Source organism: Hydrogenophaga sp., assembly GCF_050250835.1.
Lineage (GTDB): Bacteria > Pseudomonadota > Gammaproteobacteria > Burkholderiales > Burkholderiaceae_C > Hydrogenophaga.
This window is the reverse complement of sequence record NZ_JBFWNX010000011.1, coordinates 55,912-138,403: the sequence shown is the minus strand read 5'-3', so window position 1 is coordinate 138,403 and position 82,492 is coordinate 55,912. Positions and strand designations below refer to the sequence as shown.

The following is an 82,492-nucleotide window of genomic DNA, read 5'->3' as shown; positions in this document are numbered from 1 at the left end:
CGCCACTCCTCGGCAGATGGCCCCCACCGTTCGGACTGAGCCTGTCGAAGTCCCACACAGCCACGCGTCAACGTTTCGACAAGCTCAACGCGAACGAGGAACCTGGCCTCGCCTCAGGCCTCGTTCGACTCCCCCAACCACCACGCCTCGGCAGATGGCCCCCCACCGTTCGGACTGAGCCTGTCGAAGTCCCACACAGCCACGCGTCAACGTTTCGACAAGCTCAACGCGTACGGGGAATCTGGCCTCGCCTCAGGCCACTTTCGACGCCCTCTATCGCCACGCCTCGGCAGGTTGCCCCCACCGTTCGGACTGAGCCTGTCGAAGTCCCACACAGCCACGCGTCAACGTTTCGACAAGCTCAACGCGAACGGGAAATCTGGCCTCGCGTCAGGCCTCGTCCGACGCCCTCAACCGCCACGGCTCGGTAGATGGCCCCCACCGTTCGGACTGAGCCTGTCGAAGTCCCACACAGCCACGCGTCAACGTTTCGACAAGCTCAACGCGAACGGGGAATCTGGCCTCGCCTCAGGCCACTTTCGACACCCCCAACCACCACGCCTCGGCAGATGGCCCCCACCGTTCGGACTGAGCCTGTCGAAGTCCCACGCAGCCACGCGTCAACGTTTCGACAAGCTCAACGCGAACGGGGAATCTGGTCTCGCCCCAGGCCTATTTTGGTACCCCTAACCGTCACGCCTCGGCAGATGGCCCCCCACCGTTCGGACTGAGCCTGTCGAAGTCCCAGACAGCCACGCGCCAACGTTTCGACAAGCTCAACGCGAACGGGGAATCTGGCCTCGCCTCAGGCCGCTCCCGACGCAATCTGGCGTAACGCCTGGGCGAACACCGCCGCGGGCTGGCCGCCCGAAATCAGGTGGCGGTCGTTGATGATGACCGCAGGCACCGAGTGAATCCCCTGGCTGGTGTAGAACGCCTCGCGCTCGCGCACGGCCTGTGCAAATTCGTCGCTGGCCAGGATGGCCCTGGCGCGCGCTTCGTCCAGGCCGACCTCGCGCACGCTGCCCAGCAGCACATCGTGGTGGCCCATGGCTTCGGAGCGCGTATGGCAGGCCGCCAGCAGGGCCTTCTTCAGCGCTCGCTGCTGGCCCGGCGAGCCCTCTTCACCGGCCCAGTGCAACAAGCGATGGGCGTCGAAGGTGTTCCAGATGCGCCCCCTGCCAGCCGGGTTGAAGGCGAAGCCCACTTCGGCACCGCGCGCTCGGATGGTGTTGCGGATTTGCGCCTGCTGCTCGGCCGTGGAGCCGTATTTTTCCGCCAGATGTTCGCCAATGTCCTGGCCCTCGGGGGCCATGCGGGGGTTGAGCTCAAAGGGCTGGAAATGCAGCTCGGCCGAAACCTCGCCCTGAAGGCCTTGCAGCGCCTCTTCCAGCGCGCCCAGGCCCACAGCGCACCAGGGGCAGGAAACGTCGGACACGAAGTCGATTTTCAAAGGGGTGGGGGTCTTGTTCATGGGCGCCATGGTAGGCCCGAGGCGAAGTCCGCGATCGGGTCAGGGCCTTGCGCGACAATGGCACTCCATGACCGACCGCTACGCTCTCATTGGCCACCCTGTAGGCCACAGCAAATCACCCCTGATCCACGGGCTTTTCGCCCAAGCCACCGGGCAGGACCTGACCTACACCGCCATCGAAGCGCCGCTGGACGGCTTTGCCGACACCCTGGCGGACTTTCGCGCCCACGGAGGGCTGGGCACCAACGTCACCGTGCCCTTCAAGCTGCAGGCCTTCGAGCTGGCCACCGACCCGAGCGAGACCGCGCGCCTGGCCGGCGCAGCCAACACGCTGAAGTTCGAGGGCGACCGCATCCGCGCCGACAACACCGACGGCGTGGGCCTGGTCAACGACCTGCAGCGAAACCTGGGCCACCAGCTGGCTGGCAAGCGCGTGCTCCTGCTGGGAGCAGGTGGCGCCACACGCGGCGCCATTCTGCCGATTGCCGCGCAGCGCCCGGCTGTGCTCGCCGTGGCCAACCGCACGCCCGCCAAAGCGCACGCCCTGCGCAGCGCATTTGCAGACCACACCCCGCTGCAGACCGGGGGGCTGGATGAGCTGCACGGCGAAACTTTCGACGTGATCATCAACGCCACCTCCACCGGACTCACGCAAACCGCCCTGCCCTTGCCTGACAGCATCTTCGCCCCTGGCGCGCTGGCCTATGACATGGTCTACGGTAAAGGGCTCACACCCTTTCTTCGGCAAGCGCGCACTGCGGGCGTCAACACCGTGGCCGACGGCGTGGGCATGCTGGTCGAACAGGCCGCCGAATCCTTCAACTGGTGGCGGGGTGTGCGACCTGACACCCGCCCACTTATCGAACGGCTCACCGTGCCACTGATCTGATTGCCCCTGGAGAGACGCCTATGCCCACCATCCTTCTGCTCAACGGCCCCAACCTCAATCTGCTGGGCACCCGCGAGCCTGCCACCTACGGATTCACCACGCTGGCCGACGTGGAAAACGAGTGCCGTGCCCATGCACTGAAGCTCGGCTTCGAGCTCGAGGCCTTCCAGAGCAACCACGAAGGCGCGCTGATCGACAAGATCCACGAAGCCGGCCGGCGCTACAAAGCTGGTGAATTCACGGGTGTGCTGTTCAACGCAGGGGCCTACACGCACACCTCCGTCGCACTGCACGACGCCATCGCCGGGGTGAAGCCTCTGCCCGTGATCGAGGTGCACATCTCCAACGTACACGCACGCGAGGCGTTCCGCCACCACTCCTACATCTCGCCCGTGGCCGCCGGCATCGTGGTGGGTTTCGGCACCGACGGCTACCTGCTGGGCATCGAGGGCCTGGCGCGCAAGGCTCGCGCTAGCGCGGCTGCAACGCCCAAACCCTGAACGCACACAGCCCCGCCGCCAGCGCACAAGCCCCAGCGAGCCAGAACACGCTGGCCAGGCCCAGCGCGGAGCTGACCACCCCACCCAGCAAGCCGCCCACCACGCCCGGCAGGCCGTAGCCGAGCACGGTGTAAAGCGCCTGCCCGCGCCCTCGAAGGCGGCCGGGGAAATGGCGCGAGATCATGGCGATACAGGCGGTGTGGTGAGCGGCGAAGGTGATGGCGTGCAGCGCCTGCGCCAGCAGCAACAGGGGCCATACCAGCGGCAGGCCGGCCGTGAGCCCCATGCGGATGGCCATGACCGCAGCGGCGAGCACCAGCCAGCCCGGCAGCGACAGCCAGGGCAGCCAGCGGCCCTGCGTGAAGAACCAGCCGATCTCGATCACCACCGACACTGCCCACAGCAACCCGATGGTGCGCTTGCTGTAGCCCAGCGAATCCAGGTAGAGCGAGAAGAAGATGTAAATGGCAATGTGCGCGAGAACATGGAAGAACACCGAGGCGAAGAACCAGCGCACAGCAGGCTCCCGCAGCACGGGCCACACGGCGGGTTGACGCTCGTGTTCAGCGTGAGGCGGCTCGCGGAAATCGGGCAGCAGCCAGGCACTCAGCGCCACGGCCGCGAGCGTGCCCACCGTCCAGGCAGGAAAATCCCGCAAGCCGAAGCGTTCGAACCAGAAGCCGGCGGCCACCACGGTGACGAGAAAACCCAGCGAACCCCAAAGTCGCACCCGGCCGTAGCGTTTCGCATCGAACGTGCCGCCCTGGCTGACGAGGTGCGCCAGGGCGGCCTCGCTCATGGGCATCATGCCGCTGGTGTGGCTGAACATGAGCAGCAGCACCGCAAAGATCACCACGCCACCGCCGTCGAACCACAGGCCGAACGAGAGCAGCAGCGCGGCCGTGGCGCCGAAGCGCAGCAGGCGCACGCGCTCGCCGGTGCGGTCGCTCAGCGAACCCCAGAGGTAGGGCGCAAACAGCCGCGTGGCCGACTGAACGGATGTGAGCACCGCGATGGCAATCAGGCTGAACCCCAGCTCCTTGAGCCACAGCGGCAGGTAGGGGTTGAAAAAACCGATGTGGGCGAAGTAGCTCGCGCTGAGCCAGGAGAACGCGAACAGTTTTTTCCTTTGGCTCACAGGTCTCTCCGTTCGCCCTGAGCCTGGACGGTCCTGAGCTTGTCGATGGATCGAAGGGCTTGCAAGGGCTTGGAGAAGCTCAGCCCGAACGGGTTAGGGATCAGCCGCGTGCCCTGGCCGCAATGTCGAGCGTGGGCAGTTGCACGTCGCCGCACTGCGCGCGGTGGTGCAGCGCGTGGTCCATCACCACCAGGGCCAGCAAGGCCTCGGCGATCGGCGTGGCACGAATGCCCACGCAGGGGTCGTGGCGGCCTTTGGTGATGATTTCTGTGGACTGGCCAGCCGTGTCGATGGTTTCGCGTGGAATCAGGATCGAGCTGGTGGGCTTGATCGCGATGGACACTTCCAGGTCTTGCCCGGTGCTGATGCCGCCGAGCACGCCACCGGCGTTGTTGCCCTTGAACCCTTCGGGCGAGAGGCTGTCGCCGTGTGTGCTGCCGCGCTGCGCGACGCTGGCGAAACCGGCGCCGATCTCCACGCCCTTGACGGCATTGAGACCGAGCATGGCGTAGGCGATGTCAGCGTCCAGCCGGTCGTACAGCGGCTGCCCCAGGCCCACAGGCATGCCCTGCGCAGTGACGCGGATGCGCGCGCCACAGGAGTCGCCGCTCTTGCGCAGATCGCTCATGTAGGTCTCGATGGCAGAGACATCGGCCACGGGCGCGAAGAAGGGGTTGTGGGGCACGTGGTCCCAGTGCTCGAAGGGAATGGCGATCTCACCGATCTGGGCCATGCACCCACGGAAGGTGGTTCCATAGCGCTCCTTGAGCCATTTTTTCGCCACGGCGCCGGCGGCCACGGTGGGCGCCGTGAGGCGTGCGGAACTGCGCCCACCACCCCGCGGATCGCGAATGCCGTATTTCTGCCAGTAGGTGTAGTCGGCGTGACCGGGGCGGAAGCTCTGCAGGATCTGCCCGTAGTCCTTGCTGCGCTGGTCGGTGTTGCGGATCAGCAGGGCGATGGGGGTACCGGTGGTCTTGCCTTCGTACACGCCGCTGAGAATTTCCACCGCGTCGGGTTCGTTGCGCTGGGTGACGAATTTGCTGGTGCCGGGGCGGCGGCGGTCGAGGTCGGCCTGGATGTCGGCCTCGCTCAGTGCCATGCCGGGCGGGCAGCCGTCGATGACGCAGCCGATGGCCGGGCCGTGGGATTCACCGAAGTTGGTGACACAAAACAGGGTGCCGAAAGTGTTGCCGCTCATGCGGCCCGATTATCCCCGAGGCAGCCTGGTGCGCCGATGAGCCAGTCTGGTGCGCTCGTGCGCGCTTTCAGGCCTCCGCCAGGCAAGGGCGTCACGGGAACATTTCGTGCTTTGTGTTGCAGCGCAGCAGTTTGGTTGCTGCGAAGCCCCAGAAAGGAGCGTCTCCATGCTCGATCGAACCTCCACCCTGTTCTCGCACGTCAAAGGAAGCGACGGCGAATACGTGAGCGGTGGCCTGCGCGATTTCTTCCTGTACCGCGACCTCGGCATCGCCTCGGCCACCCACGGCAAGGTGATTGCCCACCTGGTCAAGGCCAATCTGCCGCCCGAGGAGGGCACGGGCTGGCACCGCCATGAAGCGGATTTCCAGATCGTGATCATGCTCAAGGGATGGGCGAGGTTCATGTACGAGGACCAGGTGACGCTCGTGGAAGCGGGCGACTGTGTGCACCAGCGCCCGGGCATCCGCCACTTCCTGTTCGACTACTCACCCGACATGGAGTACCTGGAGATCGTTTCTCCCGCGGACTTCAAGACGGTGGACGTGGAACCGGTTTGCGAAATTCCCAAGCCAACGCCCTGGGTCTAGGAGTCTGCGCGGCAGAACGCCGGCGGCGGCGCTAGAACTCGGCGTCCAACTCGTCGATGTCGTCGGGCTCCAGCTCGGCAGCCGCCACCCACTCCTTCATCGCCGGCAGGGCCATGATGGTGTCGCAATACGCCACACAGGCCTCGGCGATCTCCACCTCGTAGGTGATGAAACGGGTCACCACCGGCGCGAACATGGCGTCGGCGATGCAGGGCTTTTCACCGAAGAGGTACGGCCCACCATAGGTGTCCAGGCATTCGGTCCAGATCGCCTCGATGCGGTCAATGTCTGTCCGAGCGCGAGACCACAGCTTGAAGCCCGGAAACGACGCCTTGATGTTCATTGGCAGCGACGAGCGCATCGCCGAGAAGCCCGAGTGCATTTCGCCGCAGATCGCACGGCAATGGGCACGAGCGGCACGGTCGGCCGGCAGCAGCCCCGCCTTGGGCTTGATTTCATTGAGGTATTCGCCAATCGCCAGCGTGTCCCACACATGGATGCCGTCGTGTTCCAGCGCGGGCACGCGCATGGACGCCGAGAGCAGCAGCATCTCCGCCTTCATCGCCGGATCGTCCGGCGAAATCACCTTCTCGGTGAAATCCAGCTTGGCCAGGCGCGCCATCAGCCAGCCTCGCAAGGCCCAGGCACCGTAGTTCTTGCTGCTGATCGTGAGTACCGCTTTGGCCATGGAACGCTCCTCTTGGGCACCAGGAAGAGCAAGGGCTGTGCCACCTCGGTGCCTCTCACATGCACCGCCTCGGTGCGGCGCAGGGGTGGCCCGCAACTTGCCTGCAACACGGTACGTTCCCCCAGGAAAGCACCATGATGTATCAGGCCTACCAGCTCCAGTCCGACCTGATCTCCCCACTGCGCCTCACGGCCCAGCACCTGAGCGCCTCCCTCTGGCTCAAGGAAACCGAAGGCTCCCTGTTGCGCAAGGTGGCAGCGGCCTGCGACGTCATATCCCGAATGCGCCTCACGCACTCGCGCCCGCCCTACAAGATCGACCAGATTTCGGCCGGCGAGCGTGCATACGCCGTGACCGAAGAAACCGTGCTCACCCTGCCCTTCGGCACCCTGCTGCGATTTCGGAAGGAGGGCGCCGAGCCACAGCCCAAGGTGCTGCTGGTGGCGCCGCTCTCGGGCCACTTCGCCACCCTGCTGCGCGAAACCGCGCGCACCCTGCTGCAGGACCACGACGTCTACATCACCGACTGGCACAACGCGCGCGACGTGTCGCTGCGCCACGGCGGCTTCTCGCTGGACGACTACATCACCTACATGATCCGCTTCACCGAGGCTGTGGGTCCCGGCAGCCATATGGTGGCGGTGTGTCAGCCTTGTGTGGCCGCGCTGGCCGCCACGGCGATCATGGCCGAAGACGACAACCCGGCGCAGCCGCGCAGCCTCACCCTCATGGCCGGCCCGGTGGATTGCCGCGTCAACCCCACCGAAGTGAATCGCCTTGCCACCAGCAAACCCATTGAATGGTTCGAGAAGAACCTCATCAGCCACGTGCCGTTTCCGCATGCCGGTGTCATGCGCCGCGTGTACCCCGGTTTTGTGCAGCTCACCGCCTTCATGAGCATGAACCCGGACCGCCACAAGCAATCGTTTCGCAACATCTACGACCACCTGCTGGCCGGCCGCACCGAAGAAGCCGGCGTGATCCAGGAGTTCTACGAGGAATATCTCGCGGTCAACGACCTGCCGGCAGAGTTCTACCTGGAAACCGTGGCGAAGGTGTTCCAGACCTACGACCTGCCGCGCGGCGTGCTCACCTGGAATGGCCGCACCGTGAATCCGGCTGCCATTCGGCGCACCGCCCTCATGACGGTGGAAGGCGAGCGCGACGACATCTGCTCCATTGGCCAGACCGTGGCTGCGCAGGACCTTTGCAGCAACGTGCGCCCCTACATGAAGACCCACCACGTCCAGACCGGCGTGGGCCACTACGGCGTGTTCAGCGGCCGGCGCTGGAACCAGCAGATCTATCCGCGTGTGCGGGAAATGATCTACGCCAGTTCGGAGTAACCCACCGCGGCGCTTCTCGCCATCCCCCTTTCAAAGGGGGGCATCACCAGCGGCCAGCCATGAGCTTGTCGAAGGGCGGTTCCGCGGTGTTTGCGGAAGGTCATGCGTTGGCGTTCACAGTCCCGGGGTCGAGGGCTGGGCGTCGTTCTCGGCTGGCCAGTCGCGGATGTAGGCCTTGAGCATCTGGTTCTCGAAGTTCTGGCTGTCCACAACCGCCTTGGCCACGTCGTAGAAGCTGATCACGCCCATCAGCATCTTGGCGTCCATCACGGGCATGTAGCGCGTGTGCCGCTCCAGCATCATCGGCCGCACCTGGTCGAGCTCGGTTTCTGGCGTGCAGCTCATCGGGTGGTCGTCCATCACCGTGCGCACGGTCTTGCCGCCCAGTGTGCCGCCGTTCTTTGCCAGCGTGTGGATCACTTCGCGGAAGGTCAGCATGCCTACCAGGTCACCGTGGTCCATCACGGCCAACGAACCGATGTCGAACTGCGACATGGTCTCGATCGCACGCTCCAGGGATTCTTCGGGCTGGATGGTGTAGAGCGTTCCGCCCTTGACGCGCAGGATATCGCTGACTTTCATGGCTGTTCTCCTCGGCTGATCTTCAACTGGACGTGTCTCCAGCAAGGCTGGCGTTCGTGCAATATAGCCCACAATCCACGAATTCCCCACGCCCACGAGGGGGCCAACCCGCCTTGGGGCGGCCCGGCGGCGGGCGGTACTCGCATCCATCGCACAGGAGACATTTCCCATGCCCGGTTATTCAGATCCCGGCTTCGACACCCTCGCGCTGCACGCCGGCGCCGCCCCCGATCCCGCCACTGGCGCACGGGCGGTGCCGATCCACCTCACCACCTCGTTCGTCTTCGAGTCCAGCGACCACGCCGCTGCCCTCTTCAACCTGGAACGCGCAGGCCACGTCTACAGCCGCATCAGCAACCCGACCAACGCGGTCTTCGAGCAGCGCATGGCAGCGCTCGAAGGCGGCATTGGAGCGATCGCCACCGCCAGCGGACAGGCTGCGCTGCACCTGGCCGTGGCCACGCTCATGGGTGCGGGGTCGCACATGGTGGCCAGCACCGCGCTCTACGGCGGCAGCCAGAACCTGCTGCACTACACCCTGCGCCGCTTCGGCATCGAGACCACCTTCGTCAAGCCCGGGGATATCGACGGCTGGCGGGCCGCCGTGCGGCCGAACACCAGGCTCTTTTTCGGCGAAACCGTGGGCAACCCGGGCCTGGACGTGCTCGACATCCCCACCGTCTCGCAAATCGCCCACGAGGCCGGCGTGCCCCTGCTGGTGGACTCGACCCTGACCACGCCCTACCTCATCCAGCCGTTCACTTTGGGCGCCGACATCGTCTACCACTCGGCCACCAAGTTCCTGAGCGGCCACGGCACCGTGATCGGTGGCGTGGTGGTCGACGCAGGCAGCTTCGACTGGGAAAAATCCGGCCGCTTCCCCGAACTCACTGAAGCCTACGAAGGCTTCCACAACATGGTGTTCACCGAGGAAAGCACGGTGGGCGCATTCCTTCTGCGTGCGCGCCGCGAAGGCCTGCGCGATTTCGGCGCCTGCATGAGCCCGCACAGCGCCTGGCTGATCCTGCAGGGCATCGAGACACTTTCACTGCGCATGGACCGCCACATGTCCAACACCGAGAAGGTGGTGCAATTCCTCGCCAGCCACCCGCTGGTGGGCCGTGTGGGCCATCCGCTGCTGGAGACCCACCCGAGCCATGCGTTGGCCGGCAAGTTGCTGCGTTTCGGCGCCAAGGGCGCGGGCTCGGTGTTCAGCTTCGACATCCAGGGTTCGCGCGAGCAAGGCAAGGCCTTCATCGAGGCGCTCAAACTCTTCAGTCACCTGGCCAACGTGGGCGACTGCCGCTCACTGGTGATCCACCCCGCCAGCACCACGCACTTTCGCATGAGCGACGAGGCGCTGGCCGCCGGTGGCATTGGCCCGGGCACGATCCGCCTGTCGATCGGCCTGGAAGACCCGGACGACCTGATCGACGACCTCAAGCGCGCGCTGAAGGCTGCAGAAAAAGCCAACTGAAAATTTCTCCGTTCGGGCTGAGCCTGTCGAAGCCCTCGCCCACACCTCGGCGAATCCTTCGACAAGCTCAGGGCGAACGCAGATGCATGGAGAAAAAAATGGAAATCCTCGTCAACGGCGCCAAAACCTATTGCTACACAGGCGGCAAACCCTTCGATGCAGCCAAGCCCACCGTGGTGTTCATCCACGGCGTGGTGTACGACCACAGCGTGTGGACCCTGCAAAGCCGCTACCTGGCCCACCACGGCTGGAACGTGCTTGCTGTGGACCTGCCCGGTCATTGCAGGAGCGAAGGCGAAGCCCCGGCCACCGTCGAAGCGGGCGCCGATTTCATCGTCGCACTGCTTGACGCCGTCAAGGTGCAGAAAGCAGCGCTGGTGGGCCATAGCTGGGGTTCGCTCATTGCACTGGAGGCCGCAGCGCGGCTGCGCGAGCGCGTGAGCCACCTGGCTCTGGTGGGCACGGCATTTCCCATGAAGGTCTCGCCTGCGCTGATCGACGCCGCGCTCAACGACACCGAGAAAGGCTTGAAGCTGATCAACGTGTTTTCGCGCAGCACGCTGGCTGCGCCGCCCTCCGCACACGGTCCTGGCACCTGGGTGTACGGCTCCAGCCTGGCGCTGAACCGCCGAGTGATCCGAAGCAATGCGAAGGTGAACGTTTTCCACCGCGGTTTCGTGGCCTGCGACAGCTACGCGGGCGGCGACGCAGCCATCCGCGCCATCACCTGTCCGGTGTTGTTCCTGCTGGGGGCGCAAGATCAGATGACGCAACCCAAGGCCGCGCAGGCCCTGGTGCTGGCCGCACGCGACGCGGGCAAGACGGTGAGCACCGCGAGCCTGCCGGTCGGGCACCACCAGATGACGGAAACCCCTGAAGCCACGCTGCAGGCGATTCGCGATTTCCTGCGCCGCTGAGGACGCGCAGCCCGCCTACTTTCTGCACTGAAGCTGCTGCGCGTCCTGGTTGGTGCCCACGGGCACGACGATGACGCAAGAGAGGGCTCCGCATACGCAATGCACCAGGCGGGAGCCCCCGCTGCCCAGAACCGACGTGGGTGCCGAACACTGGCAGGCCGGCACGGCCATGACGTTCTGCGCCTGCGCGGGTGAAGGCCGGAGCAGCAAGCCACCGGTGAGCAACATCAACAAAAGCAATGCGCTCGCCGCAGAGAGCAAGATGGTGCTGGAAAGACGATGAACCATGATGAGAACCCCCTTTGAAGCGTTGGACCGATGCCCGCAACATGCTACGCCGGCGCCTGACACAATGCCAGCACCATGATCGAGTCCATCACCCCGGCCATGAGCCGCGAGCGCGCGGTGGAGATCGCGCGGAATTTCGACCTGCGCGCCCTGACGCCGGACTTCCTCGCCAACCCCTACCCGGTCTACGCCGAGCTGCGGGAAAGCGAGCCCGTGCGCCGAATGCCCGACGGCTCGGTGTTCCTGACACGCTGCGCCGACCTCATGACGGTCTACCGTGATGCGCAGAACTTCAGCTCGGACAAGCACGTCGAATTCGCGCCCAAGTACGGCGCGGACTCGCCGCTGTTCGAGCACCACACCACCAGCCTCGTGTTCAACGACCCACCCCTGCACACACGGGTGCGCCGACTCATCATGGGAGCACTCACGCGGCGCGCCATCGCGGGTATGGAGCCAGGGCTCATCTCGCTGGTCGACGGCCTGCTCGACGAGCTGCAGGCCCGGGGTGGCGGCGACCTGATCGAAGACTTCGCCTCGGCGATACCCGTGGAGATCATCGGCAACCTGCTGGACATTCCCCACGCCGACCGGGGACCTTTGCGCGCCTGGTCGCTCGCCATCCTGGGGGCGCTCGAGCCCACGCTGACCCCCGCGCAGCAGGCTCTGGGCAACCAGAGTGTCACCGACATGCTGGCCTACCTGCGAACCCTGGTGGCCGCACGTCGCCGGCAACCGGGGGACCCCGAGCGCGACGTGCTCACGCGCCTGATCCAGGGTGAGTCTGACGGTGAGCAGTTGAGCGAAGTGGAACTGCTGCAGAACTGCATCTTCCTGCTCAATGCCGGACACGAGACCACCACCAACCTGATCGGCAACGGCCTCATCGCGTTGCAGGAACACCCGCAAGCCCAGGCCTGGCTGCTGCAGGCGCTGGCGCAGGCGCACGGTGACGAAGCGGCGCAGGAGACAGTGCTCAGCCGTGCGGTGGATGAATTCCTGCGCTTCGAGTCGTCCAACCAGCTCGGCAACCGCCGCGCGCTGCGCGACACACAGGTGGGCGGCGTGGCATTGCCCGCCGGCACGCTGGTGACGCTGTGCATCGGCGCGGCCAACCGCGATCCCGCGCAGTTCGAGCACCCGGAGGTGCTGGACCTCGCACGCGAGGGCAACAAGCACCTGGCATTCGGTTTCGGCATCCACCAGTGTGCCGGCCTGAGCCTGGCCCGGCTGGAAGGCCGCATCGCCATCGGACGCTTTTTGCAGCGCTTTCCGGGCTACCGCCTGACCCAGCCACCGGTGCGCGGCGGACGCGCCCGCTTTCGGGGCTTCCTGCACGCACCCTTCAGCGTCGGTTCAACGCTTTCCTAAGGCCTGATGCAGCGTCATGCGCGCCCAGTGGCTTTCGAACCAGAATTGCTCGGTGTGCGGCTGCAGGACCAGCAACAGGCGCTCGACCAGAGGCGCCATGGGCGTGACCGTCGGATCGACCAGCAGCACGTAGCGCTCGGCGTCCTCGTCGAGCCGGCCCAGCCAGTCCAGCGCCACCAGCACGGCAACCGGCTCCTCCAGTTGCAGCGAGTCCACCCGCAGCAACTGGGCCAGTGACTGCAGGCTGAGGCCCTTGGGATCGCCATCTCGCGCCGCGTGCAACTGGTAGAGCAGCTCCAGCGCCAGCTGGAAACTCCAGCCTGGCGTATCCCCGCGCCGCGCGATCCCCGAGAGCAGGCTGGGCAGGTAGGCCGCCACCACGGCACCCAGCAGCACAATGACCCAGGCCACGTAGAACCACACCAGCAGGATCGGCACGGTGGCAAAAGTGCCGTAGACCACCGAATAGGTGGGTACCTGGGCGAGGTACCAGGCCAGCAGCTTCTTGGCCACTTCGAGTCCCGCAGCGACAAACAGGGCGCCGACCAAGGCATGGCTCCAACGCACCCGGGTGTTGGGCACGTAACGGTACAGCGCTGCAATGCCAAAGGTGACGATCGCCAACTGCACGGATTCGAGCAGCAGGCGCACCCCACCCGGCATGGAGGAGACCACCCCGCGTGAAGCGCCCACCACATAGGAGGTGACGGTCAGGCTGCCGGCCAGCAACAGCGGCCCCAATGTGAGCACCGCCCAATACACCAGGATGCGCTGGGTCAGCGGGCGTGATTGCCGCACGCGCCAGATGTCATTGAGCTTGCGGTCGATGGTGAGGATCAGCGCCAGCGCCGTCACCAGCAGCACCAGTGCGCCGGCCCAGCCCATCTGCCCGGCCTTGCTGGCGAACTGGTTGAGGTAGCTCAGCACCTGCTTGGCGATGTCGGGCGGCACCAGGCTCTGCACCAGCCAGCGCTGCAGCGTGACCTGCAGCCGCTCGAACATCGGAAAAGCGCTGAAGATCGCCAGCGCCACGGTGAACAGCGGCACCAGCGAGATGGTGGTGGTGAAAGTGAGGCTGCTGGCGGTGATGCCCAGCCGGTCTTCGCGGAAGCGCTCGCGCAGCGTGATGGCCGTGTTCGCCCACGGGAAATTGAGTGCGTCGCGCCACAGTGCGCGCACCAGGGTCTCAATGGAGCGAAGGCGCTCGGTCAGGGTCATCCCGGTATCATGCCACCTGCCTTTAGCCTGCCCTGTCCTGCCATGCCCCCGCTCAACGCTCCCCCCACCCCTTCGCCCTCTCCCGTACCGCCGGTGGCAGCTGCGGCGGTGCGCTTCACGCGCTGGCTGGCTGTGGGCAGTCTGCTCGGCCTGATCGTGCTGGGCCTGGCCTGGGAACTCTGGCTGGCGCCGCTGCGCGATGGCGGTTCGTGGTGGGCGTTGAAGGTGCTGCCGCTCGCGGTGCCGCTTGCCGGCCTGCTCAAGAACCGCATGTACACCTACCGCTGGGTGAGCCTGCTGGTGTGGCTGTATTTCACCGAAGGCGCGGTGCGTGCCACCAGCGAATCCGGGCTTTCGGCACTGCTGGCGCTGCTGCAGGTGTTGCTGTGCGTTTCGCTGTTCATCGCCTGCGCGCTGCACGTGCGCATGCGCCTGCGTGCGGCCGGCAAGGAAGCCGTGGCGGCCGACGTGGCCAGCGCCACCGCAGCCGCACAGGCGTCGCCTTCCTCCACCGCGCCATGAACGAACGCCTGTCGTCGCTGCTGACCGCGCTGCGCCAGGCGGTGGGAGTGGCGCAGGTGCTCACCCACGAAGACCCCGACACCGATCTGAGCGCCTGGGAACAAGACTGGCGCCGCCGCGCCCGGGGCCGGGCACTGGCGGTGGTGCGCCCCGGCAGCACGGCCGAGGTGGCCGAGGTGGTGCGGGCGTGCGCGGCCGCCGGTACCTCGATCGTGCCGCAGGGCGGCAACACGGGCCTCGTGGTGGGTTCCGTGCCCGACGACAGCGGCACGCAGGTGGTGCTCAGTCTCACGCGCCTGAACGCCGTGCGCAGCCTGGACGCAGACAACCTCACCCTGACGGTGGAAGCCGGCTGCGTGTTGCAGAACTTGCAGGAGCATGCGCGCGAGGCCGGCTTCCTGCTGCCGCTGAGCCTGGCGGCAGAAGGCAGTTGCACCATCGGTGGCAACCTCGCCACCAACGCCGGCGGAACCCAGGTGCTTCGCTATGGCAATGCGCGCGACCTCTGCCTGGGGCTGGAAGTGGTCACCGCGCAGGGCGAGGTCTGGCAAGGTCTGAGCGGCCTGCGCAAAGACAACACCGGCTACGACCTGCGCGATCTGTTCATCGGCAGCGAGGGCACGCTGGGCGTGATCACCGCTGCCACGCTCAAGCTCTACCCGCTGCCCGCCGCACAACTCACGGCCTGGGCTGCCGTGCCCAGCCTGGACGCAGCGGTTGCGCTGCTCGGCCTGGCTCACAAGCAACTGGGCGCAGGGCTCACCGGATTCGAGGTGATGAGCCAGTTCGCGCTGAGCCTGGTGGACAAGCACTTCCCCGACCTGCGCACACCACTCTGGCGGGACAGTCCCTACTGTGTTCTGCTGGAAAACAGCGACAGCGAATCGGAAATGCACGCGCGCGAGCAATTCGAGCGGCTGCTGGAAACGGCTCTCAATCAAGGCACTTTGAGCGACGCGGTGGTGGCCGAAAACCTCTCCCAGGCCCAAGGCCTCTGGCACATCCGGGAAAGCATCCCGATGGCTCAGGCCGAAGAGGGCCTGAACATCAAGCACGACATCAGCATCCCGGTCTCGGCCATTCCCGCTTTCTGCGCCGAAACCGAGGCGCTGCTGCAGCGCCAGGTCCCCGGTGTGCGGCTGGTGAATTTTGGCCACCTGGGCGACGGCAATCTGCATTTCAACGTGCAGGCCCCCGAGGGCCAAGATGCCAAAAAATTCCTGGCCGAGCAGGAAACGCGTGTGAACACGCTGGTGTTCGATGCGGTGGCGCGCTACGATGGATCAATCAGCGCCGAGCACGGTGTGGGCAGCCTCAAGGCGGGGCACCTGCCGCATTACAAGGACCCGGTCGCTCTGGGGCTCATGCGGGCCATCAAGCAGGCGCTGGATCCGCACCAACGCATGAACCCCGGCCGTATTCTCACGCCATGACATCCAGGCCCCTGCTCCTCTTTCTGCTGGTGCTCTTGCTGAGTGCCACTGGCCTCGCGCACGCAGCCGATGCGGTGCAACGCCAGGCCTGGCGCGAGCAGGCACAGGCGCTGGAGCATGGCGAAGGCGTCAAGCGAGACATCGAAGCTGCGATTCGCCTGTATTGCCAGGCGGCGCTGGCCGGCGATGCCATCTCGGCCCACAACCTGGGCTGGCTCTATGCCAATGGCCGTGGCACGCCGCGCAACGACGGCTACGCCTCGCACTGGTTTGCCCGCGCCGCCCTGCTCGGCGACACCCATGCAGAAGCGCTGTTCAAGCGGTTGAACGCACCGGCCGACACACCCGAATGCGTACAGCAAGCCGAGCGCGCTGAGCAGTTGAAGGTGGAGCAGGCCCAGCGCGAGGCGCGGCAAGCCGCCGAGATGGCGGCCATCACCACGCGTTACCGCGAACTGGTGAACACCCCCGAGAAGCAGCGCATCATGAAGATCGTGTACAAGCTTGCGCCGCAATTCGGCATCCAGCCGGGCCTGGCTTTCGCGGTGATCCGCGCCGAGTCCAACTTTGATGTCAACGCGCTGTCCGACAAGAACGCCCAGGGCCTGATGCAGCTCATCCCCGAAACCGCCGCCCGCTTTCGCGTGCGCAAACCTTTCGACGCCGAGCAGAACATACGCGGTGGCCTGTCGTACCTGCAATGGTTGCTGGCCTACTTCCAGGGCAATGTGCCGCTCGTGCTGGCGGCCTACAACGCGGGCGAAGGCGCCGTGGAGCGCTTTCGCGGCGTGCCGCCCTATCCGGAAACCCAGGGCTACATCCGCCGCATCCAGGAAGTGTTCGCGCTGCAGCATCATCCCTTTGACGAGCGCGTGACCGCGCCTTCGCCCGTCCTGCCGGGCATCCAGACCAGCCTACGACCATGAGCCAGCGACCCATCCGTTCCCAATACGAAGACTTCATGCGCCACGTGTTCACGCACGGCGTGGAGAAGACCGATCGCACCGGTACCGGCACCACCAGCGTGTTCGGCCACCAGATGCGATTCGACCTGAATGAAGGCTTCCCGCTCGTGACCACCAAGAAAGTGTTCACCAAGGCCATCATCGTGGAACTGCTGTGGTTCCTGCGCGGCGACTCCAACGTGAAATGGCTGCAGGAACGCGGCTGCACCATCTGGGACGAATGGGCTCGAGCCGACGGCGACCTGGGCCCGGTGTACGGCGTGCAATGGCGCAGCTGGCCCACACCCGATGGCGGCCACATCGACCAGATCGCCGAGGTGGTCAAGCAACTCAAGACCAACCCGGATTCACGCCGCATCATCGTGAGCGCCTGGAACGTGGCCGACCTGAACAAGATGGCGCTCATGCCCTGTCATGCGTTCTTCCAGTTCTACGTGGCCGACGGCAAGCTCAGTTGCCAGCTCTATCAGCGCAGCGCCGACATCTTTCTCGGCGTGCCCTTCAACATTGCCAGCTACGCGCTGCTCACCCACATGCTGGCGCAGCAATGCGACCTGGAGGTGGGCGAGTTCATCTGGACGGGCGGCGACTGCCACATCTACAGCAACCACCAGGAGCAGGTGGCTCTGCAGCTCTCGCGCACCCCCCATTCCTACCCCACGCTGCGCATCAAGCGCCGCCCGCCGTCGATCTTCGACTACGAGGTCGACGATTTCGAGATCCTGGACTACCAGCATCACCCGGTGATCAAGGCGCCGGTGGCGGTTTGATCGCCGCCCCGGCCCGACCCATGCCAGCTCCCGCCGGAAGCGACGCCGAGGGCATTCCCATGAAACAACCGCGCCTGCACCTCATCTTCGCCCGCGCGTCCAACGGCGTGATCGGCCGCGACAACCAGTTGCCCTGGCACCTTCCAGAAGACCTGGCGCACTTCAAACGGACCACGCTGGGCCGCCCCGTGATCATGGGGCGCAAGACCTGGGACTCACTCCCCGCCCGCTTCCGTCCCCTGCCCGGTCGGCTCAACATCGTTGTCACGCGCGATGGCCGCTGGCAGGTCGATGGCGCTGCGCGAGCCGGCTCCTTGCAGGAAGCGCTGGCGCTCTGTCCGACCGACGCCACAGACGCATGGGTGATTGGTGGCGCACAGATCTACGCCGCTGCGTTGCCGCTGGCGCAAAGCGCCGTGGTCACCGAGATCGCACAGGACTTCGAAGGCGATGCACACGCACCGGTCTTTGGCCCCGAATGGCGCGAAATCGCGCGTGAGCACCACACCTCGACCACCGGCCTGCCTTTCGCCTTTGTGACCTACCACCGTTCTACATGAGCCCTGCACCCGGCCGTTCCGTTCATGCGCAGTCGGCCACCGAACGAATCTATGTGGACGAAACGGCCTCGACCGCCATAGCGCACGAACTCGAGACCACCGGCAGGCAACGGGCCTTCATCATCGCGAGCCGCACACTCGCGACCACCACGCCAGTTGTCACTGCACTGCAGACGGCGCTGGGCGATCGTCATGTGGGCACCTTCTGCGAAGTGCCCGCTCATGGCTCTCGCGCCGCCGTCCTGGCGGCCACCTCGGCAGCGCGTGCGGCGAGCGCCGACGTTCTGGTGGCCATCGGAGGCGGCTCCATCATCGACACCGCCAAGGTGGTGGCCCTGTGCCTGCGGCACGACTTGCAGGCGCACGACGACCTGGAACCCTACCGCGTGATGGTGGATGCGCAGGGGCGGCGCCTGCCACCCACTTTCGATGGACCCGACGTGCCCGTGATCGCCGTACCCACCACCCTTTCTGGCGCAGAGTTCTACGAGACCGGTGGCATCACCAATGAACGCGAAGGACGCAAGCAGAGCTTTGGCCATCGTCGCATGGTGCCGCGTGCCGTCGTGCTGGATCCCGCCATCACGCTGCACACTCCTCATTGGCTCTGGATCTCGACAGGCGTGCGTGCCATCGACCATGCTGTCGAAACGCTGGGTTCGCTGCATTCCAACGCGTACACCGACGCGCTCGCCGAGAGCGCTTTGCGTACCCTCGGCGAGGCGCTGCGGCAAACCTTCCGCGATCCGGGCGACACGGCCGCACGTGGGCGTTGCCTGACCGCTACCTGGCAATCCATGACGCCGCTGGCCGCAGGCGTTCCCATGGGCATCAGCCATGCGACGGGCCACGTGCTGGGCGGCAGCTTCGGCGTGTCGCACGGCCACACCTCCTGCGTCGTCGCACCGTCCGCGCTGGCCTTCAACGTTCCGTTCAACGGCGAGCGACAACTACGCATCAGCGCTGCGCTGGGGGACGCCCATGCACCCGCCAGTGCCTTGCTCGATCACTTGATCCGCGAACTGGGCATGCCTCGCTCACTGGCCGAGGTACGCTTCGACCGCCGCGACCTTCCACGTCTGGCCGAAGGCGTGATGCTCGACCGGTGGACTGCGACGAATCCACGGCCGATTCAAAATGCCGGGCAAATGATCGCCTTCCTCGAAACCCTGCCCTGAGTCCAACATGCAACTCGCCACCTGGAACATCAATTCACTCACCATCCGCCTGCCCCAGGTGCTGGACTGGCTGGCCGCTCATCCCGTCGACGCGCTGGGTCTGCAGGAACTCAAGCTGGTGGACGAAAAGTTCCCGTACGACGCGCTGAAGGAAGCGGGCTATGAAGCCGCCGTCTTTGGCCAGAAGACCTACAACGGCGTGGCGATCCTGAGCAGAACGCCTCTGAGCGACGTGGTGCGAAACATTCCGGGCCACGCCGATCCGCAATCGCGCGTGATCGCCGCGACGCTGAACACGCCCGAAGGTCCGCTGCGGCTGGTGAACTGCTACTTTGTCAATGGCCAGGCCCCGGGCACTGAGAAGTTCGCCTACAAGATGCTCTGGCTCGAAGCGCTGCACCGATGGCTGGGCGAAGAACTGAACACCCATCCACGCCTGGTGCTGCTGGGCGACTTCAACGTGGCGCCGGAGGACCGGGACTCCTACGACCCAGTGGGCCTCAAGGACACCATTCATCACACAGTGGAGGAACGCGCCCATTTCCAGGCCTTGCTCAGGCTGGGCCTGACCGACGCCTACCGTATGTTCGAGCAAGCCGAGAAGAGCTTTTCGTGGTGGGACTACCGCATGCTCGGCTTCCAGAAGAACCGCGGCCTTCGCATCGACCACATTCTCGTGAGCCATGCCCTGCGCGAGCGCGTGACGGCGTGCACCATCGACCGTGCGCCGCGCAAGAACCCGCAACCGAGCGACCACGCTCCGGTGGTGCTCACTCTAGGTTGAGCTCCTGAATCTTGCGGGTGATGGTGTTGCGGCCTATGCCCAGCTTGTGCGCCGCCTCGATGCGGCGTCCTCGCGTGTTGGCCAGAGCAGTCTGGATCAGGCGGGTCTCGAAGCGTCGAGTGAGCACATCCCACACATCGGTGCGTCCTTCTTCCAGCAAGGACAGCGCCTCGGCCTGAAGGCCACTTTCCCAGGTCAGGACCGCAGTCGCAGCCTCCGACGAAGGCACCGCAGCTTCTCCCTGCGACGACAGGGCATCGCCAGACAGCACACGTTCGGCCGCCGGCGGTGCGATGGCCTGAGCCGGCGTTGATGGTGCCAACGCCACGGATGCCATGGCCGCCTGCGCAGTGGCGCCAGCCATGGAGAGCACTTCGGGCGGAAGGTCCTTGACCTCAATCATCTGGGCCGGTGCCATCACCGTGAGCCAGTGGCACACGTTTTCAAGCTGGCGCACATTCCCGGGGAAATCGAAGGTTCCGAGCAGCCGCAGCGCCGCCTCCGAGATGCGCTTGGGCTCCACGCCGAGCTGGCGGGCGCTTTGCTGCAAGAAGAAGCGCGTGAGCATGGGCACGTCTTCGCGACGCTCGCGCAGCGCGGGCAGGCGAAGGCGGATCACATTGAGGCGGTGAAAAAGGTCCTCGCGGAACACGCCTTCCTTGACACGCTGCTCCAGGTTCTGGTGGGTGGCGGCGATCACACGCACGTTGGCTCGCACCGCGCTGTGGCCCCCCACACGGTAGAAATGGCCATCAGACAGCACGCGCAACAGCCGTGTCTGCAGATCGAAGGGCATGTCGCCGATCTCATCAAGGAACAGCGTGCCGCCATCGGCCTGCTCGAAACGGCCGCGTCGCATGGTCTGCGCGCCGGTGAAGGCGCCCCGCTCGTGACCGAACAGCTCGGACTCCAGCAAATCTTTCGGGATGGCTGCGGTGTTGATGGCAACAAAAGGGCCGCCCGAGCGAGGTGAATGCTTGTGCAGCGCACGCGCCACCAGTTCCTTGCCCGAGCCCGACTCACCGGTGATGAGCACCGTGACCTGACTCTGGCTCAGACGGCCGATGGCGCGGAACACATCCTGCATCGCCGGCGCCTGGCCCAACATTTCGGGCGCGGCGGTCATGCGCTCCTCCGCCACTTCCTCGCGCTGGCTCTCTTCCACGGCACGGTGGATCAACTCCACCGCCTTGGGCAGGTCAAAGGGCTTGGGCAGGTATTCGAAAGCGCCGCCCTGAAAAGCCGATACCGCACTGTCCAGGTCGGAGAACGCGGTCATGATGATCACCGGCAGACCAGGCAATTTTTCCTTCACGCGTTCCAGCAACTCCAGTCCCGATCCGCCGGGCATGCGGATGTCGCTCACCAGAATTTGCGGACCCTCGCTTTCGGGCGTGTCCATCAGGGCTTTGAGCACGTCCTGAGGGTTGGTGAAGCTGCGGGTGGGCAGGTTCTCGCGCAACAGCGCCTTCTCGAGCACGAAGCGGATCGATTGATCGTCGTCCACTATCCAGATCGGCTTCATGTAGATGTCTTCCCTTTCTTGTGGCGCGGCGCTCGGCTGTCGTGATTCGGTGATCGGTCTAGGGCAACGGGATCAGAAGTTTGAAATCGGTCTCCCCTGGCACGCTCTCGCACTCGATCAGGCCATGGTGCTGCTGCACAAACGTCTGTGCCAGCGTAAGCCCCAGGCCAGAACCGCCATCGCGCCCCGACACCAGCGGGTAGAAGATGCGGTCCTTGATCGAGTCTGGAACTCCAGGCCCGTTGTCGATCACATGCAATTCCAGTGCCAGCCGGTAGCGCTGCTTACCAAAGGTCACCTGACGCCCCACGCGCGTGCGGAACACGATGCGCGCGTCACCCGCCGCCATGCGATCCCCCAGAGCCTGGGCGGCGTTGTGGGCAATGTTGAGCACTGCCTGAATGAGTTGCTCGCGATCACCCCGGAATTCGGGAATCGAAGTGTCGTAGTCGCGAACAACGCGCAGGCCTTTCGGGAATTCGGCCAGGATGAGCGAGCGCACACGCTCGCACACCTCGTGGATGTTCACGTCGCCCACCACGTGCGGCCTGCGGTGCGGGGCCAGCAGGCGATCCACCAGGGACTGCAAGCGGTCAGCCTCGTGAATGATGACTTGGGTGTACTCGATGAGCTCGCGCGAATCCAGTTCCATCTGCAGCAACTGGGCTGCGCCGCGAATGCCACCGAGCGGGTTCTTGATCTCGTGCGCCAGGTTGCGGATGAGCTCCTTGTTGGCCTGCGCCTGGTCGATCAGGCGCTCCTCGCGCTCCTGACGGGCCTGCTGCTCCAGTGGCAACAGCTCGACCACCACCTCACCCGGGTTGTCGGTCTGCGCGACCACCACATGCACGGGCAATGCGTCGTGGTTCGTACGCTTGAGCCAGGCGTCGTAGCGCAGCGCAGCGAAATGGTTGCCGCTGGCGCCATGCAGCGCACTCTCCAGCAACGCGGGCTCGGTGAAGCAGTCCTGCAGCCGGGTGCCCGCAATGCTGCGCCGAGACATGCCCAGCGCGTCTTCCAGCGCCGCGTTGGCAAACTGCACCGCACCGTGCTGGTCGACCACAGCCACCAGCGTGGCCAGCAGGTCAAGAGACTGAAACCGGGATGGCGCCGTGAGCGGCTTTCGCGGGCTGACAGCGCTGGAACTGGGGCGGAGCGGCTCCGCAGAGAAGCGGGGGAGTGGCGTGGTCTTTTTCAAGCCGCCTATTTTGCGGCAGAACCTGATGCGTTGGGCGAAACGCCGACACGGCCCAGCTCGCGCTGGATGCTGGCCACATCGCTCTCGGCGCGGGCCACGGCAGCCTTGAGTTCAGCGACGCGATCCAGGTAGCGCTGGTAGTTGCGCGATTCGATGCCCTGCTTCTCCGGCTCGCCGTTGGCGTATTCCTTGCGCGCCTGCGCCAGACGTTCCTCGGCCTTGCGAAGCTCGGCTTGCAGAATGGCCCGCGCATCGCTGTCGCGGGCGCGCTGAGCGGCGGAATCCACGCGTTCACCACCGTTGCGGCTGGCTGCGGCGGGCGCGCTGCGCGCCGTGGGCGCGACCTTGGTGCCTTCGACGATGGTGATGTTGCCCCCCTGCATCAGAGTGCAGCCCTTGGACTTGGCCACCTGAGCATCGTTGGTGTACTCGTTGCCACATCGGTAGATGCTGCCTTGCGCCAGCACCTGCGCACCAGCCGGGACCAGCGCAGCAGCCAAGGCCAGCAGGCGAACGGATTGAAAAGACGAAAACTTCGGAAACACGGCAACTCCAACGGGACGGTGGGGGCTGAGACGCACGAGCAACATGCGCAAATCAGTATGACCGAAAAAGTCAAAAAAAAGTGCCCCTGCGACCGAACGGTGGCTATGAACCGCCAGGACCACGAAAAAGGGACCGCAACTGCGGTCCCTCGTCGGATCTTCTGAAGAGCCCGGTCAAGCCGGGCACCCTCATCAGAGGCTGTAGTACATGTCGAACTCGACCGGGTGAGGCGCCATGCGGAAACGCGTGACCTCACCCATCTTGAGTTCGATGTAGGCATCGAGCATGGAGTCGGTGAAAACGCCGCCCTTGGTCAGGAAGCTGCGGTCCTTGTCCAGGTACTCCAGCGCCTGGTCAAGGCTGTGGCACACGGTGGGCACCAGCTTGTCTTCTTCCGGCGGCAGGTGGTAGAGGTCTTTGGTGGCGGCTTCGCCCGGGTGGATCTTGTTTTCCACGCCGTCCAGGCCTGCCATCATCAGGGCCGAGAAAGCCAGGTAGGGGTTGGCCGAAGGATCGGGGAAGCGCGCCTCGATACGGCGGCCCTTGGGGTTGGCCACGTACGGGATGCGGATGGATGCCGAGCGGTTGCGGGCCGAATAGGCCAGCTTCACCGGAGCCTCGAAGCCGGGGACCAGGCGCTTGTAGGAGTTGGTGCCCGGGTTGGTGATGGCGTTGAGGGCGCGCGCGTGCTTGATGATGCCGCCGATGTAGTACAGGGCGAAATCGCTCAGGCCGGCGTAGCCGTCGCCAGCGAACAGGTTCTTGCCGTCCTTCCAGATCGACTGGTGAACGTGCATGCCGCTGCCGTTGTCGCCGGCGTAGGGCTTGGGCATGAAGGTCGCGGTCTTGCCGTAGGCATTGGCCACGTTCCACACGACGTACTTGAGCACCTGCGTCCAGTCAGCGCGCTCAACCAGCGTGCTGAACTTGGTGCCGATCTCGTTCTGGCCTGCACCCGCCACTTCGTGGTGGAACACTTCAACCGGGATCCCCAGCGATTCCAGAATCAGGGACATCTCGGCACGCATGTCCTGCGTGCTGTCGACCGGAGGCACGGGGAAGTAGCCGCCCTTGACGGTGGGACGGTGGCCGCGGTTGCCACCTTCGAGCTTGGCGCCACTGTTCCATGGCGCTTCGTATTCCTCGATCTCGCTCATCACGCGGCCGGGCTCGTTGCTCCAGCGCACGCCGTCAAAAATGAAGAATTCGGGCTCCGGTCCGAAGAAGGCGGTGTCGCCCAAGCCGGAGGCCTTGAGATACGCTTCGGCGCGCTTGGCGATGGAACGCGGATCGCGGTCGTAGGCCTTGCCGTCGCCCGGTTCGATCACATCGCATTGCAGAAACAGCGTGGTTTCTTCGAAGAAGGGGTCGATATTGGCGGTGTTGGGGTCGGGCATGAGCTGCATGTCCGAGGCTTCAATGCCTTTCCAGCCAGCCACCGAGGAGCCGTCGAACGCGTGGCCCGAGGTGAACTTGTCTTCATCGAAGTGGGACACGGGCACGGTCACGTGCTGCTCCTTGCCTCGGGTGTCGGTGAAGCGGAAGTCGACAAACTTGACTTCGTTGTCCTTCACGATCTGCATCACGTCTGCGACGGTCTTGGCCATCAAATACTCCTGTAGCTGGGTGAGTTGGAAATTGAAAACGACGCTGCATTCAAGCAGTATTTGTGCCACCAGCGGGCACCTTGCAGGCGCTGCATCGACTGGCGCCCCGAATTATGGCGCAGGCCATGCGCCACAAAGGGTCACCGGACAGGCAAACCGGTGAGATCCCGGCCTCCGTATGCACCAAGCCCTGACCGTCCCGAGACGAATGCCCTTGGACGGTGCACTCCACAGGGACGCCCCAGAATGGTGCAATTTACTTTCGCACCATTTCAGGGCCCGTGTTGGCGCCGTGTGCCCGCAGGCCGGCGAGCAGGTCTTGATATGCGGCCGTGACCGCCGCGGCAGCCCCTTTCACGCCCAGTTCAATGTGCCGACCGAACTCGGGATGGTCCACGCTGGGCAAGCTGAACACCTTTACGGGATGAGCCGCCTCGATCTGCTCCATGAGCGGTGTGAGTGCAGCTTCCATGGCACCAAAAACAATCACCGAGTGCTCCAGCCAGACCCCCTGGCGCTGGAGATGCAGGTGGTGGTGGTCCAGCACCCACTCGATCATGGGCCAAGCCATCACCGGGAACCCGGGCAGGAAATGCACCGTGGCGCCGCCCGCCCCATCGCAACTGAAGCCGGGGATCTTGTTGTAAGGGTTGTGGATGATGCGCGCGCCCACCGGAAACACACCCATGTTGTAGCGGTGTACGTTGTCGGCGCGGGTCGGATCGAACACTTCACCCCGCTCTGCGGCCATGTCACGCATGCGCGCCTCGATCAGGTCGCGCGCCTGCGGGTGCAGGGCCAGTTCCACGCCGAGAGCGGCGGCAGCGCACTGCCGCGTGTGATCGTCGGGCGTGGCGCCGATGCCTCCGCAACAGAACACCACGTCGCTGCCGGCGAATGCCTCGCGCAATGTGTCGGTGATGCGGTCGCGTTCGTCGCCGACCAGTCGTGCCCAGGACAACGACAGTCCTCGCTGCGAGAGCAACTCGATGACCTTGGGCAAATGCTTGTCGCTGCGTTTGCCGGAGAGGATTTCGTCGCCGACGATGATCAGGCCAAATGCGGACGTCATGGATCGGTGGTGAGCGGGTTGGGTGGCGTCCCGGTGGGTCCGGGCAGGGGCATCAGGGGCGCATGGGGCTCAGGGCTCACCATCTCCACCGGCACTTTCGCCCGCAGCCGCTGCAGCGCCGCCAGCGAGTAGTGCGCGAACCACAGCGAGGCAAAGGCGAACACCAGTGTGTAGATCCAGATCGCCACGGGCACGAGCACGGGCGCCATCGCGATGAACATCGCACCCGAAGCCCACAGCAGGCTCGGCGCCGCGCCCAGGTAGCCACTGAGCACGCCCATGAGCAAGAGGGAGCCCCGGTGTTCGCGCATGATCATCTTTCGCTCATCGCTGCTGGCATGTGTGGCCAAGGCATCGAAGGCAAACACGCGGTAGGTGAGCCAGCCCCAGATCAGTGGCGGCAGGATCAACACCAGCGGCGGCACCAGCCACAGCGGCATGGAGAGCACCAGCACCACCACGGCAAGCAGCGTGGACCCGAGAGACCACAGCACACTGACCACCAGCGATCCCCCGTGCTTGCGCTCCAGCCCGGCAAAGCGGCGCTGACCAACCATATCGACCATGGCCGGCGTCATGAACATGGCCACCAGCAGCAAGCACAGCAGCACGATCAGCGGCGTGGCCAGCACCAGCACCAGCAGTGGCGCGAACACCATGCGCAAGGACCCGGCCCCCACCTGCTCAAGCCAGGAGAGGAAAGTCTGCACCATGCCGAAGGCTTCGAGCCAGGCAGCCACTGAGGCCACGGCTCCTTCCCAGAAAAAGTAGCCCAGGCCGAACGACAGCGCCACCATCAGGATGAGCGGCAGAAACGACAACGCGATCACTCGAGGGTGAACGCAATACACCACGGCGCGCCAGAAGGAATCGAAGAGCTGTGACATGACGGCAAGAATACATCCAATCGCACATCGCTCCAGTGACCGGGATGGGTACGATCTGCGCATGAACCGCATCGAAATCGAAGGTGTCGGCCTGGAGCTCGCTTACATCCATGGCCCTGTCAACCGGCCGCCACTGGTCTTCCTGCACGAGGGCCTGGGCAGCGTGGCGATGTGGCGCCAGCGAGGACGCAACTGGCCCGACGAACTTTGCGCTGCGAGTGGACGAGCCGGCTGGGTGTACTCGCGGCGTGGCTACGGGCGATCAGACCCCGTTCCCGACGTGCGAGGCGCAACCGTTCAGGACGGCTTCTGGACCCGGGGCAGGCACGGTCCCGACTACATGCACCGCGAGGCCTGGCACGTATTGCCCGCGCTGCTGGAGCGCCTGGGTCTTTCACAGCCGCCAGTGCTGATCGGCCATTCCGACGGCGCCACCATCGCCTTGCTGTATGCCAGCCGTCACCCGGTGGCGGCCTGCGTGGCCATGGCGCCGCATGTCGTGGTGGAAGAAATGGCCCTGCGGGCCATTGCAGAGGCCCGGCGCCTGTATGAAAGCGATCCTGAGAACCAGGGCGGGCTGCGGCAGCGTCTGGCGCGCTACCACACCGATGTGGACAACGCGTTCTGGCAGTGGAACGACGTCTGGCTCAGCCCGGGTTTCTCCGGCTTCGACATTCGACCGGAATGCCAAAAGATCCAGGCCCCCCTTCTGCTGATTCAGGGCATCGGCGACGAATACGGCACGCTGGAGCAATTGCGTGCGATCGAAGCCGCCGCACCGCAGGCGCGCCGTGTCGTGCTCGACAACTGCGGACACAGCCCGCATCGCGATCAACCCGAGGCGCTGACGGCCGCCGTGCGCTCGTTCCTGGACACCGTGCCTTGAGAACTTGTAACCGTGCTGCGGGCGCCCCAAACGCGCCGGCCACGATCAAAACCGTGCAAAGGAGGCTCAAACACCAAGGAATTCACGCCAATCTCGTGCGGGCAAGCGACAGAACGCGCCGTTTTGCCGGACAACCCCTACACTTTGATACAAATTGATCGACCTGACCTCACCACCATGAACAACTGGACCAATCCATGGCTGCTCGCCGTGCTCGCGCCCGCTCTGCTGGCCCTGGGTGCGTTGCTGCACCGCTGGTGGACGGACCGGCAGGCTCGTGAGCGCAGGCGAATCCCCAAGCATTGGCCCCTGAGCACACGCGCCCTGGCCAACAGCGAAGAAGCCCGGGTCTGGCACTGGCTGGCCCGCGCCTTCTACGACCACCACGTCATGATCAAGCTGCCAGTCACGCGGTTCACGCTGCCGCGCGACAAGGAACAGGGCATGGAATGGTACAAGCTGCTCGGTGGCGTGTATTGCACCTTCACTGTTTGCCGTTCCGACGGCCGCGTATTGGGCTGTCTGGACGTGCCGGGCAGCGCCGGCCTGCCACGCAGCACGCGCACCCTCAAACACTCTCTGCTCACCCAGTGCGGCCTGCCCTACTGGGTGGTTCGATCCAATAGCCTGCCTACGGTCGCCGAAATTCGCGCCGAATTCCTGGGCGAATCGACCTTGAGCCAGACGATGCGCGAACGCGAAATGGAAGAGCGCGCCATCATCGCAGCGCAAGCCAACCTGCGCACCGTCCTCACCCGCCAACGCAGCAACCGCAACAGCGACTTCGGCCCGTTGTCCAATTGGCCCAACAGCACGACTGGCGAGCCGCGCAGCGATTTTCCGCGCAGCGACTTCAACTCGCAGTGGCAGGAAAACTCTTTCCTCATGCCCCTGGACAGCCGCAAGGGCGATCTGCTCTAAGGTTTCACCGCCTTCTGAGTCAGCGCCAGCACCTCGTCGCTGGTCAGCCAGCGCCAACGCCCCTCTGACAGCTCCGGGCCCAACACCAGATTCCCGATCTCGGAACGGTGCAAGGACTCCACCCGGTTGCCCACTGCCGCCACCATGCGCTTGACCTGGTGGTATTTGCCTTCGGTCAGGGTCAAGCGCAAGTGATGTTCGTTCATCGCTGAACAAGCCTGCGCGCGCACCGGCCTGGGATCGTCATCCAGCACCACGCCATCGAGCAATCTCTTCAACTGCCGTTCGTCCAGAGGGTGCTTCACCTGCGCCTCGTAGACTTTGGGCACATGGTGGCGCGGCGAGGTCATGCGGTGGATGAACTTGCCATCGTCCGAAAGCAGCAGCAGCCCGGTGGTGTCCTGATCGAGCCGACCGACCGCCTGAACACCTGCGGCTGCACCGCCACCCCGCATGCGCAAGGGTCCGGGCAGGAGGGTGTAGACACTGGGATAGGTGCTGGGTTTTTGAGAACACTCGAAACCTGCGGGCTTGTTCAGCATCAAATACGCCATGGCGTGGTAGTGCCACAACTCACCCTGCACGCGAAACACGAGACCTTCTTCGGCAAAGGCCGCTGCGGGATCGGTGCATGGCGCGGCATCCTCGCCCACCAGAACCAGGCCTTGCTGAATCAGGCCACTGCAGATCCGGCGTGTGCCAAAACCTTGAGAAAAAAGAATGTCCTGCAACTGCATCATGATCGGGGGATTGTCGCCGCTCGAAACACGATCCACCGGGCCACACGGATGAGAGAACGATTCAGGAAATGGCTCCCCACACCGGAGACACTGCACAAGAGCCGCTGGCTGCGATGGATGGGGCCCGTGATACAGCACCCCAGTCTCTGGCACTTCAGCCGCAAAGGCATTGCGCTCGGTGTGGCGCTGGGCATTTTCTTTGGCCTGCTGATTCCCGTCGCGCAGATTCCTGTCTCCGCCGCCCTGGCAGTCATCCTGCGGGCAAACCTGCCCATGGCAGTGGCCAGCACCATGGTGACCAACCCGGTGACGTTCGGTCCGGTGTACTACGGCGCCTACCGCCTGGGCAACTTGGTGCTCGGCAAAAGAGCGGTCTCGGAAAGCGAGGCCCAGCAGCTGCTGGCGGGCGCGCACGATGAGCCGCAGGAGGTTCAACGCAAAGGTTGGCGTGGCCGCTTGGCGTACTGGCTCGAACACTTGCGCAGGGTGGGCAAGCCCCTGGCTGTGGGACTCGCCATCATCGCCAGCGTGAGTGGCCTGACGGTGTACTTTCTGATCAGCGGGATCTGGACTCTGAACACCCGCTGGACCCGTCGAAAGCGCTTGCGCGCGCGGTCAGGTCGATCCAACGCGGAACAGGAGCCGTAACCCTTGACCCTGCGGGCCGCCAAGACCATGCGGCGGCTGAATGAATGGTGGAGCTGGGGGGATTTGAACCCCCGTCCGCAAGCCTTCTTCGAGCAGTTCTACATGTGTAGCCGTCTGTTTTGAGTCTCGCCGCCCGAGTCGCGCAGTGGCACGCTAAACGGGAAGCCAGCATCCTTGAGTCTCACTCTGCGTCAAGGTGCCCGACGCAAAGCCAGCCGATGTAAATATCCTCGCAGCCGGGAGGTCTTGCGACCCCCTTGCCCAGCCCATCGGCCTGCTGTTGCGAGGCTCACCGGTATTTAAGCGGCGAGTGCGAAACGTTCGTCGTTTGCAGTTGGTTTTTTTCTGCGGATTTACGAGGTGACAGAACCTCGACATGCCCTGCTGCGCGTCCGAACCCACGTCGAAACCGGTGCAGCCCCAAGCAGGCAAGTTTAAGGCACTTCCAGCAAATTCAAGAGCTCCAGCGGCGAAGATACTTCGGCACTGGCTCCCCAGGCCGCCACATTCGCCCCTGCGCCCAGGTAGCCGTACCGCGCCGCCACGGTTCGCATGCCGGCCGCTTGCCCGGCCCGTATGTCGCGCTCGTCGTCTCCGACGTAAATACACTCGATCGGCGACACAGACATCCGCCTCGCGGCTTCCAGCAGAGGTGCCGGATGCGGCTTGGAATGGGGAGTCGTGTCGCCGCTGATGATGACCGATGCCGCTGCGAACAGGGGCATCGCCTTGGTGATCGGCCCTGTGAAGCGCTCCGACTTGTTGGTGACCACGCCCCACGGCATGCCTCGGGCCTGAAGCAAACCCAGCATCTCATGTACTTGGTCAAAGGGCCTGGTGCGCTCCAGCAGGCACTGCGAATAGGCAATGAAAAACTCGTCCTTCAATGCAGCATAGTCGGCGTGTTCCGGCGTCATGCCGAATGCGGCGTACAGCATGCCTCGGGCGCCCGAACCCGCCAGAGGCCGGTAGCGATCCAGCGGCAACGAGGACATGCCACGAGTCAATCGCATGCCATCAGCCGCTGCGCCAAGATCCGGAGCGCTGTCGATCAGGGTGCCGTCGAGATCAAACAGCACCGCGCGAACACCTCGGAAAAAATGCTCCGTCATTGACGGCGCGTGGCCAACAGGTAGTTCACGCTGGTGTCACCACTCAGCCAGTAGCGCCGCGTCAGTGGGTTGTATTCCATGCCTCGGGTCTGCAATAGCTCCAGGCCGGCAGCGCGGCAATGTCCCGCCATTTCGCTGGGACGAATGAACTTGGCGAACTCATGTGTGCCTTTGGGCAACAGCTGCAGGACGTATTCCGCGCCAAGAATCGCAAACAGAAAGGACTTGGGATTGCGGTTGATCGTGGAGAAGAAGACCCAGCCGCCCGGTTTGACGAGCGCTGAGCAAGCTTTGACCACCGAAGACGGATCGGGCACGTGCTCCAGCATCTCCATGCAGGTGACTACATCGAATTCCCCAGGGCGCTCCAAGGCCAATGCTTCGGCACTGATCTCCTCATAGCGCACGTTGGCGGTCGCTGCCTCCAGGGCATGCAACTGCGCCACCCGCAGAGCCTTCGAGGAAAGGTCTATGCCCAGCACGCTGGCCCCCTTGCGAGCCATCGAATCCGACAGAATGCCACCGCCACAACCGATGTCCACCACCGTCTTGCCGGCCAACGGCACCAGTCCTTCGATCCAGCCCAGCCGCAATGGGTTGATCTGATGCAGCGGTCGGAACTCGCTTTCAGGATCCCACCAGCGATGGGCAAGGTCCGAGAACTTGGCCAGTTCGGCGGGATCTGCATTGATGTTTGGATTCATGAACGGATTATCGTCAGCAATCGGCATAGGGGGCCTCCATCCCAGGAGGCGCCCCTGCCACACCACCCGGCATGCGAGTCCGCACCGGGCGGTTCGAGAGTTTGAGGTCAGGAGAGTCGGGGTACGCCCAATCGGTCGAAGTGCGCAATGGTCAGCACGCTGTTGAGCAGCTTCGCACTGTTGCGCCACCAGCGCCGGCCATTGACCGCCACATGCTTGGCGACGTCGTGCGTGGCCCCCAACGCCTTGAGCTCGCGGTAGATGGTGCTCCCCGCTTCCAGTGCTTGAGCTGGATGGCGCGCAGTCGGTGGCCAACTCGTTTGCAGCAAGGCGGCCGTCTGCTCGATGTCGAGCCCGTCCACCCCCGCTGCACGCTTGTTGGCCCTCGCGCGCTTCCACGCCGCTTGCAGATTCTCTCTTGTCAGCGCCGCCTCCAGCAGGGTGCCAGCCCCCGCCTTCGACCTTGCCGACCCTGTGCCCTGGTGTTCACGCGGCGGGCCGCAGGCTTCGTCGCTGGCAGGATCGCGCACGGCTTCACCGTGCGCTGCGCTTGCCCGCCCGGATCGCTCCGGCATCTGACGCATGGCCTTTGACATCCGCGTGTCCTCGGTCACTCGCTCTCGTTCGGTCCTTCGCGCTTTCGCTCTTGCCTCATCAGCTTGCAGCTTCGCTCCACGCTTCCTCCCCACACTCGGTCACCCTCATGGAGTTGCGCTTCGCTTCGTTCATCGTGACCAACTTACGGCGGGACTTGCACCCGCAAGAGTGCGCCCGTGCCGGGCGCACCAAGAAAAAACCGCGCCTAAGCGCGGTTTTCAGGGTCGAAGCTGAACAGGATCAGTTCTTGCGGGTACCGACCACTTCCACTTCCACGCGGCGGTTCTTGGCGCGGCCTTCGCGGGTGGCGTTGTCGGCCACCGGCTGGGTCAGGCCCTTGCCTTCGGTGTAGATGCGGTTGCTTTCAATGCCCTTGCTCACCAGATAGGCCTTGACGGCTTCGGCACGGCGGTTGGACAGAGCCTGGTTATAACCAGCGGCACCGGTGGAGTCGGTGTGACCCACGGCGATCACCACTTCCAGGGCGATGCCGGAGACCTTGCCAGCCAGATCGTCCAGCTTGGCCTTGCCTTCGGGCTTGAGCACGGCCTTGTCAAAATCGAAGAATGCGTCGGCAGCGTAGGTCACCTTGGAGGCAACAGGCGCCGGTGCGGGTGCGGGAGCCGGTGCAGGAGCAGGCGCAGCGGCAGGTGCGGGCGCCGGTGCGGCGGCAGGTGCCGGGGCCGGTGCAGCCATGGGAACGATCGCGCCGTCGCAGCCCTTGGCGGCGGTGGCAGGCGTCCAGCTGGCATCGCGCCAGCAAAGTTCATTGGTACCGTTTTTCCAGACCAGCTCGCTGGTGCCGTTGCGCCAGTTGTCGATGGTTTGAGCGCCGGCGGCGGTTGCCATGGCGGCGGTTGCAAACAGCATTGCCACTTTGTTGAGTTTTTTCATGGTTTTCCTCTATATAAGCCGCAGACAGACTGCGTAACAAGAACGACGCTTGTAGTGACCACCACTAAAAACGCTGGAATTTATTGTGCCACAAGCGCCGATACCCCAACCGGGACGCCCACTGCGGCTCTGTAGGACGAACTCCCCTGTTGCATCATCCGTTGTCGTGACACAACAAAATGTCAGGCCAGGCCAGTGCACACGCGCACCTTAAAATCATGAGTTGCCTTTCGGCCCACTCCCGCACTCAAGCCACCGCAAATGACCCAGTTCGCCAAAGAGACCCTGCCCATCAGTCTTGAAGAGGAGATGCGGCGCAGCTACCTCGACTATGCGATGAGTGTGATTGTGGGTCGGGCTTTGCCCGACGCTCGCGACGGCCTCAAGCCGGTACATCGTCGCGTGCTGTATGCAATGCACGAGCTCAACAACGACTGGAACCGGCCGTACAAGAAGTCGGCCCGTATCGTGGGCGATGTCATCGGTAAATACCACCCGCATGGCGACAGCGCGGTGTACGACACCATCGTGCGCATGGCACAGGATTTTTCTCTGCGCCACATGCTGGTGGACGGGCAAGGCAATTTCGGTTCGGTCGACGGTGACAACGCTGCCGCGATGCGCTACACCGAAATCCGTCTGTCGAAAATTTCGCACGAGATGCTGGCCGACATCGACAAGGAAACCGTCAATTTCGGTCCCAACTACGACGGCTCGGAGAAAGAGCCGCTCGTGCTGCCATCGCGCCTGCCGAACCTGCTGGTGAACGGGTCTGCCGGCATTGCAGTGGGCATGGCCACCAACATCCCGCCGCACAACCTCAACGAGGTGGTCGATGCCTGCCTGCACCTTCTGAAAAGCCCACAGGCGTCCATCGACGAGCTGATGGAGATCATTCCGGCACCCGACTTTCCCACGGCGGGCATCATCTACGGCATCAACGGCGTGAAGGACGGGTATCGCACCGGACGGGGCCGCGTCGTCATGCGGGCCAAATGCCATTTCGAAGACATTGATCGTGGTCAGCGCCAGGCCATCATCGTCGACGAACTCCCCTACCAGGTGAACAAAAAGACGCTGCAGGAGCGCATCGCCGAACTGGTTCACGAGAAGAAGATCGAGGGCATTAGCCACATACAGGATGAGTCCGACAAGTCGGGCATGCGCCTGGTGATCGAGCTCAAGCGCGGTGAAGTGCCTGAAGTGGTGCTCAACAACCTGTACAAGCAGACGCAGTTGCAGGACACCTTCGGCATCAACATGGTGGCGCTGGTCGACGGTCAGCCCAGGCTGTGCAACCTGAAGGACCTGATCCAGGTTTTCCTCGAGCACCGCCGTGAAGTGGTCACGCGCCGCACGGTGTTCAACCTGCGCAAGGCGCGCGAGCGCGGTCACGTACTGGAGGGCCTGGCCGTGGCCCTGGCCAACATCGACGAATTCATCCGCATCATCCGCGAATCGCCAACCCCACCGGTGGCCAAGGCCGAGCTGATGGCGCGCCCCTGGGACAGCCAGCTGGTGCGCGAAATGCTGACTCGAACGCGCTCCGACGGCGGCGTGATCAACGCCGATGACTACCGTCCTGAAGGCCTGGAGCGGGAATTCGGCATGGGGGGCGACGGTCTGTACCGGCTCTCCGAAACCCAGGCGCAGGAAATCCTGCAGATGCGCTTGCAGCGCCTGACCGGTCTGGAGCAGGACAAGATCGTCGCGGAGTACAAGGAAGTCATGGGTGAGATCGACGACCTGCTCGACATCCTGTCCAAGCCCGAGCGAGTGTCCACCATCATTGGTGACGAACTCACCGTGGTGAAGCAAGAGTTCGGGCAGACCAAGCTGGGCGCGCGCCGCAGCGAGATCGAGCACAACGCGCAAGACCTGGCCACCGAAGATCTCATCACTCCCACCGACATGGTGGTCACGCTCAGCCACAGTGGCTACATCAAGAGCCAGCCGCTCTCGGAGTACCGCGCCCAGAAACGCGGTGGGCGCGGCAAACAGGCCACGGCCACCAAGGAAGATGACTGGATCGACCAGCTCTTCATTGCCAACACGCACGACTACATCCTGTGCTTCTCCAACCGCGGCCGCCTGTATTGGCTCAAGGTGTGGGAGGTGCCCGCAGGTTCGCGCGGTTCGCGCGGCCGTCCCATCGTCAACATGTTCCCTCTGCAGGAGGGCGAGAAGATCAACGTGGTGTTGCCGCTCACGGGCGAGATGCGCAGCTTCCCCTCGGACCGATATGTGTTCATGGCGACCTCGATGGGCACCGTCAAGAAGACCGCGCTGGACGAGTTCAGCAACCCGCGCAAGGCCGGCATCATTGCCGTGGACCTCGACGAGGGCGATTTTCTGATCGGCGCGGCGCTCACGGACGGGCAGCACGACGTGATGCTGTTCAGCGATGGCGGAAAGGCGGTTCGTTTCGACGAGAACGACGTACGCCCCATGGGTCGCAACGCACGTGGCGTTCGCGGCATGCTGATAGAGGACACACAGAGCGTGATCGCCATGCTGGTGGCCGAGGACGAGCAGCAGAGCGTGCTCACCGCCACCGTCAACGGCTTCGGCAAGCGCACGCCCATCACCGAGTACACCCGTCACGGCCGGGGCACCAAGGGCATGATTGCGATTCAGCAAAGCGAGCGCAACGGCAAGGTGGTGGCCGCCACCCTTGTCCATGCCGACGACGAGATCATGCTGATCACCGACAAAGGTGTGCTGGTGCGCACGCGCGTCTCCGAGATCCGCGAGATGGGCAGGGCCACGCAGGGCGTGACGCTGATTGCGCTGGACGAGGGCTCGGAGCTCTCGGGCCTGCAGCGCATCGTGGAGAACGACGCCAACGTGCCGGATGCAGGGGAAGCCGGCGAGCTCGAAGAGCCGGGCAGCGAGCCGTGACACCTCGGCCCTACAACTTTTCCGCCGGGCCGGCGGCCATGCCAGCCGAAGTGCTGCAACAAGCCGCCAGCGAAATGCTCGACTGGCAAGGTTGCGGCATGAGCGTCATGGAGATGAGTCACCGAGGACAAGAGTTCGGCAGAATTCTCGAAGCCGCGGAAGCCGATCTGCGGGAGCTGCTGGCGGTACCAGCAAACTTTCGCATCCTGTTCATGCAGGGTGGCGGACTGGCCGAGAACGCTATCGTGCCCATGAATCTCTCGCGCGGCCAGGCGGTGGACTTCGTGGTCACCGGCAGTTGGAGCCAGAAGTCCCTTAAGGAAGCCCGCCGGTACGCGCAGACGCAAGTGGCGGCCAGCAACGAAGCCGATGGTCACACCCGCCTGCCCGCTCCTGCCACCTGGCGGCTCAACGCAGGGGCGAGCTACGTTCACCTTTGCACCAACGAGACCATCAACGGTATCGAGGTGCACGACCTGCCCGATCTGAAGGCGCTCGGCTCCAACGCCCCGCTGGTGATCGACTTTTCGTCGCACGTGGCTTCGCGCCCTGTGGACTGGTCACGCGTGGGTCTGGCGTTTGGCGGTGCTCAGAAGAACCTTGGGCCGGCAGGCCTCACGCTGGTCGTGGTGCGTGAAGACTTGCTGGGCCATGCGCTGCCCATCTGTCCAAGCGCCTTCGACTACAAGACGGTGGCCGACAACCGCTCGATGTACAACACGCCGCCGACGTATGCGATCTACATGGCTGGCCTCACTTTCCAGTGGCTCAAGCAACAGACCGAAGGGGATCGCATCGGTGTGGCGGCGATGGAGGCGCGCAATGTGGCGAAGGCTGCACTGCTCTATGACTACATCGACGGCTCGCAGTTCTACGAAAACAAAGTCGCGCGCGACTGCCGCTCGCGCATGAACGTACCTTTCTTCCTGCGCGACGAGTCGCGCAACGAAGCATTTCTCTCTGGCGCCAAGGCCGCTGGACTCCTGCAGCTCAAGGGTCATAAGTCGGTGGGTGGCATGCGCGCCAGCCTCTACAACGCCATGCCACTGGAAGGTGTCCAGGCGCTGGTAGGCTACATGCGACAGTTCGAAAAAACACAGGCCTGACCACGATGACCCAGCCCACCCAGTCCGATGCCCTGGCCGGCCTGCGCGTGCAGATCGACGCGCTGGACCAGCAACTGCTTTCCTTGCTGAATCAGCGCGCGCACGTGGCAGAGCAGGTCGGCGAGATCAAGCGCCAGGAAGGTTCGCCGTTCTTTCGTCCCGACCGAGTGGCCCAGGTCATCGAGAAGATCCAGGGTGCCAATCAGGGGCCGCTGCTCAATCAGCACGTGGCCTCCATCTGGCGCGAGATCATGTCGGCGTGCCTGGCGCTGGAAGCACCGCAACGCGTGGCCGTGCTCGGTCCGCAGGGCACTTTCTGCGAACAGGCGGCTATTGAATTCTTTGGCAGCGCGGCCAACCTGATCTACTGCGCCAACTTTGACGAGGTCTTCCACGCCACCGCCGCGGGCACGGCCCAGTTTGGCGTGGTGGGCATGGAAAATTCCACCGAAGGCGTGGTTGCCCGCTCACTGGACCTGTTCCTGCGCTCGCCGGTGCATGTGGTCGGCGAGGTCAGCCTGCTGATCCGCCACAACCTGCTGCGCCAAATCAATGAGCTCGACGGCATCGAGGTGGTGATGGCGCATCCCCAGGCACTCGCGCAGTGCCAGAACTGGCTCTCGCAGCACCTGCCCAACGCAGAGCGACGCGCCGTTTCCAGCAACGCCGAGGGCGCTCGGCTCGCGGCCACCAACCCGGCCTGGGCCGGCCTGGCCAGCGAGCGAGCGGCCGCCCAGTTCGGCCTGCACATCGTTGCGCATGCCATACAGGACGAAGCCTACAACCGCACCCGCTTCGCGGTGATCAGCCTGCCCCAGACGCTGGCCATGCCACCGGCCTCGGGCCGCGATTGCACCAGCCTGGTGGTCTCTGTGCCCAACCGGCCTGGCGCGGTGCACGACCTGCTCGTGCCGCTGAAGAACAATGGCGTGTCCATGACGCGCTTCGAATCGCGCCCGGCCAAGTCCGGGCAGTGGGAGTACTACTTCTACATCGACATCGCCGGCCACCCGTCGCAACCGCACGTCGCTGCCGCTCTACAAGAGCTACAGGGGCTGTGTGCTTTCTACAAGGTGCTGGGCGCGTACCCGGTGACGGAATGACCCCCACGCTTGTCACTTCGTGTACCGCGCTGCCCCCCGAGGGGGCTCTCGTGCCTTGGGGCGGCCCTGCGGCACTCATGACCCCCACGCTCGTCACTTCGTGTACCGCGCTGCCCCCCGAGGGGGCTCTCGTGCCTTGGGGCGGCCCTGCGGCACTCATGAACCCCACGCTCGTCACTTCGTGTACCGCGCTGCCCTCCGAGGGGGCTCTCGTGCCTTGGGGCGGCCCTGCGGCACTCATGACCCCCACGCTCGTCACTTCGTGTACTGCGCTGCCCCCCGAGGGGGCTCTCGTGCCTTGGGGCGGCCCTGCGGCACTCATGACCCCCACGCTCGTCACTTCGTGTACTGCGCTGCCCCCCGAGGGGGCTCTCGTGCCTTGGGGCGGCCCTGCGGCACTCATGCTGGAAGCTTATGTTTGAACAATTGGGATTGATCGGCTGCGGCATGATGGGTGGCTCCTTCGCGCTGGCCCTCAAGCGCGCCGGGCTCGTGAAGCGTGTGGTGGGCTACAGCAAGTCTCCATCCACCACCGAGCGAGCGCGCCAGCTCGGCGTGATCGACGTCGAGGCACCTTCCGCCCTGCTTGCGGTATCGGGTGCCGATCTGGTGCTGCTGGCGGTCCCGGTGGCCGCCACGGAAGCCACCTTCAAGGCCATTCGCCACCTGGTGCGTGGCGACGTGCTGATCATGGATGTGGGCTCCACCAAACGCGAAGTGATCGACGCCGCACGCCGTGTGTTGCGCGACCAGGTCGGCGTATTCGTGCCGGCACACCCGATCGCGGGCAAGGAGGTGGCCGGTGTGGAACACGCTGACGCCGACCTGTATCACGGCCGCCAGGTGATTCTCACGCCGATCGAGCGCACCCTGCCCAGGCAGCTGGAGAAAGCCCAACAGCTCTGGACCGCCATGGGTTGCCAGGTCAAGCAGATGACGCCCGAAGCGCATGACGCGGCATACGCCGCCGTGAGCCACCTGCCGCACCTGGTGGCCTTTGCGCTCATGAACGCCATACAGGGCCAGGCGTCAGGCCAGGACTTCCTCACGCTGGCTGGCCCCGGCTTCCGCGATTTCACACGCATCGCTGCCAGTGAGCCTGCCGTGTGGCGCGACATCCTCATGTCCAACCGCGAAGAGCTGCTGGCGCAGTCGCGGCATTTCCAGCGTGCCCTGCATGCGCTGGAAACCGCCATCAACGCCGACAACCCCGACGCCCTCGAAGCCCTGATCGAGCAGGCCAGCAGCGCCCGCGCGCGCTGGCGCATGACCGCCATCAAGCCCCGAAGCTGAGCGTCGCCTTTGGCGCCGGCCGCATTTCCTCGCGCATGTACTCCATCGCTCATCTCGACATTCCGCCGCTGCGCAGCGCGGGCGGGCGCGTGCGCTTGCCGGGCTCCAAAAGCATTTCAAACCGCGTGCTGCTGCTGGCTGCATTGAGCACGGGCCACACCGACGTGCTGGACCTGCTCGACTCGGACGACACCCGAGTGATGCTCAAGGCCCTGGCCCAGCTGGGCTGCCGAATGGAGTCCTCCCCTGGCGGGGCGCTCCGCGTTCATGGGCTCGGTGGGCATCTTCCCGTGCGCGAGGCCAGCCTGTTCCTGGGCAACGCTGGCACGGCGATGCGACCGCTGACGGCCTCGCTCGCACTGCTGGCCGCGCGCCATGGCGGCACTTTCGATCTCAGCGGCATCGCCCGCATGCACGAGCGTCCCATCGGCGACCTGGTCGACGCGCTGCGCCAGCTGGGCTGCCCGGTGCAATGCCTGGCCCAGGAGGGCTACCCGCCCTTGCGGCTTGGCGACGGGAAAGCGCATGCCCTGGCGCTGGACCAGGCCATCCGCGTGCGCGGTGATGTGTCCAGCCAGTTCCTCACCGCGCTGCTGCTCGCCCTGCCGCTGGTGGCGCAGGAGGCGAACGTGGTCATCGAAGTGGTGGGCGAACTCATTTCGCGCCCCTACATCGAGATCACGCTGAACCTGCTGGAACGCTTCGGCGTGAACGTACAACGCGATGGCTGGCAGCGCTTCACCATTCCTGCCGGCAGCCGCTATCAATCACCGGGGCAGATCGCCGTGGAAGGCGATGCTTCCTCGGCCAGCTACTTCATTGCCCTGGGCGCGATTGCGCCGGCCACTCCAGGTACCGACGGCATCACCATCGAAGGCGTGGGCCTGTCTTCCATCCAGGGCGACATCCGATTCGTGGAGGCCGCACGGCAGATGGGCGCCGATGTCTCGGGCGAAGCCAACCGGCTGCACATCCGGCGTGGCGCCTGGCCACTCAAGGCCATCGACCTGGACTGCAACCACATCCCCGACGCGGCCATGACGCTGGCCGTGATGGCGCTGTATGCCGAGGGCACGACCACGCTGCGCAACATTGCCAGCTGGCGCGTGAAGGAGACCGATCGCATCGCCGCCATGGCCAACGAGTGCCGCAAGCTCGGTGCCTCGGTGGAGGAAGGCGCGGACTTCATCCGGATCACCCCGCCGGCCGGCCCCACCCACTGGCGCACGCAAGCCATCCACACCTACGACGACCACCGGGTGGCCATGTGCTTCTCGCTGGCCACTTTCAACCCCGCCGGTCTGCCCATCCGCATCGAAGACCCCAAGTGCGTGGGCAAGACCTTTCCCGACTACTTCGAGACCCTGTTCGAGGTCAGCCAGGCAGAAACACGGCACATCCCGGTGATCTGCGTGGATGGGCCCACCGCCTCAGGCAAGGGCACGCTGTCGGCCGAAGTCGCAGATCGCCTGGGATACCACTTGCTGGACTCTGGCGTGCTGTATCGCCTGGTGGGCCTGGCGGCCGCCAAGGCCGGCCTGTCCACCGCCGATGACGCCCTCAAGGACGCGAACCTGGCGCGGCGCCTGGGCGAACTGGCCGCAGGCTTGAATGTGCGTTTCGAGAGCCAGCGCACCTTGCTGGACGGACAGGACGTGACCGACGCCGTGCGCTCAGAAGCCGCGGGCATGGCCGCTTCGCGCGTTTCCGCTGTTCAAGCCGTGCGCGACGCTCTGCTGGGCTTGCAGCACGGCTTTCGGCGCCTGCCCGGGCTGGTGGCCGACGGGCGCGACATGGGCACGGTGATCTTTCCCGACGCGCCGCTGAAGGTGTTTCTCACCGCTTCGGCCGAGCAGCGTGCCGAGCGACGCCATAAGCAGTTGATTTCAAAGGGAATTGCTGCTAACATCCACGGTCTTTTGGCGGACCTGAAGGCGCGCGATCAGCGGGATTCTTCCCGACTGCACGCACCCTTGAAGCCCGCCGAAGACGCCTTGCAACTGGACAATTCCGGGCTGGACATCGAGGAATCGGTGCAGCAGGTCTTGAGTTGGTGGCAGGGCAGGACGGTGTTCTCAGGAAACTGAGCGCACCTGATCGTTGGCCAGTTTCTTGGCAGATGGCCCAAATGGCACCGCCGGGTTTTCCCAGCCCGCATGCCAGATGGTTCTTTCACTCAACCCCGCGGCGTTTCACGCCGCAATGTCAACGCCGCCCATCCGTCGCATCCGTTCCAGCCGCACCCCTGTGGTTGTTGCACCGACGCTGAGTGGTCATAGGAAATTCAATGTCTGAATCTTTTGCCGCCCTGTTCGAAGAGTCCCTGAAACGCGCCGAGATGCGCTCGGGCGAAGTCATCACCGCTGAAGTGGTTCGCATCGAGCACAGCCACGTGGTGGTCAACGCCGGCCTGAAGTCGGAGGCCTATGTGCCGCTCGCCGAATTCAAGAACGACCAGGGTGAACTCGAAGTGCAGGTGGGCGACTTCGTGGCGGTTGCCATCGACTCCGTGGAAAACGGCTTCGGCGACACGCTGCTCTCGCGCGACAAGGCCAAGCGCCTCGCCTCCTGGATGTCCCTGGAGAAAGCCCTCGAGTCTGGCGAATTCGTCACCGGCACCACCTCCAGCAAGGTCAAGGGCGGCCTCAAGGTCATGGTCAACGGCATCAGCGCCTTCCTGCCGGGCTCGCTGGTCGACAGCCGCCCCACCAAGGACCTCACGCCCTACGAAAACAAGACCCTGGAATTCAAGGTCATCAAGCTCGACCGCAAGCGCAACAACGTGGTGCTGAGCCGCCGCGCCGTGGTGGAAGCCTCCATGGGCGAAGAGCGCGCCAAGCTGATGGACACCCTGAAGGAAGGCGCCATCGTGCACGGCGTGGTCAAGAACATCACCGAATACGGTGCGTTCGTGGACCTCGGCGGCATCGACGGCCTGCTGCACATCACCGACATGGCATGGCGCCGCGTGCGCCACCCGAGCGAAGTGGTCACGGCCGGTCAGGAAATCACTGCCAAGATCCTCAAGTTCGACACCGAGAAGCACCGCGTCTCGCTGGGCCTCAAGCAGATGGGCGACGACCCCTGGATGGGCGTTTCGCGCCGCTACCCGCAAGGCACCCGCATGTTCGGCAAGATCACCAACATCGCCGACTACGGCGCATTCGTGGAACTCGAGCCTGGCATCGAAGGCCTGGTGCACGTCTCTGAAATGGACTGGACCAACAAGAACGTGGCGCCCTCCAAGCTGGTGTCGCTGGGCGACGAAGTCGAAGTCATGGTGCTCGACATCGACGAAGACAAGCGCCGCATCTCGCTGGGCATGAAGCAGTGCCGCGCCAACCCATGGCACGAGTTTGCAGAGGCCACCAAGCGTGGTGACCGCGTCAAGGGTCCGATCAAGTCGATCACCGACTTTGGCGTGTTCGTGGGTCTGGCCGCCGGCATCGACGGTCTGGTGCACCTGTCCGACCTGTCCTGGAACGAAACCGGCGAAGCCGCCGTTCGCAACTACAAGAAAGGCCAGGAAGTCGAAGCGATCGTGCTGGCCATCGACGTGGAGCGCGAGCGCATTTCCCTGGGCATCAAGCAACTCGACGGCGACCCGTTCACCACCTTTGTGTCGGTGAATGACAAGGGCTCCATCGTGACCGGCAAGGTCAAGACCGTCGATGCCAAGGGCGCCGAAATCGACCTGGGTGAAGAGGTTCTGGGTTACCTGCGCGCCAGCGAAATCAGCCGCGACCGCGTGGAAGACGCTCGCAACGTGCTGAAGGAAGGCGACGAAGTCACTGCCGTGGTGGTGAACATCGACCGCAAGACCCGCAACATCCAGTTGTCGATCAAGGCCAAGGACGCTGCCGACCAGCAGGAAGCCATGGCCAGCCTGAGCCAGCAATCCTCGCGCGAGAACGCTGGCACCACCAGCCTGGGCGCCCTGCTGCGCGCCAAGCTGGACAACAACGGCTGATCTGATCGGTCTCGATGGGACGCCTGGCGACAGGCGTCGAGCGGATCCCTCCGCTTGACGCCTGCTCGCCAGGTGCCCGAGGCCCACACGCTGAACCTCTGACATGACCCGCTCCGACCTCGTTGAAGCCCTTGCCAGCCGCTTCGGCCAACTGACGCACCGCGACGCCGAGTTCGCCGTCAAGGCCATCCTGGACGCCATGGGCGATGCCCTGGTCAAAGGACACCGGATCGAGATCCGGGGTTTTGGCAGCTTCTCGGTCAATCGCCGCTCTCCCCGCATCGGGCGCAACCCGCGCTCGGGCGAAAGCGTGATGATTCCAGAGAAGCGCGTGCCTCATTTCAAACCGGGCAAAGCCTTGCGCGAACAAGTGGATGCCAAGACGGCCGAGATCCTCGGGCGCAAACCCGCCCAACCCGAGTGATGCGAACGGTCGAACAGACGACCTGATCGCTACAATCGCCCCACCACAAAGGGGACGATTTGAAATACCTGATGTGGCTGCTCAACGCAGCCATTTTTTTTGTGCTGTTCGCCTTCGCCCTGAACAACCAGGAGAGCGTGACGCTGCACCTGTTCTTCGGCGCCAGCTGGCAGGCTCCTCTGGTGCTGGTGATTCTGGTCGCTCTGGTGGCCGGGGTTTTCCTGGGCGTGGCGGTGATGCTGCCGCTGTGGCTGCGCGCCAAGAAGGCCCGACGCCAGGCCGCGACCAACTCCGTGTTGGCCAGTACGGCTTTTGACGCCGACTCCACCCTGCTTCCCGACCCGAACGACCGCCGGCATGGACTTTGATTTCACGTGGCTGCTCTGGGGCCTTCCACTGGCTTTTGCCATGGGCTGGGCCGCGTCCCGACTGGACCTGCGCCAATGGCGCATGGAAAGCCGTCAGGCCCCCAAGGCTTACTTTCGCGGTCTGAACCACCTGCTCAACGAGCAGCAGGATCAGGCGATCGACGCCTTCATCGAGGCGGTGCAAGGCGACCCCGACACCGCCGAGCTGCACTTTGCGTTGGGCAACCTGTTTCGCCGACGTGGCGACTACGACCGCGCGGTACGGGTACACGAGCACCTGCTCTCGCGCGCCGACCTCAGCCGCAAGGATCGAGACCGCGCGCAACACGCGCTGGCGCTGGACTTCCTCAAGGCCGGCCTGCTCGATCGCGCAGAAGCCTCGCTGCACAAGCTGGAGGGTTCGACCTTTGAAGGCGAAGCACTGCTGGCGCTGCTGGGCATCTACGAACGGTCACGCGACTGGCCGCGCGCCAAGGAGATCGCGCAAAAGCTCGAGGATGCCGAGCAAGGCAGCTTCTCTGGCCGGTTGGCGCACTACCTGTGCGAAGAGGCCGAACTGGCCCAGCGAGGCGGCGATCAGGGCAAGGCCATCGGCCTGCTGGAGGAAGCGGTGCAGCGAGCACCCCAGCTCGCGCGCGGCTGGATGGCACTCTCTGCCCAGAAGGCCATCGCAGGCGACGCGCAAGGCGCCTTCGAGGCCCTGCGAAAGTTGCATCAGCATGCTCCACAAGGCATGCCGCTGGCCGCCGGCGCCCTGGCCGAACTCGCCCGACAGACCGGGCGACAGGCCGAAGCGGTCGGGCTCTTGCAGCAGGCCCAGGCGCGCGCACCTTCGATCGACCTCACCGAGGCCCTGGCCAGCCTGAGCGAAGGGCCCACCGAGGTGCGCGCGCATTTCCTGGAACACCTGGAGCGCGAGCCCTCGCTGGTCATCACGGCGCAATGGCTGGCAGGCGAAACGCTCTCTGATGCCAAAGCCCAGGAACGTGTGAAGCTCTCGCTGGAACAGGCCAGCGCTCCCCTGCGCCGCTACCGCTGCGCCGCCTGCGGTTTCGAAGCCCGCCAGCACTTCTGGCAATGCCCGGGCTGCCAGGCCTGGGACAGCTACCCGGCCCGCCGGGTGGAAGAACTCTGACGCCCCCGCGCCGCGACCGGGGGCAACACCTGCGGCCTGGCGGAGCCAGTTTCGCGGCGCTCTGGCAAAGGCGCTTCGCTTGCTACGCTTTTCCGTAGCCCCCGCCACCGGGCGTGTGGATTTCAAAGATGTCGCCTGGCTTCATGTCGGCCTGTCCGATGTGGGCCAGTTCCTCGACAGCGCCGCTGGTTCGCACCACGCGGTTGATGCCGACCTGACCGGCCTCGCCACCGGCCATGCCGAATGCGCCATGCAGGCGGCCGTTGGACAGGATGCTGGCGGTCATGTTTTCGAGAAATCGAACGCGGCGAACGCCGCCATCGCCACCATGCCACCGGCCCGCTCCGCCGGAGCCGTGCCGGATCTCGTAGCTTTCCAGGCGCACCGGGAAACGAAACTCCAGCACCTCGGGGTCGGTCAGGCGCGAATTGGTCATGTGGGTCTGCACCACGCTCGTGCCGTCGAATCCCTCCCCCGCACCGCTGCCCCCTGAAATCGTCTCGTAGTACTGGTGGGCGGCATTGCCGAAGGTGAAGTTGTTCATGGTGCACTGGCTCGCGGCCATCACACCGAGCGCGCCATACAGCGCATTGGTGATGCAACTGGAGGTCTCGACGTTGCCAGCCACCACCGAGGCCGGTGGGTTCGGATTGAGCATGGAGCCTGGCGGAATGATGACCTTGAGCGGCTTGAGGCAACCTGCGTTGAGCGGAATGTCGTCATTGACCAGCGTGCGGAACACGTAGAGCACCGCGGCCATGCACACCGCCGTGGGCGCATTGAAGTTGTTGAGCTGCTGGGCCGAGGTGCCGGTGAAGTCGATCTCGGCGCTGCGCTGCGCGGTGTCCACACGCACCGCCACCTGGATCTGCGCGCCGTTGTCCAGCGGCAATGTGTACCGGCCGTCCTTCAGATGCGTGATGACGCGACGCACGGATTCCTCGGCGTTGTCCTGCACGTGGCGCATGTAGGCCTGCACCACGTCCAGCCCGAACTGCTCGACCATCTTGCGAAGTTCCTGCACGCCCTTCTCGTTCGCGGCAATCTGAGCCTTGAGATCAGCCATGTTCTGCTGGGGATTCCGCGAAGGGTACTCACCACTCTGCAGCAGCGCCACCATCTCGTTCTCGCGCAGCACGCCACGATCGACCAGCTTCACGTTGTTGATCTGCACGCCCTCTTCCTCGATGCGCGTGGAGAACGGCGGCATGGAGCCCGGCGTGGCGCCGCCGATGTCGGCATGGTGGCCCCGGCTGCCGACGTAGAACAACGGCTTGTCCTGCCCGGCCGAACCGAGGTAGACCGGCGTGATCACCGTCACGTCTGGCAGGTGCGTGCCGCCGTGGTATGGGTCATTGAGCACGTACACGTCGCCGGGCTGCATGCGCCCGGCGTTCTCGCGGATCACGGTCTTGATGCTCTCGCCCATGGAGCCCAGGTGAACTGGCATGTGCGGCGCATTGGCAATCAGGTTGCCTTCGGCATCGAACAGCGCACAGGAGAAATCGAGCCGCTCTTTGATGTTGACCGAGTAAGCGGTGTTCTGCAGTTGCAGGCCCATCTGCTCGGCGATGTTCATGAACAGGTTGTTGAACACCTCCAGCAAAACGGGGTCCACGGTGGTGCCTACCGCGTAGGCGGTGTTGCGCGGGATGCGCCGGTCGAGCACCAGGTGATCGAGCGCGGTAAGCACCGCTTCCCAGCCTGGCTCCACCACCGTGGTGGCGTTCTTCTCGGCAATGATGGCCGGGCCGGGAATCATGTCGCCGGGCCGCAAGTCTTCGCGCACCACCAGCGCGGCGTCGAACCACTGGCCACCCGAATACATGCGCACCGTCTCGCGCCTGGGCACGTCGCGGGGCTCGTGGGTCTCGTGGCGCGGCTCGTGTGGTGCATCGCCCGCCACCACCGCCTCCACCGACACGGCCTCCACCACGAGCCGCTTGCCTTGCATGAGGAACGCAAAGCGCTGGCGATAGGCCGCCTCGAAGCCCGTCTGGATCGTCGCGAGATCACCGAAGGGCACGACCAGCGCCGAGTCGCTGCCCTCGTAGCGCACATGCACACGGTGGTGCACCGTGACCGCGCCGGCATTGACCTGTTGTCGCTCCAGTTCGCCCTGGGCCGTGTTTGCCAGCGATTGCAGCGCGTCCGAGATCGGTCGCAACGAGGCGGCCGCCAGCGGCAACTCCACCGCCTGCTCACGAATCACGTTCTGATCGGCCAGGCCCATGCCATAGGCGCTGAGCACGCCGGCCAATGGGTGCACCAGCACACGCGTCATGCCCAGCGCATCCGCCACCAGGCAAGCATGCTGACCGCCTGCGCCGCCAAAGCACTGCAAGGTGTAGCGCGTCACGTCGTAACCCCGTGCCACCGAAATTTTCTTGATCGCATTGGCCATTTGCTGAACCGCGATGTTGATGAAGCCTTCGGCCACTTCCTCGGGCTGGCGACCGGTCCTCCGCGCCAGTTCACCAAACTTCATCTGCACCGCTTCCAGACTGAGCGACTCGTTGGCCTGAGGACCAAACACCTTGGGGAAATGGCGCGGCTGGATCTTGCCGGTCATCACGTTCGCATCGGTCACGGCCAACGGGCCTCCACGCCGGTAGCTGGCGGGCCCGGGGTTGGCGCCCGCACTTTCGGGACCTACGCGAAAGCGCGCGCCGTCGAACGAAAGAATGGAGCCCCCACCGGCGGCCACGGTGTGGATACTCATCATGGGGGCGCGCATTCGAACACCCGCCACCTGTGTCTCGAACTCGCGCTCGAACTCGCCCGCGTAGTGCGACACGTCGGTGGACGTGCCGCCCATGTCGAAGCCAATCACCTTGACCGCACCGCCTCTGGCGGCCGGACCGTCGGCAAACGCCAGTTGCGCCGTGCGCGCCATGCCGACAATGCCACCGGCCGGGCCGGAAAGAATCGCGTCCTTGCCCTGAAAGGCGTGCGCATCGGTCAGGCCGCCGGAGGATTGCATGAAGAACAGCTTGACGCCCGGCATCTCACCGGCCACCTGTTCCACGTAGCGGCGCAGGATGGGCGAAAGGTAAGCATCGACCACCGTGGTGTCGCCCCGGCTGACGAACTTCATCATGGGGCTGGTTTCATGCGACGTGCTCACCTGCGTAAAACCTGCCTCGCGCGCGATGCGGGCTGCGGCAGCCTCGTGCGCGGTGAAACGGTAACCATGCATGAAGACGATGGCCACACTGCGCAGGCCGCGTGCGTGCGCCGCCTGAAGATCGGCCTGCAATGCGGATTCGTCCAGCGGCAGCAGCAGGTCGCCCTGCGCGCCGACCCTCTCCTGCGCTTCGATCACGTCGCTGTACAGCAGTTCGGGCAGCACGATGCGCCTGTCAAACAGCCGCGGCCGGTTCTGGTAGGCGATGCGCAAGGCATCGCGGAACCCTGGCGTGGTCACCAGCAGCGTGGGCTCGCCCTTGCGTTCGAGCAGCGCGTTGGTGGCCACGGTGGTGCCCATCTTCACGCACTCCACCTGCCCGGGCGTCACCGGCTCGCCGACCTTGAGGCCCAGCAGGTGGCGGATGCCCGCCACCGCCGCGTCGCGGTACTGCTCCGGGTTTTCGGAGAGCAGCTTGTGGGTGGCGATAGAGCCGTCCGGGCGCTTGGCCACGATGTCGGTGAAGGTGCCTCCACGGTCGATCCAGAATTGCCAGCGCGGTTGTTTTGTCGGGCTCATGGGTTTCACAGGGATGCGGCCGAGCGGGCGGCCTGGTCGTAGATGCCTGAAAGCACACGCAGCAACCGGGCGAGCTGCCCGATGTCATGGTTGAGCGCGTCATCGGCCTTGAGTGCGTCGATCAGGCAACTCTCGCGGATTTCGCGGTAGCGGGTGACGTACCCCTTGCCGATCTCGGTGGAGGCGTAGGTCACCTCTTTGCCGTTCTTGCTGGACTCCACCACACCCAGGCCCTGCAACTTCTTGAGCGAATAGTTGATGAGGTGGGTGTCTTCGACATTCATGATGAAGGCAATGTCGGCCAACCGCTTGTTGCGTGCCCGGTGCGTGACGTGGTGCAGCACCAGCACGTCGAGCGCCGTGAGGTCTTTGAGACCGGCAGCGCTCATGCAGTGGATCACCCAGCGATGGAATGCGTTGCCAGCCACGATGAGCCCGAACTCGAACTCGCTCATCTCGGCGCTGTGAGGCGACACCAGATGTGCGGAGGACACGATGGGCGGCTGCGCCGTGGTTGGCTTGGCGCTTGCTTTGGAACGGGCCATGGCAAAAAGATCTGCGTCGTTTCGGTGCACGGCAGTTTAGATGTTATGCCGACGATTTACCAACAATTTGTTGACATCAAGGGAAAATACCGATCACACTTCGCCCACTCGCCGATAGAGTCTCGCGTGCCGCCAACCGCAGCACGATCCGTGTTCACACCCACCTGGAGCCCTCCCCATGAAACGTCGCCTGTTCAGCCTTTCCGTGGCCACCGCGGCCGCAGCCTTGAGCTTTTCCGCCCATGCCCAGACCAAATGGGATCTGCCGGCCGCCTACCCGGCCACCAACTTCCATTCGGTCAATCTCGCCACCTTCGCAGCCGATGTGAACAAGGCCACGGGCGGCAAGCTGCAGATCACGGTGCATCCGGGTGCCTCGCTGTTCAAGGCGCCCGAGATCAAGCGTGCGGTGCAGGGTGGCCAGGCGCAGGCGGGCGAAATCCTGCTCGCGGCTTACCAGAACGAATGGCAGATGTTTGGCGCCGATGGCCTGCCGTTCCTGGCCACCAGCTACGACCAGTCGATGAAGCTCTACAAGGCCCAGAAGCCGATTCTCGAAAAGAAGCTCGCCGAGCAAGGCATGCAGTTGCTCTACACCGTGGCGTGGCCACCGCAGGGCATCTACAGCAAGAAGCCAGTCAACAGCGCGGCCGACCTCAAAGGCAGCAAGTGGCGCGCCTACAGCCCGGCCACCTCGCGCATCGCCGAACTGGTGGGCGCGCAGCCCGTCACCGTGCAGGCCGCCGAACTCTCGCAGGCCCTGGCCACTGGTGTGGTCGAAGCCAACATGACCTCGGGCGCTACCGGCGTGGACAGCAAGCTCTACGAGCACCTGAAGTACTACTACGACGTGCAGGCCTGGTTGCCCAAGAACGCCGTGATCGTGAACAAGAAGGCCTTCGACGCACTCGACAAACCCACGCAGGACGCGCTGCTCAAGGCCGCCGCCGAAGCCGAAACACGTGGCTGGGCAGCTTCGCAGAAGGTCAATACCGACACGCTGGCGATCCTCAAGACCAATGGCATGTCGGTGGAGCCGCCTTCGGCCGCACTCAAGGCCGACATGCAGAAGGTCGGTGAAACCATGGTCAAGGAGTGGCTGGACAAGGCCGGTGCGGAAGGCCAGGCCATGCTCGACGCGTACAGGAAGTAAATGCGCCGATCCCTCGACGCGCTCTACACCGGCGCGGCCTGGCTGGCCGCGCTCTTCATGATCGGCGTGCTGGTCATGGTGCTGCTGTCCATGCTGGGCCGAATGTTTCAGTTCTACGTTCCGGGTACCGACGCCTACGCCGGCTATGCCATGGCCGGCGCGGGTTTCCTGGCACTGGCGCACACCCTCAAGAGCGGCGAGCACATCCGCGTCACCCTGATCATCGGCAAGCTCACGGGCAGCGCTCGGCGCGGGCTGGAGTTGTGGTCACTGTCGGTGGCCGTGGTGCTGTCCGCACTGCTGGCGGTGTATGCCTGGCGCCTGGCCTGGCAATCTCATGCCTACCATGACATTTCCACCGCCGCCGATGCCACGCCACTCTGGATTCCGCAGATCCTCATGGGCCTTGGCACCACGGTGCTGCTGATCGCGTTCCTGGACGAATGGTTGCTGGAGTTCCAGCGCAAGCGCTCTCACGGGAGTGTGGAGACGCGCCATGAATGAAATGATCGTCACCAGCCTGCTGATCGTTTCACTGTTTCTTCTGCTCGGCAGCGGCGTGTGGATCGGGCTCACGCTCGCGGGCGTGGCGTGGATCGGCATGGAGGTGTTTTCCTCGCGACCGGCCGGCGATGCCATGGCCATCACCATCTGGGGCTCGGCGAGCAGCTGGACGCTCACCGCCCTGCCCCTTTTCGTCTGGATGGGCGAAATCCTGTTCCGCACCAAGCTCTCGGAGAGCATGTTTCGCGGCCTGGCGCCTTGGGTGAACGCCCTGCCCGGCCGGCTGCTGCACACCAACATCCTGGGCAGCACCATCTTCGCCGCAGTGTCGGGCTCGTCGGCTGCCACCTGCGCCACCATCGGCAAGATGAGCATCCCGGAGCTCACGAAACGCGGCTACCCGCCCGACAAGATCGTGGGTTCTCTCGGCGGCGCCAGCACGCTGGGCCTGTTAATCCCGCCCTCGATCATCATGATCGTGTACGGCGTGGCGGCTGAGGTGTCGATCGCCAAACTCTTCGTGGCCGGTGTGCTCCCGGGGTTGATGCTGGCCGCGCTCTTCAGCGGCTACCTGATGATCTGGGCCTTGCTCCATCCGGACAAGGTGCCATTGAGCGACACACGCATGAGTTTCACGGAGAAGCTCCGGGAATCGCGCCACCTCATCCCGGTGATCCTGCTCATTGGCGGCGTCATTGGCACCATCTACGCCGGCATCGCCACGGCCACCGAAGCCGCCGCCGTGGGCGTGGTGGGCGCGCTCATCCTCTCGGCCGCGCAGGGCTCGCTGAACTGGGTCACCTTCCGCGACTCTTTGCTCGGCGCCACGCGCCTCTATTGCATGATCGCGCTCATCCTGGCTGGCGCGGCCTTCCTCACCCTGTCCATGGGTTACATCGGGTTGCCGCGCCACCTGGCCGAATTCGTCACCAGCCTGGGGCTCTCGCCCGGCGTGCTGCTGCTCGCGCTGGCGCTGTTCTACATCGTGCTGGGGTGTTTCCTCGACGGCATCTCCATGATCGTGCTGACCATGGGCGTGATCCTGCCCACCGTCACTGCCGCCGGCATCGACCTCATCTGGTTCGGCGTCTTCGTGGTGATCGTGGTGGAGATGGCCCAGATCACGCCGCCTGTGGGCTTCAACCTCTTCGTGCTGCAGGGCATGACCAAGCGTGAGATCACCTGGATCGCTCGCGTCTGCATGCCCTACTTCCTACTCATGGTGGCGGCCGTGATGATGCTCTGGTGGTTCCCGCAGATCGTGACCTGGCTTCCATCACGCATGTAGCGTCTCCCATCCTCTAAGATGCCAACCCTGCCCCGAACCCGGGTGCAGGGTTTGTTTTTCTGAAAGTTCCCCGTGTTCAAGAATGTGACGATCTACCGCATCGCGCCCGGCTGGGCCGCCACGCTGGAAGAGATGGAGACCGCGCTCGACGCAGCGCGTTTCGTGCCCTGCGGCGCCACGCAGGACAAATCGGTCGGCTGGGTCGAGCCGCGCGGCGAGGCCCATGGTCCGCTCGTGGAATCGGTGGTCGGGCAGCGCATCCTCAAGCTGCTGATCGAGACCAAGGGCGTGCCCGGTTCCGTGGTGCGAAAGAAGGCGCAGGAAGCCGCCGACCACATCGAGGCCACCACCGGCCGCAAGCCGGGCAAGAAGGAAACCAAGGCACTTCGCGAAGATGCCTTGCTGGCCCTGCTGCCGCAGGCCTTCGAACGCCAGTCGTCTGCCTGGGTGTGGATCGACGTGGACAACGGCTGGCTTGTCACCGACGCGAGCAGCCAGGGCAAGCTCGACGAGGTGGTCACTGCGCTGGTGCGCGCCTTCGACGGCCTGGCCATCACCCTGCTGCAAACCGCCGTGACACCGCAGACCGCCATGACCCAATGGCTCTCCGCGACCACACCTGACGATTGGCCGGGCGGCTTCGCCGTGGAGCGCGAATGCGAACTCAAGTCCGCCGATGAAGAAAAGTCGGCGGTGAAATTCACCCGTCACAACCTTGCCACTGATGAGGTTCGCAAGCACATCACCGAAGGCAAGTTGCCCACGCGCCTGGCGATGAGCTGGGAAGGCCGCGTCGGCTTCATGCTCACCGAATCCTTGCAGCTCAAGAAGATCGCCTTTCTCGAAGGGGTGTTCGATGACCGGGGCGGTGAAGACGAGAACGGCTTCGATGCCGACGTGGCGCTGTCCACCGGCGAACTGCAAAAGTTGCTGCCCGAGCTGATGGACGCGCTGGGTGGCGAGATGGCCTTTGGTGCTGCGGCCCAGGGGGAAGAAGCTGCTCCGGCGCCCCTCGTAGAACGGGAAGTCGTCACGGCCGACACGGACGACGAGGGCCCACCTTTCTGAACACCCAACCCGTTCGGGCTGAGCCGGTCGAAGCCCCTCCAGACAACCTCGCGAGCCCTTCGACAAGCTCAGGGCGAACGGGGGTGAATTTGCCAGGCCCTGGGCGAACGGGGGTGCATTCGCCCGGCCCTGGGCAAACGGGGGAGCCTTCGACAAGCTCAGGACGAACGGGGGAGCATTTGCCAGGCCCTGGGCGAATGGGGGAGCATTTGCCATGAACACATCGTTCAGCGTCATTGCCATTTCTCTGGGCTCGGTGCTCGGCGCGCTGGCCCGGTGGCGCCTGAGTCTTTGGCTCAACCACGGTGCGGCGGCACTCCCATGGGGCACGCTGGCGGCCAACTGGATCGGTGCCTACCTGATCGGCGTGGCCGTGGTGTTCTTCCAGGGTCAGACACAGATCGACCCGGCGTGGCGCCTGGCCATCATCACCGGTTTCCTGGGCGCGCTCACCACCTTCTCCACCTTTTCAGTGGAGGTCGTGGCCATGTTGCAGCACGGCCGGGTGCTGCTCGCGGCAGGCACGGCGGCCCTGCACCTGTTCGGTTCGCTTCTGCTGACCTGGCTGGGCATGCGCACAGCCGCGCTGTGGTTCACGCCCTAGTTGCCTGGCGTGATGTCCTCGTGCAGGCACAGGTAGTTGCCTTCCGGGTCCTTGAACCAGGCGGCCTTCTCCGAACCGAGCACGCACACGTGGTTGACGGTCTTGAAGTCCGGGAAATCGTAGTCCTCGAACACCACGCCGGCCCGCTTCAATTCGCCAATGGCCACCACGATGTCGGCGACCTGGAAGCTGATCGCGGTGTGGTCGGCCTTGGTGCCTTCGGGCTTCGGAAAGAGCGCCAGGGTGCTGCCGCCCACTTGGTAGACAAACTTGCCATCCGGTCGCGCACCGCCGGGGACCAGCCCGAGGCGCCCTTCGTAGAACCCTCGTGCCCGCTCCATGTCGATGACCGGGAGCATGGTGGTAACCGCAGCATTGGCCAGCATATGCAGTCCTTTCTTCGCGCAGTTGCACTGGCTTCGAAGGAGCCGCCTGAGGCTCGATAGGCCAGCGGTTCAGTATAGGACGGGCAGCGCCGGCGATCCAGTGCCGCCCTGGCCAATGGCGTACAACGCCCGCAGCGCGGCGACGCGCGGGCTCGCACCTCCACGGAACGCAGTTCAGCCTCGAAGAAAGCGGCCGAACGCCGCAGCTTCGTACCCACCTCTCGTTCGGCGCCGCGCGCCGGCACCTGAATGGAGTTCCCCTCGACCCGTTCCAGCGCCCGGGGATTTCAATATCCTCCACGGCCACCGGGAAGTTACCCACCAGCGATGGAAGGATCGCCTCTGCAGCAGCGTCCACCGGGAGAGGCTCCAGGGGCGATGCAGTGTCTGGCCCGTGGGCGGCAGGTTGCCCATGCGCTTTGCACGCACAATGCCCCCAGCCGAAAGCGCCCACTGAAAACTTTGTGGAGCTGGCCTGCTCCAACGCCCGACATGCTCAAGTTCCTGCTCTCCACCGCCCTGCTCCTCCTCGCCAGCGCCGCCACTGCCCAATCGTTGTGGCGCGACGTGCCGGCGGGCGCGTCACCTGCGGAAGTGGCGGCATTGATTCCGGAAGCCCGCCCCGTCTCGCGCGGCCCGGTGCTGCTGGAAATCTCACAGCACGAACTCCTGGACGCGGCGTTTTCCGTGGCATTCGAGTTCGAGCAGAACAAGTTGAAGGCCATCACGCTGCGCTCGCAGACGGCCAGCGCCGACGCAGCTCGCGTCCTGGCCCAGCGAATCACCAGCTCGCTGCGCTCGCGCTATGGGCTGGAGATCAGCACCAAGAGCCGGCAGGACGACGTGATCCCCGGCATCGACCGCAAGTGGTCATACCGAAAGGCCAGCGTACATCTGCAGGTGGTCGAGGGCAGTGTGGTCCGCCTGCGCTACCAGGCCGAGATCACCCGCAGCACCAGCCAGATCTGAGCCGAGCTGAGCTGAGGGCGCGGCGACCAAGTCTCAATTTGAGAATGATTGGTGGCGGCCGGGGGATTTCAGGGTTAACCCGCAAACCGGGCTCTGGCCTGCGTGCTCAACTTGTCTCGCCCCCACCCAAAAAAGGAGACAAGCATGCAGGTTCAACTCAAGGTCAACGGCCAGGCCGTGACCGTCGAAGCCGCGCCCCACACACTGCTGGTGCAGACACTTCGCGAACAGCTCAAGCTCACCGGCACCCATGTCGGCTGCGACACCGCCCAGTGCGGCGCATGCACCGTGATGGTAGACGGCCGGGCCGTCAAATCGTGCAACGTGCTGCTGGCCCAGGTGGCCGGCACCGAAGTCACCACCATCGAAGGACTGGCAAGTGCCGACGGCACCATGCACCCGATGCAGAACGCGTTCAAGGAGTGCCACGGGCTGCAGTGCGGCTTCTGCACGCCGGGGATGGTCATGAGCTCGGTGAGCCTGTGCAGGTCCAACCCTGGCGCGAGTGCGACCGAGATCCGCGAACTTCTCGAAGGCAACCTGTGCCGCTGCACCGGATACCAGAACATCGTCAAGGCCGTGCAGCAAGGTGCTGCCGCCATGAAGTGAGCCACCCCCGCCGCGCTTCGCGCGACTCCCTCAAGTGGGCGGCGCCTGCGGCCTGGCAAAGCCAGTTCCGCGGCGCCCCTCGATCAAACTTTCAATGGAGCTATTGACATGGGTGCATCCGACTTCTCCAAACTCCCCCACATCGGCGAATCCTTGCTGCGCAAGGAGGACTACCGCTTCCTGACCGGTGCAGGCCAGTACACCGACGACATCGTCCTGCCCAACATGCACCACGCGGTGTTCGTGCGCTCGCCGCACGCCCACGCCAACATCCGAAAGATCGACAAGGCCGCCGCGCTGAAGGCGCCCGGCGTCATTGGCATCCTCGACGGCAGCGACGTCGCCGCCGACAAAATCGCGGGCCTGCCCTGCGGCTGGCTCATCACCGACACCGCCGGCCAACCGATGAAGGAGCCACCGCACCCGATCCTGGCCTTCGGCAAGGTGCGTTATGTCGGCGACCACGTGGCCATGGTCGTGGCCGACACGCTGGAGCACGCGAAGAACGCGGCCGAGCTGGTGGACGTGGACTACGAGCCGCTGGCAGCGGTGGTGGACGTGCGCGATGCCAGGAAGGCGGGCGCACCCGCCCTGCACGAAGCCGCCGCCGACAACCACTGCTACAAGTGGGCCATTGGCGACCAGGGCCAGGTGGACGCTGCGTTCGCAGGCGCCGCGCACGTGACGAAGATCGACCTGATCAACAACCGCCTTGCGCCCAACCCGATGGAGCCGCGAGCGGCCATTGCCACCTACAACCGCGCGGGCGACGACTACACGCTCTACGTAGCCAACCAGAACCCGCACGTGGAACGCCTGCTGATGACGGCCTTCGTGCTCGGCCTGCCCGAGCACAAGGTTCGCGTGATTGCACCCGACGTGGGAGGCGGCTTCGGCGCCAAGATCTTCCTGTATGCGGAGGACGTGTGCCTCACCTGGGCCTCCAAGAAGCTCAACTGCGCGATCAAGTGGAACTGCGACCGCTCGGAAGCCTTCCTGTGCGACGCGCACGGCCGCGACCACGTGACGCACGCGGAAATGGCGCTCGACAAGGACGGTCACTTCCTCGCCTTCAAGGTCCATACCGACGCCAACCTCGGCGCCTACCTCTCCACCTTCTCCACCGCCGTGCCCACCATCCTGTACGCCACGCTGCTCGCCGGCCAGTACAAGACGCCGCAGGTGTATGTGGAGGTGGACGCGTGGTTCACCAACACCTCGCCAGTGGACGCCTACCGGGGCGCGGGACGGCCCGAAGCCACCTACCTGCTCGAACGCATCGTGAGCCGTGCGGCGTGGGAGACTGGCCTGTCGCAAGACGAGATCCGCCGGCGCAACTTCATCACCGAGTTCCCCTACCAGACCCCGGTGGCCTTGCAGTACGACACGGGTGATTTCCCCGCCTGCATGGCCAAGGCCAACGAACTCGCCGAGATGGCCACCTTCGAGCAGCGCAAATCGGCGTCCAAGGCCAAGGGCCTGCTGCGTGGCGTGGGCTACAGCAGCTACATCGAAGCCTGCGGCCTCGCACCCAGCAACGTGGCAGGAGCGCTCGGCGCGCGCGCCGGCCTGTTCGAATGCGGCGAAGTTCGGGTACACCCCACGGGCAGCGTCACGGTGTTCACCGGCTCGCACAGCCATGGGCAGGGACACGAGACGACCTTTGCACAGGTCGTGGCATCGCGCCTGGGGCTGGACCCGTCGCAGGTCGACATCGTGCACGGTGACACCGGCCGCGTGCCCTTCGGCATGGGCACGTACGGCTCGCGCTCCATCTCGGTGGGCGGTGCGGCCATCATGCGTGCGCTCGACAAGATCGAAGCCAAGGCCAAGAAGATCGCGGCACACCTCATGGAAGCGAGCGATGCCGACGTGGACTTCGCCGGTGGCGAGTTCACCATCAAGGGTACCGACAAGAAGGTCACCTTCGGCCAGGTCGCCCTCACCGCCTACGTGCCGCACAACTACCCGCTGGACAAGCTGGAGCCCGGCCTGAACGAAACTGCGTTCTACGACCCGACCAACTTCACCTTCCCTGCCGGCACGCACATCTGCGAAGTGGAAGTGGACCCGAACACTGGCGTGGTGCGCATCGACCGCTTCACCGCCGTGGACGACTTCGGCACCATCATCAATCCGATGATCGTGGAGGGCCAGGTGCATGGCGGGCTGACGCAGGGCATCGGGCAGGCGCTGCTGGAGAACTGCGTGTACGACCGCGAAACCGGCCAGCTCGTCACCGGCTCGTTCATGGACTACGCCATGCCGCGCGCCGACGACGTGCCCGACTTCCGGCTTGGCCACGTGTGCACGCCCTGCACCACCAACCCGCTGGGCACCAAGGGCTGCGGCGAAGCCGGTGCCATCGGCTCGCCACCGGCGGTGATCAACGCCGTGCTGGACGCGCTGGCGCCGCTCGGGGTGCAAGACCTCGACATGCCGGCCAGCCCGAGCCGCGTCTGGGAAGCCATCCACGCCGCCAAGAAGTAAGGAGCACACCATGTACGCATTCACGCTCGAACAACCCAAGACCCTGGCCGACGCCAAACGCATCTCAGCCGGCGGCGCACAAGCGCTGGCCGGTGGCCAGACGCTGATCGCTTCCATGAAGCAGCGGCTGATGCGCCCGGAAAACCTGGTCGATCTCGGCGGTGTGGCCGAACTGCGCGGCGTCAAGGTCGAAGGCCAGACGCTGGTGATTGGCGCCATGACCTGCCACCAGGACGTGGCCAACAACGCCGATGTGAAAAAGCACATCCCCGCGCTGGCCGCGCTGGCCAACGGCATCGGCGACCGCCAGGTCCGTGCGCGCGGCACCCTGGGTGGATCGGTGGCCAACAACGACCCGGCCGCCTGCTACCCCAGCGCGGTGCTGGGCCTGGGCGCCACGGTGGTGACCGACCGGCGCGAGATCGCGGCCGACGATTTCTTTCAGGGGCTCTACACCACGGCGCTGGAACCCGGCGAACTCATCATCGCCATCCGCTTCCCGGTGCCCACCAAGGCCGCCTACGCCAAGTTCCGTCAGCCGGCCTCGCGCTTCGCACTGGTGGGCGTTTTCGTGGCGCTCATGCCTTCCGGCCCACGCGTGGCCGTCACCGGCACGGGCAATGGCGTATTCCGCCATGCCGGGCTGGAAGCGGCACTGGCCAAAAGCTTCACGCCCGAAGCCGTGGCCAGTGTGAAGGTGGACGCCAGCGACATGAACGGCGACCTGCATGCCAGCGCCGCCTACCGCGCGCATCTGGTCCTGGTCCAGACGCAGGCCGCCGTGCGGCAGGCGAACGGATGAGCAACTTGCCCGAGACCGAGTCCATCGACGGCCTCACCCACGCCTTGCAAGGCGTGGGCTACCACGCACCCCGGCGGCTGGCCACCGCCGTTTTTCTGGCCATGCGCTTGCAACGCCCGCTGCTCCTCGAAGGCGAACCCGGTGTCGGCAAGACCGAGCTGGCCAAGGCACTCGCCAGGGTGCTCGGCCGCCCGCTGCTGCGCCTGCAGTGCTACGACGGCATGGAGCAGCGCGAGGCACTCTACGAGTGGAACCACACCGCCCAGTTGCTGCACATGCGCGCTGCCCAGGCCACCGCCACGCCCGACGAGATCGAGCGCGAGGTCTACCAGGCGCGCTACCTGATTCGTCGCCCGCTGCTGCAGGCGTTGCAGACGCCCGCGCCCGGCGCGGTGCTGCTGATCGACGAAGTGGATCGTGCGGACGAACCGTTCGAAGCCTTTCTGCTGGAGTACCTGGGCGAATACCAGGTGAGCATTCCCGAACTCGGCACCATCAAAGCCGTTGCAGCTCCGTTGACGATACTGACCAGCAACCGCACGCGCGACCTCAACGATGCGGTCAAGCGACGCTGCCTCTACCAGTGGCTGGACTATCCCGAGCGCGAGCGCGAACTGGCCATCGTCAAGAGCCAGGTGCCCGAAGCCAGCGAGCAACTCACCGAGCAGGTCACGCGATTCGTTTCGCGCCTGCGCAGCCAACCGTTCTCCAACGCATTCCAGCGCAGCCCAGGCATCGCCGAGAGCGTGGAATGGGCCAAAGCCCTGGTGGCACTGGACACGCTCACGCTCGATCCCGAGGTGATACAGGACACGTCCGGCATCCTGTTCAAGCAACGCGAAGATGTGGCGGCCTTGCTGCCCATGCTGGATCAGTTGCTGGCACCTGAAGCTGTCTGACTTGGCGGTGGATCCCTTGTTTGCCTGCACCACCACCACTCGGGCCGAGCCCCCCTCCGTTCGGGCCGAGCCCCCCTCCGTACGGGCCGAGCCCCCCTCCGTACGGGCCGAGCCCCCCTCCGTTCGGGCCGAGCCCCCCTCCGTTCGGGCTGAGCCCCCCTCCGTTCGGGCTGAGCTTGTCGAAGCCATTTCCATCCCACACCACCAGCACCCTTCGACAGGCTCAGGGCGAACGGAGATACAGCCCCCGTCCAAGCTGATCCCAGCCCCGTTCGGGCTGAGCTTGTCGAAGCCTTTCCACACCCAGACCCCCAGCGCCCTTCGACAAGCTCAAGGCGAACGGGAGTCTGCAGTACCGCCATGATCCTCGGCGACGCACGCAGCGGAAAGCTCCCCGACCACATCACCGCCTTCGGCCGGGCGTTGCGCCGGGCCGGTGTACCGGTGGACAGCAGCCGCATGGCACTGGCCATCACCGCCGCCGAGGCCGTGGGCGTGGAGCGCAAGGACGACCTGCGCGCCGCGCTCGAAGCGGTGCTGGTGAGCCGCCAGCAGGACATCGAGGTGTTTGGCGAAATGTTCGACGCGTTTTTTCGCAACCCCGAACTCGCGCAGCAACTGCTCTCCCAGATGCTGCCCAAGGCAGCCAAGGCCCACCCTGTGCGGCGCAAGGCACGTGTGCAGGAAGCGCTCACCGTGGCGGGCCTGCAGGCCCGCCGGCCAGATGCCGGCGAAACCGAGGTGAAGTTCGACGCCGCCATGACCGCCAGCGACCTGCAACGCCTGCGCCATGCCGACTTTGCCGAGCTCTCGGCCAGCGAATTCCGACTGGTCGAACGCCTGGTGCGCGACATTCCCCTGCCGCTGCCACCGGTGGCTTCGCGCCGCGAGCGCGCCAGCACGCGTGGCCATCGCCCAAACTGGCCGCGAGCGCTGCAACAGGCCCGGCGGCACGACGGCGAACTGCTGACGCTGCCGCGCCTGAACCGGCGCCGCCAGCCACTGCCGTTGCTGATCCTGGTGGACGTATCGGGCTCCATGGAGCGCTACGCCCGCCTGCTGCTGGCCTTTCTGCACCAGGCCACGCGGGCCACGCCGCGCACGGCCTTCGCCTTCGGCACCGACCTGACAGACCTGCGCTCTGCCTTCCGCCACAGCGACACCGACCAGATGCTGGCCATGGCCAACGACGCCATCGAGGATTTTGCTGGCGGCACGCGCCTGGGTGCATCGCTGGCGCGCCTGCGCACCGAGCACCGCCGCAGCCTGGTGGGCCGACGCACTGTGGTGCTGCTCATCACCGACGGCCTGGACACCGGCGCGCCCGAGGCGCTGGAGGAAGAACTCACCTGGCTGGGCCGGCACACGCGGCAACTGCTCTGGCTCAATCCCCTGCTGCGTTTCGATGGCTATGCACCGCTGGCCAGTGGTGCGGCCGTGCTCCATCGCCACGCCCACGGCATGCTGGCCGTGCACAACCTGGGCCGGCTTGAAGACCTCGCGCGTTCCATGGCTGCGCTCATGCAGCGCGGCTGAAGCCCCCGAATTCATTCACCATTCCAACCTGACAGGAGATACCCACGTGGACATGCAAGGCAGCCGCACGCTCGCAGTGACCCAGCAACAGGCCTGGGAGGCACTCAACGACCCCGAGATCCTCAAAACCTGCATTCCGGGTTGCGAGAAATTCGAGCTCACCGAACCCAACACCTACGTCGTGGGCACCGCACTCAAGATCGGTCCGGTCTCGGCCCGGTTCAATGGCCGCGTGGTGCTCTCCGACATCGTGCCACCCGAGTCGTACAAGCTCGGCTTCGACGCCCAGGGCGGCGTGGCCGGTTTCGGCAAGGGCACGTCCGCCGTGTTGCTCCGGCCCACCGACTCCGGCTGCGAACTCAGCTACACCGTGCACTCCACCGTGGGCGGCAAGATCGCCCAGCTCGGCCAGCGCCTGATCGACGGTGCGGCAAAATCTCTGGCTGAAGATTTCTTTCGCCGCTTCGACGAAGAGCTGCAACGCCGCCATCCCGCCCCCCCGGGCGCAGCCGTGGTGGCACCTGCGCCCACTGCGCCCGCCTCGCGCGGCCTGCCCACCTGGGCGTGGGCCGCCATCGCGGTGGCGATTGCTGCGATCATCTACCTGGCCTCCCGGGCCTGAAGGATTCAAAGTGGAAAACCTCGATGTCACCGTGCTGCGCACCTTGCAGGGCTGGCGCGAACAAGGCCGCCGCGCCCTGCTGGCCACCGTGGTGCGCACCTGGGGCTCGTCGCCCCGGCCGGTGGGCTCCATCATGGCGCTGTGCGAAACCGGCGCGGTGGTGGGATCGGTCTCCGGCGGCTGCATCGAGGACGACCTGATCTACCGCTACAGCCGCGCCCACGGCGCGGTGCAGGGCAGCGAAGCGCCGCCCGGCATCACACACGAGATTCCCGACGGCACGCCCGAGCGCGTGAAATACGGCGTGAGCGCGGACGAAGCCCACCGCTTCGGCCTGCCCTGCGGCGGCACGCTGGAACTGGTGCTGGAATTCAACCCCGATGCTGCTTCCATCGCAGCGCTGGTGCTCTCGCTCGCGGGAGGGCAGATGATGGAGCGGCGCACCGAACTGGCCACGGGCCGCGTCACGCTGCGCGCGGCGCAGGCACCTGCTTCGCTCATCGACGATGGCAAGGTGCTGAGCAACACCTTCGGCCCCGAATACCGCATGCTGCTCATCGGCGCCGGCCAGCTCACCGAATACCTCGCCACCATGGCCCTCTTCAGCGGCTTCGCGGTGACCGTGTGCGACCCGCGCGAGGAATACCGCACTGCCTGGGCCGTGCCCGGCGTCACGCTGGTCACCGAGATGCCCGACGACGTGGTGCGCGAATTTCACGTGGACCGCCGCAGCTGCGTGATTGCCCTCACCCACGATCCCAAGCTGGACGACCTGGCGTTGCTGGAAGCGCTGGAGACCGAGGCCTTTTACGTGGGCGCCATTGGCTCGCGCCGCAACAACGAAGCGCGCCACGCCCGCATGATCGAACACTTCGACCAGACGCCCGAAAGCCTGGCGCGCCTGCGCGGCCCCATCGGCATCTACATCGGCAGCAAGACGCCGCCCGAGATCGCGGTGAGCATCATGGCCGAGGTGCTGGCGGTGAAGAACGGCGTGCCGCTGCCGCGCGACATGGACGTGGCCAGCGCCAAGAACTCGCGGGAAGCGAGCGTGCCTTCCGCGCCCACCTGCTTCGTCACCCCTTGAATATGAAGACCGGCTTTGTCATCCTTGCAGCCGGTGCCGGTCGCCGCATGGGTGGCGTGGCGAAATGCCTGCTGGAGCTGGAAGGCCGCAGCCTGCTGGAGCGGCTGCTGACCCACCTCCAGCCCTTGCGCGGCAAGGCGCGGCACGACCTGGTGCTGGTGCTGGGCCACCACGCCGAGGACATCCAGGCCCACGTGGCCCGTCTGCCCGAACAGCTTGCGCCGCTGTGCGTGATCAACCCGCGCCCGGAAGACGACACCGCCTCGTCGTTGCGCGCGGGCCTGCGAGCGCTGGCCCACGACGTGAAGCAGGTGGTGGTGTTGCTGGCCGACCAGCCCATGGTGGACGGCACCGACGTGCAGGCCGCGCTGGAGGCCTTCAAGGCACGCGGACCGGGCATTCGCGTGCAGGTGCCCATGGTGCACGGCCAGCCCGGCCACCCGGTGATCTTTGACGCGCAGGTGTGCGCCGCCCTGATCGGCACGCCGATGCAACCCAGCCTGCGCCAGTGGCGCGCCGCGCACCCCGAGGCGGTGCGGCTGTGGACAGTGGACAACCCGCACTACACCCGAGATCTCGACACCCCGCAAGACCTGGAAGCGCTGGCCCGCGAGACCCGCTGGTCGTGGCGCTGGCCGGGTTAACCCGAGCAGGTCGCTCAGGCGTGTGCGCAGCCATGCAAACGCTGCTCTAATGGCGCTTGCACCGCCAGCCCGGCCCCGGCCCAGCCCACTTTTCCACGCCACGTGACCAGCCCCTCGCCCTCGTCGGACCGCCTGTCAGCGCCGCACCAGCACCGGCTGGCACGGATCGAGCTGGCGCGGCGCACGCTGCTGGAAACCCGTGCCCCGCAAACGCAGCCGCTGCTGGCGCCCTGGGTCGAACGCTCCTGGCGGCGCTGCCTGGAGCTTGGCCTGGAACCGCGCCAGCATGTGGCCTTCGATGCCGTGGCCGCCAGCACCATGCACCTGGCCATCGAGGCCAACCAGCCGCTGCTGCGTGCGGCGGCCCCGGTGATCCAGTCGCTCACGCGCGCCATGGCCCACACGCGCTACTTCGCCATCCTCACCGACGCAAACGGCATGGTGATCGACGTCAATGGCCCGGTGGACCGGCACAACCCTTACGCCGCCAGCATTGCCCGCGTGGGCGTGGACCTGTCCGAGCGCGCCGTGGGCACCACCGCCATCGGCACCACACTGGCCGAACTGCAACCCGTGTGGCTGCACCGGGGCGAGCATTTCTACGACGACACCAGCGTCTACAGCTGCGCTGGCGCGCCCATCTGGGGGCCCGATGGCCAGTGCGTCGGCATGCTCGACCTCACCGGGGTGAACGTGATCGAACAACCCGCGCTCAAGCACCTGGTGACGCAATCGGCGCGCAGCATCGAGAACGCGCTCACGCTGAGTCGACCACACCGCCTGCTGCTGTGCCTGAACTGGCCCGGCCGCGTGATCGGCGACGACAGCGATGGCCTGGTCGGGCTGGACCAGGATGGCCAGGTCACCGCCCTCAACCGGCCTGCGGCCGACATGCTGGGCATCGGCCCCGGCATGGCGCCGGGCCACTGCAGCGAACTCTTTGCCGTGCCCATCGAAACGCTGTTCGACGCGGCGCGCGCCCAGCGCGGACAGTTTGAGGTACCGCTGTGGTCGGGTCTGCGCCTGTGCGTGCTGGCGCAACTCAACCGAGGTGGCGAGCGTGGCGTGCCCCTGCATGGCGCCGTGCCCGGCGTACCGCTGAAGGACGTGGAAACCGCGCTCATCCGCAAGGCGGTAGACGACGCGCGCGGCAACGTGAAGGAAGCGGCGCGCGCGCTGGGCATCAGCCGCGCCACGGTGTACCGCAAGCTGGGCGCTCGGCAACGCTGAGCGTTTTCTTGGCCCGGTTCTTCTGGCTGTTTCCATCGAATCCGTGTCGAAGAGGCGTGCTGCACGCAGCCGCCAGCCTTGAAGATCAGCCATTCTGGAACGCGGCAAGCGCACCCTGCGTGGCCATCTCGATGTCGACAAAGATGCCGGCGTTGGACAGCTCCTGCACTTAGCCAGGCAGACCTACCACCAGCGCCGCGAATGGCATGGTCGCCACTGCACGCGCACCAACGCGAGCCGCGAACGGATGTGGCGCAAACCCCACCCAATGCCCCCCTCCTTCCAGCGCCAGCACCACCTCATCGCGATCAGCACCCTTGGCCACGCGCTCCACTCGGCCCTCCAGTGAACACCGCTGGGCAGCACCGTCTCCTGGCACCACCGTCGCAGCACGCGCCGCGCTGAGCACGCTCACCGCCGTGGCCTTGCACAGCACCAGCACCTCCTGCCCCGGCGCCAGGCCCAGCAGGTCGGCGCTTTCGCGGGTGACGCTGGCCGTGAGGCCGGCGCCGCCGGGTGTGCGCAGTTGCACCCACACCATGGGGTCGTTGGGCGACGCGGGCTCGCATTGCAGCACGCGGCAGGGCAACTGGTTGCGCATGCTGGTTCGCAGGCCGAAGCCGCCGCTGGCCAGTTGCATGCCTTGCGAGAAGCGCGCCAGCACCTGTTGGCGCGCCTGGCCCAGTGCGTCTGCCAGAGCAAGCAGTTGCTCGCCGTGCGGGGTGATGTGAGCGCCGCCGCCGCCCACGCCGCCCACGGTGCGCTCCACCAGCGGCTGTCCGCTGAGGTTGGACAAGGTGTCGATGGCCTGCCAGGCGGCCTTGTAGCTGATGCCCACTTCCCGCGCGGCCTGCGAGATGGAGTGGCCGGCGGCGATCTGGCGCAGCACGTCCAGGCGCTTGTCGCCGCTGCTGTCAGCCAGGGCTTGGGGGAGCGTGGTCAACGCACGTCGGGCTGAAGGGTTTCTGGAAGCCATGGATTTCTTCAAGGGCCTATACTCTCATCGCTATTCCAGATTGGAATAGCGAATTCTCGCCAAATCTCAGTAAAAAAAAGGATCGCCGCGATGTTCGCACGTTCTCTTCTGCACTGGCCCTTGCTGGCGCTGGCTGCTGTGGCTGGCACGCTGCACGCGGCCGAAGCGCAGATTGCCGTGGCCGCCAACTTCGCCGAGCCGATCAAGGCCATTGCCTCGGTGCTGCAGAGGACGACCGGCCACACGCTGAAGATCAGCGTGGGTGCCACGGGCGGGCTGTATGCGCAGATCAAAAACGGCGCGCCGTTCGACCTGATGCTGGCGGCCGACACGAAGACGCCCGCGCAGCTCGAAGCCGATGGCCTGGCGCAGCCGGGCGGCCGTTTCACCTACGCCACGGGCAAGCTGGTGCTGTGGTCGGCCGATGCCGCCAAGGTGGATGCGCAGGGCGCGGTGCTGAAGGGCGAGGGGTTTCGCAAGCTGGCCATGGCCAACCCCAAGACGGCGCCCTATGGTGCGGCAGCTGTGCAGACAATGGACCAGCTGGGGTTGACGGCCTCTCTCACGCCGAAGCTCGTGCAGGGCGAAAGCATCGGCCAGACCTACAACTTCGCCTTCACCGGCAACGCGGACATCGCCTTCGTGGCCATGTCGCAGGTGCTGGAAGGCGGAAAGCTCAAGGGAGGCTCGATGTGGGTGGTGCCGCAGAACCTGTATACGCCCATTCAGCAGGACGCGGTGCTGCTCAAGCGCGGCGCGAACAACGAAGCCGCCAGGGCTCTGATGACGTTGCTGAAAAGCCCGAACATCAAGGACCTGATCCGCTCCTACGGCTATGAAATTTGAACACCCCCGCGGCGCTTCGCGCCACCCCTCAAGGGAGCGACACCAGCCGTCCGGCAAAGCCGGCCCGGCGGTGTCTCTCGGTAATGCCACCTGACGCGACCATTCTGTGCTCCTGTCCCCGTCCGACCTCCAGGCGATCGGCCTCACGCTGCAGGTGGCCACCCTCACCACGCTGATCCTGCTGGCGCTGGGGGTGCCGCTGGCATGGTGGCTGGCCCGCAGCAACTCGGCCTGGAGCCGGGCGGTGGGTGCGCTGGTGTCGATGCCACTGGTGCTGCCGCCTTCGGTGCTGGGCTTTTACCTGCTGGTGCTGATGGGACCCAACGGGCCGGTCGGCCAGTTCACCCAATGGCTGGGCCTGGGCGTGCTCACCTTCAGCTTCACGGGGCTGGTGATCGCCTCGGTGTTCTATTCGCTGCCTTTCATGGTGCAGCCGGTGCAAAACGCCATGCAGGGCCTGGGCACGCGCCCCTTGGAAGCGGCGGCCAGCCTGCGCGCCTCGCCACTGGACACTTTTTTTCATGTGGTGCTGCCGCTGTGCAAGCCGGGGCTGATCACCGGCACCATCATGGCCTTTGCGCACACGGTGGGTGAATTCGGCGTGGTGCTGATGGTGGGTGGCAACATCCCGGGCGTGACGCGCGTGATCTCGGTGCAGATCTACGACCACGTGGAGGCTCTGGAGTATGGCGATGCCCACCGCCTCGCAGCGGTGATGCTCGGTTTCTCGTTCGTGATGCTGCTCGCGCTGCAGCTCTACCACCGGCGTCAGCGCACGAGCCACCCATGAACAAAGGTCTGCAACTCACGGCTCGACTGCAGCGCAGCGGTTTCCTGCTCGATGTGGACCTGCACCTGCCGGGCAAAGGGGTCAGTGTGCTCTTCGGGCCTTCGGGCTCGGGCAAGACCACCTGCCTGCGCATACTCGCCGGCCTGGAGCCACAAGCCGAGGGCGTGGTGCGTATGGGCGACGAGGTGTGGCAGGACAGCGCACGCGGCCTGCTGCGCCCGGTACACCAGCGCGCCCTGGGCTATGTGTTTCAAGAGGCCAGCCTGTTCGAACACCTGAACGTGCAGCGCAACCTGATGTTCGGCTTCCAGCGCACGCCCGCCGCCGAACGCCGCCATGGCTGGGACCATGGCCTGGAACTGCTCGGCGTTGCCCACCTGTTGCCGCGCATGCCGCACGAGTTGTCGGGGGGCGAGCGCCAGCGCGTGGCCATTGCGCGGGCCCTTGCCACCAGCCCGCGTGTGCTGTTGATGGACGAGCCGCTGGCTTCTCTGGATGCGGCGCGCAAGGCGGAAATCTTGCCGTGGCTGGAGCACTTGCACGAGCGGCTCGACATCCCGGTGGTGTACGTGACGCATTCACCCGACGAGATGGCGCGACTGGGCGACGATCTGGTACTGCTGGAAGCCGGTCGGGTGCGCGCCCGGGGTCCTGTGGCGCAACTGATGACACGGCTGGACCTGCCACTGGCCCACGGCGATGCCGCCGCCTCACTCATTGACGCGCACGCGGCGGGCCATTCACCGGACGATGATTTGAGCGTGCTGACATTCAATGGGGGCCGGCTGCTGCTGCCGCAGGCCGCCGACGTGGCCTTGCCCGTCCACACACCGGTGCGCGTGCGCGTTCAGGCACGCGATGTGAGCGTGTCTCTGCAGATGCCCGAGAACAGCAGCGTGCTCAACGTGCTGCCGGCCACGGTGGTGGACGTGGCCGACGACACGCCAGGCCAGGTGCTGGTGGGCTTGCGGCTGGGCGAAGGCGATGAAGCTGTGCGCCTGCTCTCACGCATCAGCGCGCTCTCCGCGCGCCGCCTCGGCATTGCGCCGGGCCTGCCGGTCTACGCCCAGATCAAGGGCGTGGCGATGGTGCGCTGACGGCCCGCTGCGCTCAGGGCTGGTAGCAGGCGCCGGAAGTGTCGTTGTGGATCTGCACGAGCTCCCCGCCTGCGGCACCCCAGATGTTGCCGCCTGTGAAGGCGAGACAGCCTTCATCCTTGTACAAAACCTGCATGCGGCGCGCGTCCGAGCCGAAATAAAACGGGATCCAGCGTTTGCCGGTTTCGTGGGAATGCGTGCGGTCGGGCGCACGGTCCATGATGTCCTGCACCTCACCCATGCTCATGCCGATGCGCAGCTTGGCAAATTTGCTCTTGGGTGATGCCACTCCCCAAACCTCGCCTTCGTAGCTGCCGTCGGTGGACTTGACGACGCGTGGCGCATCGGTGGAGACGGGTGCAGCCGACGGGGCCGCATCTGGCGCCTTCACGCTCCTGGCAGAAGCACTCTCTGCTTCGCCCTGCTTCAGGGGCGACGAACACCCCGCCGAAAGAACGGCCAGCATCGACAGCCCGCTGAAAAATGCAATCGTTGAACGCTTCATACAACTCCTGAGACCTGGTTGAAAAAAAGCGCTCCCACTGCTCGCAGTGGAAGCGCCCCAGGAATTGTAGTTCTGAAGTATTCAAAATTTCGTTGGAGCTGGCTCAGCCAGCAGCTGCACCCACCGCGTCTTTCACGCACTTCCTGGTGAAGCTGGTCTTGGCGGCGCCGTGAATCTTTTTCTCTGCCGCTGCCATGTCACACGTGGCCGCAGCGTCTTTCTCGCACTTCTTCAAAAACGAGGTCTTGGCCGCGCCGTGCAGCTTTTTCTCGGCGGCTGCGGCGTTGCAGCTCGGGCCTTCGGCGAATGAGGCCGCGGGCATGAGTGCGGCCAGAACAAAGGAACACAGGACCAGTTTGCGCATGAGGAGCCTCCATCAATCAACCCGGTCATTGAAGGCGACGCCCCATGCGGCGTCAAGGTCAACGAAAGTATCAGTCGAGCATGTCCTTCGGGATGTTGCCGCCGTTGGCAGCGATGTGGGCGAGCACGTTCTTGTGCAGCCACATGTTCATCTTGGCGGAGTCGCCCATGAGGTCATCGGGGCAATACAACTCTTTGGCGAGTTGCTTGCGGGCGTCAAGGCTGCTGTCGAGTTCGAGCAGTTTGAGCAGGTCGACGATGGAGGTCTTCCAGTTGAGCTTCTGCGGGTTGGCTGCTGCCTTCTTTTCCATGAGCGCCATCACGTCCACCATGGTGATGGAAGCCACCGGCGCGGGCGCTGCCACGGCAGGTGCGGGTGCATCCATGGGTGCCTGGGGCACAGGGGCGCTGGCCACCGGTGGCTGGGGAGCGACCTTGGGCGAGCCCATGCCGAGTTTTTCGAGGATGTTGCTGAAGATTCCCATGGGGTGCTCCTTGAGGTGTGTGGACGGGTGGAACATGGACGGACCACGTGCCGGGCCAGTATGGCGGCGGATCAAAGCTCCGCGCAAGCACCTTAACAGTTGTTCATGAATGGAGGCTCCGGTCGGGCATCAGGGCCAGAAAGCAGGCAGAAAAGCCGGCAGGCCGCCATCGGCATCAGTGACTTGCTGCACGCCCGCGCCATAGAGCTCGCGCAGGGTATCGACCTTCATCACCTGCGCCACCGCGCCCTGCGCCAATACGCGCCCGTCGCGCATGAGCAGCGCACGGTTCGCGCAACGCAGCGCCTGGTTGGGATCGTGCGTGGTGAACCACACCGCGAGGCCTTCATCGGCCAGTGTTCGAATGGCGCGCATGACCAGGCCCTGGTTGCCGAAGTCGAGGCTGGCGGTGGGCTCGTCGAGCAGCACGGCGCGTGGCTGCTGTGCGAGTGCGCGCGCGATCACCACGAGCTGGCGTTCGCCGCCGCTGATGCGGTGGACCGAACGCGCCGCGAGGTGCGCAATGCCCAGGCGCTCCAGCGCCTGCCTTGCGATGGCGCGGTCCTTCTCGCCGGGTCGCGCGATCAGGCCCAGGTGCGCGGTGCGGCCCATGAGCACCATGTCCATGGCGGTGAATCCGAAGGTGCTGGCCTGGCCCTGCGGCACATAGGCCAGCTCGCGCGCACGCTCGGCCAGCGGCCATTCGGACAAGGGGCGCCCCCGCAGGTGGACCGTTCCGGCCTGGGCGGGCAACAGCCCCAGCATGGTCTTGAGCCAGGTGGTTTTTCCACAACCGTTGGGGCCGAGCAGCGCAAGCACTTCGCCCGCGTGCAAAGTCACATTGAGATTCGAGCCCACCACGCGACCCGGATGGCCCACGCCAAGGCCGTTGCAGGCCAGCACTGGCGTCATGTCCAGCCCCTGGACGCGCGGCGCAACAGCACGATGAAGAACGGCGAGCCGATGAGCGCCGTGAGGATACCGAGCGGAATCTCCACTGGCGCCAGCGTGCGCGCCAGGGAGTCGATGAGCAGCAGGAAACCGCCGCCGAGCGCCGCAGAGGTGGGTAGCAGGCGCGCGAACGAAGGCCCCACCAGGAAGCGCGCCAGATGCGGCACCACCAGGCCCACCCAGCCCACGATACCCGCTGCGGCCACGCTCGCGGCGGTGACCAGCGTGGCCGCCGCCACGATGAGCAGCCGCAGGCCGGTGGTGCGGGCGCCGAGTGAGCGCGCCTCCTCCTCGGGCAGCGACATCACGTCCATGCGCCAGCGCAGCAACAGCAGCACCACCGTGCCCAGCGCCACCGGTCCGATGAGTGGCAGCAGGTCGTCGGCATGTGCGGCGGCCAGGCTGCCGAGCAGCCAGAAGGTCATGGCTGGCAACTGGTTGTAGGGATCGGCGAGCACCTTCACCAGGCCAATGCCTGCGCCCAGCAGCGCACCGATGACGATGCCGGCAAGCAGCAGCACCAGCACCGGGTCGCCATGCCGCACGGTGGACCCCACGCCGTAGACCAGCGCCACTGCGAGCAAGCCTCCCACGAACGCGGCCGCCTGGATGCCGAAAACGCCGAACGACAAGAAGATGCCAAGCACCGCGCCCAGTGCTGCACCCGCCGAAGCACCGAGGATGTCGGGTGAGACCAGCGGGTTGCGAAACAGGCCCTGGAAAACCGCCCCGGCCACGGCCAGCGCACCGCCCACGGCGATGGCCGCCACAATCCGCGGCCCGCGAATCTGCAGCACCACGGTCTGCACCTGTTCGTTGGGCGCGGGCGCGCCCTGCAGCAACGAGGTGAGCAGGTGCCAGATGTCGGACAGCGGAATGTCGGTGCGACCCAGCGCGAGCGCCACCAGCACGCCCGCCAGCAGCACCGCCACCGACCAGACGCCACCGCCCCGCATGTTCAATCTCTTCCGGCCAGCACCCGCGCAACCTGGGCGAGCGACAGGTCCACCTGGTAGAACAGGCGGTAGAAATCTCGCGTCAGCAGGGTCAGGTCTTCCGGGAACAGCGAGGGAAAAACCTTGCTGCCCAGCCACCAAAGCCCGGGCAGGCGGTTCACACTGGGCGGGAAGTCGATCCAGCCAAACGGCAGCTTGGGCGAGAGGTGGACGCGGCCACTCTTCACGGCGCTCACGCTGCGCCACAGCGGGTTTGAGCGCACGGTCTGCGCGAAGGTCTGGTCAATGGTGACGATGATCTCGGGGTCCCACCCCAGCACATGCTCCATCGACACCGTGGCCAGCCCGCCTTGCAGGCCGGCGGCCACGTGGTGGATGCCCATGGCCTCGAACATCTCCACATTGATCGAACCGCCCAGGCCGGTCTCCAGCCCCTCGGGGCCGCGAGCGTAGTACACGCGGGGCCGAGCCGTGGCGCGGGCCACGCGCTCCTGCACCGTGCGCAAGGTGTCGGCGGCGTATCTCGCCAGTTGCGCGGCGCGCTCGCGCCGACCCGTGAGCTCGCCCAGCAACAGGTACCCCGGTGCGGTGGCCTCCAGGCGGCCGTCGATCAACGCGTACGGAATACCGGTCTGCGCCTGCACGCGGTCGGCCAGTTCCACGAAGGTGGCGCGCGTGGAACCCGAATCGACGATGAGGTCTGGACTGGTCAGCAACAGTTGTTCGAGGTTGGTGGTGTTGCCGCGCCCGGTGAGGCGGCCCACCTCGGGCCGGTCGCCAATGCCGGGCAACAGGAACTCCCGCTCAGCCGCGCGGTTGGCACGCGGCCAGCCGATGAGCGCATCGGGTGCGAGCGTGTAGAGCCAGATGGCGGCCGGCGGACCTGCGGGGAAGATGCGTTGCACCCGCGCCGGCACGTTCACGCGCCGGTTGGCGCTGTCGGCAACGCTGCGCCCTTGCGCCAACACCGGAAGAACAGTGCCCCCTGCCGCCGCGATCAGAAGATCGCGGCGGCTCAGGGAGCGGCTTTCAGGCAGCTTCGAATCCATGGCGCACCAGTATCTGCTGAACCGGTGTGGACAGCAGCGCGCTCAGCCATGCGCGGACCGATGGAGGCGCATCGTCCCGGCAGCTCGCGCCGTAACGGGCGCCCACCTGCAATTCCGCTGGCAGTTCCAGCATCCGCAGGTCGGAACGTTCCTCGCAGGCCGCGAGTGCGTTGGTTCGATAGGTCAGGAACACGTCGGCCCAGCCCTGGGCCATGACCCAGGCATAGGTACCCAGCCCTGCCGGGGCCCTGGGCGAGTCGGCCGCGCCGGTCAGTTGGAGTGCCTTGGCTTTGAGCAAGGTGCCAGCGCCTGGTCGCAGGGCGTCGGCCTTGTCGAACAACGCCCAAGCGTAGTCGCCGGAGGGATCGCTGTTCGGCGTCGAGGTGCCCACGCGCACCTCCGGGTCGAGCAGCGTGTCGAGCAAGGTCGCGGAGCGGATTTCGACGTGCGTGGCCACCAGTGCGCACAGGCTGTTGCGTGTGAAGACCACCGGCGCCATCCACCCGCCCTGCCGGGCCAGGCGCTCGGGCTGGCTCAGGTCGGCGGAGGCAAACACCTGCGCTTGCTCTCCCCGCTCGATGCGTTCTCGCAGCAGGCCCGCCGCGCCAAAGGTCAGCGTTGCAGGCTCACACGCGCCCGAGCGGACCAGCTCGGTGAAAGCCTCGCGCAGGCTGCCCGCCGCGTAGACCTGCACGGGCCCGTCACCGATCACTTGGCGGCGTTGGGGAAGAAGAGTTGCTCACCGCCAATCTTGTAGCTCGCAATCGCCGCCTGCCCTGCCGGGCCGGTCACCCAGTCCACGAACTTCTGGCCTTCCGCGGTCTTCACCTGCGGGTGCTTGGCCGCGCTCACCAGCATCACGCCATACTGGTTGAACAGGCGTTTGTCGCCTTCCACCAGCACCGCCAGATCGGCGCGGTTCTTGAAGTTGAGCCAGGTGCCGCGATCGGCGAGCACATAGCCACCGCTGCTGGCGGCGATGTTGAGCGCAGGGCCCATGCCGCAACCACATTCCTTGTAGCCCGTGCCCTTGTTGGCGTCGGTGTCGGTCATCTTCCAGAAGCGCAACTCGGCCGCGTGCGTGCCGCTCTTGTCGCCGCGGGAGATGAATTCGGCGTTGGCGGCCGCCACCTTCTTCATGGCCGCCACGATGTCGTTGCCTTTGGTCTTCACCGGGTCGGCCTTGGGACCGATCAGAACGAAATCGTTGTACATCACTTCCTGGCGCCTGGCGGCGAAGCCATCGGCCACGAACTTCTCTTCGGCCACCTTGTCGTGCACGAACAGCACATCGGCGTCACCCCGGCGCGCCATGTCGATGGCCTGGCCAGTGCCCAGGGCAACCACTTTCACGTCGATGCCGGTGGCCTTCTTGAACTCGGGCAGCAGGTAAGAGAACAGCCCCGACTGTTCGGTGGACGTGGTGGAAGCCACCACGATGCTCTGCGCAAAGGCGCCTGCAGTGGCGAGGAGACTGGCGGCGCCCAGGACAGCAGTAAGGGCGAGGCGGCGGAAGGGTTTCACAAGCTTTCTCCTTGAACAAACAAATGGGCCTGCGGGCACAGGGACCGCAGCAGGTCGTGGTTGAAAAATTCGTGCACCGGCAGATCGGCCAGCAGCCGGCCGCGCTCCAGGTAGATGACGCGGTTGGCCAGGCGCTTGACCTGACCGAGGTTGTGGCTGCTGAACACCAGCGTGGTGGGCCGCCCGGTGGGTTGGCCGTCGGCGTCGCGCTGGCCCACCGCCGTGAATTCGCTGATGAGCGCTTCCACTTCGCGTTTGGCGTGTGGGTCCAGGCTGGCGGTGGGTTCGTCGAGCAACCACACAGCCGGGCGCAGCGCCCACGCCCGCGCCAGCGCGAGGCGCTGCTGCTGGCCGCCCGAGAGGGCACGTGCATTGCGCTCTGCCAGGGCGCTCATCTCCACACGGTCCAGCGCGGCCAGCGCCAGTGCATCGGTGTGCCGCCACGGCACGCCCTGCAGCCACAGGCCGAGCTGGATGTTGTGCCGCGCGCTGATGCGCAGCATGTGCGGGCGCTGGAACAGCATGGCCACACGCTGGTGCGCGGGCGTGCGCAGCTCGCCCGCGCTGGTGCGCTGCAAGCCATGCAGGGTGCGCAACAGCGTGCTCTTGCCGCTGCCATTGGCGCCCACCAGCGCCACGCGCTCACCCTCTTCGATGCGCAGGTAGATGTCGGTCAGGGCCTGAATGTGCGCGGCCGCACCCAGGCGCACCTGCACACCGCGCGCCTCGAAGCAGGGAACGGGCACCACGGGGCGGTGGGCCGTGGGCGGGATGCCGGTCATGCCGCCACCATCGCTGTGGCTGCACTGGCCGCGCCGTCGGCCCGCTCGCGCCAGCGGCGCAGCAAGGACACCATGGCGTTGAGCAGCAGCACCACCGCCAGCAGCACCACGCCCAGGCCGAGCGCCAGCGGCAGATCGCCCTTGCTGGTTTCCAGGGCAATGGCAGTGGTCATGACGCGGGTGAAGCCTTCGATGTTGCCGCCCACGATCATCACCGCGCCCACCTCCGACACGGCGCGGCCAAACGCCGTGAGCAACACGGTGATCAAGGCGTAGCGCTCGTCCCAGGCCAGCAACAGGCTGCGCAGCTTCGTCCCCGCACCCAGCGACGAGAGCTGTTCTCCGTGGCTGCGGTCGGCGTCTTCCACCACCTGGCGCGTGAGCGCGGTCACCAGCGGCAGCACCAGCACCGTCTGCGCCAGCACCATGGCCTGAAAACTGAACAGCCAGCCCAGAAAACCCAGCGGCCCCGAGCGCGACAGCAGCAGGTAAACAACCAGGCCCACCACCACCGAAGGAATGGCCAGGAACGTGTTGAGCACGGTGAGGACTGCCCCGCGCCCGGCAAAACGCGCGGCCGCCAGCCAGGAGCCAAGCACCAGGCCCAGACCGCAGGCAAGCAGGCAGGCGGTGGCGCTCACCGCGAGCGAGCGCATCACCACCGTCCAGAGCCCCGGGTCGCCCGAGAGAACGAGCTGCAACGCCGTGACCAGGCTGTCGGAAAAGGTGTTCATAGGTTGCGACCGAGCTTACGGGGGCGCTCTCGAATTGAGAGTACGTAGTGACGCGATATGAATCGGCCGACATACGTCAGGGCAAGGCGCCCAAATGTTCATTTGGGGCACACTCCCCTTCCATGCGAAAGATCGAGCTCTCCTACACCTTGTCGGCGTCGCGGCCGGGACCTTCGCAAGCCTCCGCGCTCCTGCGCAATCCCATGATGGATGTGCTGCACGCGCTGCGCAGCAGTGGCTCGATCTCGGGCGCAGCGCGGGAGCTGGGCCTGTCGTACCGCCACGTGTGGGGTCAGCTCAAGGACTGGGAAGCCGACCTGGGGCAGGCCCTGATCATCTGGGAACGGGGCCAGGCGGCCCGTCTCACGCCATTTGGCGAGCGCTTGCTGATGGCCGAGCGCCTGGCCCAGGCGCGCCTGGGACCGCAGATGGAAGGCTTGCGCGCCGAGCTGGAGCGCGCGTTCTCCATGGCGTTCGAGGACGACCAGCGCAGCGGCGCCAGCGATGTGCTCACGCTCTACGCCAGCCACGACCACGCGCTGACCGAACTTCAGCAGTTCGCGGGCACCGCCACCGAAGGGCGCAACGCCTCGCCACCCTTGCACCTGGACATTCGCTTCTGTGGCAGCGTGGACGCGATCCGCGCCCTCAACGAAGGCCGTTGCGGCCTGGCCGGATTCCACACGCAACCCTTCGCCTCTGCCGACAGCCTGAGCGCACGCACCTACCGGCCCCTGCTCAAGCCCGGCCTGCACAAGATCATTGGCTTCGCACGCCGTTCGCAGGGCCTCATGGTGGCGCCGGGCAACCCGCTGCGCCTGCACGACATCGGCGACGTGTCTCGCCTGCAGGCGCGCTTCGTCAACCGCGCCATCGGCACCGGTACGCGGTTGCTGCTCGACGAACTGCTGGCCCAGGCGACACGGCTGCCCCTGGACATCGTGGGTTACCACCATGTGGAGACCTCCCACGCCGCCGTGGCCCACGCGGTGGCCAGCGGCAGCGCGGACGTGGGGCTGGGCACCGAGTACGCAGCGCGCGCGCAGGGCCTGGGCTTCGTGCCTCTCACCGAAGAGCGCTATCTGCTGGTGTGTCTCAAGAGCACGCTGGAACAGCCCGCCATGCAGCGCCTGATCCAGCGGCTGCGCAGCCGCACGTGGCACGAGCGCCTGAATGCACTGCCTGGCTACGCCGCCGATCACTGCGGCGAAGTGGCCGCCATGAAGCGCCTGCTGCCCTGGTGGGGCTGACCCGGCCTAGCACAGCGCCGGTTCAACGCGGCAGTCGCCGCCCGATCTCTTCCACCAGTTGCCGCGCCAGCACCAGCTTGGACGCGCGGGGCAGCTCCGTCATGCCCTTGTCGTCCACGAGCAGAAGCGCGTTGTCGTCCTGCCCGAAAGTGGCGGGGCCGATGTTGCCCACCAGCAGCGGCACGCCCTTGCGCACGCGCTTGGCCTGGGCGTGCTCTTCCAGGTCGTGGCTCTCGGCCGCAAAGCCCACGCAGTAAAGGGCGCCACTTTTCGCGCGCGCCGACGCGGCAATGCCCGCCAGGATGTCGGGGTTCTCCACGAAAGACAGCGTGGGCACCTCACCCGAGCCATCCTTCTTGATCTTGTGCTCCGCCGCCTGGACCGGCCGCCAGTCGGCCACGGCGGCGGCCGAGACGAACACGGTCGCACTCTGCGCCAGCAGGTCCAGGCTTTTCTGCATGTTCAGCGCCGATTTCACATTCACCCGCCCCACCCCGCGCGGCGTGGCCAGGCCCACCGGGCCGGCCACCAGCGTGACCTGTGCGCCCGCCTCGTGCGCGGCACGCGCGATGGCAAAGCCCATCTTGCCACTGGACAGGTTGGTCAGTCCGCGCACCGGGTCGATGGCCTCGAAGGTGGGGCCGGCGCTCACCAGCACGTGTTGGCCCGCCAGCCCTTTGGGGCTGAAAAAGCGCACCAGGTCATAGAGCAGTTCGTCGGGCTCCAGCATGCGGCCATCGCCGGTTTCGCCGCAGGCCTGCTCGCCCGCGCCCACGTCGAGCACGGTGGCGCCGTCGGCGCGCAGTTGCTTCACGTTGCGCTGGGTGGCCGGATGCGCCCACATCTCGCGGTTCATGGCGGGCGCCAGGATCAGCGGCACCCGCTCGATCGGGCGGGCCAGGCACATCAGACTGAGCAGGTCGTCGGCACGGCCGTGCACCAGCTTGGCCATGAAGTCGGCGCTGGCCGGTGCCACCAGGATCGCATCGGCCTCGCGGCTGAGGTTGATGTGGGCCATGTTGTTGTCCACGCCGCCGGAGGTGCGCGAATCCCATTGCGACGTGAACACCGGGCGCCCCGAGAGCGCCTGCAGCGTGACCGCGGTGGCAAACTGCTCGGCCGCCTCGGTCATCACCACCTGCACCGTGGCCCCCTCTTTCACCAGCGCCCGGCACAGCTCGGCCGACTTGTAGCAGGCAATGCCGCCCGAGAGGCCCAGCACGATGTGTTTTCCGGCGAGATCGTTCATGGGCGCAATGTAGCAGTTCGGGAATGCCCAGCCAGGGGGTATGGAGGGTCGCATTTATAATCGCCATTTCCACCTCCTGCGAGCGACCGGCTCGCCCGAGACATGACCAAATTTGTGTTCGTCACCGGCGGTGTGGTGTCCTCCCTGGGCAAAGGCATAGCCTCCGCATCCCTGGCCGCGATTCTCGAATCCCGCGGCCTCAAAGTCACCCTCATCAAGCTCGACCCGTACATCAACGTGGACCCGGGCACCATGTCCCCCTTCCAGCACGGCGAGGTCTTCGTCACCGACGACGGCGCCGAGACCGACCTGGACCTGGGCCACTACGAGCGTTTCATCGAAACGCGCATGAAGAAGACCAACAACTTCACCACCGGCAAGATCTACCAGTCGGTGCTGGAGAAGGAGCGCCGGGGCGACTACCTGGGCAAGACCGTGCAGGTGATCCCGCACGTGACCAACGAGATCCAGGAATTCATCCAGCGTGGCGCCGGCATCGGCACACCCGATGCCGTGGACGTGGCCATCGTCGAGATCGGCGGCACCGTGGGCGACATCGAGTCCCTGCCCTTCCTGGAAGCCGTGCGCCAGATGAGCCTGCGCCTGGGTCCCAACAACTCGGCCTTCGTGCACCTGAGCTACGTGCCCTGGATCGCGGCCGCCGGCGAGCTCAAGACCAAACCCACCCAGCACACCGCCAAGGAACTGCGCGCCATCGGCATCCAGGCCGACGCGCTGCTCTGCCGCGCCGACCGCCCGATTCCCGAAGACGAGCGGGCCAAGATCTCGCTGTTCTCCAACGTGCCCGAATGGGGCGTGATCTCCATGTGGGACGTGGACACCATCTACAAGGTGCCGCGCATGCTGCACGAACAGGGCCTGGACGGCCTCATCTGCGACAAGCTGCGCATCAACACCCCGCCCGCCAAGCTCCAGCGCTGGGACGACCTGGTGAACGAGGTGGAGCACCCGAAGCACACCGTGAAGATCGCCATGGTCGGCAAGTACGTCGACCTGTCGGACAGCTACAAGTCGCTCAACGAAGCCTTGCGCCACGCCGGCATGAAGAACCACGCCAAGGTGGAAATCGACTACATCGACTCGGAAACCATCACCTCGGCCAACGTGGGCAAAGTGCTCGGCGCCTTCGACGCCATCCTGGTGCCCGGTGGCTTTGGCAAGCGCGGCATCGAAGGCAAGATCTGCGCGGCCCGCTTTGCGCGAGAAAAGAAGGTGCCCTACCTCGGCATCTGCCTGGGCATGCAGGTGGCCACCATCGAATACGCCCGCCATGTGGCCGGCCTGAAAGACGCCAACAGCACCGAGTTCGAGCCCGACACGCCGCACCCCGTCATCGCGCTCATCACCGAGTGGAAAGACGCCGACGGCAGCATCCAGCAGCGCACCGCCAGCTCCGACCTGGGTGGCACCATGCGCCTGGGCGCGCAGAGCTCCGACGTGGCCCGGGAAACCCTGGCCCACAGCATCTACGGCGACGTGGTCACCGAGCGGCACCGCCATCGCTACGAGGCCAACGTGAACTACCTCGACCAGCTTCGCAAGGCAGGCCTGGTGATCTCGGCACTCACACAGCGCGAACAGCTCACCGAGATCGTCGAGCTGCCGCAGAGCGTGCACCCCTGGTACGTGGGTGTGCAGTTCCACCCCGAGTTCAAGTCCACTCCCTGGGCCGGCCATCCGCTCTTCAACGCGTATGTGAAAGCGGCGCTGGCTCATCAGGGCCAGGGCGCCAAGGCGCTGGCCGCCGCCTGAACCCATACCCTCCACGGCGCCGCCCTTCATGAAACTCTGCCACTTCAACATCGGCCTGGATCAACCCTTCTTCCTGATCGCAGGTCCCTGCGTGATCGAGTCCGAACAGTTGCAGATGGACGTGGCGGGCCGCCTGAAGGAAATCACCTCCGGCCTGGGCATTCCCTTCATCTTCAAGAGCAGTTTCGACAAGGCCAATCGCAGCAGCGGCACCAGCTACCGGGGACCTGGGCGCGAGAAAGGCCTGGAGATCCTGGCCAAGGTCAGGCGCGAACTCGGCGTGCCCGTGCTCACCGACGTGCACAGCGAGGACGACATCGCCGAAGCCGCCAAGGTGTGCGACGTGCTGCAGACCCCGGCCTTCCTGTGCCGCCAGACCGATTTCATTCGCGCCGTGGCGCAGAGTGGCAAACCGGTGAACATCAAGAAGGGCCAGTTCCTCGCGCCACACGACATGAAGAACGTGATCGACAAGGCGCGCGCCGCCGCGAAGGAAGCCGGCCTGAACGAAGACCGCTTCATGGCCTGCGAGCGCGGCGCCAGCTTTGGCTACAACAACCTGGTCAGCGACATGCGCAGCCTGGCCATCATGCGCGAGACCGGTGCGCCGGTGGTGTTCGACGCCACGCACAGCGTGCAACTGCCCGGCGGGCAAGGCACCAGCAGCGGCGGCCAGCGCGAAATGGTGCCCGTGCTCGCGCGCGCGGCGGTGGCCGTGGGCGTGGCGGGCCTGTTCATGGAAACCCATCCCGACCCGTCCAAGGCCCTGTCCGACGGACCGAATGCCGTGCCGCTCCAACACATGAAGGCGCTGCTGGAAACCCTGCTCGCACTCGATGCGGTGGCCAAGAAGAGCGGCTTCCTGGAAGACCATTTCAGCGCCTGATTTTCCTTTTTCCTGTTTTTGATCCAAAGGTATTGAATCCATGAGTGCAATCGTTGACATCGTTGGCCGCGAGATCCTGGACAGTCGCGGCAACCCCACCGTCGAATGCGACGTGCTGCTGGAAAGCGGCGTGATGGGCCGCGCAGCCGTGCCTTCGGGTGCCTCCACCGGCTCGCGCGAGGCCATCGAACTGCGAGACGGCGACAAGAGTCGCTACCTGGGCAAGGGCGTGCTCAAGGCGGTGGAGAACATCAACACCGAGATTTCGGAAGCCGTGCTCGGTCTGGACGCTTCCGAGCAGGCATTCCTGGACAAGACCCTGATCGACCTCGATGGCACCGACAACAAGGGCCGCCTGGGCGCCAACGCCATGCTCGCCGTCTCCATGGCCGTGGCACGCGCTGCCGCCGAAGAGGCCGGCCTTCCGCTGTACCGCTACTTTGGCGGCATGAGCGCGGTGCAGATGCCCGTGCCCATGATGAACATCATCAACGGCGGCGCACACGCCAACAACTCGCTCGACCTGCAGGAGCTGATGATCATTCCCGTGGGCGCACCCAGCTTTCGCGAAGCGCTGCGCTGGGGTGCCGAGGTGTTCCACGCCCTC

Annotated in this window: 80 protein-coding genes, 1 other RNA gene and 1 pseudogene (1 of these 82 cut by a window edge); 49 read left to right on the top strand and 33 right to left on the bottom strand. The window is 65.5% G+C overall.

The features are described from left to right. Positions 1 to 805 precede the first annotated feature (805 nt). Positions 806 to 1,474 carry a DsbA family oxidoreductase gene (locus AB7F11_RS14850; RefSeq protein WP_428291735.1) on the bottom strand — a complete coding sequence of 223 codons (669 nt, stop codon included), beginning with the start codon at positions 1,472 to 1,474 and terminating at the stop codon, positions 806 to 808. A gap of 67 nt (positions 1,475 to 1,541) precedes the next feature. Here AB7F11_RS14850 and aroE point away from each other — a divergent pair, with 67 nt between their 5' ends. Both aroE and aroQ read left to right on the top strand, forming a co-directional pair. After that, positions 1,542 to 2,363, top strand: a complete 822-nt coding sequence (gene aroE / locus AB7F11_RS14845; RefSeq protein ID WP_428299960.1) for a shikimate dehydrogenase — start codon at positions 1,542 to 1,544, stop codon at positions 2,361 to 2,363. A gap of 20 nt (positions 2,364 to 2,383) precedes the next feature. After that, positions 2,384 to 2,863: a type II 3-dehydroquinate dehydratase gene (aroQ, locus tag AB7F11_RS14840; protein WP_428291736.1), complete on the top strand. Its 480-nt coding sequence runs from the start codon at positions 2,384 to 2,386 to the stop codon at positions 2,861 to 2,863. On the opposite strand, the gene AB7F11_RS14835 is transcribed toward aroQ, so the two are convergent. Continuing rightward, positions 2,835 to 4,001 (bottom strand): MFS transporter, encoded by a 1,167-nt coding sequence (locus AB7F11_RS14835; protein WP_428291737.1) that lies wholly within the window; start codon positions 3,999 to 4,001, stop codon positions 2,835 to 2,837. The two genes, aroQ and AB7F11_RS14835, sit on opposite strands and share 29 nt — an antisense overlap. 100 nt (positions 4,002 to 4,101) lie before the next feature. After that, positions 4,102 to 5,202: a chorismate synthase gene (gene aroC, locus AB7F11_RS14830; protein WP_428291738.1), complete on the bottom strand. Its 1,101-nt coding sequence runs from the start codon at positions 5,200 to 5,202 to the stop codon at positions 4,102 to 4,104. 166 nt (positions 5,203 to 5,368) lie between these two features. Between aroC and AB7F11_RS14825 the strand changes: the two genes are divergently transcribed. After that, entirely contained in the window at positions 5,369 to 5,791 is a 423-nt protein-coding gene (locus AB7F11_RS14825) for a cupin domain-containing protein (protein ID WP_428299959.1), read from the top strand. 31 nt (positions 5,792 to 5,822) lie between these two features. Here AB7F11_RS14825 and AB7F11_RS14820 read toward each other — a convergent pair whose 3' ends face one another. After that, a complete protein-coding gene (locus AB7F11_RS14820; protein WP_428291180.1) occupies positions 5,823 to 6,479 on the bottom strand; it encodes a glutathione S-transferase in 657 nt (218 codons plus the stop codon). Between the two features lie 134 nt (positions 6,480 to 6,613). Here AB7F11_RS14820 and AB7F11_RS14815 point away from each other — a divergent pair, with 134 nt between their 5' ends. Further along, on the top strand, positions 6,614 to 7,825 hold the full coding sequence (locus AB7F11_RS14815) for a polyhydroxyalkanoate depolymerase (protein ID WP_428291179.1): 1,212 nt from the start codon (positions 6,614 to 6,616) through the stop codon (positions 7,823 to 7,825). Positions 7,826 to 7,939: 114 nt separating this feature from the next. Here AB7F11_RS14815 and AB7F11_RS14810 read toward each other — a convergent pair whose 3' ends face one another. Beyond that, positions 7,940 to 8,407, bottom strand: a complete 468-nt coding sequence (locus tag AB7F11_RS14810; RefSeq protein WP_428291178.1) for a CBS domain-containing protein — start codon at positions 8,405 to 8,407, stop codon at positions 7,940 to 7,942. Positions 8,408 to 8,576: 169 nt separating this feature from the next. Between AB7F11_RS14810 and AB7F11_RS14805 the strand changes: the two genes are divergently transcribed. The 4 genes from AB7F11_RS14805 (at position 8,577) to AB7F11_RS14790 (ending at position 12,460) form a co-directional block, all read left to right on the top strand. Further along, a complete protein-coding gene (locus AB7F11_RS14805; protein WP_428291177.1) occupies positions 8,577 to 9,884 on the top strand; it encodes an O-acetylhomoserine aminocarboxypropyltransferase in 1,308 nt (435 codons plus the stop codon). Positions 9,885 to 9,982: 98 nt separating this feature from the next. Then, positions 9,983 to 10,801, top strand: a complete 819-nt coding sequence (locus AB7F11_RS14800) for an alpha/beta fold hydrolase (protein WP_428299958.1) — start codon at positions 9,983 to 9,985, stop codon at positions 10,799 to 10,801. Between the two features lie 136 nt (positions 10,802 to 10,937). Further along, positions 10,938 to 11,084: a hypothetical protein gene (locus AB7F11_RS14795; protein WP_428291175.1), complete on the top strand. Its 147-nt coding sequence runs from the start codon at positions 10,938 to 10,940 to the stop codon at positions 11,082 to 11,084. A gap of 80 nt (positions 11,085 to 11,164) precedes the next feature. Next, positions 11,165 to 12,460, top strand: a complete 1,296-nt coding sequence (locus tag AB7F11_RS14790) for a cytochrome P450 (RefSeq protein ID WP_428291174.1) — start codon at positions 11,165 to 11,167, stop codon at positions 12,458 to 12,460. Here the strand turns inward: AB7F11_RS14790 and AB7F11_RS14785 are convergent. Then, a complete protein-coding gene (locus AB7F11_RS14785; RefSeq protein ID WP_428291173.1) occupies positions 12,446 to 13,678 on the bottom strand; it encodes a YihY family inner membrane protein in 1,233 nt (410 codons plus the stop codon). The genes AB7F11_RS14790 and AB7F11_RS14785 overlap by 15 nt on opposite strands. A 42-nt stretch (positions 13,679 to 13,720) precedes the next feature. On the opposite strand from AB7F11_RS14785, the gene AB7F11_RS14780 reads away from it, so the two are divergent. From AB7F11_RS14780 to xth, 7 genes are read left to right on the top strand one after another with little or no spacing between them, the layout of a single operon-like run. Further along, a complete protein-coding gene (locus AB7F11_RS14780; RefSeq protein WP_428291172.1) occupies positions 13,721 to 14,200 on the top strand; it encodes a DUF2069 domain-containing protein in 480 nt (159 codons plus the stop codon). Further along, entirely contained in the window at positions 14,197 to 15,633 is a 1,437-nt protein-coding gene (locus AB7F11_RS14775) for an FAD-binding oxidoreductase (protein WP_428291171.1), read from the top strand. The genes AB7F11_RS14780 and AB7F11_RS14775 overlap by 4 nt, the downstream gene beginning before the upstream one ends. Next, positions 15,630 to 16,559, top strand: coding sequence for a transglycosylase SLT domain-containing protein (locus tag AB7F11_RS14770; protein ID WP_428291170.1), 930 nt, complete (start codon positions 15,630 to 15,632; stop codon positions 16,557 to 16,559). Before AB7F11_RS14775 ends, AB7F11_RS14770 begins: the two co-directional genes overlap by 4 nt. Continuing rightward, a complete protein-coding gene (locus AB7F11_RS14765) occupies positions 16,556 to 17,368 on the top strand; it encodes a thymidylate synthase (RefSeq protein WP_428291169.1) in 813 nt (270 codons plus the stop codon). The genes AB7F11_RS14770 and AB7F11_RS14765 overlap by 4 nt, the downstream gene beginning before the upstream one ends. A 59-nt stretch (positions 17,369 to 17,427) precedes the next feature. Then, the gene (locus AB7F11_RS14760; protein ID WP_428291168.1) at positions 17,428 to 17,928 is read left to right on the top strand and encodes a dihydrofolate reductase; all 501 of its coding nucleotides are present in this window, start codon (positions 17,428 to 17,430) and stop codon (positions 17,926 to 17,928) included. Next, the gene (locus tag AB7F11_RS14755; RefSeq protein WP_428291167.1) at positions 17,925 to 19,106 is read left to right on the top strand and encodes an iron-containing alcohol dehydrogenase; all 1,182 of its coding nucleotides are present in this window, start codon (positions 17,925 to 17,927) and stop codon (positions 19,104 to 19,106) included. Before AB7F11_RS14760 ends, AB7F11_RS14755 begins: the two co-directional genes overlap by 4 nt. A 7-nt stretch (positions 19,107 to 19,113) precedes the next feature. Then, positions 19,114 to 19,890 (top strand): exodeoxyribonuclease III, encoded by a 777-nt coding sequence (xth, locus tag AB7F11_RS14750; RefSeq protein WP_428291166.1) that lies wholly within the window; start codon positions 19,114 to 19,116, stop codon positions 19,888 to 19,890. Here xth and ntrC read toward each other — a convergent pair. The 6 genes from ntrC to AB7F11_RS14720 all read right to left on the bottom strand — a co-directional run bounded on the left by ntrC (position 19,877) and on the right by AB7F11_RS14720 (position 26,725). Further along, positions 19,877 to 21,415 (bottom strand): nitrogen regulation protein NR(I), encoded by a 1,539-nt coding sequence (ntrC, locus tag AB7F11_RS14745; RefSeq protein ID WP_428291165.1) that lies wholly within the window; start codon positions 21,413 to 21,415, stop codon positions 19,877 to 19,879. The genes xth and ntrC overlap by 14 nt on opposite strands. Before the next feature lie 58 nt (positions 21,416 to 21,473). Next, positions 21,474 to 22,613, bottom strand: a complete 1,140-nt coding sequence (gene glnL, locus AB7F11_RS14740; protein WP_428291164.1) for a nitrogen regulation protein NR(II) — start codon at positions 22,611 to 22,613, stop codon at positions 21,474 to 21,476. Positions 22,614 to 22,618: 5 nt separating this feature from the next. Continuing rightward, the gene (locus AB7F11_RS14735) at positions 22,619 to 23,158 is read right to left on the bottom strand and encodes a hypothetical protein (protein WP_428291163.1); all 540 of its coding nucleotides are present in this window, start codon (positions 23,156 to 23,158) and stop codon (positions 22,619 to 22,621) included. Between the two features lie 192 nt (positions 23,159 to 23,350). Next, positions 23,351 to 24,766, bottom strand: coding sequence for a type I glutamate--ammonia ligase (gene glnA, locus AB7F11_RS14730; RefSeq protein WP_428291162.1), 1,416 nt, complete (start codon positions 24,764 to 24,766; stop codon positions 23,351 to 23,353). A 256-nt stretch (positions 24,767 to 25,022) separates the two neighbouring features. Then, positions 25,023 to 25,838 carry a competence/damage-inducible protein A gene (locus AB7F11_RS14725; RefSeq protein ID WP_428299957.1) on the bottom strand — a complete coding sequence of 272 codons (816 nt, stop codon included), beginning with the start codon at positions 25,836 to 25,838 and terminating at the stop codon, positions 25,023 to 25,025. Then, the gene (locus AB7F11_RS14720) at positions 25,835 to 26,725 is read right to left on the bottom strand and encodes an EI24 domain-containing protein (protein WP_428291160.1); all 891 of its coding nucleotides are present in this window, start codon (positions 26,723 to 26,725) and stop codon (positions 25,835 to 25,837) included. Before AB7F11_RS14720 ends, AB7F11_RS14725 begins: the two co-directional genes overlap by 4 nt. A 61-nt stretch (positions 26,726 to 26,786) precedes the next feature. Here AB7F11_RS14720 and AB7F11_RS14715 point away from each other — a divergent pair, with 61 nt between their 5' ends. Together AB7F11_RS14715 and AB7F11_RS14710 are read left to right on the top strand one after the other, a co-directional pair. Then, a complete protein-coding gene (locus tag AB7F11_RS14715; RefSeq protein ID WP_428291159.1) occupies positions 26,787 to 27,611 on the top strand; it encodes an alpha/beta fold hydrolase in 825 nt (274 codons plus the stop codon). Between the two features lie 177 nt (positions 27,612 to 27,788). Continuing rightward, positions 27,789 to 28,532: a hypothetical protein gene (locus AB7F11_RS14710; protein ID WP_428291158.1), complete on the top strand. Its 744-nt coding sequence runs from the start codon at positions 27,789 to 27,791 to the stop codon at positions 28,530 to 28,532. Here the strand turns inward: AB7F11_RS14710 and AB7F11_RS14705 are convergent. Continuing rightward, complete coding sequence (locus AB7F11_RS14705) at positions 28,529 to 29,269, bottom strand: pseudouridine synthase (RefSeq protein ID WP_428291182.1); 741 nt, start codon at positions 29,267 to 29,269, stop codon at positions 28,529 to 28,531. The two genes, AB7F11_RS14710 and AB7F11_RS14705, sit on opposite strands and share 4 nt — an antisense overlap. Before the next feature lie 51 nt (positions 29,270 to 29,320). Here AB7F11_RS14705 and AB7F11_RS14700 point away from each other — a divergent pair, with 51 nt between their 5' ends. Further along, on the top strand, positions 29,321 to 29,920 hold the full coding sequence (locus tag AB7F11_RS14700; protein ID WP_428291157.1) for a DUF2062 domain-containing protein: 600 nt from the start codon (positions 29,321 to 29,323) through the stop codon (positions 29,918 to 29,920). Between the two features lie 45 nt (positions 29,921 to 29,965). Here AB7F11_RS14700 and ssrA read toward each other — a convergent pair. From ssrA to ompA, 5 genes and pseudogenes are all read right to left on the bottom strand, one after another. Further along, positions 29,966 to 30,342, bottom strand: a transfer-messenger RNA (tmRNA) gene (gene ssrA / locus AB7F11_RS14695). Positions 30,343 to 30,354: 12 nt separating this feature from the next. After that, positions 30,355 to 31,032, bottom strand: coding sequence for a phosphoglycolate phosphatase (gph, locus tag AB7F11_RS14690; RefSeq protein WP_428291679.1), 678 nt, complete (start codon positions 31,030 to 31,032; stop codon positions 30,355 to 30,357). Then, a complete protein-coding gene (gene ubiG / locus AB7F11_RS14685) occupies positions 31,029 to 31,736 on the bottom strand; it encodes a bifunctional 2-polyprenyl-6-hydroxyphenol methylase/3-demethylubiquinol 3-O-methyltransferase UbiG (RefSeq protein WP_428291683.1) in 708 nt (235 codons plus the stop codon). The genes gph and ubiG overlap by 4 nt, the downstream gene beginning before the upstream one ends. 107 nt (positions 31,737 to 31,843) lie before the next feature. Continuing rightward, positions 31,844 to 32,058: pseudogene (locus AB7F11_RS14680) on the bottom strand (group II intron reverse transcriptase/maturase); the annotation flags it as partial. 515 nt (positions 32,059 to 32,573) lie between these two features. Then, positions 32,574 to 33,227, bottom strand: coding sequence for an outer membrane protein OmpA (gene ompA / locus AB7F11_RS14675; protein ID WP_428291680.1), 654 nt, complete (start codon positions 33,225 to 33,227; stop codon positions 32,574 to 32,576). Between the two features lie 261 nt (positions 33,228 to 33,488). Between ompA and gyrA the strand changes: the two genes are divergently transcribed. From gyrA to lapB, 9 genes are all read left to right on the top strand, one after another. Next, positions 33,489 to 36,128 carry a DNA gyrase subunit A gene (gene gyrA, locus AB7F11_RS14670; RefSeq protein WP_428291681.1) on the top strand — a complete coding sequence of 880 codons (2,640 nt, stop codon included), beginning with the start codon at positions 33,489 to 33,491 and terminating at the stop codon, positions 36,126 to 36,128. Positions 36,129 to 36,166: 38 nt separating this feature from the next. Then, the gene (gene serC, locus AB7F11_RS14665; protein ID WP_428291684.1) at positions 36,167 to 37,234 is read left to right on the top strand and encodes a 3-phosphoserine/phosphohydroxythreonine transaminase; all 1,068 of its coding nucleotides are present in this window, start codon (positions 36,167 to 36,169) and stop codon (positions 37,232 to 37,234) included. 5 nt (positions 37,235 to 37,239) lie between these two features. Beyond that, positions 37,240 to 38,337, top strand: a complete 1,098-nt coding sequence (gene pheA / locus AB7F11_RS14660) for a prephenate dehydratase (RefSeq protein ID WP_428291682.1) — start codon at positions 37,240 to 37,242, stop codon at positions 38,335 to 38,337. A gap of 414 nt (positions 38,338 to 38,751) precedes the next feature. Continuing rightward, a complete protein-coding gene (locus tag AB7F11_RS14655; RefSeq protein ID WP_428291766.1) occupies positions 38,752 to 39,630 on the top strand; it encodes a prephenate dehydrogenase in 879 nt (292 codons plus the stop codon). 35 nt (positions 39,631 to 39,665) lie between these two features. Further along, positions 39,666 to 41,717 (top strand): bifunctional 3-phosphoshikimate 1-carboxyvinyltransferase/cytidylate kinase, encoded by a 2,052-nt coding sequence (locus AB7F11_RS14650; protein ID WP_428291767.1) that lies wholly within the window; start codon positions 39,666 to 39,668, stop codon positions 41,715 to 41,717. Positions 41,718 to 41,917: 200 nt separating this feature from the next. After that, positions 41,918 to 43,600 (top strand): 30S ribosomal protein S1, encoded by a 1,683-nt coding sequence (gene rpsA / locus AB7F11_RS14645; protein WP_428299956.1) that lies wholly within the window; start codon positions 41,918 to 41,920, stop codon positions 43,598 to 43,600. 103 nt (positions 43,601 to 43,703) lie between these two features. Further along, positions 43,704 to 44,024, top strand: coding sequence for an integration host factor subunit beta (locus tag AB7F11_RS14640; protein ID WP_428290681.1), 321 nt, complete (start codon positions 43,704 to 43,706; stop codon positions 44,022 to 44,024). A gap of 59 nt (positions 44,025 to 44,083) precedes the next feature. Next, positions 44,084 to 44,392: a LapA family protein gene (locus AB7F11_RS14635; protein ID WP_428290682.1), complete on the top strand. Its 309-nt coding sequence runs from the start codon at positions 44,084 to 44,086 to the stop codon at positions 44,390 to 44,392. Further along, positions 44,382 to 45,527 (top strand): lipopolysaccharide assembly protein LapB, encoded by a 1,146-nt coding sequence (gene lapB, locus AB7F11_RS14630; RefSeq protein ID WP_428290683.1) that lies wholly within the window; start codon positions 44,382 to 44,384, stop codon positions 45,525 to 45,527. Before AB7F11_RS14635 ends, lapB begins: the two co-directional genes overlap by 11 nt. 82 nt (positions 45,528 to 45,609) lie before the next feature. On the opposite strand, the gene AB7F11_RS14625 is transcribed toward lapB, so the two are convergent. Beyond that, the gene (locus AB7F11_RS14625) at positions 45,610 to 49,233 is read right to left on the bottom strand and encodes a hydantoinase B/oxoprolinase family protein (RefSeq protein WP_428290684.1); all 3,624 of its coding nucleotides are present in this window, start codon (positions 49,231 to 49,233) and stop codon (positions 45,610 to 45,612) included. Positions 49,234 to 49,238: 5 nt separating this feature from the next. Further along, positions 49,239 to 49,778 carry a winged helix DNA-binding protein gene (locus AB7F11_RS14620; protein ID WP_428290685.1) on the bottom strand — a complete coding sequence of 180 codons (540 nt, stop codon included), beginning with the start codon at positions 49,776 to 49,778 and terminating at the stop codon, positions 49,239 to 49,241. 178 nt (positions 49,779 to 49,956) lie between these two features. Between AB7F11_RS14620 and AB7F11_RS14615 the strand changes: the two genes are divergently transcribed. From AB7F11_RS14615 to crcB, 5 genes are all read left to right on the top strand, one after another. Next, positions 49,957 to 50,931, top strand: a complete 975-nt coding sequence (locus AB7F11_RS14615) for a TRAP transporter substrate-binding protein (RefSeq protein ID WP_428290686.1) — start codon at positions 49,957 to 49,959, stop codon at positions 50,929 to 50,931. Then, positions 50,932 to 51,435 carry a TRAP transporter small permease gene (locus tag AB7F11_RS14610; RefSeq protein WP_428290687.1) on the top strand — a complete coding sequence of 168 codons (504 nt, stop codon included), beginning with the start codon at positions 50,932 to 50,934 and terminating at the stop codon, positions 51,433 to 51,435. Further along, positions 51,428 to 52,723, top strand: a complete 1,296-nt coding sequence (locus AB7F11_RS14605; RefSeq protein ID WP_428290688.1) for a TRAP transporter large permease — start codon at positions 51,428 to 51,430, stop codon at positions 52,721 to 52,723. The genes AB7F11_RS14610 and AB7F11_RS14605 overlap by 8 nt, the downstream gene beginning before the upstream one ends. Positions 52,724 to 52,795: 72 nt before the next feature. Then, positions 52,796 to 53,791, top strand: coding sequence for a recombination-associated protein RdgC (locus AB7F11_RS14600; RefSeq protein ID WP_428290689.1), 996 nt, complete (start codon positions 52,796 to 52,798; stop codon positions 53,789 to 53,791). Between the two features lie 214 nt (positions 53,792 to 54,005). Continuing rightward, the gene (gene crcB, locus AB7F11_RS14595; protein WP_428290690.1) at positions 54,006 to 54,395 is read left to right on the top strand and encodes a fluoride efflux transporter CrcB; all 390 of its coding nucleotides are present in this window, start codon (positions 54,006 to 54,008) and stop codon (positions 54,393 to 54,395) included. On the opposite strand, the gene AB7F11_RS14590 is transcribed toward crcB, so the two are convergent. Continuing rightward, a complete protein-coding gene (locus AB7F11_RS14590) occupies positions 54,392 to 54,781 on the bottom strand; it encodes a VOC family protein (RefSeq protein WP_428290691.1) in 390 nt (129 codons plus the stop codon). The genes crcB and AB7F11_RS14590 overlap by 4 nt on opposite strands. Before the next feature lie 492 nt (positions 54,782 to 55,273). Here AB7F11_RS14590 and AB7F11_RS14585 point away from each other — a divergent pair, with 492 nt between their 5' ends. The 10 genes from AB7F11_RS14585 (at position 55,274) to AB7F11_RS14540 (ending at position 65,669) form a co-directional block, all read left to right on the top strand. Continuing rightward, complete coding sequence (locus AB7F11_RS14585; RefSeq protein ID WP_428290692.1) at positions 55,274 to 55,750, top strand: hypothetical protein; 477 nt, start codon at positions 55,274 to 55,276, stop codon at positions 55,748 to 55,750. A 144-nt stretch (positions 55,751 to 55,894) separates the two neighbouring features. Beyond that, positions 55,895 to 56,359, top strand: coding sequence for a (2Fe-2S)-binding protein (locus AB7F11_RS14580; protein WP_428290693.1), 465 nt, complete (start codon positions 55,895 to 55,897; stop codon positions 56,357 to 56,359). A gap of 108 nt (positions 56,360 to 56,467) precedes the next feature. Then, a complete protein-coding gene (locus AB7F11_RS14575; protein WP_428290694.1) occupies positions 56,468 to 58,849 on the top strand; it encodes a xanthine dehydrogenase family protein molybdopterin-binding subunit in 2,382 nt (793 codons plus the stop codon). A gap of 10 nt (positions 58,850 to 58,859) precedes the next feature. Continuing rightward, complete coding sequence (locus AB7F11_RS14570) at positions 58,860 to 59,651, top strand: FAD binding domain-containing protein (RefSeq protein ID WP_428290695.1); 792 nt, start codon at positions 58,860 to 58,862, stop codon at positions 59,649 to 59,651. After that, positions 59,648 to 60,550, top strand: a complete 903-nt coding sequence (locus AB7F11_RS14565; protein WP_428290696.1) for an AAA family ATPase — start codon at positions 59,648 to 59,650, stop codon at positions 60,548 to 60,550. Before AB7F11_RS14570 ends, AB7F11_RS14565 begins: the two co-directional genes overlap by 4 nt. A 360-nt stretch (positions 60,551 to 60,910) precedes the next feature. Beyond that, complete coding sequence (locus AB7F11_RS14560; RefSeq protein ID WP_428290697.1) at positions 60,911 to 62,086, top strand: vWA domain-containing protein; 1,176 nt, start codon at positions 60,911 to 60,913, stop codon at positions 62,084 to 62,086. A gap of 46 nt (positions 62,087 to 62,132) precedes the next feature. Next, entirely contained in the window at positions 62,133 to 62,708 is a 576-nt protein-coding gene (locus AB7F11_RS14555) for a CoxG family protein (protein ID WP_428290698.1), read from the top strand. 10 nt (positions 62,709 to 62,718) lie between these two features. Then, complete coding sequence (locus AB7F11_RS14550; protein WP_428290699.1) at positions 62,719 to 63,795, top strand: XdhC family protein; 1,077 nt, start codon at positions 62,719 to 62,721, stop codon at positions 63,793 to 63,795. A 2-nt stretch (positions 63,796 to 63,797) separates the two neighbouring features. After that, the gene (locus AB7F11_RS14545; protein WP_428299955.1) at positions 63,798 to 64,439 is read left to right on the top strand and encodes a nucleotidyltransferase family protein; all 642 of its coding nucleotides are present in this window, start codon (positions 63,798 to 63,800) and stop codon (positions 64,437 to 64,439) included. A 102-nt stretch (positions 64,440 to 64,541) separates the two neighbouring features. Then, positions 64,542 to 65,669, top strand: a complete 1,128-nt coding sequence (locus AB7F11_RS14540; RefSeq protein WP_428290700.1) for a helix-turn-helix domain-containing protein — start codon at positions 64,542 to 64,544, stop codon at positions 65,667 to 65,669. A 169-nt stretch (positions 65,670 to 65,838) separates the two neighbouring features. Here the strand turns inward: AB7F11_RS14540 and AB7F11_RS14535 are convergent, their stop codons facing one another. Next, complete coding sequence (locus tag AB7F11_RS14535) at positions 65,839 to 66,645, bottom strand: TOBE domain-containing protein (protein WP_428290701.1); 807 nt, start codon at positions 66,643 to 66,645, stop codon at positions 65,839 to 65,841. A 90-nt stretch (positions 66,646 to 66,735) separates the two neighbouring features. Here AB7F11_RS14535 and modA point away from each other — a divergent pair, with 90 nt between their 5' ends. The 3 genes from modA to modC all read left to right on the top strand — a co-directional run bounded on the left by modA (position 66,736) and on the right by modC (position 69,378). Further along, positions 66,736 to 67,491: a molybdate ABC transporter substrate-binding protein gene (gene modA / locus AB7F11_RS14530; RefSeq protein WP_428290702.1), complete on the top strand. Its 756-nt coding sequence runs from the start codon at positions 66,736 to 66,738 to the stop codon at positions 67,489 to 67,491. 106 nt (positions 67,492 to 67,597) lie between these two features. Next, on the top strand, positions 67,598 to 68,281 hold the full coding sequence (gene modB, locus AB7F11_RS14525; protein WP_428290703.1) for a molybdate ABC transporter permease subunit: 684 nt from the start codon (positions 67,598 to 67,600) through the stop codon (positions 68,279 to 68,281). Further along, on the top strand, positions 68,278 to 69,378 hold the full coding sequence (gene modC, locus AB7F11_RS14520) for a molybdenum ABC transporter ATP-binding protein (RefSeq protein ID WP_428290704.1): 1,101 nt from the start codon (positions 68,278 to 68,280) through the stop codon (positions 69,376 to 69,378). Before modB ends, modC begins: the two co-directional genes overlap by 4 nt. A 13-nt stretch (positions 69,379 to 69,391) precedes the next feature. Here modC and AB7F11_RS14515 read toward each other — a convergent pair whose 3' ends face one another. The 10 genes from AB7F11_RS14515 to AB7F11_RS14470 form a co-directional block, all read right to left on the bottom strand. Then, positions 69,392 to 69,883: a hypothetical protein gene (locus AB7F11_RS14515; RefSeq protein ID WP_428290705.1), complete on the bottom strand. Its 492-nt coding sequence runs from the start codon at positions 69,881 to 69,883 to the stop codon at positions 69,392 to 69,394. Positions 69,884 to 69,986: 103 nt separating this feature from the next. Then, positions 69,987 to 70,247, bottom strand: coding sequence for a PsiF family protein (locus tag AB7F11_RS14510; protein WP_428290706.1), 261 nt, complete (start codon positions 70,245 to 70,247; stop codon positions 69,987 to 69,989). 70 nt (positions 70,248 to 70,317) lie between these two features. Then, a complete protein-coding gene (locus AB7F11_RS14505) occupies positions 70,318 to 70,731 on the bottom strand; it encodes a DUF3597 domain-containing protein (protein WP_428290707.1) in 414 nt (137 codons plus the stop codon). Positions 70,732 to 70,860: 129 nt separating this feature from the next. Further along, a complete protein-coding gene (locus tag AB7F11_RS14500; protein ID WP_428290708.1) occupies positions 70,861 to 71,643 on the bottom strand; it encodes an ABC transporter ATP-binding protein in 783 nt (260 codons plus the stop codon). Further along, a complete protein-coding gene (locus tag AB7F11_RS14495; RefSeq protein WP_428290709.1) occupies positions 71,640 to 72,638 on the bottom strand; it encodes a FecCD family ABC transporter permease in 999 nt (332 codons plus the stop codon). The genes AB7F11_RS14500 and AB7F11_RS14495 overlap by 4 nt, the downstream gene beginning before the upstream one ends. 2 nt (positions 72,639 to 72,640) lie before the next feature. Continuing rightward, a complete protein-coding gene (locus tag AB7F11_RS14490) occupies positions 72,641 to 73,687 on the bottom strand; it encodes an iron ABC transporter substrate-binding protein (RefSeq protein ID WP_428290710.1) in 1,047 nt (348 codons plus the stop codon). Next, entirely contained in the window at positions 73,668 to 74,381 is a 714-nt protein-coding gene (locus AB7F11_RS14485; protein ID WP_428299954.1) for a substrate-binding domain-containing protein, read from the bottom strand. Before AB7F11_RS14485 ends, AB7F11_RS14490 begins: the two co-directional genes overlap by 20 nt. Before the next feature lie 14 nt (positions 74,382 to 74,395). Then, positions 74,396 to 75,211, bottom strand: coding sequence for an extracellular solute-binding protein (locus AB7F11_RS14480; RefSeq protein WP_428290712.1), 816 nt, complete (start codon positions 75,209 to 75,211; stop codon positions 74,396 to 74,398). Next, the gene (locus AB7F11_RS14475; RefSeq protein WP_428290713.1) at positions 75,208 to 75,993 is read right to left on the bottom strand and encodes an ATP-binding cassette domain-containing protein; all 786 of its coding nucleotides are present in this window, start codon (positions 75,991 to 75,993) and stop codon (positions 75,208 to 75,210) included. Before AB7F11_RS14475 ends, AB7F11_RS14480 begins: the two co-directional genes overlap by 4 nt. After that, positions 75,990 to 76,727, bottom strand: coding sequence for an ABC transporter permease (locus AB7F11_RS14470; RefSeq protein WP_428290714.1), 738 nt, complete (start codon positions 76,725 to 76,727; stop codon positions 75,990 to 75,992). The genes AB7F11_RS14475 and AB7F11_RS14470 overlap by 4 nt, the downstream gene beginning before the upstream one ends. 122 nt (positions 76,728 to 76,849) lie before the next feature. Between AB7F11_RS14470 and AB7F11_RS14465 the strand changes: the two genes are divergently transcribed. Further along, positions 76,850 to 77,977 (top strand): substrate-binding domain-containing protein, encoded by a 1,128-nt coding sequence (locus tag AB7F11_RS14465; protein WP_428299953.1) that lies wholly within the window; start codon positions 76,850 to 76,852, stop codon positions 77,975 to 77,977. Positions 77,978 to 77,999: 22 nt separating this feature from the next. On the opposite strand, the gene coaBC is transcribed toward AB7F11_RS14465, so the two are convergent. Beyond that, complete coding sequence (gene coaBC, locus AB7F11_RS14460; RefSeq protein WP_428289015.1) at positions 78,000 to 79,226, bottom strand: bifunctional phosphopantothenoylcysteine decarboxylase/phosphopantothenate--cysteine ligase CoaBC; 1,227 nt, start codon at positions 79,224 to 79,226, stop codon at positions 78,000 to 78,002. Between the two features lie 102 nt (positions 79,227 to 79,328). On the opposite strand from coaBC, the gene AB7F11_RS14455 reads away from it, so the two are divergent. The 3 genes in view from AB7F11_RS14455 to eno are tightly spaced (at most 40 nt apart) and all read left to right on the top strand, a layout consistent with a single transcriptional unit that may run on beyond the window. Further along, the gene (locus AB7F11_RS14455; RefSeq protein WP_428289014.1) at positions 79,329 to 80,999 is read left to right on the top strand and encodes a CTP synthase; all 1,671 of its coding nucleotides are present in this window, start codon (positions 79,329 to 79,331) and stop codon (positions 80,997 to 80,999) included. 28 nt (positions 81,000 to 81,027) lie between these two features. Next, positions 81,028 to 81,885 (top strand): 3-deoxy-8-phosphooctulonate synthase, encoded by an 858-nt coding sequence (kdsA, locus tag AB7F11_RS14450; RefSeq protein WP_428289013.1) that lies wholly within the window; start codon positions 81,028 to 81,030, stop codon positions 81,883 to 81,885. 40 nt (positions 81,886 to 81,925) lie between these two features. Further along, positions 81,926 to 82,492, top strand: partial view of a phosphopyruvate hydratase gene (gene eno, locus AB7F11_RS14445; RefSeq protein WP_428289012.1) — the 5' end (the start) only. Its footprint extends 720 nt past the window's final position; only the first 567 of its 1,287 coding nucleotides appear in the window; its start codon is at positions 81,926 to 81,928; its stop codon lies off the right edge, out of view.

Coding starts and splice junctions, on each gene's coding strand:
- AB7F11_RS14850 (WP_428291735.1), bottom strand. CDS start 1,474: ATGAACAAGACCCCCACCCCTTTGAAAATCGACTTCGTGTCCGACGTT.
- aroE (WP_428299960.1), top strand. CDS start 1,542: ATGACCGACCGCTACGCTCTCATTGGCCACCCTGTAGGCCACAGCAAA.
- aroQ (WP_428291736.1), top strand. CDS start 2,384: ATGCCCACCATCCTTCTGCTCAACGGCCCCAACCTCAATCTGCTGGGC.
- aroC (WP_428291738.1), bottom strand. CDS start 5,202: ATGAGCGGCAACACTTTCGGCACCCTGTTTTGTGTCACCAACTTCGGT.
- AB7F11_RS14825 (WP_428299959.1), top strand. CDS start 5,369: ATGCTCGATCGAACCTCCACCCTGTTCTCGCACGTCAAAGGAAGCGAC.
- AB7F11_RS14820 (WP_428291180.1), bottom strand. CDS start 6,479: ATGGCCAAAGCGGTACTCACGATCAGCAGCAAGAACTACGGTGCCTGG.
- AB7F11_RS14815 (WP_428291179.1), top strand. CDS start 6,614: ATGATGTATCAGGCCTACCAGCTCCAGTCCGACCTGATCTCCCCACTG.
- AB7F11_RS14810 (WP_428291178.1), bottom strand. CDS start 8,407: ATGAAAGTCAGCGATATCCTGCGCGTCAAGGGCGGAACGCTCTACACC.
- AB7F11_RS14805 (WP_428291177.1), top strand. CDS start 8,577: ATGCCCGGTTATTCAGATCCCGGCTTCGACACCCTCGCGCTGCACGCC.
- AB7F11_RS14800 (WP_428299958.1), top strand. CDS start 9,983: ATGGAAATCCTCGTCAACGGCGCCAAAACCTATTGCTACACAGGCGGC.
- AB7F11_RS14790 (WP_428291174.1), top strand. CDS start 11,165: ATGATCGAGTCCATCACCCCGGCCATGAGCCGCGAGCGCGCGGTGGAG.
- AB7F11_RS14785 (WP_428291173.1), bottom strand. CDS start 13,678: ATGACCCTGACCGAGCGCCTTCGCTCCATTGAGACCCTGGTGCGCGCA.
- AB7F11_RS14780 (WP_428291172.1), top strand. CDS start 13,721: ATGCCCCCGCTCAACGCTCCCCCCACCCCTTCGCCCTCTCCCGTACCG.
- AB7F11_RS14775 (WP_428291171.1), top strand. CDS start 14,197: ATGAACGAACGCCTGTCGTCGCTGCTGACCGCGCTGCGCCAGGCGGTG.
- AB7F11_RS14770 (WP_428291170.1), top strand. CDS start 15,630: ATGACATCCAGGCCCCTGCTCCTCTTTCTGCTGGTGCTCTTGCTGAGT.
- AB7F11_RS14765 (WP_428291169.1), top strand. CDS start 16,556: ATGAGCCAGCGACCCATCCGTTCCCAATACGAAGACTTCATGCGCCAC.
- AB7F11_RS14760 (WP_428291168.1), top strand. CDS start 17,428: ATGAAACAACCGCGCCTGCACCTCATCTTCGCCCGCGCGTCCAACGGC.
- AB7F11_RS14755 (WP_428291167.1), top strand. CDS start 17,925: ATGAGCCCTGCACCCGGCCGTTCCGTTCATGCGCAGTCGGCCACCGAA.
- xth (WP_428291166.1), top strand. CDS start 19,114: ATGCAACTCGCCACCTGGAACATCAATTCACTCACCATCCGCCTGCCC.
- ntrC (WP_428291165.1), bottom strand. CDS start 21,415: ATGAAGCCGATCTGGATAGTGGACGACGATCAATCGATCCGCTTCGTG.
- glnA (WP_428291162.1), bottom strand. CDS start 24,766: ATGGCCAAGACCGTCGCAGACGTGATGCAGATCGTGAAGGACAACGAA.
- AB7F11_RS14725 (WP_428299957.1), bottom strand. CDS start 25,838: ATGACGTCCGCATTTGGCCTGATCATCGTCGGCGACGAAATCCTCTCC.
- AB7F11_RS14720 (WP_428291160.1), bottom strand. CDS start 26,725: ATGTCACAGCTCTTCGATTCCTTCTGGCGCGCCGTGGTGTATTGCGTT.
- AB7F11_RS14715 (WP_428291159.1), top strand. CDS start 26,787: ATGAACCGCATCGAAATCGAAGGTGTCGGCCTGGAGCTCGCTTACATC.
- AB7F11_RS14710 (WP_428291158.1), top strand. CDS start 27,789: ATGAACAACTGGACCAATCCATGGCTGCTCGCCGTGCTCGCGCCCGCT.
- AB7F11_RS14705 (WP_428291182.1), bottom strand. CDS start 29,269: ATGCAGTTGCAGGACATTCTTTTTTCTCAAGGTTTTGGCACACGCCGG.
- AB7F11_RS14700 (WP_428291157.1), top strand. CDS start 29,321: ATGAGAGAACGATTCAGGAAATGGCTCCCCACACCGGAGACACTGCAC.
- gph (WP_428291679.1), bottom strand. CDS start 31,032: ATGACGGAGCATTTTTTCCGAGGTGTTCGCGCGGTGCTGTTTGATCTC.
- ubiG (WP_428291683.1), bottom strand. CDS start 31,736: ATGAATCCAAACATCAATGCAGATCCCGCCGAACTGGCCAAGTTCTCG.
- ompA (WP_428291680.1), bottom strand. CDS start 33,227: ATGAAAAAACTCAACAAAGTGGCAATGCTGTTTGCAACCGCCGCCATG.
- gyrA (WP_428291681.1), top strand. CDS start 33,489: ATGACCCAGTTCGCCAAAGAGACCCTGCCCATCAGTCTTGAAGAGGAG.
- serC (WP_428291684.1), top strand. CDS start 36,167: ATGCCAGCCGAAGTGCTGCAACAAGCCGCCAGCGAAATGCTCGACTGG.
- pheA (WP_428291682.1), top strand. CDS start 37,240: ATGACCCAGCCCACCCAGTCCGATGCCCTGGCCGGCCTGCGCGTGCAG.
- AB7F11_RS14655 (WP_428291766.1), top strand. CDS start 38,752: ATGTTTGAACAATTGGGATTGATCGGCTGCGGCATGATGGGTGGCTCC.
- AB7F11_RS14650 (WP_428291767.1), top strand. CDS start 39,666: ATGTACTCCATCGCTCATCTCGACATTCCGCCGCTGCGCAGCGCGGGC.
- rpsA (WP_428299956.1), top strand. CDS start 41,918: ATGTCTGAATCTTTTGCCGCCCTGTTCGAAGAGTCCCTGAAACGCGCC.
- AB7F11_RS14640 (WP_428290681.1), top strand. CDS start 43,704: ATGACCCGCTCCGACCTCGTTGAAGCCCTTGCCAGCCGCTTCGGCCAA.
- lapB (WP_428290683.1), top strand. CDS start 44,382: ATGGACTTTGATTTCACGTGGCTGCTCTGGGGCCTTCCACTGGCTTTT.
- AB7F11_RS14625 (WP_428290684.1), bottom strand. CDS start 49,233: ATGAGCCCGACAAAACAACCGCGCTGGCAATTCTGGATCGACCGTGGA.
- AB7F11_RS14620 (WP_428290685.1), bottom strand. CDS start 49,778: ATGGCCCGTTCCAAAGCAAGCGCCAAGCCAACCACGGCGCAGCCGCCC.
- AB7F11_RS14615 (WP_428290686.1), top strand. CDS start 49,957: ATGAAACGTCGCCTGTTCAGCCTTTCCGTGGCCACCGCGGCCGCAGCC.
- AB7F11_RS14610 (WP_428290687.1), top strand. CDS start 50,932: ATGCGCCGATCCCTCGACGCGCTCTACACCGGCGCGGCCTGGCTGGCC.
- AB7F11_RS14605 (WP_428290688.1), top strand. CDS start 51,428: ATGAATGAAATGATCGTCACCAGCCTGCTGATCGTTTCACTGTTTCTT.
- crcB (WP_428290690.1), top strand. CDS start 54,006: ATGAACACATCGTTCAGCGTCATTGCCATTTCTCTGGGCTCGGTGCTC.
- AB7F11_RS14590 (WP_428290691.1), bottom strand. CDS start 54,781: ATGCTGGCCAATGCTGCGGTTACCACCATGCTCCCGGTCATCGACATG.
- AB7F11_RS14585 (WP_428290692.1), top strand. CDS start 55,274: ATGCTCAAGTTCCTGCTCTCCACCGCCCTGCTCCTCCTCGCCAGCGCC.
- AB7F11_RS14580 (WP_428290693.1), top strand. CDS start 55,895: ATGCAGGTTCAACTCAAGGTCAACGGCCAGGCCGTGACCGTCGAAGCC.
- AB7F11_RS14575 (WP_428290694.1), top strand. CDS start 56,468: ATGGGTGCATCCGACTTCTCCAAACTCCCCCACATCGGCGAATCCTTG.
- AB7F11_RS14570 (WP_428290695.1), top strand. CDS start 58,860: ATGTACGCATTCACGCTCGAACAACCCAAGACCCTGGCCGACGCCAAA.
- AB7F11_RS14565 (WP_428290696.1), top strand. CDS start 59,648: ATGAGCAACTTGCCCGAGACCGAGTCCATCGACGGCCTCACCCACGCC.
- AB7F11_RS14560 (WP_428290697.1), top strand. CDS start 60,911: ATGATCCTCGGCGACGCACGCAGCGGAAAGCTCCCCGACCACATCACC.
- AB7F11_RS14545 (WP_428299955.1), top strand. CDS start 63,798: ATGAAGACCGGCTTTGTCATCCTTGCAGCCGGTGCCGGTCGCCGCATG.
- AB7F11_RS14535 (WP_428290701.1), bottom strand. CDS start 66,645: ATGGCTTCCAGAAACCCTTCAGCCCGACGTGCGTTGACCACGCTCCCC.
- modA (WP_428290702.1), top strand. CDS start 66,736: ATGTTCGCACGTTCTCTTCTGCACTGGCCCTTGCTGGCGCTGGCTGCT.
- modC (WP_428290704.1), top strand. CDS start 68,278: ATGAACAAAGGTCTGCAACTCACGGCTCGACTGCAGCGCAGCGGTTTC.
- AB7F11_RS14515 (WP_428290705.1), bottom strand. CDS start 69,883: ATGAAGCGTTCAACGATTGCATTTTTCAGCGGGCTGTCGATGCTGGCC.
- AB7F11_RS14510 (WP_428290706.1), bottom strand. CDS start 70,247: ATGCGCAAACTGGTCCTGTGTTCCTTTGTTCTGGCCGCACTCATGCCC.
- AB7F11_RS14505 (WP_428290707.1), bottom strand. CDS start 70,731: ATGGGAATCTTCAGCAACATCCTCGAAAAACTCGGCATGGGCTCGCCC.
- AB7F11_RS14500 (WP_428290708.1), bottom strand. CDS start 71,643: ATGACGCCAGTGCTGGCCTGCAACGGCCTTGGCGTGGGCCATCCGGGT.
- AB7F11_RS14495 (WP_428290709.1), bottom strand. CDS start 72,638: ATGCGGGGCGGTGGCGTCTGGTCGGTGGCGGTGCTGCTGGCGGGCGTG.
- AB7F11_RS14490 (WP_428290710.1), bottom strand. CDS start 73,687: ATGGATTCGAAGCTGCCTGAAAGCCGCTCCCTGAGCCGCCGCGATCTT.
- AB7F11_RS14475 (WP_428290713.1), bottom strand. CDS start 75,993: ATGACCGGCATCCCGCCCACGGCCCACCGCCCCGTGGTGCCCGTTCCC.
- AB7F11_RS14470 (WP_428290714.1), bottom strand. CDS start 76,727: ATGAACACCTTTTCCGACAGCCTGGTCACGGCGTTGCAGCTCGTTCTC.
- AB7F11_RS14465 (WP_428299953.1), top strand. CDS start 76,850: ATGCGAAAGATCGAGCTCTCCTACACCTTGTCGGCGTCGCGGCCGGGA.
- coaBC (WP_428289015.1), bottom strand. CDS start 79,226: ATGAACGATCTCGCCGGAAAACACATCGTGCTGGGCCTCTCGGGCGGC.
- AB7F11_RS14455 (WP_428289014.1), top strand. CDS start 79,329: ATGACCAAATTTGTGTTCGTCACCGGCGGTGTGGTGTCCTCCCTGGGC.
- kdsA (WP_428289013.1), top strand. CDS start 81,028: ATGAAACTCTGCCACTTCAACATCGGCCTGGATCAACCCTTCTTCCTG.